Source organism: Streptomyces natalensis ATCC 27448 (assembly GCF_000935125.1).
GTDB classification, from domain to species: domain Bacteria; phylum Actinomycetota; class Actinomycetes; order Streptomycetales; family Streptomycetaceae; genus Streptomyces; species Streptomyces natalensis.
In genome coordinates this window covers 402,812-515,213 of sequence record NZ_JRKI01000061.1, presented here as the reverse complement: position 1 = coordinate 515,213, position 112,402 = coordinate 402,812, and the positions used below count along the sequence as shown (strand labels likewise).

Genomic DNA, 112,402 nt, shown 5'->3' with positions numbered 1-112,402 from the left:
CTCGCACAGCAGCCGGTAGACCGCGTCCGCCTCGCCGTCCAGCGTCATCCGCAGCGAGGTGCCGATGGTCGGCGGCAGGCCCTCGGGCAGCCGGTCGACGGTGCCGAAGTCCAGAACCCCCAGCCGCCACCGGTCGGCGGGACCGTCCGGGGCGCCCCCGGACAGCAGCCGGAAGTTGCCAGGGTGCGGGTCGGCGTGCAGCAGGCCCGTGCGGGCGGGCCCGGAGAACAGGAACCGCGCCAGCAGCTGCCCGGCCCGGTCCCGCTGCTCCTGGGTGCCGTCCGTGATCACCTCCGAGAGCGGTACGCCCTCCAGCCACTCCGTCACCAGTACCTGGTCGCTCTGGTGGACGACGGCCGGGACGACCACATCCGGGTCGTCGGCGAACTCCTCCGCATGGGCCTGCTGGGCCTCGGCCTCCAGGGCGTAGTCCAGCTCCTCCGCGACCCGGTCGCGCAGCTCGGTGATCAGCGGCTTGATGTCCATACCGGGGATCAGCGGCCCCAGCAGCCGCGCGAACCGGCTCAGCTGGGTCAGATCGGACAGCAGCGCCTGGCCCGCCCCCGGGTACTGCACCTTGACGGCCACCTCCCGGCCGTCGTGCCACACCGCCCGGTGCACCTGCCCGATGGACGCCGCCGCCGACGGTTTGTCCTCGAACTCCTCGAACAGCTCCCGCCAGTCGTCACCCAGCCGCTCGGCCAGTACGGCGTGCACGGTGCTGGTCGGCATCGGGGGCGCCGCTTCCTGGAGCTTCGTCAGCGCCGCGCGGTAGGGCCCGGCGATCTCCTCCGGCAGCGCCGATTCGAACACCGACAGGGCCTGTCCGAACTTCATCGCGCCGCCCTTGAGCTCGCCGAGCACCTTGAAGAGCTGCTCGGCGGTGCGCTGTTGCAGCTCCCGTCCGACGATCTCGGCGGATCGTCCCCCTATCCGTTTGCCCAGGCTCCAGGTGGCGCGGCCGGCGAACCCCAGCGGCAGCGCGGCCAGCTTGGCGGTGCGGGTGACCGCCTTGCGGGGAAGATCAGACATGCGCCCCTCCAACTCACACTGTCCCCTACCGGGGTTACTCCGTCATTGTGGCGTCTTGCAATCGAGTATCCGAGGTGCCGGCCGCAACCGAAGAGGCGGCGGCGCCGCAGCCGCATCCGGGATGCGGCTCGATCGCTGCCGTATGCAGCTGCCCGCACGGCAGCGCACACTCCATCCGTGCCCCGGTGCACGGCGGCAGTTCGCCGTCCAGAAACGTCAGTGCCTGTACGGCGGCGAGCCCGGCGACCGTCGCGGCCAGCGCCGTGTCACAGGCCGGCACCGCCCGCGAGGCCCGCCCCGACCGCCACTGCGCCAGCAGCCGCGGCCAGGCCGGCTCCGCCTCCGTACGCCGCAGCTCATCGCAGCGCGCGCACGCCGAACTTCCCGGCAGCACCAACGGCCCCACCACACCCGTGCCCTCGACCACCCCGGCGTAAAGATGCGGAATACCGGCCGTCATCAGCGGCTCGGACAGGACCGGGTCGGGGGCGTATGCGGCGAGGCCGTCGCGCGGGGTGAGCACCACCAGGGACAACCCCGGCTCGCCGGCCTCGCTGACCGGGACCCGCGGCCGCGGGGCGCGGGTCCAGGGGGAGGACTGCCGCACCAGCCGCCGCGCCGAGGCATCGCGCCGCTCGCCGATCCGCTCGGCGCTCAGCCCGCCCGGTGTGACGTCCCCCGGCGCGACCGTGCCGCCGTCCAGCACCTCCACCCTGCCGATGCCCGCGGCCGAGAGCTGCGCGGCCACCGCGGCGCCCACCCGGCCCGACCCCCGCACCCGCGCCCGCACACTGCGGCGCGCCCCTATCCGCCCCATTGCGCCCGTCGCTTCGGGATGCCGTACCGACAGCGACGCCAGATCCGGCCGCAGCCGCTCCAGTGCCGGACCGTCCGCCCGCACCGCCTCGGCCGCCGCGCCGCCCGCGGCGGGGGCCTCCAGCAGCCCGGCCGCGCCGAGGCGTGCGACCACGCCGCGCGCCCGCCCGAGCCGCAGATCCAGCGACCGCGCGGCCGCGTCCAGCTGCCGCATGCTGCGCGTACCGTCGATCATTTCCAGGAAGCAGCCGGTCGCCGTATCGACCGGGCCCACATCCTTCGCATGGGCCGGTGCCACGCCGAACCGCACCGTCTCCCGGTCCCGCCAGCCGCGCCGCAGCGCGGGCTTGAGCATCGGATACATGATCCGCCCCCCGTCGTCCGTCGTCCCGCCGTTCGTCGTCGGCTCCCAGCATGCGGCAGCGCCGACGGCCGTGGGAGTTGTCCACAGGCTGCCCGGTCCGGTGTCGCCGAGGTTGTCCACAGGCCCGGGTGCGGGGCGGACGCATGGTGCACGCCATGGAGTGGTTCGGTGGTGAACCGTCGGGCGGGCGGGACGTCGCGCGGCGCCAGCGGGTAACGTCGGGCGCGTGCCCGCCGATCCTTCCGCACGCGGCTCCGGAGAGACGCCCCTGCGCCGCGCCGCAGACACCCCGCGCGGGGATGCCGCGAGCCCGAAGGGCGGTGGTGCGCGGACGCGAGCGGTCGAAGTGCGCCGCAGTTCACGGCGGCGCCGGACGGTCTCGGCCTATCGCGAGGGCGACCGTACGGTGGTGCTGATCCCGGCCCGGATGTCCGAGGCGGAGGAACAGCGCTGGGTCACCGTCATGCTGGACAAGCTCGCCGCCCAGGAGAGCAAGCGGATGCTGGGTGACGGCGATCTCGCCGAGCGGGCCGGGCGGCTGGCCGGCCAGTTCCTCGGGGGCCGGGCGCACCCCGCCTCGGTGCGCTGGGTGACCAACCAGAACACCCGCTGGGGCTCGTGCACCCCGGCCGAGGGCAGCATCCGGCTGTCGCACCGTTTGCAGGGCATGCCGGAGTACGTCATCGACTACGTCCTGCTGCACGAACTCGCCCATCTCCTGGTGCCCGGCCACGGCCCGGAGTTCTGGCAGCTGCTGGAGTCGTATCCGCGGACCGAACGCGCCCGCGGTTATCTCGAAGGCGTGGTCGCGGCCGACAGATTGCCGCATTTGCCCGCTGCGCGCCGTGAATAACGGCCGTACCGGGCGGTTTTGGCCTTGCCCTGCCATCGCCGCATGTCAGCGGCAGCGGTTAGCCTGGCGCGTGACGAACTCACAGCCGGGAGCGGGGGACGGTCGTAACGTATGGCCAGGGAATTCCAGCGCGGCCACAAGGCCAGGATCAGTGATCTGACGGCGGGGACGGATCTGTACGTCGGCGTGCAGATCGCCGGCCCCGGCCTGACCTTCGACATCAGCTGCTTCGGCCTGGACGCCGACGAACGGCTCTCCGACGACCGGTACTTCGTCTTCTTCAACCAGCCCAAGTCGCCCGAGGAGTCCATCCAGCTGCTCGGCGCGCAGGCCGGCGACGCCGAGTCCTTCCGGGTCACCCTCGACAAGATCCCGCCGCACATCCAGAAGCTGTCCTTCACCGCGGCGCTCGACGGCCCCGGCCAGGTCTCCCGGATCGGCCCCGGCCACATCCGCATCGTGGCCGGCGGCGAGGAGGTCGCCCGCTACTCCTTCAACGGCAGCGAGTTCAGCACCGAACGCGCCGTCATGCTGGGCGACTTCTACCTCAAGGACGTCTGGCGGTTCGCCGCGGTCGGCCAGGGCTTCGACGGCGGCCTGGAGGCGCTGCTGAAGAACTTCGGTGGCGAGGTCCTCGAAGAGGAGCAGGAGCAGCCGCAGCCGCCCGCCCAGGCCCAGCAGGCGCCCGGTTTCGCACTCCCGGCCGGTCCGGCCGCCGCCCCCGCCCCCTCCTTCGCACCCCCGGCGGCCCCCGCTCCGGCCCCGCCCGCCCCTGCGGCTCCCGCTCCGTCCGCCCCCGCACCCGTACCGCCGCCCGCGCCCGGCTTCGGCCCGCCCCAGGGCGCGCCCCCGGCCGCCCCGCAGCCCCCGCCGCTGCCCCCACAGCCGACCGCGCCCCAGGTGCACAACGCGCCGACCATCGCCGCGCCCCTGGTCCCGCCCGGTGGTTCCGTCCCGCCGCCCCCAGGCGCGCCCGGCGTGCCCGGACAGCCCTACGGCCGGCCCGCGCCCGGTGGTTACCCGGGCCAGCCGGCCCCGCAGGCGCCCCCGTACGGCCAGCCGGCCCCGGGCCAGGCCCCGTATGGCCAGCCCGCCCCGGGCGAGCCCGCCCCCTACGGCCAGCCGGCCCCGGGCCGGCCCGCGCCCTACGGACAGCCCGGCCAGGCTCCCGCCGTCCCCCAGGGCGCGGGCCTCGGCGTCGTGCTGGACAAGTACAAGGAAGCGCCCAACGGCGGGCGCTGGACGCCGCAGAACGCCAAGCTGATCCGCGCCGACCTCGGCGTCGACGGCCGGCCGGTGCTCGCCAAACAGGGCAGCATGGTGCTCTACCAGGGCAAGGTCGACTTCGGCTACAGGGGCGCCGGATTCCGCGGCCGGATCACCGGCAACGCCACCGGCCAGGAGATGCAGCTGATGCGCTGCACCGGCCAGGGCCAGGTGTTCTTCGCCGAGAACGGCGCCCATGTCCACCCCATCGAGCTCCAGGGCGACGCCCTCTGCGTCTCCGCCGACAACGTCCTCGCCTTCGACGAATCGCTCCAGTACGAGGTCCGCCGCATCGAGGGCCACAGCATTCCCGGCGGCGCGCTGTTCACCATGCTCTTCCAGGGCACCGGCACCCTCGTCGTCAAGACCGACGGCACCCCCGTCGTGCTGCCGGTCACCCCGACCACCTTCGCCGACGCCAACGCCGTCGTGGCCTGGTCCGCCGGCTCCCAGGTGATCATCTCCAGCCAGGTGAGCGTCCGCCGGCACGCCTATCCGGGACACTCCGGCGAGGCCGTGAACCTCCAGTTCCGCGGCGCGCCCGGCAACTTCATCGTCGTCCAGCCCTACGAGGTCTGAGGGAGCCCGTCACATGACCCAGCAGCAGCTTTCGGGATACGCCCCGACCCCGCCCGCCGCCCGTATGGAGAACCACGGCAGCCGCATGGTGAAGATTGCCATGCAGACCGGCCAGGACGTCTTCGCCCGCACCGGCTCGATGGTCGCCTACGAAGGCTTCGTCCAGTACGAGCCCAACCCGCCCGCCGTGCGCCAGATGGCCTCCCAGTGGCTCACCGGCGAGGGCGCCCCGCTGATGAAGTGCTCCGGCGACGGACTGCTCTTCCTCGCCGACTACGGCGCCGACGTGGTCTGCATCAACCTCAACGACGAGGCGCTCTCCGTCAACGGCACCAACATCCTCGCCTTCGACGCGCACCTCCAGTGGGGCGTGCAGCGGGTCAAGGGGATGGCCAAGTTCGCCGGCCAGGGCCTGTTCAATGTCGGCATATCCGGCACCGGCTGGGTCGCGCTGACCTCCCGGGGCACGCCCATCGTGGTCGACTGCGGCCGTGGCGAGGACGAGACGTTCGTGGACCCGGACGCTCTCGTCGCCTGGTCCACCAACCTGAAGATGAAGGGCAGGAGCAGCTTCAAGGCGTCCTCCCTGATCGGGCGCGGCAGCGGCGAGGCCTACCAACTGGCCTTCTCCGGCCAGGGCTTCGTCGTCGTCCAGCCCAGCGAGGACAGCACCGACCGGCTCCGGGCCCGGGGCTGAGGGGGAGGACCGAAACCGCCATGCAGAGTCCGCTTTTCGCCTTCACCGAGGCACAGACCGAGGACCGCTACGCCCTGCAGAACAAGCAGATGCTGCGGGTCTCCCTCACGGGCCATGACGACCTCCTCGCCCGTAAGGGCGCGATGGTCGCCTACCAGGGACTGCTCGAATTCGAGGGCAACTACCAGACACAGGGCCAGCAGCGGGCCCGCGCCGTGTCCGGCGAGGGCCTGGACCTGATGCGGGTCTCCGGGCAGGGCACGGTCTATCTGGCCAACCTCGCCCAGCACGTCCATGTCGTCGACGTCGACCACCAGGGGCTGACCGTCGACAGCAGCTACGTCCTGGCGCTGGACTCCAACCTCCACTGGGACGTCGTCTCCATCGACAGTCAGTACGGCATCTCCGGCACCGGCAAGTACCAGCTCCACATCTCCGGGCAGGGCAAGGTCGTGCTGATGACCTCCGGGCAGCCGCTGATGCTGGAGGTCACGCCCGACAAATACGTCAACGCCGACGCGGACGCGGTGGTCGCCTGGTCCAGCTCGCTGCGGGTGCAGATGCAGGCGCAGACGCACTCCTCCGGGGTGTGGCGGCGCCGGGGCAACACCGGCGAGGGCTGGGAGCTCAGCTTCCTCGGCCAGGGCTATGCGCTGGTCCAGCCCAGCGAGCTGCTGCCGCCGCAGAACGCCGCGATCGGCTCCGGGCTCGCCGCCCAGTTCGGCATGGGCCAGCAGGGCGCCCACGGCGCCAACCAGGGCAACATCTTCACCAACTGACGCACGGCAGACGGGCATCCGCCGCCCGTCCCGGGAAGGGGCGGGCGCCGGACGCGTCAGGCCGCTGCCGTCTACAGGAGCGCGCGGGTGCGCTCCACCAGGCGCACCACCGACGCATCGGCGACGGCGGCCACCTCGTCGTACGGGAACCAGCGCACGTCCAGCGACTCGTCGCTGACCGTCGGCACCGCGCCCGCGGGCGCCACGGCGGCGTACTGGACGTCCAGATGCCGGGCGCAGGGCGTGTGATGGCGGTCCAGACGCACCGGGCCGCCGGGCAGCAGCGTCAGCCCCTGCGCGATCCCGGACTCCTCACGCGCCTCGCGCAGCGCCGCGTCCGCCAGGGTCGCGTCCTCCGGCTCGCAGTGGCCGCCCATCTGGAGCCACATCTCCAGCTTGCGGTGCAGCGTCAGCAGCACCCGCTCGCCCGCCGGATCGACCACCAGCGCGCTCGCGGTGATATGCCCGTCCTTGCAGGGCTTCCACATGCCGTCCTGATGGGCGGCGAGGTGATCGAGATACGTCAGCCGCAGCCGCTCCTGCTCCTGCGACGGCGCGGGCCACTCCTTGAGCACCCGCGCCGCGTCCTCGCGCAGCCTCACTTGTCGCCGTCCGCCTTGTCGTCGCCGGGGGCCTGGTCGTCGCCGCCCGTGGTGCCCTCGGCGGGCTTGGACAGATCCGGCTTGCCGCCGCTCGCGGCCTCGCCCAGCATCTTGTCGAGCTCGGAGAAGTCCGGCTGCTCGTGGTGGACAAAGGCGTCCGGGTCGTCCAGATCGGCCGCCGTCGGCAGCATGTCCGGGTGCGCCCACAGGCCGTCGCGGCCCTCCAGGCCCCGGGCGTCGGTCAGCAGCGCCCACAGCCGCGAGGCGTCGCGCAGACGCCGCGGGCGCAGCTGGAGACCGATCAGCGTGGAGAAGGTCTGCTCGGCCGGGCCGCCGCTCGCCCGGCGGCGCCGCAGCGTCTCGCGCAGCTTGTCGGCCGACGGCAGATGCGGTGCGGCGGCGGCGTGCACCACCGCGTCCACCCAGCCCTCGACCAGCGCCAGCGCGGTCTCCAGCCGGGCCAGCGCGGCCTTCTGCTCCGGGGTGTCCTCGGGCTGGAACATGCCCTGCTGCAAGGCGTTCTGCAGCTCCTCGGGATGCTGCGGGTCGATCTGGCCGACCACGTCCTCCAGCTTGGTCGTATCGACCTTGATGCCGCGCGCATAGCCCTCGACGGCACCGAACAGATGCGAGCGCAGCCACGGCACATGCGCGAACAGCCGCTGATGGGCGGCCTCCCGCAGCGCCAGGTACAGCCGCACCTCCTCCTCGGGGACGCCCAGGCCCTCGCCGAACCTGGCCATGTTCCCCGGCAGCAGCGCCGCCTTGCCGGACGGCCCCAGCGGCAGCCCGATGTCCGTCGACCCGACGACCTCACCGGCCAGCACGCCCAGCGCCTGCCCGATCTGGGTGCCGAACATCGCGCCGCCCATGGAGCGCATCATCCCCAGCAGCGGGCCCGCCATGGCCTGCATCTCGCCGGGCAGCACATCGCCCATGGCCGCCCCGACGCGCTCGGCGAGCGGGTTGACCAGGTCCTTCCACACCGGCAGGGTCTCCTCGACCCATTCCGCGCGGCTCCAGGCCACCACCGACCCCGACCCCGACGGCAGCGACGTCACCCCGTCCAGCCACAGGTCCGCCAGTCGTACGGCCTCCTCGACGGCGGACCGCTCGCCAGTCGACAGGCTCGCGTCCTTGCTGCCGTCCTCGGCGCCCTGCGCGACGGTCTGCCGCGCGATGTCCTTGGCCATCTCCCAGTTCACCGGGCCGCCCTCGTAGGAGAGCATCTGCCCGAGCTTCTGGAAGGCGGCGCCCAGGTCGCCAGGGTTCATCTCGCCGCCGGGGCCGCCCATGCCGCCGAAGAGCGCCGCGAACGGATTGTCCGCGCCGCCGCTCCCGCCGCCGAACCCGAGCGGGTTTGCGGGGCCCTGGCTACCTCCCTGGCCGCCCTTCTGCTTGCCGTTGTCGCCGTCCTCCGGCTCCTCCGGCGGAAGGCCGAATCCGAATGGGGTGTCACTCACGGGTTTCCTCGGCTCGTAGGGCCACCGGCACGTGCCGACGGCGGTTGCCCGACATTCCTCTCCAGCGTAGGGCCTGGCCGGTGGATCAAGGCGGGCCTTGATCATCGGCCGGACCCCGGACACCGCACCCGCTTACGGGCTCGGTGCTTCGCCGGAGCGGTGCCTGCGGCAGGATGGACGGCACCTGGTACGTACGCGTCATCCGCGTACGTACTGAATTCAACCGCTGGAGACGCCCGGTGAGTTCCCCAGATCCGACCGTTCGCGCAGCGCGAAACGCTGCGGCCCAGGCCGAGCCGGCAGGAGGCGGCGCGGGCGGCGCCCGCGACCGGCCGCTGCGCCGCCCCGTCGTGGCCGTCACCGGAGCCGCCTCCGGGGTCGGCGCGCTGCTCACCCGTGCCCTGGTGGCATCCGACGAGATCAAACAGGTCGTGGCCATCGACGAGCGGCGCGGCGACATCGCCGAGGCCCACTGGCACGTCCTGGACGTCCGCGACCCGGCCATCGCCGACAAACTGCGCGGTGCCGACGTCGTCGTCCACCTGGCCATCGATCTCGACCTGGAGACCGACGACGCCGCCCGCACCGCCTACAACGTGCGCGGCACCCAGACCGTCCTGACCGCCGCCGCGGCGGCGGGTGTGCACCGGGTGGTGCTGTGCACCTCCGCCATGGTCTACGGGGCGCTGCCCGACAACGATGTTCCGCTGGCCGAGGACGCCGAACTGCGGGCCACCGCGGACGCGACCGGCGTGGGCGACCTCCTGGAGATCGAGGACCTCGCCCGCCGCGCGCCCCGCGCACACCCGGGCCTGAACGTCACGGTGGTGCGCCCCACGGTCCTGGTGGGCGGCACCGACACCGCCCTGACCCGCTATTTCGAGTCGCCCCGCCTCCTGGTGGTGGCCGGATCCCGCCCCGCCTGGCAGTTCTGCCATGTCGACGACCTGGTCGGCGCCCTGGAGTACGCCGCCCTGGAGAAGGTCGACGGCGAGCTGGCGGTGGGCTGCGACGGCTGGCTGGAACAGGAGGAGGTCGAGGAGCTGTCCGGGATCCGGCGGATGGAGCTGCCGTCCTCGGTGGCCCTGGGCGCCGCCGCCCGGCTGCACCGCATCGGGCTGACGCCGTCGCCCGCCGGGGACCTCGCGTACACCATGCACCCCTGGGTGGTCAGCGGCAGCCGGCTGCACGAGGCGGGCTGGCGGCCGAAGTGGACCAACGAGGAGGTGCTGGCCGAGCTCCTGGAGGAGGTCGCCGGCCGGCACACCGTCGCGGGCCGCCGCCTGGGCCGCAAGGACGCCACCGCCGCCGGCGCGGCCGGCGCCACCGTCGCCCTGCTGGGTACCGCCGCCCTGGTCCGCCGCGCCCGCAAGGCCCGCCGCCGCATCTGACCTGCGGCGGGCCCGGGCAGGCCGCGCGGCCCGTGCGAACCGTGTGATCCGTCCGGCCGGGCCGGGCCCGCGGGCTGTACGAGCCTCCATACCGCGGCCCGGACCACCGGTGGAATCGGCCATTTCCCGGTGCGGCTCCGGTACGGCACGATGGGACCATGCCAGCCGACGTCTCCCGCCCCCGCCCCGACCGCTCCGACCACCCCGGAGAGCAGGCCGCCGCGGACCCGATCCGCCTCCTCGCGATCCGGGAGTCCGCGCTGTCCGTGGACGAGGTCTTCGCGGCCGTCGGGGACGCCGCGGCCGGCGGCACCGCGCTGTTCGTCGGCACGGTCCGTTCGCACGACGGCGGTGCGGATGTCGAGGGGCTCGGCTACTCTGCGCACCCCTCGGCCGAGGCCGAGATGCGGCGCATCGCCGAGAAGGTGGCCGCCGACTACCCCGTACGGGCGCTGGCGGCGATACACCGAGTGGGTGATCTGGCGATCGGAGATCTCGCGGTCGTCGTCGCCGTCTCCTGCCCGCACCGGGCCGAGGCGTTCGAGGCGTGTCGCAGGCTGATCGACGACCTCAAACACCAGGTTCCCATCTGGAAGCACCAATCGTTCACCGATGGTGCAGAGGAGTGGGTAGGGGTTTAAAGGGGGCCGCACAAGCGCCGCGGCACCGTTTGCCCGGTTGCGTAACCCGCCCCCTGGCGTAAGCGTTGACCTATCGGATGGTTAATCTGCTAATCGTCGATTGCGGTCGTACAAGGGGTTGGGAGGTCACTGTGGGTGCGCTCCTGTGGTTGCTGGTTCCGGTTCTTGCCGCGCTCGTGGCCACGGTGTGGAGCACCTGGACCCAGCGCAGCCGCAAGTCGGGGGACGGCGCGGAGCTCGCGGGCTATGCCCGGTTCCGCGAGGCGATGGAGCGGGAGCGTTCCGCTTCCGATGCCGCCTCGGACGTCGCCTGACCCTCACCGGCATACGCAGCAGCAACGGCCGGATCCCCTCGTCCCCCAACGGCTGGCCCCGCGGGCCGGTTGTCATACCCGTCCCGTACTGTCGTTCCATGCCACGCCGCCTCGCGACGCTTCTCGCCTCGACCCTGATGCTGATCGCGCTGCTGATCGCCGGGGTGCTGATCCCCGTGCCGTACTCCGAGATGTCCCCGGGGCCGACGGTCAACACCCTCGGTGACCACGCCGGTGCGCCGGTGCTGCAGATCTCCGGGCGTAAGACGTACCAGCCGACCGGTCATCTCAACATGACCACGGTCCGGGTCACCGGCCCCGACTACAGGATGAACGCCTTCGAGGCGTTCATCGGCTGGCTGGGCCATGACAGCACGGTGGTGCCGCACAAGACGCTCTACCCGGAGGGGCAGACGGCCGAGCAGGCCGATCAGGAGAACGCCGAGGAGTTCAGCCAGTCCCAGGAGAGCGCCAAGGTCGCGGCGTTGGGGCAGCTGCACATCCCGGTCGCGAGCCAGACGGTGGTGGCCTCCGTCATGAAGGACAAGCCGGCCGACGGAAAGCTGCACGCGGGCGATGTGATCAAGGCGGTCGACGGCAAGCCGGTGCGGACGTACGGCGACGTCGCCAAGCTCGTCACCCGGCACAAGCCCGGCGAGAAGACGGTCTTCACGGTCATCCCCGCCAAGGTGGCCGCCGCCGCGGAGAAGCAGGGCAAGAGGCCCGCGGGGGATCAGAAGCAGGTCGCCCTCACCACGACGAAGGCGGACAACGGACGGGCCGTCGTGGGCATCCAGGCCGGGGTGGACCACATATTCCCGTTCCCCATCGACATCAAGCTGGCCGACGTCGGCGGGCCCAGCGCGGGGCTGATGTTCGCCCTCGGCATCGTCGACAAGCTCACCCCCGGGAACATGACCGGCGGCAGGTTCGTGGCCGGTACGGGCACGATCGACGACAAGGGGAAGGTCGGGCCCATCGGTGGCATCTCGATGAAGACGGTCGGTGCGCGGGCCAAGGGCGCCCAGTTCTTCCTGACGCCGAAGGAGAACTGCGCGGCCGCCGCCAAGGACACCCCCGAGGGCCTGACCCTGGTCAAGGTCGGCACGATAGGCGACGCCGTCAAGGCACTCGACAAGATCAGCACGGGGCACACCGCCGGCCTGCCGAGCTGTAGCCCGGCAGGCCGTTCGTAGGGCGTGCCCCGGGGGCTGCCGCAGGCCCCCGCAGGTCCTATGCCTCGAAGGTGGCGGCCAGTGCCTCCGCGAGGCCCGGTACGAGTGCGGAGCCGGTGAGGACCTCGGAGGTGGAGTCCTTCTCGCGCAGCCGCAGCGCCGATTCCCGCTTGCCGTCGCGCAGCACGGCCACCGTCATCCGCACCTCCTGGCGGTCGGGGTGCTCGGCGACCCAGCCGGCCAGCTGCTTCTCGTCCATGCCCTCGGGCACGGAGTCCTCGGCGGACGGCGGCAGCATCAGGCGCTCGACGGTCAGCGCGCAGCCGGTGACGGCGTCGGGCCAGGCGATGGTGGCGAGGAACTCGTCCAGCGGGGCGCCGGCCGGGATCTCGTCCTGCTCGACGGGGGTCAGCGAGGCGGTGGTGGAGTCGTCGATGCCCAGCTGCGCGGCGAGCGAGGGCTCCTGCGCGCGCAGCTTGGCGGTGTCGACGAGGGCGAACAGTCGGGCGGGCTGGTCCCAGCCGAGCCCGGCGGCGTACTCGTCGATCTCGAGTACCGCGCGGGTCAGTGGGTCGCCGGCGAGGGGGGTGCCGTCAACGGGGAGGTTGCTCATGCTTCACATCGTGCCTTGTCCGTCGCCGAAATCGGGAACTGGGTAAAGCCTTCGTAAGTTGCCTTACTGGGTCCTACTATCGCCGGGCCTGTTCCACACAACAGCGAACTTCGAGGTGCGCACCTTGGCTTTCCAGATGCCGGACCGCGGCTCAGGCCCCTCCGGGCCACGGATCAGAGTCGGCCGACCGTCCCGGCGGGCGAGGACCCTTTTGATGACGTTGGGCGCATTGGCCGTGCTGGCCATGCTCTTCGTGATGTTCTCGGGGTTCTGGACCGACTGGCTCTGGTACCGCTCGGTCCATTACTCCTCGGTCTTCACCACGACCCTGTGGACCAAGATCGGCCTGTTCTTCGCCTTCGGTGCCGTCATGGCGCTGGCCGTCGGGATCAACATCTGGCTGGCGCACCGGCTGCGGCCGCCGCTGAGTGCGATGTCCGTGGAACAGCAGAGCCTGGACCGCTACCGGATGAGCATCGCACCCTTCAAGAAGTGGGCGCTGATCGCGGTCACGGCGGTGATCGGGCTGATCTCGGGCGCCTCCGCGTCCGGCGAGTGGCGGACCTGGCTTCAATGGGTCAATGGCGTGCAATTCGGGCAAAAGGACCCACAGTTCGGGATGGACGTGGCGTTCTACGCCTTCGACCTGCCGTGGTACCGCTTCCTGCTCAGCTTCGGCTTCGCCTGCGCGGTCCTGTGCCTGGTCGCCGCGGCGCTGACGCACTACCTCTACGGCGGGCTGCGGCTGACCAGCCCGGGCTCGCGCGCCACCGCCGCCGCGACCGGTCATCTGTCGGTGCTGCTGGGCCTGTTCGTCTCGCTCAAGGCCGTCGCCTACTGGCTCGACCGCTACGGCCTGGCGGTCAAGTCCAGCGGTCTGCGCTCGGCGGACAACTGGACCGGGCTGCGCTATGTCGACGCCCACGCCTATCTCCCGGCGAAGACCATCCTGTTCTTCATCGCGGCGATCTGCGCGGTGCTGTTCTTCGCGACCCTGTGGCGCCGGACCTGGCAGCTGCCGGTGATCGGCTTCGGCCTGATGGTGCTCTCGGCGGTCCTGATCGGCGGGCTGTATCCGGCGATCGTGCAGAAGTTCCAGGTGCAGCCCAACGAGGCCAGCAAGGAAGCCCCGTACATCAAGCAGAACATCAAGGCGACCCGGGACGCGTACGGCATCCAGGGCTCCGAGGTCACCCCGTACAAGGGCAACTACAAGCCGGTCGGCAAGGACGACAGCCAGCGGCTGCGGGACGAGGCCGACACCACCGCCAGCATGCGGCTGCTCGACCCCAACGTGGTCTCGCCGGCCTTCCAGCAACAGCAGCAGGTGCGGGCGTACTACCAGTTCCCCGCCACCCTGGACGTCGACCGCTACAAGGACAAGAACGGCGCCGAGCAGGACACCGTCATCGGTCTGCGCGAGCTGAACATCGCCGGTATCCCGGACCACAACTGGATCAACGACCACTTCAAGTACACCCACGGCTACGGCGCGGTCGCCGCCAAGGGCACCGAGACCGACTCCGGCGGCGGACCGGACTACACCGAGTCGGATCTGCCGTCCAAGGGGCAGCTCGGCCGCTACGAGCAGCGTGTGTACTACGGCGAGAAGACCACGCAGTACTCCATCGTCGGCGGTCCCCAAAAGGAGCTGGACTACTCCGACGACACCGGTGAGAAGAGCTACCGCTACACCGGCAAGAGCGGGGTGAACCTCGCCAACCCGGTCAACCGCGCCGCGTACGCGGTGGCGTTCGGGGAGCCGCAGATCCTCTACTCCGGTGCCATCGGCGACGGTTCGCGGATCCTGTACAACCGCACCCCCAAGGAGCGGGTCGAGGCGGTCGCCCCCTGGCTGACCATCGATGGCGACGCCTATCCGGCGGTGATCAACCACCGGCTCCAGTGGATCGTGGACGCCTACACCACCAGCAACGGCTACCCGTACGCCTCGCGCACCACCCTCGGGGACACCACCGCCGACTCGCTCACCGACGGACAGCGTGCGGTGGTCGCCCAGCAGAACCAGGTCAACTACATCCGCAACTCCGTCAAGGCGACGGTCGACGCCTACGACGGCTCGGTCAAGCTCTACCAGTGGGACACCAAGGACCCGGTCCTCAAGACCTGGATGAAGTCCTTCCCCGGGACGGTCAAGAAGAAGTCCGACATCAGCCCCGAGCTCAAGGAGCATCTGCGCTACCCGCAGGACCTGTTCAAGGTGCAGCGCCAGCTGCTGACCACCTACCACGTCACCGACCCGGGGACCTTCTACTCCGGTTCGGAGCGCTGGCAGGTGCCCAGCGACCCGACGACCAAGTCGGGCAACGCCGTACCGCCGTACTACCTGAGCATGAAGATGCCGGACCAGAAGGACCAGGCGTTCTCGCTGACGACGACCTTCACGCCCAACAAGAAGGACAACCTGGGCGCGTTCATGGCCGTCGACGCCAATGCGACCAGCCCCGACTACGGACGGATCCGGCTGCTGAAACTGCCCGCGCAGACACCGGTGCCCGGACCGAAACTCGCTCAGTCGAAGTTCAACTCCGACCCGACGATCGCCAACGAGCTCAACATCCTCAAGCGCGGCGATTCGGAGATCGAGTACGGCAACCTGCTGACCGTGCCGCTCGGCGGCGGGCTGCTGTACGTCGAACCGGTCTATCTGCGCGGCGCCGGCACCAACTACCCGCTGCTGAAGAAGGTGTTGGTCAGCTACGGCGACAGCAAGCCGGTCCTGGAGGACTCCCTCGGGGACGCGCTGAACGTCGTCTTCGGCAAGAAGGCGCCCAGTACGGGCACCAAGCCGCCGGGCGGTGGGACCGGCCAGCAGCCACCGGCCAACCAGACCGTCCAACAGGCCCTCAACGACGCCGAGAAGGCGTACGACGAGGGCGAGAAGGCCCTTGAGAGCAAGGACTTGGCCGGTTACGACGCGGCGAAGAAGAAGCTCAAGGCGGCCCTGGACCGGGCGGCGAAGGCGTCCCAGGAGGCCAAGGCGTCCGGCAAGGGCGGCGCCTCGGGCGGCTGAGCCGTCCCGCATCAACTGCGGTGCCTGCGGCCGCCGGTGGTCTTTGCCGGCGGCCGTACGGCTGCACGGGTGAAAGAACAGGGTGAAAAGCCGGGAGAAACCGGGTGAGAGCCCGCACCGGCCCCGTGGTAACGTGGAGTGCACAACGGCGCGGGGTGGAGCAGCTCGGTAGCTCGCTGGGCTCATAACCCAGAGGTCGCAGGTTCAAATCCTGTCCCCGCTACTGAAGATGAAGGCCCGGATCTCAGGATCCGGGCCTTCGTCATGCGTGTTGTGTGCTGTCGGTCGGTGCCGGTCAAGGCTGCGTCGAACGCCCGATGTGGCGAACCTGTGTGCTTGAGTTTGACAAGTCGCCGTGTCGGGAAGTCGACAAACCGCTGAAGTGACCTCACTGGCTGCGGTATACCAGGTGTACGCGGGTTTCAGGTGATGCGACGATGGCGGTTATGGGGGACAAGGCAAGGTTGTTGGAGACGGACCGGTTTGTGCATGCGCCCGACGACGGGCGCGAACCCGAGCTGCCGATGGACGCGATGGAGGCTGCCGAAGCCGCCGAGGCGTCCGAGGCGGTCACCGAGTCCGGCCACCGCCGGGCCGCCGAGGCGGGCGACACCGCCGCGATGAGCGCGCTCGGCGCGATGCTGCTGCGCCGCGGGGACCTGGACGGCGCCGAGCCGCATCTGCGCTCCGCCGCCGCGGCCGGCGACCGTGCCGCGGCCAACAACCTCGGCGTCCTGCTCCACCAGCGCGGCTACGTGGACGAGGCCACCGGCTGGTGGCGGATCGCCGCCGTCGCCGGCTCCGCGGCCGCCGCCCACGCCATCGGCCGCCACTACCGCGAACGCGGCGACGAACCCGCCGCCGAGTACTGGCTGCGCCAGGCCGCCGAATCCGGCCACTGCCTGGGCGCCTACGCCCTCGCCGACCTGCTGGAGCACCGCGGCGACATCGGCGCCGAACGCTGGTTCCGCGCCGCCGCCGAGCGCGGCCACCGCGAGGCCGCCTACCGCGTCGCCCGCATCATCGAGGACGGCCACGACAACGACCGCCAGGCGGTCCCCGCCTACGGGGAGTTGACCCGCCACGCCGAGGCCGAGCAGTGGTACCGCCAGGCCGCCGCCCGCGGGCACCGCCGGGCGGCGCTCCAGCTGGGCGTGCTCCTGGAGGACCGCGGCGACGTCCAGGAGGCGGGCCGGTGGTACCTGTCCGCCGCCAAGGACGGCGAGGCCCGGGCCGCCTGCGCGCTGGGCTTCCTGCTGCGCGACGCCGGGGACGAGGAGAGCGCCGCCGAATGGTGGCGCCGGGCCGCCCAGGACGGCGACGGCAACGCCGCCAACGCCCTGGGCGCACTCCACGCCGACCGCGGCGAACTCCAGACCGCCGAGCGCTGGTACCGCGTCGCGCTGGACGCCGGTGACGTCAACGGCGCGTACAACATCGGCCTGCTGTGCGCCGAACAGGGCCGCGCCGAGGGCGGCGAGCAGTGGTACCGCCGCGCCGCCTACGCCGGGCACCGCGAGGCCGCCAACGCCCTGGCGATCCTGCTGCTCCAGAGGGGAGACGCCGCCGGCGCCGAGCCGTGGTTCTCCAAGGCGGCCGAGGCCGGCAGCGTGGACGCCGCCTTCAACCTCGGCATCCTGTTCGCCGGACGCGGCGAGGAGCGCACCGCACACGCCTGGTACGAGCGGGCCGCGGCCGCCGGGCACACCGAGGCGGCGCTGCAAGTGGCCATCGTGCAGCTGCGCGACGGCGAGTTGCAGGACGCCGAGCGCAATCTGCGCTGTGCGGCGGGCGGCGGCAGCGCGGAGGCGGCCTTCCGGCTCGCGGACCTGCTCGACCGCAGGGCCGCGGCGGCGGGCGAGGGGCTGGTCGACAGCGAACGGACCGCGGACGACGAGAGCATCCAGTGGTACGAACGCGCCGCCCGCCAGGGGCACCGCCGGGCCCAGGTCCGGATGGGCATGTTCTCGGCGGCCCAGGGCGATGTCGTCGAGGCCGCCTCCTGGTACCGCGCCGCGGCCGAGGCCGGCAGCCGTAACGGCGCCTTCAACCTCGGGCTGCTGCTGGCCCGCGAGGGCAGCCTCCCCGAGGCCGCCCTGTGGTGGGAGAAGGCCGCCCGGGACGGACACGGCCGCGCCGCGCTGCGCCTGGCCCTGCTCGCCGCCCGGCGCGGTGCGCTCGCGGAGGCGCAGGGCTGGTGTGCCCGCGCGGTCGAACTGGGCCCGCCCGAGGTCGCCGAGCGGGCGGCCCGGCTGCGGGCGGCCCTCCAGGAGGAGCTCAGCGCGTAACGAGGACCCGGGGGCGGCCCGTGAACGGGGGCCGCTGCCGGGGCCCCGGGGGTAACGGGGAAGGGATTTGCACCCGTCGTCGGCTGGGGGTTAAAGTAAAGCCACAACGACGCGGGGTGGAGCAGCTCGGTAGCTCGCTGGGCTCATAACCCAGAGGTCGCAGGTTCAAATCCTGTCCCCGCTACTGAAGGGCAAGGGCCCGGATTCCTTGAGAATCCGGGCCCTTGTCGTGTTTCCGGTGCCATGGACGCGCCGGCCGGCCGCCGCCGCGTACGGCCCCTGGGGGCGGGCCGGACGCGGGACGCCGACCGCGGTCAGGCGTGGTGGCCGCTACAGGTGGGGCACAGGCCCCGGTAGGTGACCGTGACCTCGGAGACCTCGAAGCCGTAGCGCTCCGGTTCGGGCAGCGCGGAGAGCGGGTCGCCCTGGAGATGGACGTCGCGAATCGTGCCGCAGCGCGAGCAGACCAGATGCTGGTGGTCGTGGTGGGCGTTGGGGTCGTAGCGCTTGGCCCGGCCGTCCGTGCTCACCTCGAGCACCTCGCCGAGCGAGACCAGCTCGCCCAGCGTGTTGTAGACCGTGGCGCGGGAGATCTCGGGGAGCCGCTCCGTCGCCAGGGCGTGGACCTCGTCGGCCGTGTAGTGGACGTGGTCCCCGTCGAGGACCTCGGCGACGACGCGTCGCTGTGCGGTCAGCCGCCAGCCGCGTCCCCGAAGCCGTTCCAGCAGGTCACTCATGCCAATCACCTATCAGTCAGATACAGCCCAGGGTACCAGCGGCCGGTCCATCACCGGATCAGGTATGAGTTTCGGGTGCTTCTTGACTTAGACAATGTCCAATGTAGGATCGGCTACGGCGCAAGCCAAGGGACAGGTGGAGATCACTTCAGGAGGCGCACGTGTCGGTAGACAGCAGCACCGGACCGCTGACCACGGAGACCGGAGCTCCGGTCGCGGACAACCAGAACAGCGAAGCGGCAGGCGTCGGCGGCCCCGGTCTGATCCAGGACCAGCTTCTGATCGAGAAGCTCGCCCACTTCAACCGCGAGCGCATCCCGGAGCGCATCGTCCATGCCCGCGGCGCCGGCGCGTACGGCACCTTCACGGTGACCGCGGACGTCAGCCGCTACACCCGCGCCGCGTTCCTCTCCGAGGTCGGCAAGCAGACCGAGACGTTCCTGCGCTTCTCCACGGTCGCGGGCAACCTCGGTGCCGCCGACGCGGTGCGCGACCCGCGCGGCTTCGCGCTGAAGTTCTACACCGAAGAGGGCAACTACGACCTCGTCGGCAACAACACCCCGGTGTTCTTCATCAAGGACGCCATCAAGTTCCCCGACTTCATCCACACCCAGAAGCGCGACCCGTACACCGGCTCCCAGGAGGCGGACAACGTCTGGGACTTCTGGGGCCTGTCGCCCGAGGCCACCCACCAGGTCACCTGGCTGTTCGGCGACCGCGGCATCCCCGCCTCGTACCGCCACATGAACGGCTACGGCTCGCACACCTTCCAGTGGAACAACGAGGCGGGCGAGGTCTTCTGGGTCAAGTACCACTTCAAGACCGACCAGGGCATCAAGAACCTCACCCAGGACGAGGCCAACACGCTCGCCGGTGAGGACCCCGACAGCCACCAGCGCGACCTGCGCGAGTCCATCGAGCGCGGCGACTTCCCGACCTGGACCGTGCAGGTGCAGATCATGCCCGCGGCCGAGGCGGCGAACTACCGCTTCAACCCGTTCGACCTGACCAAGGTCTGGCCGCACGAGGACTACCCGCCGATCGAGATCGGCAAGCTGGAGCTCAACCGCAACCCGCAGAACATCTTCGCCGAGGTCGAGCAGTCGATCTTCTCCCCGCACCACTTCGTGCCGGGCATCGGCCCGTCGCCCGACAAGATGCTCCAGGGCCGCCTTTTCGCCTACGGCGACGCCCACCGCTACCGCGTCGGCATCAACGCCGACCACCTGCCGGTCAACCGCCCGCATGCCACCGAGGCGCGCACCCACGGCCGCGACGGTGCGCTCTACGACGGCCGCCACGCGGGCCGGAAGAACTACGAGCCCAACAGCTTCGGCGGCCCCGTCCAGACCGGCCGGCCGCTGTGGGTCTCCGCCGCGGTCACCGGTGCCACCGGTGAGCACGCCGCGCCCTCGCACGCCAAGGACAACGACTTCGTCCAGGCCGGCAATCTCTACCGTCTGCTGGCGGACGACGAGAAGGAGCGCCTGATCAACAACCTGGCGGGCTTCATAGCCAAGGTCTCGCGCGACGACATCGCCCAGCGCGCGATCGAGAACTTCCGCAAGGCGGATGCGGACTACGGCAAGCGGCTGGAAGCTGCGGTCCAGGCCCTGCGCGGCTAGCACGCCTCTTTGCGGCTAAACCGCCGCGCGCTCTCGCGGAGGTGGTTGCTCGCTCTGGGGGTTGCTCAATTGTCGCTGCCGTAAAAGCGGAGAGGCCGGATGCCGATGGGCTCCGGCCTCTCCGTGCTGCCCGGCCGGCCGGCCGACGGACCGGTGCCGGTCCGTTCCGGCCGGGGCCTCAGGCCAGTATCGGGTTGCCCCGCTCCGGCACCCTCGAGCGGCAGCGCATGATGTCGCGTACGGAGACGACGCCGACCGGTTCGCGGTCGTCCAGCACGATCAGATGGCGGAAGCCGCCGCGCACCATGGCGTCCGCGGCGTCGTCGAGCGTCCAGTCCGGCGCGGCGAAGACCACATCGGAAGTGGTGTGCATCTGGGCGGTCTCCCGGTCGGGATTCTCGCCCGCGCCGAGGGAATTGAGGATGTCGCGCTCGGTGAGAATGCCGAGGCCGCTGGTATCGGTGTCGAGGACGACGGCCGCGCCGACCCGGCGGGCCGCCATCAGCTGTGCGGCCTGGCGGAGGGTGTGAGCGGGCCCGATGGTGAGGACCACCGTGCTCATGGCGTCTTTGACGAACATGGGCATGAAGCGGAGCCACCTCCTTGGTGCATGTGCCTTGCGAACGGATTCACAAGTTCACAAACGGGGGGATTCTCATGTTCACATGCCAGGCCCGGCTCAACAAGGTCTCACAAGGGCCATATGTGGGACGCCTGTCCGAAGGCTCGCCCCTGCGCAGGTGGGCGGCGGACCGGTGCCGAACGGCCGCCCGCGGACCTCGGCTCAGTCGCCGATATACGTCAGCAGATCCTCGTGCAGCAGTCCGTTGGACGCCGCCGCATTGCCGCTGTGCGGGCCCGTCCTGCCGTCCAGACCGGTGAACCGTCCGCCCGCCTCCTCGACGACCACCGCACAGGCCGCCATGTCCCACAGCGACAGCTCCGGCTCGGCACAGATGTCCACCGAACCCTCGGCGACCATCATGTAAGGCCAGAAGTCGCCATAGGCCCGGGTGCGCCAGCAGTCCCGGCTCAGATCGAGGAAGCCGGGCAGCTTGCCGCGCTCCTCCCAGCCGGTCAGCGAGGAGTACGCGAACGACGCGTCCTGGATGCGGCCGACCCGTGAGACCGCCAGTCGGCTGGCGGAGGTCAGACTGCGGCCCGTGAAGGCGCCCAGGTCCTTGGCGGCCCACCAGCGGCGGTTGAGGGCCGGCGCGGAGACGATGCCGACCACCGGGCGGTCGCCGCCCTCGCCGCGCTCCATCAGGGCGATCAGGGTGGCCCAGACCGGGACCCCGCGCACATAGTTCTTCGTCCCGTCGATCGGATCGATGATCCAGCGGCGCGGTCCGGCGCCCTCGCTGCCGAATTCCTCGCCCAGCACCGCATCGCGCGGCCGGGCCCGCTGGAGCTGGCCGCGGATCAGCTCCTCGGCGGACTTGTCCGCCTCGCTCACCGGCGTCATGTCCGGCTTGGTCTCGACCTTGAGGTCGAGGGCCTTGAACCGCTCCATGGTGGCGGCGTCGGCGGCGTCCGCGAGGACATGGCCGAGGCGGAGATCATCGTGATAGTCGGGCATGTGCGAACAGTATCCACTGCCATGGGCGGGATCCACCTGGCCATGCCCGGCCCGCGCACGGGTCATTCCACTGGCCGCGTCGGCGGCGGCGCACGGCCCGCACCGGGCGCCCGGACGGCCCCTGCCGGGACCCTTGACAGCCCCTGGTGCCCCGTCAATTCTGTGCGCACCACGGCCATTTGGGCCATCGGCAGGGGAGGCGACGGATGCCCGCTGCGCGCGAGAGCTTGCTGGACGCCGCGTATACGGCGCTGACGCGACGGGCCTGGGCCGATGTCCGCATGGTGGACGTCGCGGCCGCCGCCGGGGTCTCCCGGCAGACCCTCTACAACGAGTTCGGCACCAAGGAGGGGCTGGCCCGCGCGCTCGTACGGCGGGAGACCGACAGCTATCTGGCCGGCGTCGAACGGGCACTGACCCGGCGCCCGGCGGCCGGACCGGGCGGCGACGCGGCCGGCCGCGTGGTGGCCGCGGCCGCCTGGACACTCCGTACCGCACGGACGAACCCGCTGGTCAGGGCCGCTTTGACGGGCTGCTGGAACGACCGGCTGCCGCTCGCCCCACCACCGGCTCCCGCCGACCTGGTCGGCCGCTTCTGCGACTGCGCCGTCGCCGCCCTGGAGCCCGACTGGCCCGAGGAGGAACTCCCCGCCCTGGGCACCGCCTGCGAAACCGCCGCCCGGCTGACCCTGTCCTGCGTGGTGGCCCCGGCAGAAACCCCGGACCGCACCGGCCCCGAGGCGGTGGCACTGCTGGTGCGGGGCGCGTTCATCCGGGTGGGGGAGCGGGGGCGGGGGGCGGTGACCCTTAGGGGGTAATCGAACGGATCCCCTAGGGGGTGCGAGCGCCCCTTGCAGGCCACAACGCGGGGGGCCAAGGGCGGTGTTCCCGGGGAGGCGTGCTCAAGGGGGTGAAAGCGCGCGGGGTGAAAACAAGCGGGGGTGAAAAGGGCGCGGGGTGAAAGGGCGCGGGGTGAAAACAAGCGGGGGTGAAAGCGCGCGGGGTGAAAACAAGCGAGGTGAAAACCATCGGGGACACAAGGAGGTGAAAGAGTGCGGCGTTTGCCGCGGACGGTGGGTCGGAGGCAGGTCGCTCAGCGACATGAGTGTCCGCGAGCCGCTGCCGGCAGTTCGGGTCAGTGGGCCGAGCCCGAGAGTTGGAGGCCGATGATGCCGATGATGACCAGGGTGATGGAGACCAGTTTGAGGGTGGAGACCACGTCGCCCAGGAAGATCATGCCGTAGATCGCGGTGCCGGCCGCGCCGATGCCCGTCCATACGGCATAGGCCGGGCCGACGTCGAGGCGGCGCAGGGCCAGGGTCAGCAGGCCGAAGCTGCCCAGGGCGAACGCGGCGAAGGCGATGGTGGGGAAGAGGCGGGTGAAGCCGTGGGAGAGCTTGAGGCAGACGGCGAAACCGGTCTCCAGGACTCCCGCCACCACCACCAGCAGCCACGCCATGTCCCATTGCCTCCGTCAGGTCGACGACCGCTTCGGCCCGGTGACGCCCCATGGCCCGCCCCTCGGCGGCCGCCATTGGCGTGCCCCTCGTCTGCCTCGGTGCGATTATGCAGTTGCCCCGGACGGGCGGCAGGGGATTCGCACGATCAGTCGCCCTCGCGTCGCTCCCGGGTGGCGAGCAGCCGGCGCAGCGAGTAGAGGCGGGCCGGGTCGGCGTGGCCGTCGGCGACCCAGGCGTCCAGGGCGCAGTCCGGTTCGTCATGGCTACAGGCGCGCGGACAGCCGTCGGTGCCCGGCCCCAGGTCGGGGAAGGCGTGGATGACGCGGGACGGGTCGATATGGGCCAGCCCGAAGGAGCGGACGCCCGGGGTGTCGATGACCCAGCCCGAGCCGCCGGGGAGCGGCAGGGCCAGCGCCGAGGTGGTGGTGTGGCGGCCGCGGCCGGTGACCGCGTTGACATGGCCGGTGGCCCGGCGGCGCTCCGGGACGAGCGCGTTGACCAGGGTGGTCTTGCCCACTCCGGAGTGCCCGACGAACGCTGTCATACGGTCCGTCAGATATTCCCGGACCCGCTCGGCGGCGCCGCCCTCGGCCAGTTCGTCGCGGTTGGTGACGATGTAGGGGACACCGAGGGTGCCGTAGGACTCCAGCAGGGCGTCGGCGGACGCCAGATCGGATTTGGTCAGCACCAGGAGCGGGTCCAGGCCCGCGTCGTAGGCGGCGACCAGGCAGCGGTCGATCAGCCGGGGGCGCGGTTCGGGGTCGGCGAGCGCGGTGACGATGGCCAGCTGGTCGGCGTTGGCGACCACCACGCGCTCGAAGGGGTCGTCGTCGTCGGCCGTACGGCGCAGCGTCGAGGTGCGCGCCTCGACCCGGACGATGCGGGCCAGGGTGTCCTTGGCGCCGGACAGATCGCCGACGACGGCGACCCGGTCGCCGACCACCGCGCTCTTGCGGCCCAGTTCGCGGGCCTTCATCGCGGTGACCGTGCGGCTGTCGATCAGACAGGTCAGCCGGCCGCGGTCGACGGTCAGGACCAGGCCCTCGGCCGCGTCCTCGTGCTTGGGCCGGATGTTGGTACGGGGACGGTTGCCCTTGCGGTTGGGGCGGACGCGGACGTCGTCCTCATCGGGGTTCTTGCCGTAGCGGCGCATGACGGCCGTATCCCTCAGGCTCTCCGGGCGGGCGCGGCCGACGGGTCGAGCATCTCGGTCCACATCGCCGGGAAGTCGGGCAGGGTCTTGCCGGTGGTGGCGACGTTCTCCACCTCCACGCCCTCGACCGCCAGGCCGATGACGGCCGCGGCGGTGGCCAGCCGGTGGTCCTCGTAGGTGTGGAAGATCCCGCCGTGCAGCGGCCGCGGGCGGATGTGCAGTCCGTCGGCGGTCTCGGTGACATCGCCGCCCAGCTCGTTGAGCTCCTTGGTCAGGGCCGCCAGCCGGTCGGTCTCGTGGAGGCGCAGATGGGCGACGCCGCGCAGGGTGGAGGGGGAGTCGGCCAGGGCGGCGACGGCGGCGATGCCCGGGGTCAGTTCGCCGACCTCGCTCAGGTCGACGTCGATGCCGTGGATCTTTCCATTGCCGGTGAAGGTCAGACCGTGGTCGGTCAGCTCGCAGGAGCCGCCCATGGCCGTGAAGATCTCGCGCAGCGCGTCACCGGGCTGCGTGGTGTGCTCGGGCCAGTCCGGAATGGTGACCCTGCCGCCGGTCACCAGGGCGGCGGCCAGGAACGGCTGGGCGTTGGAGAGGTCGGGCTCGACGACCAGATCGCGGCCGAGCAGGGCACCGGGTGTGACCCGCCAGACGTTGGGCTCGCCGCCCGCCTCGGGGGTGTCGACCTGCGCGCCGACGCTGCGCAGCATGTCGACGGTCATCCGGATGTGCGGCATGGACGGCAGCGCCGCGCCCACATGGCGGACCTCGACGCCCTGGTTGAAGCGCGGGGCGGACAGCAGCAGGGCGCTGACGAACTGCGAGGACGAGGAGGCGTCGATCTCGACCGCGCCGCCCTCGACGGCGCCGCCGCCGAAGACCGTCATCGGCAGCGCGCCGCGGCCGTCGTCGTCGATCCGGGCGCCCAGGACGCGCAGCGCGTCGATGACACCGTCCAGCGGACGCTCGTAGGAGCGGGGGTCGCCGTCGAAGCGGATGGGGCCGTCGGCCAGGGCGGCGACCGGCGGCAGGAAGCGCATGACCGTTCCGGCATTGCCGACGTCGACGGTGGCCGGGCCGTGCAGGCCCGCCGGGATGATCCGCCATGCCTCGCCGCCGCCGGGCAGCGCGTCGGCGCCCGCCGAGCCGGCGGAGCTGGAGGAGGCGGTCTCCTCGATGCCGACGCCCAGGGTGCGCAGCGCCTCGGCCATCAGCAGGGTGTCGCGCGAGCGCAGCGGGCGGCGCAGCCAGCCGGGCTCGGAGGACAGGGCGGCCAGGACCAGGCCGCGGTTGGTGACCGATTTGGACCCGGGCACGGTGACGGTTGCATCGACGGTCCCCGGGGCGACGGGGGCGGGCCACGGGGCGGGGAGTGCGGGGCTGTCGGTCATGCCCTTACTTTAATGGCTGGGCAAGAGTGCCGATCTTGATCAAAAGTGGCGCGAAGCATCGCAACATTGGGGAAACACGGCGCTGGTAGTGCGCCCCGGTGACACGGGAGCGGATACGGCCCGCCCGCCGGGCGCCTCACAGGCCGAGCATCCAGCGGCCGCCGCCCATCAGGGAGCACAGCGTCACCACGTGGAAGAAGCCGAGCCACACGCCGGCCGGGACGTGGGTGAGCCGGGCCAGCTGGTCGGGGTCGGAGTCCGCGGGTCCTCCCCGGCGCCGCTTGCCCATCAGCTCGAACGGCGGACGCACACCGCCCAGCAGCAGGAACCACACCACCGCATACGCGAACGCCGCCTGGACATACGGCGTGGTCAGCCAGGAGACGAGAAGGAAGGCGGCGCCGGCCAGGACGACGGTGAGGACCCCGTAGGCGTTACGGATCATGATCAGCATGGCGACGAGCAGTGCGGTGGCGCCCCACAGCAGCGCCGTGATGTGCCCGGCGGCCAGCAGCGCGGCGCCCGCCAGGCCCAGCAGCGACGGGGCGGTGTAGCCGGCCGCGGCGGTCAGCACCATGCCCGGTCCGGTCGGTTTGCCGCGCGAGACGGTCAGGCCCGAGGTGTCCGAGTGCAGCCGTATGCCTTGCAGGCGGCGGCCGGTCAGCAGCGCGACCAGCCCGTGCCCGCCCTCGTGCGCGATCGTGACGGCGTTGCGCGACAGCCGCCATATGGAGTGCGGGACGACGGCGCCCAGCGCCAGCACTGCGGTGGCGATCACCAGCCAGAGGGACGGGTCCGGCTGGACCCCCACGACCCGGTCCCAGATATCCGTGATGTGGTCGGTCTGCATGTCTCCCCTTCGTGTGGCATGGCAGTGTGGCATGCATGTGCGGTAGGTATGCGGCCAGTCGTGGCGCCGAGGAACTGGTGGGGGCGTTCGGCGTGCGGCAGTGGGAGGCGAGCGAGACGCTGGCACCCAGCTGGAACGTCGCTCCCACGGCCCGGGTGCACGCGGTGCTGGAGCGGCCGGTCAAGGGCGGGCCGGCCGCCGCCTTCCCGCCGGGGCCGGTGCGGCAGTTGCGCGCGCTGCGCTGGGGGCTGGTCCCGTCGTGGGCCAAGTCACCCGAGGGCGCCGCGAAGATGATCAACGCGCGGTCCGAGACGCTGCACGAGAAGCCGTCGTTCCGGGCCGCCTTCGCCGCCCGCCGGTGTCTGCTGCCCGGTGACGGCTACTTCGAGTGGGTCACTGCGGCCGCCGAGCGGCAGCTGGAGGAGCAGGGCAGGAAGAAGCGGCCCCGTAAGCAGCCGTACTTCGTCACGCCCGCCGACGGGTCGGTGATGGCGATGGCCGGGCTGTACGAGTTCTGGCGCGATCCGACACTGCCGCCCGACCATCCGGAGGCGTGGTGGGTGACCTGCACGGTCGTCACCACGGACGCCGAGACCACCCCGCTGGCCGGGGCCACCGGGGGCGAGGGCCCGCAGTCGCTGGCCGACATCCACCCCCGTATGCCGCTGGTGCTCACCCCCGACCGCTGGGACGCCTGGCTCGACCCGGCCCGTACGGATGCCGACGACCTGCGCGCACTGCTGGAGCCGCCGCCCGCCGGAATGATGCGGGCCCATCCCGTCCCCACGGAGGTCAGCAACGTCCGCAACAACGGGCCCGAGCTGCTCAAGGAGCTCGCCGCACCCGAGGTCGGCACGCTGTTCTAGGGCCTGTCCGGTGGGGCGGCGGCCCGGCCGGGGCAGGATGGACGTATGAGGACGAGGGCGAACGAGAGCGAGACGGTCGCGACGCCGGCGGGCGACGCCCGGATCACCTGGTACCGCGAGGAGACGCCGGCGCGGGCAGTGGTGGCCGTCGGGCACGGCGCGGGCGGCGGTATCGAGGCACGCGATCTGCGGGCGCTGGCCGCGGCGCTGCCCGCGCGCGGCTACACCGTGGCCCTGGTCGAGCAGCCGTGGCGGGTGGCCGGGAAGAAGGTGGCGCCCGCGCCCCGGACCCTGGACACCGCCTGGACGGCGCTGTGGCCCGCCCTGGAGAAGCCGGGCCTGCCGGTGGTGGCGGGCGGCCGCAGCGCCGGCGCCCGGGTCGCCTGCCGCACCGCCCGCGAACTGGGCGCCCACGCCGTCCTGGCCCTGAGCTTCCCGCTGCATCCGCCGGGCAAGCCGGAGAAGTCCCGTGCGGACGAGCTGACCGGCGCCGGGGTGCCCACGCTGGTCGTCCAGGGCGGCCGCGACCCCTTCGGCCGGCCCGCGGAGTTCCCGCCGGGGACCACGCTGGCCGAGGTCGTCCACGGTGACCACGGGTTCGCGGTGCCGAAGTCGGCGGGGATCGGCGAGGCGGAGTCGATGGCCGGGCTCACCGATGCCGTGACGGGGTGGCTGGACGGGATGTTCGGCTGAGCGCGCGCCGGGGCCCGGCCCGCACGGACGGCCCCGGACACCCTCCTCCCGCACGGACCTTCCGCACGGACGGCGCAGTCCGCGAAATCACCTCGCCGCCCGGGAATGCCGTGCCGCCCGCGGCTGTTGTGCCAGGCGTGGGGAACACGTCCGCCGCGCACACCGCACGAGAAATGGGAGTCCGCCGCATGGGAATCGCTTGCCCGGCCCGCTCGGTCGCCGACCTGCCGTGGTCGCAGATGCAGGTGGCGCAGCCCGCCCTGGCTGGTGCGGCGGCAGCACCGGATCGTCGTCTATTCTCCGATTCACGGGGGTCCGCATCCGGATCCGCGACGCTGCTGGAGGAGGTGGGTCCGGTCACCGGCACCGACGCAGGGGGGACCGACGGCACGGCCGAGGAGACCGCGGGCCGACGGGAGAGCGACGCCGAGCGCGCCTTGCGCTTCGAGCGGGATGCGCTGGTCTTCCTCGACCAGATGTACTCCGCCGCGCTGCGCATGACGCGCAACCCGGCCGATGCGGAGGACCTGGTGCAGGAGACCTATGCCAAGGCGTATGCGTCCTTCCACCAGTTCCGGGAGGGCACCAACCTCAAGGCGTGGATGTACCGCATCCTCACGAACACCTTCATCAACTCCTACCGCAAGAAGCAGCGGGAGCCGCAGCGCAGCGCCGCCGACGAGATCGAGGACTGGCAGCTGGCGCGCGCCGAGTCGCATATGTCGACCGGGCTCCAGTCCGCCGAGTCCCAGGCGCTCGACCACCTTCCCGACTCGGATGTGAAGGCCGCACTCCAGGCGATTCCGGAGGAATTCCGTATCGCGGTCTATCTCGCGGACGTGGAGGGCTTTGCGTACAAGGAGATCGCGGACATCATGGGGACACCCATCGGCACGGTGATGTCCCGTCTGCACCGCGGCCGCCGCCAGTTGCGCGGCATGCTGGAGGATTACGCCCGTGAACGCGGGCTGGTCCCCGCGGGTGCGACGGCCGCGGATCCGCAGGCCGCGCGGACGTCTCAGTCGCACGACCGGAAAGGCTCGGGATCATGAGCTGCGGAGATCCGCACGAGAAGGACTGCTCCGAGGTCCTTGATCACCTCTATGAGTATCTCGACCGGGAGATGCCCGCAGGGGAGTGCGCGGACTTCCAGGTGCATCTGGACGAATGCTCCCCGTGCCTGGAGAAGTACGGGCTCGAACAGGCCGTCAAGAAGCTGGTCAAGCGCTGCTGCGGCCATGACGACGTGCCCACCGACCTGCGTTCCAAGGTCATGGGCCGGATCGATCTGATCCGTGCCGGGGAGGCCGTGCCGGAGGTCAGCGTGCTCGACCAGGCCCGGCACGAGCAGGCCCAGGCGGAGAAGGCGCAGGCCGAGAAGGCCGCGCAGGAGCAGCGGGCCGAGGCCGCGGGCTCCGACGCCTCGGGTTCCTGACCGCCCGCACCGCCCGGGCGCGGCCGATGCATCTATCGCGGATGCACATATCGGGGCCACGCGGGCGGAGTTGACCACGGCATCACCCCAAGGGGTGAGCGACGGGGCGATTCGTCCCGTCCGGTCCGCCGATGCGCCTTCTGCGGCGCCCCGGCCCCTCTATCCTCACCAACCCCAGCGCGCCGCGGAGACGGCGCACAAGGCGGGCTGTCCCCTGCTCACTGCGAGCACCGGGGGAGTGGGAGGAGGGCGCGATGCGGACAATTCCGGCGGCCGCGCGAGGGTTCATCGGCTGCGCCGCACTGGCCGCGGTGCTGTGCGCCGCCCCCGCCCTGCGGCTCGGCGCCGCCGCCCCCTGGGCCGACGCCCTGGCCCTGGCCGCCCTGTACGCGCTGTGCGAGCGGCTGCGCCCCGGCTGGGCCGGCCCCGTCCTGCTGGCCGCGGCCCTGCTGCTGCCGCCCCCGCTGGCCGCACTGACCGCCCTGCCGGGCGCGCTGACCGCCCTGCCGGGCGCGCTGACCGCCCCGGCCGAGGCCCCGGCCGCCGCCCGACGCATCTGGCACGCCGCCGAACTCGCCCTGGCCTGCTGCGCGGCCGGCCGCCTCGCCGGTCTCCTGGCCGCCGCCCTCGGCCACCGCCCGCTGCGTGCCCCGGACTTCCCCGCCGCCCTGCTGACCGCCGCGGCCGCCGCCCTCGCCTTCTGTGCCGTACTCGCCGCACTCGACGGCGCCATCCTGATCGCTGCCGAACGCCGTCCGCCCCGCTCCGCCTGGCGCGGACTGCTCGTGCCCGCCCTGGGGCCCTGCCTCGTGCACGGGGCGGCCGGGCTGATGACGGCGGTCCTGTGGCGCAGCGCGTACGGGCCGCCGGCCGCGCTGCTGGTCCTGCTGCCGATGTATCTCTCGCGCTGGGTCTTCGCCCAGTACCACCGCGAACGCGCCGCCCACCAGGCCACCATCCGCGCCCTGGTGCAGGCCGTGGACCTCAAGGACCACTACACCCGCGGGCACAGCGAACGCGTCGGCCGGGCCTCGGCGATGATCGCCCGGGAACTGGGCATGACCGAGCGGCGGCTGGAGGTCCTGCGCTTCGCCGGAATCCTGCACGACGTCGGCAAACTCGGCGTCCCCACCCGGCTGTTGCGCAAGGACGGACCGCTCACGCCGCAGGAGCGCGCGGTGATCGAACTGCACCCCGAGTACGGCCACGAGATCGTCCGCGGTATCGGCTTCCTCGGCGAGGCGCGGGCGGCGGTGCTGCACCACCACGAGCGGCTGGACGGCAGCGGCTATCCGTACGGACTGGCCGGCCACCGCATCCCCGAGGCCGCCCGGGTCGTGGCCGTCGCCGACGCCTTCGACGCGATGACCTCCACCCGCTCCTACCGCCGCGCCCGCCCCGTCCCGGCCGCCGTCGCCGAGCTGCGCCGCTGCGCCGGGACGCAGTTCGACCCGCGGATGGTCGCCGCGCTCGCCACGGCGCTGGAGCGCGACGGCTGGCAGCCCGGCCTGGCGACGGCGGCCCAGGCGGCACCGCCCCCGTGCGGAAACGTCCCTCCTGACCTTGCCGACCACCCCTCGAATGCGGCCGACGAACCCCCGAGAGCGACCGTGCCGCACCGCACCGCGGCGGCCGAGGACGGCGCCCCGTGACGACCCCCGCGGGCGGGAGCGCCCCCCTCGTCGCGGCCGTCCACGGCGCCGCCGCCGTCCTCGCCGTCTGGAGCCTGGGCCGGACCCTGTGGGACGGCTTGGACCGGCCCGGTACGGCGCTGGCCTTCGGGGTGCTGATCGCCGCCGGCGAGCTGCTGCGCCTGGGGCCCGGCGAGCGGGAGAGCGCACCCCTGGGGGCGGCCGGAGCGCTGGCCTACGCCCTGCTCGGCGAAACCGGCGCCCGGCCCGCCGCCCACGGCCCGGCGCAGACCGTGTCCGTCGTCCTGGCGGCCGCCCTGGTGGGCCTCGTCCGGCCGCTCGCCCTCGGCCGGGACCGCACCCTCGACCACCTCGCCCGCCGACTGCTGACCGCCGGATTCGCCGCCACCTGCTTCCAACCCCTCTACCACACCGGCGCGTTGGCGCCCTGGGGCGCCGACGGTCCGCTGCGCGCCCCGCTCCTGGTCGCCCTGCTCGCGCTGACCGCGCTGTGCGATGCGGTGCTGGCCGCCGCGCTCGCTCGCGCCCGCACCGGCTGGCCGTACGGACCGCTGCTGCGCGACGAGTTGCGGGCACTGCCCGGTATCGGCTCGGCGATCTGTGCCACCGGGGTGGTGATCTCGCTCGCCACCGCCGTCGCCGGGCTGTGGGCGCTGCCGGTGTGTGCGCTGCCGCTGCTGCTGACCCAGTTCGCCTTCCGCCGCTTCGCCGCCGTACGCACCACCTACCGCCAGACCGTCGCCTCGCTGGCCCGGGCCACCGAGATCGCCGGCTGCACCCCGCCCGGCCACGCCCGCCGGGTGGCCGCGCTCGGCCGCGCCGTGGGCCGCGAACTGGGCCTGGGCGCAACGGACCTGGACATCCTCGAACACGCCGCGCTGCTGCACGACATCGGCCGCCTCTCGCTGCCCGACCCGCTCCCCGCCGGGTCCGCAGCCCCGCTGCCGCCCGACGGACAGCGCCGGATCGCGCTGCTGGGCGGCGCCGTTGTCCGCCAGACCGGCGCACCGCCCCAGGTCGCGGCGATCGTCGAACGGCAGGCGGATCCGTACCGCGACCAGCCGGTCACCGCCCGTATTCTGCGCACCGTCACCGCCTACGACGACCTGGCCCGGCAGACCGCGCCGCCCGGTGGCGCGCTGCGCGCCCTGGAACGGCTGCGGCTGTCCACCGCCCACGACCACGACCCCCGCGTGGTCGAGGCGCTCGCCCGCGTCCTGGCCGCGGCCGGCGGGCAAAAAACCCGGGAAAACCAGGGAAACCAGGGGGCTCGGCGGGGTGTAACGCGGCGGCTGCGACGGCATCACTCAAGGTGAGAGCGCACGGCGGCCGGGCCGTCCGCGACCGCGGAACCCATGGGTAATGAGCGGCCCGTGACAGGGGCATGGTTGGATGCGAAGGAAGCCTCGAAGGACAGGCCCGGAGGCTTTTGGGGTTTCAGGGGATTGAGGGATCCGGCACAAGGCAAGGAGCCGCAGGGGCCGCGGCAATCGGGCTGAGTCCGGCGGCAATCTGTGGCAGGTTGTCGAGTGGGACCCCCAGCAGGTCCCGGGAGCCGCCCCGGCAGCGGAATCGAGAGCAACCAGCAGGCGGGAATCGTGAGGATCTTCGGCAAGGTACGGCACCGGCCCTCCGCCTCGTGGCGGCAGGCGACCGACCGCGCTTTCACGCTGATCGGCGACGGCCGTTACGAGGACGCGGGGGCGCTGCTGACCCGCGCCGCGGACATGGAGCCGTGGCTGTCGGAGTCCTGGTTCAACCTCGCCCTGCTGCACAAGTTCCGCCACGACTGGGAGCAGGCCAGGGCCGCCGGACTGCGCGCGGTGGCCCTGCTCGACCGCGAGACCGGCGCGCCCGACTGGTGGAACGTCGGCATCGCGGCCACCGCCCTCCAGGACTGGCCGCTGGCCCGCCGCGCCTGGCAGGCGTACGGCCTGAAGGTCCCCGGTGAGGGCTCCCCGTCCGGAGAGCCGGTCGGGATGGCCCTGGGCAGCGCCGCGGTGCGGCTCTCCCCGGAGGGCGAGGCCGAGGTGGTCTGGGGCCGCCGGCTGGACCCGGCCCGTATCGAGGTGCTGTCCATCCCGCTGCCGTCCTCCGGGCGCCGCTGGGGCGAGGTCGTCCTGCACGACGGCGTCCCGCACGGCGAGCGGACCACCGCCGCCGGTGCCGCCTACCCGGTCTTCGACGAGATCGAGCTGTGGGCGCCCTCCCCGGTCCCCACCTGGGTGGTCCTCCTGGAGGCCGCCACCGAGGCCGACCGTGACGCCCTGGAGCGGCTGGCGGCCGATGCGGGCTTCGCCGCCGAGGACTGGTCCTCGTCGGTGCGCCTGCTGTGCCGTACGTGCTCCGAGAGCCGGATGCCCAGCGACGAGGGCGACGGCGAGCACCTCGACCCCCACGACCACAGCGAACCGGGCCACCCCGGCCCCCTGGGCCACCGCACCGCGGGCTCCGGCTCCCTGTGGGTCCCCGAGCGGGAATGCGGTATCGCGGCCCCCGCCGCCCTGGTGCGCGGTCTCCTGGACGGCTGGGTCGCCGACAGCCCGGACACCCGCGAATGGCGCGATCTTGAAGAGGTCTGCTGATCGGCCGCCCGGCTCCCCGTAGGCTGTAAGGCGACTCATCAGGGTTTTCAGGGTTTCAGGGTTTTTCAGGAAGGCATACGGCGGACATGGCGCAGCAGCCGGGGTTTGACCAGGACGGTGACCAGCAGGTGGACGGGGAGTTCCTCGACGATGTGACCGGTGCGGAGGAGCGCGAGGTCGCGCACCGCGAGCGCGGCACCTCGCGGCCGATCACGGTCGTCGGCAACCCGGTGCTCCACCGGGAGTGCAAGGACGTCACCGCGTTCGACGACGAGCTCGCCCGGCTCATCGACGACATGTTCGCCAGCCAGCGCACCGCCGAGGGCGTGGGCCTGGCCGCCAACCAGATCGGCGTGGACCTGAAGGTCTTCGTCTACGACTGCATGGACGACCAAGGCGTGCGGCACGTCGGCGCGGTCTGCAACCCGGTCCTGGACGAGCTGCCCGCCGAGCGCCGGGTGCTGGACGACTCCAACGAGGGCTGCCTTTCGGTGCCCGGCGCCTACGCCGAGCTGCCCCGCCCCGACTACGCCGTCGTCCGCGGCCAGGACGCCACCGGCAAGCCGATCGCCATCCAGGGCACCGGCTACTTCGCCCGCTGCCTCCAGCACGAGACCGACCACCTCAACGGCTACCTCTACATCGACCGGCTCTCCAAGCGCGACCGCAAGGACGCGCTCAAGCAGATGGCCGAGAAGGAGCCGCGCTACCCCGTCGTCGCCAACGACTGACGGAGCGGCCCGCGGACGCAGCGGTCCGCGGCGGGCCTCAGGACGCTTCCTGGTAGGCGGTCCAGATCCGGGGCGGAAGGGCCGTGCCCAGCCCCGTGTCCGGGCCGCCCACGCCGTTCATCGGCAGCAGCTGCGGGGCGCCCGGCTTGTTGCGGAACATGGTGATCGCGGTGGTCGGCTCATTGCCGGACTCCAGGCCCTTGGCGAAGCCGCCGTCCGTGCCCGGTGAGGGGCTCGCGGTGGCGCCCGTCACCGGACCCTGGTCCGCCGGGAAGGCGGCGCCGGACGGACTGCCGACGAACCACGCCGACTTCATCCGGTCACCGGGCTCGCTGACGCCCGCCGCGACCGGACGGCCGGCGGCCGCGCCCTGCGGAGCGCCCAGGACGCGCCAGCCCAGCCCCTGAAGGATCCCGGTCATCCGCTGGGCGACCTCCGCATCCAGCACCCGCTCGGGCTCCGGCCGGTCCAACCCCTCCACCGGCTTGCCGTCGACGGTCATCCTGGACACCGCGTACGGATCGGCGTGCAGTCCCCCGTTGGCGAAGGTGGTGTACGCGCTCGCCATCCGGATCGCGCTGGGCGCCGAGGTGCCGAGCGGGAACGTCGGCTCCAGCTGCGCCAGGCTCTCCTCGCGCAGCCCCGCGGCCACCACCAGATCCCTGATCCGCTCCAGCCCGATCTGCTGCCCGGCCTGCACGAACGGCGGACTCTGGGCGGACATCAGGGCCTCGCGCAGCGTCTCCGTGTCGCGCTGGTCGTCCTCCGGAAGCGTTTCGCCGGCCCAGGCGTCGGACTGCTGCTGGAGCGAGGCCGCCAGGACGAACGGCTTGAACGTCGAGCCGGCCGGGACGGCGCCGGTGTCGGCGTTGTTGCTGAAATGCCGGGTGGCGTCCGCGCCCCCGTACAGCGCCACGATCGCCCCGTCCTTGGGACGGACCGACGCCGCGCCGAATTCCACATAGGTGTCGGCGCTCCGCTTCTTCGGATCGATGGCCCGTTTACGGACGCCGGTGACCGCCTTCTCCAGCCGCTGGGTGAGCTTCTTGTCGAAGGTGGTGTGAATGCGGTAGCCGCCGCGCGCCAGATCCTTGTCGGTCAGCCCCGTCCTGCTCTGGATGAACTTGTTGGCCACATCGACGAGATACCCGATCTGACCGGCCTGGCTGGTGGGTTTCGCCAGCGCCCGGGGCTCGGGGAACTTCGTGTACCCGGCGCGCTCCTGCTTGCTCATCATGCCGAGGGTGACCTGCCGGTCGAGTATCCATTTCCAGCGCGCCACCGCCCGCTGGTGATTGGCCTTGTTCAGCGACGGGTCGTACTGCTCGGACCCCTTCAGCAGCGCGGCCAGCAGCGCCCCCTGGCTCGGGTTGAGGCGCTCGGCGTCGATGCCGTAATAGGCGTGCGCGGCCGCCTGGATACCGTTGGAACTCCGGCCGAACCAGCTGGTGTTGAGATATCCGCGCAGAATATCCCGTTTCGACTTCTGGTTGCTCACCTTCAGCGAGATGATGAATTCCTTCGCCTTACGGGTGACCGTCTGGTCCTGCGAGAGATAGGTGTTCTTCACATACTGCTGGGTGATGGTGGAGCCGCCCTGGGTGTCCTCACCGGAGAGCATGTTCACCACCGCCCGGCCGATTCCCTGGAGCGAGACGCCGGAATCGGAGTAGAAGGTGGCGTTCTCCGCGGCTATCACGGCGTGCTCGACGGAATCGGGGACCTTGTCGAGGGTGACGTTCTGCCGGTTGACGGCGCCGACGCTGACCATCTGACTGCCGTCCGCCCAGTAGTAGACGGAGGCTTCCTGGGCGGCCAGCTCGTTCTCGTTGGGGACGTCGACGGTGACGTAGACGACGGCGAACAGCGCCGCCAGGCCGCCGAGGGCAAACCCGAAGGCGCCCAGCAGCAGCTTCCACGACGGCAGCCAGCGCCGCAGCCCCACTCGCCCCCGGCGCGGATAGTCGATGAACCGGCGCCACGGCAGGCCGCGCACCGTCTTCCTCAGCCCCTTCATATCTCCGTAGACAGTACGGAACGGCAGGCCGGTTGCCGTTCCGGCCGCCCGCTCACAGGATGCTCATAATCGGCGGGCGGCCGGAATGCGTCAGGTCCGGAACCCGGCGTCTAGAACTCGTCGTCGAAGGAGACCGAGCCTTCCACGGCGACCTGGTAGGCCGAGGCCCGCCGCTCGAAGAAATTGGTCAGCTCCTGGACGTTCTGCAACTCCATGAAGGAGAACGGGTTCTCCGAGCCGTAGACGGGAGCGAAACCGAGGCGCTGGAGCCGCTGGTCGGCCACGCACTGGAGGTACTCGCGCATCGACTCGGTGTTCATCCCCGGCAGGCCCTCACCGCACAGATCCCGGCCGAACTGGAGCTCCGCCTCGACGGCCTCCTGGAGCATCTCGGTGACCTGCTGCTCCAGCTTGTCGTCGAAGAGGTCGGGCTCCTCCTCGCGGACCGTGTCGACCACCGAGAACGCGAACTCCATGTGCATGGACTCGTCCCGGAAGACCCAGTTGGTGCCGGTGGCCAGGCCGTGCAGCAGGCCCCGCGACCGGAACCAGTACACGTACGCGAAGGCGCCGTAGAAGAACAGGCCCTCGATGCAGGCCGCGAAGCAGATCAGATTCAGCAGGAAGCGGCGGCGGTCGGCCTTGGACTCCAGCCGGTCGATGCTCTCGACCGAGTCCATCCACTTGAAGCAGAATTCGGCCTTCTCCCGGATCGACGGGATGTTCTCCACGGCCGCGAAGGCGGCGGCGCGGTCCTCCGGGTCGGGCAGATAGGTGTCCAGCAGCGTCAGATAGAACTGGACGTGCACCGCCTCCTCGAAGAGCTGACGGCTCAAGTACAGCCGCGCCTCGGGGGAGTTGATGTGCTTGTAGAGCGTCAGCACGAGGTTGTTGGCGACGATCGAGTCACCGGTCGCGAAGAAGGCGACCAGCCGGCCGATCATGTGCTGCTCGCCCGGCGAGAGCTTGGCGAGGTCGGCGACGTCGGAGTGGAGGTCGACCTCCTCGACGGTCCAGGTGTTCTTGATCGCGTCGCGGTAGCGGTCGTAGAAGTCCGGGTACCGCATCGGCCGCAGGGTCAGCTCGAAGCCGGGGTCGAGGAGGTTCTTGGTGCCGGTGGTGGCGGTGTGCGCGGCAGCGGCGTTGGTGCTCTCGGTCGTCATTACTGGCAGGCCTCGCAGGACTCGGGGTTTTCCAGGGAGCAGGCGACCGCCTCGGGGTCGGCGGCCTGCTGCGGTACGGGGACGGAGGCGCGGGCCGACTGGGCGATCCGGGTCGCCGGCCGGGAGCGCAGGTAGTACGTCGTCTTGATGCCGCGCTTCCAGGCATAGGCGTACATCGAGCTGAGCTTGCCGATGGTCGGCGACGCCATGAAGAGGTTCAGCGACTGGCTCTGGTCGAGGTAGGGCGTACGGGCCGCGGCCATGTCGATCAGCGCGCGCTGCGGGATCTCCCAGGCGGTGCGGTACCGGGCCCGGACGTCCTCGGGGATCCAGCCGAGGTCCGCAATGGAGCCGTTGGCCTCGCGCAGCGCGTCACGGGTCCGCGCGTCCCACAGCCCCAGCGCCTTGAGTTCCTCGATCAGATACGCGTTGACCTGCAAGAACTCGCCCGACAGGGTTTCGCGCTTGAAGAGGTTGGACACCTGCGGCTCGATGCACTCGTACACCCCCGCGATGGAGGCGATGGTGGCGGTCGGCGCGATGGCCAGGAGGAGGGAGTTGCGCATCCCGGTCTTCGCGATACGGGCGCGCAGCGCGGCCCAGCGGTCGGCCCAGCGGGGCTCGGCGGCCGGGTAGTGGTCGGGATGCAGCACCCCGCGCGCGGTACGCGTCGCCGACCAGGCCGGATGCGGGCCGTGCCGTTCGGCGAGATCGGCCGACGCCTCGTAGGCGGCGAGCATGATCCGCTCGGAGATACGGGTCGACAGCTCCGTCGCCTCGGGCGAGTCGAAGGGCAGCCGCAGCCGGAAGAAGACGTCCTGGAGACCCATCAGGCCCAGACCGACCGGCCGCCAGCGGGAGTTGGAGGCCCCGGCCTGCTCGGTCGGGTAGAAGTTGATGTCCACGACGCGGTCGAGGAAGGTGACGGCCGTACGGACGGTGGCGTCCAGCTTCTCCCAGTCCATGTCGCCGTCCGCACCCAGGTGTGCGGCGAGGTTGACCGATCCGAGGTTGCAGACCGCGGTCTCCCCGTCGTTCGTCACCTCCAGGATCTCGGTGCACAGGTTGGAGGAGTGCACGACCTGGCCGGGCTCGGCGGTCTGGTTGGCGGTGCGGTTGGCGGCGTCCTTGAAGGTCATCCAGCCGTTGCCGGTCTGCGCCAGGGTGCGCATCATCCGGGCGTAGAGCACCCGGGCCGGGATCTGCTTGAGCGCCCGGCCCTCGGCCTCGGCCCTGCGGTACGCGGCGTCGAACTCGTCGCCCCACAGGTCCACCAGCTCCGGCGCGTCCGACGGCGAGAACAGCGACCAGTCGGCGTCCGCCTCCACCCGGCGCATGAACTCGTCCGGGATCCAGTGCGCGATGTTCAGGTTGTGCGTCCGGCGGGCCTCCTCGCCGGTGTTGTCGCGCAGCTCCAGGAACTCCTCGATGTCGGCGTGCCAGGTCTCCAGATAGACGCAGGCCGCGCCCTTGCGCCGGCCGCCCTGGTTCACGGCAGCGACCGAGGCGTCCAGGGTGCGCAGGAACGGCACGATGCCGTTCGAGTGCCCGTTGGTGCCGCGGATCAGCGAACCGCGGGCGCGGATACGGGAGTAGGACAGGCCGATGCCGCCGGCGTGCTTGGACAGCCGCGCCACCTGGTGGTAGCGGTCGTAGATCGAGTCCAGCTCGTCCAGCGGGGAGTCCAGCAGATAGCACGACGACATCTGCGGGTGGCGGGTGCCGGAGTTGAAGAGGGTGGGGGAGGAGGGGAGGTAGGACAGCGAGCTGGTCAGACGGTAGAGCTCGGCCACCTCGCCCAGGGCCCGCTCGCTGTGGTCCTCCGCGAGGCCGCAGGCCACCCGCAGCAGGAAGTGCTGCGGGGTCTCGATGACCTGACGGGTGGTGGGGTGGCGCAGCAGATAGCGCGAGTGCAGCGTGCGCAGCCCGAAGTACCCGAACCGGTCGTCGGCGCCTTCCGCGAGCGCGTTGTCGACCAGGGCGTCCAGCCGCTCGGCATGCGTCCGTACGAACTCCGCGGTCTCGTCGGCGATCAGCCCCTCGCGGTGGCCGACCTCCACGGAGGCGGAGAAGGCGACCGCCCCCTGTCCGGCGGCCTCCTCCGAGATCGCGAGGGTGAGCAGCCGCGCGGCGAGCTTGGAGTACTGCGGCTCGTCGCCGATCAGCCCGGCCGCGGCCTCGGTGGCCAGCGCGCGCAACTCGGACTCGTCCGACCCCCGGTGACGGCCGCGCAGCGCGGCGGCGGCCACCTTGCCGGGGTCGGTCGCGGTGAGGTCCACGGTCAGCTCGGTCAGCGTGCGCAGCAGCGCAACGCCCGGACCATCCTGCCCGTCCTCGCCCGGCCCGCCGGCGGCGGGGGCGGCAGGCGTGGTCACCGCAGGCGGCACGACCTCGGCGTCTGACGCGGGCTCCGTTGGCGCGATGGTCACGTGATGCTCTCCCTCACTCGGCGGGGGCCTGGAGGGAGGCGCGACGGGCGCACGCGGGCATACGGCACCCCATGACGCTCAGGGGTGCGCGGGCATACCGCGCGGCGTCCACCGGCCCAGCCCTCGGGGCCCGGACGTGTCGACGTCCGCACCCATGGCGGCACGGACGTACTGTCGGCAGGTCCTCGGACTTCAGGGCGCGGGATGGCCGTAGGGGGCATCGGGCGCACTCGTACACCGTTGCGGGACAGTTCCGGATTCGCACCGGATTCCCCTGCGGCGACAGCGAGCACGAGCATACATGTGGGGGTGGCTCCTCGCGTGCACCCCCACATCTAGTGTGTCCTCGGTGATCAAGCGGTGCCTGTCAGTGGCCTGGGCTATCGTCGGTTCTACGTTTCCGCTCCTCCCGTGGAAGAAGGGGAAGGTCTCATGACCGCGCTCGCTGACCGGCCACACATCATGGACACCGAGCACTTCGAAGAGGCCGCCCGGATACTCAGCCGCTTGGAAGAAGGCGCGCGGCTGGAGCTTATCGACGGGAAGGTCAGGAGCAAGGCGATGCCGGACGGGGACCACGGGCTGATCATCGAGTGGCTGACGCGTATCTGCATCCAGTCGCGCCCCGAGCTGTGGCTCTATCCGGACCAAGGAATCAAGGTGCAGACCTATCGGCGCGGCCGCGCCCGCCCGGATGGTGCGCTTGTCCCCAGCGGCGCCATCGGAGGCCAGGGCGAATGGGTAGACCCGGACCCGGTGTTGATGGCCGTCGAGGTGACCTCTCACGACTCGGACACCGACCAGCGTGACCGGGTGGAGAAGCCCCGTGCGTATGCGGAATCCGGCATCCCGCTCTACTTGCTGATCGACCGTGAAAAGGGTCAGGTGTCCGTCTTCAGTGAGCCCGACGGCGCCTGCTATGAGAACGTCCACACCGTTCCGTTCGGCAAGACGCTCCACCTCCCGGACCCCGTGGACATCACCCTCGAAACCGAGCCGCTCAAGGACTGGGTGAACTGAGGTAACGCCTCCGGGCCACGGCGAAGGGCCGCCGCATCCCCAAAGGACGCGGCGGCCCTCAGCCGTGGTGGAGCGTCAGTGCCCGGCCGGTGCCTTTGCCGTCGCCGGGGGCAGGTCGGTGGTGGTGGCGTCCGCGTCGCCGAGGTCTGCCGTGTAGTCGGCGGGGCTGGTCTCGTCGGTGCCCTCGGGGGCCTTGGCGGCCTTCAGGGCGAAGGTGAAGACGACGGCGACCGCGACGTTCAGGACGAACGCGGTGAGGCCGATGTAGCCGATCTCGCCGATGCCGGGGATCTCGGCGCTGGAGCCGCCGAAGTGGGCCTGGGTGGGGCTGGCGACGCCGTATGCCGCGAGGGTGCCGTAGATCATGCCGACGGCCCAGCCGAGCAGCAGGGCCCAGCGGTGGAACCACCGGGTGAACAGTCCGCCGACCAGCGCCGGCATGGTCTGGAGGATCCAGATGCCGCCCAGCAGCTGGAAGTTGATGGCGACGGTTTTGTCCATGGTCAGGACGAAGGCCAGCGCACCGAACTTGAGCAGCAGGGAGACGAGCTTGGCGACCTTGTGCTCCTGTTCGGCGGTCGCCTCGGGCCGCAGGAAGTCCTTGTAGACGTTACGGGTGAAGAGGTTGGCCGCGGCGATGGACATGATGGCGGCGGGCACCAGCGCGCCGATACCGATCGCGGCGAACGCGACGCCGGCGAACCAGCTCGGGAACATGTCCTCGAACAGCTGCGGAACCGCCAGCTGCGGATTGCCCTGGATGTCCGTACCGGCCTTGATGGCCATGAAGCCGAGCAGCGCCAGGAACCCCAGCATCAGGGAGTAGAGCGGGAGGATGGTGGTGTTGCGGCGGATGACGTTGCGGCTGCGGGAGGACAGCGTGGCGGTGATGGAGTGCGGGTACATGAACAGCGCCAGCGCCGAGCCCAGTGCCAGCGTGGCATAGGCCCACTGGTTGTGGGGGCCGCTGGCCAGCTCGCCGCGCGGTTTGCCGGGGACGGCGCCCGGCTGGGCCAGCGCCTTGCCCGCCGCGTCGAAGATGTGGCCGAAACCGCCGAGTTTGACGGGTATGTAGATGATCGCGACGGCCAGGACCAGATAGATCAGGCCGTCCTTGACGAAGGCGATCAGGGCGGGCGCCCGCAGCCCCGAGGAGTAGGTGTAGGCCGCCAGCACCGCGAACGCGATCAGCAGCGGCAGGTCCTTGACGAACCAGTTGGTGTGCTCACCGCCGCCGACGCCCATCACGTCCAGGACGGCCTGGATGCCGACCAGTTGGAGGGCGATGTACGGCATCGTGGCGAGGATGCCGGTGAGCGCCATGGCCAGCGACAGGCCCTTGGAGCCGAAGCGGCCGCGCACGAAGTCGGAGGTGGTGACGTAGCCGTGCTTGTGCGAGACCGACCAGAGGCGGGGCAGGAAGGTGAAGATCAGCGGGTAGACGAGGATCGTGTACGGCACGGCGAAGAAGCCGGAGGCGCCCGCCGCGTAGATGGCCGCCGGGACCGCGACGAAGGTGTACGCGGTGTAGAGGTCGCCGCCGAGCAGGAACCACGTGATCCAGGTGCCGAAACTGCGGCCGCCCAGACCCCATTCGTCGAGGCTGGCGGACTGTTCGGCCTTGCGCCAGCGCGCGGCCAAAAAGCCCATGACCGTCACGGCCAGGAAGAAGAAGACGAAGACGGCCAGGGTGACGCCGTTGACGCCGCCATGGGCGCCGGCGGCGAGGGCCGCGGGGGAGGCGAGGCGGCTCACTGGGCCACACCCCCCTTGCGGGCGCGCTGTTCACGCCGCACCAGCATGTACGCGACCGCCGTCAGCGCCGTCGAGACGGGCACCCACAGCATCTGGTACCAGTAGAAGAACGGGACCCCGGCGAGCCTCGGCTCGATCCTCGCGTACGAGCTCACCCACAGCATCGCCACGAACGGAGCGACCAGACACACCGCGGCCACCACCCGGGTGGGCGTGACGAGGGGTCTGCGCTCCGGGGAGGAGGCTGGCGACTCCGGCTCTGGCATGGGGGCTCCGTCCGTGGCGTGATCTCCTGGGCAACCGGCTGGAAATCTAAGCCAGAGGAGTGGCGCGCGTCACCAGCTTTCCGTATATCGGTATGGCATACGTGAGTTGCGGACGTGCACGTTCCCGGCGGTCGGGGGCCGGTCGGCCGCGCAGCGTGGTGAGCCGGCGCCGCAGTCGGCCGCCGCGGTCGGCCGCCGCCGCGGTCAGTCGGCGGGGCGCCGCAGCCGGGCGACGAACTTGTAGCGGTCGCCGCGGTAGACCGAGCGCACCCACTCCACCGGCCGCCCCTGGGCGTCGAGGGAGTGCCGGGAGAGCATCAGCATCGGCAGCCCGACATCCGTGCCCAGCAGCCCGGCCTCGCGCGGGGTGGCCAGCGAGGTCTCGATGGTCTCCTCGGCCTCGGCCAGCCGCACGTCATAGACCTCGGCCAGCGCGGTGTAGAGCGAGGTGTATTTGACGAGGTTGCGCCGGAGCGCGGGGAAGCGCTTGGCCGACAGATGGGTGATCTCGATGGCCATGGGCTCGCCGCTGGCCAGCCGCAGCCGTTCGATGCGCAGCACCCGGCCGCCGGCGGTGATGTCCAGCAGCCCGGCGAGCCGGTCGTCGGCCGTGACGTAGCCGATGTCCAGCAGCTGGGAGGTGGGCTCCAGCCCCTGGGCGCGCATGTCCTCCGTATAGGAGGTCAGTTGCAGCGCCTGGGAGACCTTGGGCTTGGCGACGAAGGTGCCCTTGCCCTGGATGCGCTCCAGCCGGCCTTCGACGACGAGCTCCTGGAGGGCCTGACGGACCGTCGTACGGGAGGTGTCGAATTCCGCGGCGAGGGTGCGCTCGGGCGGTACCGGGGTGCCGGGCGGCAGCGTCTCGGTGATCTCCAGCAAGTGCCGCTTGAGGCGGTAGTACTTGGGCACCCGAGCGGTGCGCGCGCCGCCGCTGTCGGCACTGCCGCCTTCGGTCTCCATGACCCGCCTCTCCGACTCCTGTCGCGCTGCCGTCACCGGCTCCTCCGTACGTAGCGGCTCACATGGTGGCACGAGTGCTTCCCCGCGCTTCCTCGCAGGTCCCGGCCCGCCAGATGTCGGTCCGGTAACGGACCTGACAGCGACTCTTATACACCCTTGACACCCCTAAAGGTCTAGGCCAAGCTGCGATCACTGGTCTAAACCATTCGGACAACTCTATTAAAGACCACACCCGGCCTTTAGGGGAGAGCGCGATGAAGCGTGGGCTCATAGCGGCGACGGCGGTCGCGGGAATGCTGGTGGGAGTCGCTGCCTGTGGCTCAGGCGACGGCAATGCGGGCGCGGACGGCTTCCAGGGGAAAAAGCTGACCGTTTGGGTGATGAGCGGATCGAATCCGGCGCAGTGGACCAAACAGGTCTCCGCGCAATTCAAGAAGAAGACCGGCGCCACCGTCGAGTTCAAGGTCCAGCAGTGGAACGGCATTCAGCAGAAGCTGAGCACCGCACTGTCCGAGGACACCCCGCCCGACGTCGTCGAAATCGGCAACACCCAGACCGCCGCCTACGCCAAGGCGGGCGCCCTGGCCGACCTCGGCGATCTGAAGAAGCAGATCGGCGCCGACTGGAACGACGCCTTCAACAAGGCCGCGACGGTCGACGGAAAGCAGTACGCGCTTCCGTGGTACGCCGGAAACCGCGTCGTCATGTACAACAAGAAGATCTGGGCCCAGGCGGGCCTCAAGGACACCCCGAAGACACGCGGCGAACTCTTCAAGGACCTTTCCGCCATCAAGAAGAAGACCGACGCCGAACCGCTCTATCTCCCGGGCCAGAACTGGTACTTCTTCGACGGGCTGACCATCGGTACCGGCGCTGACCTGGTCAGGAAGCAGGGCGGTAAATGGGTCTCCAACCTCGGTGACCCCAAGGTCGCCAAGGCCATGGACGTCTACAAGCAGTACCGGTCCTTCAGCACCGCGCCCAGGAACAAGGACGAGGCCACCCCGCAGCAGGCCGATGTCTTCGCCAAGGGGAAGACCGGCGCGATCATCGCCATGGGGTACGAGGCGGCCGAAGCCGTCAAGACCAACCCGTCCATCAAGCAGGACATCGGCTACTTCACCATTCCCGGGGAAACCGCCGACAAGCCCGAGGGCGTCTTCCTCGGCGGCTCCAACTTCGCGGTCGCCGGAATGGGCAGGAACCAGGAACTCGCCAAGGAATTCCTGAAGATCGCCCTGTCGAAGCAGAACGACGCCCAGATGGTCAAGGAATCCGGCTGGACGCCGAAATCCCCGGCCGTGGCCGCGGCCGCAAAGGAGAATCCCGCCGCGGCCGCCGCCGCACCCGCCGCGGCCAAGTCCGGCGGCACCACCCCGCTGATTCCCCAATGGGCCGCGGTGGAGAACGTACCGAATCCGATCAAGAGCTATATGACGGCAGTGCTCGGTGGAAAGTCGCCGGCCGCGGCCGCCAAGGACGTCGAGGCGGACATCAACGCCCGGCTCGCCAAGGAATAACGACCACCCATGTGTACGGGGCCGGCCGTCCCCGGTCCCGTACGCCTGTGGCACGGGTGCATCCGAGGGGAACGAGGGGATCAGGGGCCCATGGCAGTGCAGCTCGACGGCGCGAAGGCCGCGACCGACCGGCGCGTGCGACGGACCGGCGCCCCAGGCGCACCACCCGGCCGCCACGGCCCCCGCCGATGGCGCGGCACGCCGTATCTGCTGCTGCTCCCCGCCCTGCTGGCCACCGTGGTCTTCCTCGGCTGGCCGATGGTGCGCAACCTGCTGCTCTCCTTCCAGAACCTCAATATGAAGGAGCTGATCCAGCACCTCGCCGAATGGCGCGGAATCGGCAACTACCAGGAGATCCTGGGCAGCGAGCAGTTCTGGCGGGTGACCGGGCGCACCCTCGTCTTCACCGCCGTCAACGTGGTACTGATCATGGTGCTGGGCACGCTGATCGGACTGCTGCTGGCCCGTCTCGGCAAGAAGATGCGCCTGACCCTCTCCCTGGCACTGGTGCTGGCCTGGGCGATGCCGGTGATCGCCGCCACCACCGTCTTCCAGTGGCTCTTCGACTCCCGCTACGGCGTCGTCAACTGGGTGCTGGACCGGCTCGGCTGGCACGCCATGGCGCACTACGACTGGGTGGGCACCCAGCTGTCCACCTTCTTCGTCATCACCGTACTGATCGTCTGGCAGTCGCTGCCCTTCGTGGCGCTCAACCTCTACGCCGCCACCACGACCATCCCCCAGGAGCTCTACGAGGCGGCCCGGATGGACGGCGCCGGCACCTGGCAGGTCTTCGCCCGCGTCACCTTCCCCTTTCTGCGGCCCTTCTTCCTCGCCACGGCCTTCCTTGAGGTCATCTGGGTGTTCGGGGCGTTCCCGCAGATCTTCGCGATCAACCAGGGCGGCCCGGACCGGCTCACCGAGACCCTGCCGATCTACGCCTTCACCGAGGGCGTGGGCAATCTCCACTTCGGTATGGGTGCCGCGATCTCGCTGCTGACCATCGCCGTGCTGCTGGCCGTGACCGCCTACTACCTGCGGCTGACGCTGAAGCAGGAAGCCCAGGAGGAACAAGAGGAGGCTGCGCTGTGAAGCGCTCGCTCGCCGGCCGCATCTGGCCCAACGCCACGGCGCTCGTCCTGGCCGCCGGTTTCGTCTTCCCCGTGTACTGGATGTTCAACACGGCCTTCAAGCCGACCCGGGACATCATCAGCGAGGACCCGGTGTGGTTCCCGTTCCACGGCACCTTCGCACACTTCGCGACGGCCGTGCACGCGCCCTACTTCTGGACCCTGGCCCGGAACTCGGCCGTCGTGACCGTCCTCGCCGTCGTCCTGTCCCTGGCCATCGCGCTGTGCGGGGCGTTCGCCCTGACCCGGATGCGCTTCAGGGGCCGCCGGGGCATCCTGCTGACCTTCATGGTCGCGCAGATGGCGCCCTGGCAGGTCATGGTGATCTCGGTCTATCTGATCGTCCGCGACGCCGACATGCTCAACAGCCTCCTGCCGCTGACCTTCTTCTACATGCTGATGGTGCTGCCCTTCACCCTGCTGACGCTGCGCGGCTATGTTGCCGCGGTGCCCAGGGAACTGGAGGAGTCGGCGATGGTCGACGGCTGCACACGCCGTCAGGCCTTCCTCAAGGTCGTCTTCCCGCTCCTCGCCCCCGGGCTGATGGCCACCTCCCTCTTCGGCTTCATCACGGCCTGGAACGAATTCCCGCTCGTCCTGGTTCTCAACAAGGAGCCCGACGCGGGCACGCTGCCGCTGTGGCTCTCGCAGTTCCAGAGCCAGTTCGGGGACGACTGGGGGGCCACCATGGCCGCGGCCTCCCTCTTCGCCGTCCCGATTCTGCTCCTCTTCCTGTTCCTGCAACGCAAGGCGGTCGGCGGTCTCACCTCCGGCGCAGTGAAGGGATAACGCATGGTCACCCCCGTTCGTGCCACCGACACTCTCACCCGCGACGCCCTCGCCGTCCTGCAACCCGGCTTCACCGGCACCAGCGCCCCCGACTGGCTGCTCCACCGCCTCGACCAGGGCCTGGCCGCCGTCGGCCTCTTCGGCCGCAATGTGCACGATGCCGACCAACTCGCCGCGCTGTGCGCACAGTTGAAGGGCGTACGGGACGATCTCCTCATCGCCGTCGACGAGGAGGGCGGCGACGTCACCCGCCTCGACGTACGCGGCGGCTCCTCCTTCCCCGGCAACCTCGCGCTCGGTGCCGTCGACGACACCGCCCTGACCCGTGCGGTGGCCCGCGAACTCGGCCGCCGCCTGGCCGACTGCGGTATCACCCTCAACTGGGCGCCCTCCGCCGATGTCAACTCCAACCCCGACAACCCGGTCATCGGCGTACGCTCCTTCGGCGCCGACCCACAGCTCGTGGCCCGGCACACCGCCGCCTACGTCGAAGGACTCCAGTCCGCGGGCGTCGCCGCCTGCACCAAGCACTTCCCCGGCCACGGCGACACCGCCGTCGACTCCCACCACGACCTGCCCCGTATCACCGCTGACCTGACCACCCTTCAGGAACGCGAACTGGTCCCTTTCCGGGCCGCCATCGCCGCCGGCACCAAGGCCGTGATGAGCGCCCACATCCTGCTGCCCGCCCTGGACGGCGACCACCCGGCCACGCTCAGCCCGGCCGCCCTGCACGGCCTGCTGCGCGCACCCGTCACCGAGGGCGGACTCGGCTTCGACGGGCTGATCGTCACCGACGGCATGGAGATGCGGGCGATCTCCGCCACCTACGGCATCGAACGCGGCAGCGTGCGGGCCCTCGCGGCCGGCGCGGACGCCATCTGCGTCGGCGGCGGACTGGCCGACGAGGACACCGTGCTGCGGCTTCGCGATGCCCTGGTACGGGCGGTACGCGACGGCGAACTGGCCGAGCAGCGGCTCGCCGACGCCGCGGCACGGGTGCGCACCCTGGCCCGCTGGACCCGGAGCGCGGGCGCGGCGAGGACCGCGCCCGCACCCGGCATCGGCCTGACCGCCGCCCGCCGTGCCCTGCGTATCACCGCCGCCGGCCCCTGCACACCGCTGGCCGGACCCGCCTACGTCGCCGCCTTCACCCCCCTCGCCAATATCGCCGTGGGCGACGACACCCCCTGGGGCATCGCCGCCGAACTCACCCGTCTTCTGCCCGGCACCCGTACCGCCACCTACGGCGCCCCCACAGCCGCCTCCCTCGGTACCCGCGCCCTGGTCGACGCCCTGCTGACCGAGGCCGTCGGCCGCCCCCTGGTCGTCGTCGTCCGCGACGCCCACCGCCACCCGTGGATGGCCGACGCCCTTCGCACCCTCACCGCCGCCCGCCCCGACACCGCCGTGGTGGAAATGGGCGTCCCGCAGTCGCCGCCCACCGGCGCCGTCCACATCGCCACCCACGGCGCGGCCCGCGTCTGCGCCCGCGCCGCGGCGGAGGCCCTGACGGGCGGGGCGTGAGCCCCTGACGGGCGGGGAGCGCGCGAGCCCGACCGGCGGGCAGCACGAGAGCCCGACCGGCGAGGGCGCGCGGCCCTGACACGCGGCGGGGCGGTGGCCGACGGGCGCCCGATGGGCCCACCCGTCCGCCCCCGCCCCGCCGAGCGCCCGCGTCCCCTGGAGTCAGATCCCCTGCCACTCCGGCTTGGCCGCATACGTGGCCCGGAAGTAGTCGGCGAGCTTCAGCTTGGAGGCCGCGGCCTCGTCGACGACGACCGTCGCATGCCGGTGGAGCTGGAGGGCCGAGGCCGGCACCAGCGCGGCGACCGGCCCCTCGACCGCATGGGCCACCGCATCGGACTTGCCCTCGCCGGTGGCCAGCAGCACCAGATGCCGGGCCTCCAGGATGGTGCCGATGCCCTGGGTCATGACGTGGTGCGGGACCTCGTCGAGGCTGTCGAAGAAGCGGGCGTTGTCCTCCCGGGTCTGCCGGGTGAGCGTCTTGATACGGGTACGCGAAGCGAGCGACGAACACGGCTCGTTGAAGCCGATGTGCCCGTCGGTGCCGATGCCGAGCAGCTGGAGATCCACGCCCCCCGCGTCGCTGAGCGCCGTGTCGTACGCCGCGCACGCGGCCTGGACGTCCGGTGCCGTACCGTCCGGTCCCATGAAGGAGTCCTCGCCCAGACCCAGCGGCTCCACCACCTCCCGCAGCACCACCGAACGGTAGGACTCCGGGTGCCCGGCCGGCAGGCCCACATATTCATCGAGCTGGCAGATACGGGCCCGTGAGGCGTCCACCTCACCGGCCCGGACCTTCGCCGCCAGCGCCTGATAGATGGGCAACGGGGTCGAGCCGGTGGCCACGCCGAGCAGCGCGTCGGGCTTGCGGCGCATCAGGGTGGCCATGGCCTCCGCGATGAGCTCGCCGGCTGCCGTGGCGTCCGGGACGATGACAACTTCCACGCTTGGCCTGCCGTTCTGGAGAATGGGCTATGTGGTATAGACCAATCTAGCAGAGGGAGGCCGACGCGACGGGGTGCCGTAAGGGAATGGCGGGGGGCGTTTCACCGTCGTACCGGTGGCCTTCGCCGACGCCGCCCCAGGGCGGCGCCGCGCCCCCGGCCGCGCGGCGTCAGAGCAGCGCACCTCCCGTCGCATCGATCCACTGCCCCGTCACCCAACGGCTGTCATCGGAGGCGAGAAACGCCACCACGTCACCGATATCGGCGGGCTGCCCCACCCGCCCGAGCGGCGATATCGCCCGCAGCGCCGCACGCGCCTGGGAGTTGTCCTCCCCGCGCAGCCACCCGGCGTTCATATCCGTGTCGACCGCGCCGGGCGCCACGGCGTTGACCGTGATTCCGCGCGGGCCCAGGTCCTTGGCGAGCGTCGAGGTGAAGACGTCGACCGCCCCCTTGCTCATGGCGTAGGCGATCAGCTCCGGCTTGGCCACGCCGCGCGTCAGCCCCGTCGAGGTGGTGATGATCCGCCCGCCGTCCCGCATCCGGCGCAGCCCCTGCTGGGCGATGAAGAACGGTGCCTTGGCGTTGACCGCGAAGAGGCGGTCGAAGTCCTCCTCCGTCACCTCGCCGATCCGCTTGAGCGTGCCGTCCACCGCTGTGTTGATGCCGGCGTTGTTGACCAGGATGTCCAGCCCCTCGGCCTGCTCGTCGAACGCGGCCCACAGCGTCGCGGCGTCCCCCGGCACCCCCAGCTCGGCCCGGACCGTGAAGGCCCGGCCGCCCTCGGCACCGATCGCCGCGACCGTCTCCTTCGCCGCGGCCTCGTCGCGCCCGTAATGCACGGCGACCCGGGCCCCGTCCCGCGCCAGCCGCTCCGAAATCGCCCGGCCGATTCCCCTGCTGCCGCCCGTCACCAGCGCCGTCCTGCCGCTGAGCGTCCCCATGGCCTGCCCCTCCCGATTCCGTGTGCGCCGCTCGGCGCGCACCGCATGCGCACGCCCGTCCGGCGGCGAGCGCTTTCTGTATCGCTCGCTACAGAAAAACCGTAGCACGCCTCCGTCGACTTCCCTACCGCCCGCTATAAAATTCACCCCATGGCGACCAAGGAGACGAAACGGCGCGGCCGGCCCCGGTCCTTCGACCGGGAGACGGCGCTGGAGCAGGCGATGCGGTCCTTCTGGGAGCAGGGCTATGAGGCCACGTCCATCTCCGACCTCACCCGCACCATGGGCATCAGCGCCCCCAGCCTCTACGCCGCCTTCGGCGACAAACGGGCGCTGTTCGGCGAGGTCGTGACCGAGTACGGGCGGGTCTACGGCGGCTTCCTCTCCCGCGCCGTGGCCGAGGAACCGACCGCCCGCCGCGGCGTCGAACGGGCGCTGCGCGAGGCCGCGGCCGAATACACCCTGCCCGGCCGCCCCCGCGGCTGCCTCGTCATCAGCGCGGCCCTGAACACCGCCCCGGCCTCCGCCGAAGTCGCCGAGTCCCTGCGGGAGATGAGGCTGGCGAACGTCCGCGACATCCAGCGCGCGATCGCCGCGGACGTCGCCTCCGGCGCACTCCCCGCCACCACGGACGCGGCCGCGCTCGCCCACTACGTAGGGGCGGTGATGCAGGGCATGTCGCAGCAGGCACGCGACGGCGCGGACCGGGCCACGCTGGAGGCCATCGCGGAACTGGCGATGCGGGCCTGGCCGCGGACGGCGGGGGAGAAGCGGACGGGCGGGGGAGAAGGGGAGGGCGTGCGGGAGAAGAGGAAGAAGGAGACCGGCCCGCGGCCGGGCGCCTGAACCACCTGGGGCCCTGAACCACCTGGGGCCCTGAAACACCTGGGGCCCTGAACCACCTGGGGCCCTGAACCACCTGGGGCCCTGAAACACCCGAGTGCCGAAATCGCCCCCGGCCCCCGAAACACCCGCGGGCCGCGGCGCCGGGACAGGACCCTCAACCTGTCCGGCACCGCAGCCCGGAGCTGACATCAACCGACCCCGTGTACCGGCCGGGAAGTGCCCCACGTGCGGTAGGAGCAAGCCCCGGCCCGAAGCCGGTCGATCGGAGGCCCGGCGCAGTCAGGGCAGAGAGCGCCTCGGGCCTCGTTCCGCCCTCCTGTGCGGGGAGAGCGGAGGTTCACGGTCTGGGGCGGGCCCCAGAAGGTGTGGTGCACCCGACATTCTGGACTAGACCATTCTCGGTTGTCCATGCCCTTGCAAGGTACCCGAATACGCGCGAAGCGGCCCCAGAAGGGCGGCGGGCGACGGGGCGAACAAGGGACCGGCCACGAGACGGGACGAGCCAGATGTGCGGGCAGCAGGTACACCGTACGCCGGTAGGCTCCAAGATGTGCCCTCCATGAACGATCTCGTACGCCAGCACACCGCTCTGAGCGACTCCGACCTCGAGTGGCTGCATCTGCTGGTCTCGGAGTGGCAGCTGCTCTCCGACCTGTCCTTCGCCGATCTCGTGCTGTGGGTCCCCACCCTGGACGGCACCCGTTATGTCTCCGTCGCCCAGATGCGGCCCAATACCGGGCCCACCTCCTACCAGGACGACATGGTCGGCCATCTCGTTCCCCGAGGCCGCCGCCCGATGCTGGACTCCGCCCTGGACGAGGGTCGGATCGTCCGCGAGGGCGACCCGGAGTGGCGCGAGGAGGTGCCGGTACGGGTCGAGTCGATCCCGGTGCGCCGCGAGGGCCGGGTGCTCGGCGTGATCGCCCGCAACACGAATCTGCTGACCGTACGCACGCCCAGCCGCCTGGAGCTCACCTACCTCCAGAGCGCCTCGGACCTCGCCCAGATGATCGCCGCAGGATCGTTTCCCTTCCCCGGTCAGCAGGTCGACATGGACGCCTCGCCGCGCGCCGGCGACGGGCTGATCCGGCTCGACGCCGACGGGGTCGTCCAGTACGCCAGCCCCAATGCCCTCTCCGCCTACCACCGGCTCGGCCTCGCCGCCGACCTGGTGGGCCACCACCTGGGGCAGGCCACCGCCGAACTGGCGCCCGCCCGTGGCCCGGTGGACGAGGCCCTGGTCAAACTGGCCAGCGGCTGGGCCCCCAGGGAATTCGAGGTCGAGGGCAGTGACGGTGTGATCCAGTTGCGCGCCATCCCGCTCAAGCCCAAGGGAACGCATATCGGCTCCCTGGTGCTGCTGCGCGATGTCACCGAACTGCGCCGCCGCGAGCGGGAACTGATCACCAAGGACGCCACCATCCGGGAAATCCACCACCGGGTGAAGAACAATCTCCAGACCGTTGCCGCATTGTTGCGCCTTCAGGCCCGCCGGATGGATTCCGTACAGGGCCGCGAGGCGCTCAACGAGGCGGTCCGCCGGGTGGGTTCGATCGCGATCGTGCACGAGACGCTCTCGCAGAATCTCGACGAGCGGGTCGAGTTCGACGACATCGCCGACCGGGTGCTGGCCATGGTCGCCGAAATCTCCCCCGGAAAGGTGACCACCCGGCGCACCGGCCGCTTCGGCATCCTGGATGCCGAGGTCGCCACGCCGCTGTCGATGGTCCTCACCGAGATCCTGCAAAACGCCCTGGAGCACGCCTTCGGCCAGGCGGAAGGCGGCGTCGTGGAGGTCGGCGCGGTACGCGGCGGCAGCCGCAGCGAGCCGCGGCTGCTGGTCACCGTCCAGGACAACGGCCGCGGTCTGCCCGAGGGGTTCGATCCGCAGCGCGCCGGAAACCTGGGACTCCAGATCGTACGGACCCTGGTGGAGGGGGAGTTGGGCGGAACGTTCGACATGCTGCCGGCACCCGAGCGCGGCACCCAGGTCGTCCTCGACATTCCCGTACGGGCCGAGAAGCAGCACTGAGCGCCCGTACGGCACCCGGGCCGCAGGGAATCGAAGCGGTAACGATTCCGGGCGAAGACCACCGAGAACAGCAACAAGCCCCGGACCCATCCGGTCCGGGGCTCAAAGCTATTGCGATGCGATAACGACCTGGCTTCAGTGCCGGGGCTGCATCGGGGGTACTGCGCGCTGCGGCTCGGGGGCCACGGGGCTACTGGCTCAGGCGCTGGCGTTGCGCGCCCGGTTGCGAGCTGCACGGCGCTTCATCGCGCGGCGCTCGTCCTCGCTCAGACCACCCCAGACGCCGGAGTCCTGGCCGGACTCGAGCGCCCACTGCAGGCACTGCTCCATGACGGGGCAGCGGCGGCAGACGGCCTTGGCTTCCTCGATCTGCAGCAGCGCGGGACCGGTGTTGCCGATGGGGAAGAAGAGCTCGGGGTCTTCCTCGCGGCAAACGGCGCGGTGACGCCAGTCCATGGCTGCTCCATCTCCTCGTGTGACAAGAACGTTGCTTGTGAATGTGAACGCTTTCACGAATCCCTCCACAAGGGAAGGGCCGAAAACCAGTCGTGAACTGGTGCGGTCCTGTGGAATGAGGAGGAGGATTCGGGCTCTCAAGGGGGCCTGTGGAGGCCGTCCCGATCGCCATGAAGAGACTCGCAAACCTCGGCTGCGGATACAACCCCTTCCGGAAACTTTTTTTTGATTCCTTGGTGTCGCCTCGGTCACAGCCGTCATTCCAGGGGGTGGAAGACAGTCTAAACGTTCGAGTGAAAGGACTTTAGGCCCTACTGCTCACACAATCACACGCAGTGCACGGCGAACGCCTGTGAACGTCACACTCGTACGCAGTCCCAGGTGGTCCCCGTCCATCTGAAAGGGCAGTGGAGCCTGCGAATGCAAGGTGAACTCGGTGAGGTCGTGGAGCGAGACCGCGTGCTTGCCCTGGGGGCCGCGATGCGGTGTTGACGTCAGCAGCTGAGTGCCGTACCGGGCCACCGCCGAGGCCGAGAGCCTGCCCAGTGCGAACAGATCCAGACCGGTGTCGAACGAGGCGCGGGGGGACGGGTAGATCGGGCGATTGCCCAGGTAGGTCCAGGGGGCGGTGTTGCAGATTATGGACATCACGAGGTCCTCGACGACCTCCGGGGCGCCGTCCGCACCGCCCGGGAGTTCGAGGGTGACGGAGCCGTGCCGGCGGTTCTGCTCGCCCAGGTACTGGCGTACGAACTGGCGCACATACAGGGCATGCGTCGAACGCTTGCCGCGTTCGCGCTGCTGCTCCACCCGGCCCACCACGCCCGCATCGAAGCCGAAGCCCGCGCAGAAGGTGAACCACCGGGGCGGCGCGCCCTCGTCCTTGCTGCCCGGGGTGCCGGAGGCCAGGCCCAGGCCGACGGTGCGTTCGCTGCGGTCGCGCAGCGCGTCCAGGAGGGCGCCGGTCGCCTCCACGACGTCATTGGGCAGGCCGAGCGCGCGGGCGAAGACATTGGTCGATCCGCCGGGGACGACCGCCAGCCGGGGGTGCGAGTCCGGGTCGGGGCCGCTGGTCAGCAGGCCGTTGACGACCTCGTTGACGGTGCCGTCGCCGCCGAGGGCCACGACCAGCTCCGTCTCGCCGCCCTCGGTCGCCTGCCGGGCCAGGTCACGGGCGTGCCCGCGGTACTTCGTCTCGGCGACCTCCAGCTTGAGATCGCTGGCCAGGGCGTGGGCGAGCACTTCACGGGTGCGGGCACTGGTGGTGGTTGCTGCGGGATTGACCACAAGGAGTGCGCGCATAGGAAGCAGCGTACCTACCTGTAGGTACCCGCCTCACGCCCGTCCCGGGGTGCGGGCCCCCGGGCACCGGCACCGCCGGCGCTACCCTGCTGGGGTGAGCAGTCAGCCGAAACAGTCCGCCGCCCGTGCCGCCGAGTCCCCCACGACGCCCGGACCGCGGCCCGCCCGGATCACCGCCGCCGCGGCGCTGACCGGCGTCGAGGGCCTGGCGCTGGCCGCCCTGGGCGCGTACATGCTGGTCATGGGGCTGGCCGGGGCTCCGGACAGTGCGCAGCAGGCGGAGATGGGCGGGGTGACCGTGCTCGCCCTCGCCGTGCTGCCGCTGGTCGCAGCCCGCGGGCTGTGGCTGTTGCGCCGCTGGAGCCGCGGCCCCTCGCTGATCACCCAGATCGTGGCGCTGCCGGTCGCCTGGATGCTGATCAAGGGCGGCGGGGCGCTGGTCGCCGCCGGGTCCGCGCTGGCCGCCGCGGCGGTCGTGGTGCTCGCCCTGCTGGTCAACCCGACGGCGACCGTGGCGCTGGGCATCGGCCCCCGCGAGACGCCGTAGCGTCGCCGGGAGACGACACGGCGGTGGGCGGGCCCGTACGGACCCGCCCACCGCCGTTTTCGCGCCGCGCCCCGGCGCGGCTCGTTCACCCGCGCGTGCTCACTCCTCCACCAGGAGCTTGTCCCGCAGCTGCGCGAGCGTACGGGCCAGCAGGCGCGAGACATGCATCTGGGAGATGCCGACCTCCTGGGCGATCTGCGACTGGGTCATATTGCCGAAGAAGCGGAGCAGCAGGATCTTCTTCTCCCGCGGCGGCAGGTCCTCCAGCAGCGGTTTGAGCGACTCGCGGTACTCCACCCCCTCCAGCGCCTCGTCCTCGGCGCCGAGGGTGTCGGCGACGGCCGGGGACTCGTCGTCCGTGTCCGGCACGTCCAGGGACAGCGTGCTGTAGGCGTTCGCCGACTCCAGGCCCTCCAGGACCTCTTCCTCGGAGATCGCAAGATGCTCGGCCAGCTCATGGACGGTCGGGGCCCGGCCGTGGCGCTGGGAGAGCTCGGCGGTCGCCGTCGTCAGCGACAGCCGCAGCTCCTGGAGGCGGCGCGGGACGCGGACCGCCCAGCCCTTGTCGCGGAAGTGCCGCTTGATCTCGCCGACCACGGTGGGCGTGGCGTACGTGGAGAACTCCACACCGCGCTCCGGGTCGAAACGGTCCACGGACTTGATCAGACCGATGGTGGCGACCTGGGTCAGATCGTCCAGCGGCTCACCGCGGTTGCGGAACCGCCGGGCCAGATGCTCGACGAGCGGCAGATGCATCCGTACGAGGGTGTTGCGCAGCTCCGCGCGCTCCGGGGAGCCGTCGGGGAGCTTGCGCAGCTCGTGGAACATCGCCCGCGCACCGCTGCGGTCCTGGGGATCGTGCGGTGTGCGGGGGTGCTGTTCGTCGTGGGGCTCTGGCGCGGCGGCCGGCGGATCATGCCGGTCCGCCTGCTGCCCCTGCTGCTCGCTGTGGTCCATGTGGTCCGCCCGCTCTGCCTGCTCCGCCGCGTCCAACCGGCCGCCGTGGTCGTCCGTGCCCACCGGATGCGGCCGGGCCTGTTGCCCGGGGATGGCCACAGGCGCCATCCGCGTGCCGCGTTCGAGATCTTTCACGGGGCCCCCTGTTCGGTCATGACGGTCCGGGACCGGCGCCGCGCTCCTTGTACAGGCTGATGGTGACCGTACGGTCCTCGGAGACGGTGGACTCGACCTTGCCGGCCAGTGCGGAGAGCACCGTCCAGGCGAAGGTGTCGCGCTCCGGGGCACGGCCGTCGGTCGTCGGGGCCGACACGGTCACCGCCAGCGCGTCGTCGATCAGGCGGAAGACGCAGCTGAGCACGCTGCCGGGGACGGCCTGTTGCAGGAGGATCGCGCACGCTTCGTCGACCGCGATGCGCAGATCCTCGATCTCGTCGAGGGTGAAGTCCAAGCGGGCTGCGAGCCCGGCCGTGGCCGTACGCAGCACGGACAGGTAGGCACCCGCAGCGGGCAGACGGACTTCCACGAAGTCCTGAGTCCCGGGCTCGCCTGCGATCTGGGACACCCTCACCTCCAAGGTGGCACAAGCTGGTTGAGCTGGAATGCTGGACGCTCCGAGGGCCTCGGGACATCCACGCCGGCCGCATTCTCCCGTCGGGTGAAAGGAGAACGATCCGGCGCAGCACATGGTTCGGCTGTGACGCTATCGCGATCTGTGGGCCGGTGTCGCCCGGAAGGAGCACGACTGCTGTCCGGGCGGCACTGCGGCTCGCGGTCGCGGCGCGCCGTAGTCGTCACTCGCTGTTACCTATTGTACGGCCATGAGTACGGACCGTGGCTAGAGGGCTGCACGGCCAAATCCATCCCGATTACGCTCCGTTGGCAGATGAGGCGGCGGCGAGTTCGTGGAGCGCGTCCCCGGTGAGGCGGTGGACCGTCCACTCGTCCATGGGCTCGGCGCCGATCGACCGGTAGAAACCGATGGACGGCTCGTTCCAGTCCAGCACGGACCATTCGAAACGCTGATAGCCGCGGGCCACGCATATCTCGGCCAGGGCCGCGAGCAGCGCCTTGCCGTGGCCGCCGCCGCGCGCCTCGGGCCGTACGTAGAGGTCCTCCAGATAGATACCGTGCGTGCCCGTCCAGGTGGAGAAGTTCCTGAACCACAGGGCAAAGCCCACCGGGGTGCCGGCCGCCTCCGCGATCAGGGCGAAGGCCGCCGGGTGGGCGCCGAAGAGCGCCTCCTTCAGCTGCGGCTCGGTGGCCCGCGCCTCGTGCGGGACGCGCTCATAGGCGGCCAGCTCGCGGATCATGGCCAGGATCACGGGAATGTCGTCGGGCGTCGCTTCGCGGATCATTCCGTCAGGCTACGGCCAAAGGTCATGCGCATGGGGCGGCCGCCGGCGCTCAAACCAGGAGCTGGTCGACGAAGCACCAGCGCCAGTCGTCGCCCGGCTCGAACGACCGCATCACCGGATGGCCGGTTTCCTCGTAGTGCGCGGTCGCATGCCGGTACGGCGAGGAATCGCAGCAGCCGACATGGCCGCAGACCAGGCACAGCCGCAGCTGCACCGGGTGGCTGCCGACCGCCAGGCATTCCGGGCAGGTGACGCTCAGCGGAGCCGGTTCGGCGCGCGGCAGTTCTGGAACATGCGTGCACTCAGTCATGGTGGCCAGGTTAGATCGCCGGTACGGCCGCCGAGGCCGCCACCGGAGAGCCGCGGGGACGGGACGGGGACCATGGATGTGATGCCGCTGCTGTTGCTGGTCGCGGGGAGCGCGGCGGTCGCCGGACTGGCGCGGCGCACCCCCGTCGCGGCGCCCCTGCTGCTCGTCGCTGCCGGGCTCGCGGCCTCGTACATCCCCGGCATCCCCGACTACACCCTCGACCCGCACATCGTGCTGCCGCTGCTGCTGCCCCCGCTGCTGCACACCGCGGCACTCGACAGCTCGTACCTCGACCTGCGGGCCAACCTGCGTCCGGTCGCGCTGCTGTCCTTCGGGTACGTCCTCTTCGCGACCCTGGTGGTGGGCTGGGCCGCCTACCTGCTCATCCCGGGCCTTCCGCTGACCGCCGCGATGGTGCTGGGCGCGGTCGTCGCACCGCCGGACGCCGTGGCGGCCACCGCCATCGCCCGCAGACTCGGGCTGCCGAGCCGGATCACCACGATTCTCCAGGGCGAATCGCTGGTCAACGACGCCACCGCGATCACCGCCTACAAGGTGGCACTGGCCGCGGCCGTCGGGGTCGGCGCCACCTGGGGCGACGGCATCCGGGAATTCGCCGTCGCCTCCCTGGGCGGCATCGGCATCGGCGTCGTCCTGATGGTGCCGCTGCACTGGCTGCGCTGCCGGCTGCGGGACGAGGCGCTGCTGGAGAACACCCTCTCGCTGCTCATCCCGTTCACCGCGTACGCGGCCGCCGAACAGGTCGGCGCCTCCGGGGTGCTGGCCGTCGTCGTGGTCGGCCTCTACCTGGGCCACCGCTCCTGGCAGGTCGACTTCGAGACCAGGCTCCAGGAGGAGGCCGTCTGGAAGGTCGTCTCCTTCGTGCTGGAGTCCGCGGTCTTCGCGCTGATCGGGCTCCAGCTGCCGGTCGTGCTGCGCGGCCTGGGGGAGTTCGGGACGGGCCGGGCCCTCGGGTACGCGGCCGCGGTCTTCGCCGTCGTGGTCGTCGCGCGCTACGTGTGGGTCTTTCCCGCCACGTATCTGCCGCGCGCCCTGTCCGCCCGGATCCGTGCCCGCGAACCCGATACGCACTGGACCGCGCCGGTCATCGTCGGCTGGGCCGGGATGCGCGGCGTGGTGTCGCTGGCCATCGCCTTCTCCGTCCCGGCCGTGGTGCACGGCGGCGGGCCCTTCCCGGCCCGCAACCTCGTGCTGTTCCTGACCTTCACCACCGTCCTGGCCACCCTCGTCGTCCAGGGCCTGACGCTGCCGCCGCTGATCCGCGCGCTGCGGCTGCCCGGCCGCGATCCGCAGGCCGAGACGCTCGTCGAGGCGCAGGCGCAGAACGACGCCTCACGGGCCGCGGAGGCGCGGCTGGATGAACTCCTCGAAGATCCCCGCAACGCGCTTCCAGGGCCCCTTTCCGGCCGTCTGCGGACCGTTCTGGAGCGGCGCCGCAACGCCGTCTGGGAACGGCTCGGCACGGTCAACGCGGAAACCGGCGAATCCGCCGACGAGACCTACCGCCGCCTCGCCCGCGACATGATCGACGCCGAACGCCGGGTCTTCGTCGAGCTGCGCGACGCACGCCGCATCGACGACGAGATGCTGCGCACGCTGCTGCGCCGGCTCGACCTGGAGGAGGCGGCGGCCTACCGCGAGCGGGCGTAGGGGCGGCTACGGGGTGCCGGTGATGACGGCTGCCACGGTGGTGCCCCGGGGGAAGGCGTCCTCCTCGGCCAGGGTGGTCAGGCCGTACAGGAGCTTGGCGACGTAGGTGCGTTCCACCGGGAGGGCGTGGCGGGCTTCGAAGGCGGCGGCGAAGGCGTCCAGTTCGGGGGTGCTGCGGGCGTAGCCGCCGAAGTGGAAGCGGGGGTCCAGGTGCCAGCTGCCGCGCGGCCCGCCGAAGGCCGCGCGCTGGAGGTCCTCGACGGTCTGCTGGAGGAAGTGCGGGGCGCCGGTGCCGCCCTTGAGGACGGGGATGCCGAGGGCGCGCTGCCTTGGGGCGAGCCCCGCGGCCAGGCCGGCCAGGGTGCCGCCCGTACCGCAGGCCACCGCCACCGTGTCCGCGGCCCCGCGCAGCTCCCGGCCCAGCTCCGTACACCCCTGCGCGGCAAGGGAGTTGCTGCCGCCCTCCGGTATCACGCGGAAGGCGCCGAAGCGGTCGTGCAGGCCGGCGAGCACGTCCGGGTCGGTCTTGCGGCGGTAGCGGGTCCGGTCGATGAAGTGCAGTCGCATGCCGTCGGCGGCGCACCGGGCCAGGGACGGGTTGAGCGGCGCACGGGCCAGCTCGTCGCCGCGGACCACGCCGATGGTGGCGAAGCCGAGGAGCCGGCCGGCCGCGGCGGTGGCGCGCAGATGGTTGGAGTACGCGCCGCCGAAGGTCAGCAGCGCGCGCTCCCCGGCCGCCGCCGCGGCCCGCAGATTCGGTGCGAGCTTGCGCCACTTGTTGCCCGGCAGATCGGGGTGGATCAGATCGTCCCGTTTGAGCAGCAGCCGCACGCCGCGGCGGGCGAACGGGGCGTCCTCGATCTCCTGGAGGGGGGAGGGGAGGCGGGGGCGCAGGGCGGCGGCCGGGTCGGGGCGGGGCATACCGCCATTGTCCCCGGGTGCGGCGCGGCGCGGTGCGGCCGCCGGGCCCGCGGGGTCACTTCAGGCGTTCGCGGATCCGCTCGCGCAGCGCGTCCATGGTGAAGCCCCGGGGATCGACCTTGCCCGGCTGCCACTCCAGATGGCCGATCACCGAGCGTTCGTTCCAGCCGTGCGCCCGGCACAGGGCCGCCGCGGCCTTCTCCAGGGCCGCCGTCTGGGCCGGCGGCCAGGGGTCCGTGCCGTCGCCGAGGTTCTCGCACTCGAAGCCGTAGAAGACCTGATTGCCGTCGGTGTCGGTGGCGCTGTCCGGTGGCAGCCGCTTCTCGGCGATCACCGCGCGCAGCACGTCGCCGTCACCGAGCCCGGCGTGGTTGGCGCGGCCGCAGCCGACCAGATGCACCGTCCCGTCCTTGGCGATCAGGCCGTGGCACAGGGGGCCCGGGAGGTCGGCGTGGCCGTTGTAGCAGAGCCGTACGGTGCTTTCGGTGCCGGATGTCGCGGTGTGGTGCACCATGACGCCGTGCACCGGGCCCCAGGGCCCCATGTGCGCGCGGTTGTGCGTCTTCCAGTCGCCCACCTCGACGACCCTCAGCCCCTCGGCCTTCAGGGCCTCAAGAAAGCGGGCGGCGGACAGCGGTACGGCCATGACCGGCTCCGATCCATGTGCGGCGGCCGCCGACCGCGCACCGCCTCATGCCTCGCTTCTACGGGATGGGTCGGGACCGATGCTGTGGAACGACATAAAACGGACCGGTTGTTCGGGGGTGTGCGAGCGATTCCGGCCGCGCCCCGCACGCCCTCATGCATCAGCCGCTCAGGAACGCGTCCCCGTGGGCGTTGATATGGGCCTCCACCGCGCCGAGCGCTTCCCGGGTCGCCTCCGGCGAACCGCTGCCGCTGCGCTCGGCGTAGTACGCGGAGCCCAGCTTCTTCAGCAGCTCCGACCCGGCGCGGTGGGCCTGGACTTCGTCGACCTTCTTCTTGCCCTCCGCCAGTCCGCGCTGCGCCTGCTCCTTGGCCCGGTCGAGAAACCCTGACATCTGCTGCCTCCGTGAACTCGGTGCCGTAGCCGCCGTACGGGTACGGGATGAAAGCGATCAATGGGATCAACGGCGCGGACGGCCGTGGGGTTCCCGTGCCAGGCTGGCGGACCTGGGGCCGGCGCGCGACGGCGGGTGGGCCGCACGGCGCAAGCGGTTACCGCGACGGGGCGGAACGGGGCGGAACGGCGCGGCGCGGCGCACCGGGTGCGGCCGCGGGCGGGGGCTCCGATGGGAGGCGCGGCGGCGCCGGGTTAGCGTGTGCGTCATGGACTACCAGGCCGTGATCGACGAGGTAGCGGCCCATGCCCGGCCCTACGTGGGACGGGGACAGGTCGCCGACTACATACCCGCGCTGGAGCGGGTGCGTGCGGACCGCTTCGGGATCGCGGTGGCCGATATCCACGGCGAGGTCTACGGGGCCGGCGACTGGGAGGTGCCGTTCTCCGTCCAGTCCATCTCCAAGACCTTCTCGCTGGCGCTGGTGATGTCCCAGGGGCACGGCAGCCCCGGGGGCCCAGGGGGCAGCGCCGGGTACCACGAGGACGAGATCTGGCGGCGGGTGGGCCGCGAGCCGTCCGGTACGCCGTTCAATTCGCTGGTCCAGCTGGAGGCGGAGAACGGCATCCCGCGCAACCCGTTCATCAACGCCGGCGCCCTGGTGGTCACCGACCGCCTGCTGACCCTCACCGGTGACGCCAGCACCGCGCTGCTGCACTTCCTGCGCGAGGAGAGCGGCAATCCGGACCTGGCCTTCGACCAGGCGGTGGCCGACTCCGAGGCCGAGCACGGCGACCGCAATGCGGCGCTGGCGCACTTCATGGCGTCCTTCGGCAACCTGGAGAACCCCGTTCCCCGCGTCATCGAGCACTACTTCTGGCAGTGCTCCGTCGAGATGAGCTGCCGCGACCTGGCTGTCGCCGGCGGCTTCCTGGCCCGCCACGGGCTGCGGGCCGACGGCAGCCGCCTCCTGGAGGCCCGCGAGGCCAAGCGGATCAACGCGGTGATGCTGACCTGCGGGACGTATGACGCGGCGGGGGAGTTCGCCTACCGGGTGGGGCTGCCCGCCAAGAGCGGCGTCGGCGGCGGGATCGTGGCCGTGGTGCCGGGGCGCTGCACGCTGTGCGTCTGGAGTCCGGGCCTGGACGCCCGGGGCAACTCGGTCGCGGGCGCGGCGGCGCTGGACCACTTCACCACGTTGACCGGGTGGTCGGTGTTCTAGCGCCTGTCCGATGGGCCAGCGGGGCCCGCGAAGGCCCCCGCATGCGCTCGTCTGCGTTGTGGGCCGTCCCTGCGCGGCGCATCGTTGGGCTAGGAGGTGCACCGCCATGGACCACGAGATCCGTGCCGAATACGACGAAGGCGTCCTGCCGCACGAGGACACGCCGGTCAAGCTCTGGCACATGTGCCGGATCGGCGCCACCACGGCCATGTGCGGCCGGCAGCTGGCCCCGGCGGCCGCCACGCTCCCGCCCGACACCTGGGGCACGCCCAAGGCCGAGCCGTTCTGCTTCCTGTGCGGTGCGCACTATCTGCGCGAACAGCCGTGAGCGGCGGCGGGCGCCGCGCGCCGCCCGTCACGGGCAGCGGATGACCTGCCCGGCGTAGGAGAGGTTGCCGCCGAAGGCGAAGAGGAGGACGGGCGAGCCGGAGGGGACCTCGCGGCGTTCGACCAGCTTGGACAGGGCCAGCGGGACCGAGGCGGCCGAGGTGTTGCCGGAGTCGACGACGTCCTTGGCGACCACCGCGTTGACCGCGCCGATCCGCTCCGCGACCGGCTCGATGATCCGCAGATTGGCCTGGTGGAGGACGACGCCGGCCAGGTCCTCGGGCAGGATCCCGGAGCGTTCGCAGACCCGGCGGGCGATGGCCGGGAGCTGGGTGGTCGCCCAGCGGTAGACGGTCTGGCCCTCCTGGGCGAACCGGGCCGGCTCGCCCTCGATCCGTACCGCGCCGCCCATCTGCGGCACCGAGCCCCACAGCACCGGGCCGATGCCCGGCTCCGGGTCCTCGGAGGCGGTGACGACCGCGGCCCCGGCGCCGTCGCCGACCAGCACACAGGTCGTACGGTCGCTCCAGTCGACCACGTCGGTGAACTTCTCCGCCCCGATGACCAGCGCGTTCTTCGCCGAACCGGCCCGGATGGCGTGGTCGGCGGTGGCCAGCGCATGGGTGAAGCCGGAGCAGACCACGTTGATGTCCATCGTGGCGGGTGCGTCCAGGCCGAGCCGGGCGGCGACCCGGGCCGCGGCGTTCGGGCTGCGGTCGGTGGCCGTGCAGGTGGCGACCAGGACCAGGTCGATGTCCTGCGGGTCCAGCCCGCTCGTCGCGAGCGCCTTGCCCGCCGCCTCGGCCGCCATCGCGTCGACCGTCTCGTCCGGCGCCGCGATGTGCCGGGTACGGATGCCCACCCGGCTGCGGATCCAGGCGTCGTCGGTCTCGACCAGGCGGGCGAGGTCGTCGTTGGTGAGCACGCGGGACGGCTGGTAGTGGCCGAGCGCCAGGACGCGTGACCCCGTCATGGAATCCCCTGTAGGTACGTGGGTGGGCGGGTGCCCGACCAGTCTCACCTCTCGGTGGCGGCGGGCGGTTGCGAGATCCGCCAATGTTCCGCCGTCAGAACTGGAGAGATCCGACCGCGCCCCCGATTCCGCGGGGGTGCGCCCGGGGCCCGGCGGCGCGCCGCCACCGGGTTGCGGGCCGCCCCGGCCGGGTCAGCCGCGGGCCGGCTCCCCGGTCAGCGCCGCGAAGCGCCGCAGTCGCAGGCTGTTGCCGACCACGAAGACCGACGAGAAGGCCATCGCGGCGCCCGCGATCATCGGGTTGAGCAGCCCGGCGGCGGCCAGCGGCAGCGCCGCGACGTTGTAGCCGAAGGCCCAGAAGAGGTTGGTGCGGATGGTGGCGAGGGTGGCGCGGGCCAGGCGGATGGCGTCGGCCGCGGCGCGCAGATCGCCCCGTACCAGGGTCAGGTCGCCGGCCTCGATGGCGGCGTCGGTGCCGGTGCCCATCGCCAGCCCCAGATCGGCGCGGGCCAGGGCGGCCGCGTCGTTGACGCCGTCGCCGACCATCGCGACCGAGCGGCCCTCGTCCTGGAGGCGCGCGATGACCGCCACCTTGTCCTCGGGCAGCACCTCGGCGATCACCTCGTCGATCCCGACCTCCTTGGCGACCGATGCGGCCACCGCCTTGTTGTCGCCGGTGAGCAGCACCGGGGTCAGGCCCAGGTCGCGCAGCCGGCGGACGGCCTCGGCACTGGTGGGCTTGACGGCGTCGGAGACGACCAGCACCGCGCGGGCCGCGCCGTCCCAGCCCACGGCTACCGCGGTCCGGCCGGCCGCCTCCGCCTCGGCCTTGGCCGCCGCCAGCGCGGGCGGCAGCTCAAGGCTCCAGTCGGTCAGCAGCCGCTCGCGGCCCACCAGGACGGCGTGCCCCTCGACGATCCCCTGGACGCCGAGGCCGGGGACGTTCGCGAAGTCCTCCGGGGTGGGCAGCGCCCCGGCCGCCTCCTCGGCGGCGGTGGCGATGGCGCGGGCGATCGGGTGCTCGGAGGAGTGCTCCAGGGCGCCGGCCAGCCGCAGGGCCTCCTCGCGGGAGACGCCCTCGGCGAGGTGGACGCCGGTCAGCGTCATCACGCCGGTGGTGACCGTGCCGGTCTTGTCCAGGACGATGGTGTCGACCTTGCGGGTGGACTCCAGGACCTCGGGCCCCTTCAGGAGGATGCCCAGCTGGGCGCCCCGGCCGGTGCCGACCATCAGCGCGGTCGGGGTGGCCAGGCCCAGGGCGCACGGGCAGGCGATGATCAGTACGGCCACGGCGGCGGTGAAGGCGGTCACCGCGCCCGCGCCGGTGGCCAGCCAGTAGCCCAGGGTGCCGAGGGCCAGCGCGATGACGATCGGGACGAAGACCGCGGAGATCCTGTCGGCGAGCCGCTGGGCCGCGGCCTTGCCGTTCTGCGCGTCCTCCACCAGGCGCGCCATCCGGGCGAGCTGGGTGTCCGTGCCGATCCGGGTGGCCTCGACGACGAGCCGGCCGCCGGCGTTGACGGTCGCCCCGGTGACCCCGTCGCCGGGCGCGACCTCCACCGGCACGGACTCGCCGGTGAGCATGGACGCGTCCACGGCGGAAGCGCCCTCCACCACCTGCCCGTCGGTGGCGATCTTCTCCCCGGGCCGTACGACGAACCGGTCCCCGACGCGCAGCCCGGAGACGGGGATGCGCACCTCACGGCTGTCCCGTAGTACGGCGACATCCTTGGCGCCCAGTTCGAGCAGCGCCCGCAGCGCCGCGCCCGCCCTGCGCTTCGACCGGGCCTCGAAGTAGCGGCCCGCCAGGATGAAGGTGGTCACCCCGGCCGCCGCCTCCAGATAGATGCTGCCGCTGCCGTCCGTCCGCGCGATGGTCAGCTCGAAGGGGTGCGTCATCCCGGGCATCCCCGCGGTCCCGAAGAACAGCGCCCACAGCGACCAGCCGAACGCCGCCAGGGTGCCCATCGAGATGAGGGTGTCCATCGTCGCGGCGCCGTGCCGCAGATTCGTCCACGCGGCCCGGTGGAAGGGCCAGGCGCCGTACGCCACCACCGGGGCGGCCAGGGTGAGCGAGAGCCACTGCCAGTTGGTGAACTGGAGCGGCGGGACCATCGCCATCAGGACGACGGGGACGGACAGGGCCAGGGAGACGAGCAGGCGACGGCGCAGCGGGACGAGGGCGTCCTCGTCGGCGGGCCGGGCCGCGGCGTCCTCGCCGGGGGAGGGGACGGGGGCCGGCGGTGCGGGGACGGCGGCGGTGTAGCCGGTCCTCTCCACCGTGGCGATCAGGTCCGCGGTCGCCACGCTGCTGCCCTCCGCGACGGCCACCTGCGCCTTCTCGCTGGCGTAGTTGACGGTGGCGGTGACCCCCTCCATCCGGTTGAGCTTCTTCTCGATCCGGGCCGCGCAGGAGGCGCAGGTCATCCCGCCGATCTCCAGCTCGACGCGGTGGTCCCTGGCCGTGGTCGTCATGACTGCTCCTCTCGCGACGACGCGGCACCGACCGCGTCAGTACGGGGAACCATATACCCCCCCAGGGTATTCCGCCATGCTTCGTCGAACTCCGTCACGCCTCCCCGGCCTCCCCCTCCCCGCCCTCCGTCGCCCGCAGTGCCCGCTCGCCCATCGCCCGCAGATACCGGGCCAGCTCCGGCGGACCGTGCACCGTGAACTCCCGGCCGAGCATGGTCAGCCGTATCGCCAGCCACGCCAGCGAGTCCGGTGCGCTGTGCCACCGGCAGGACCCCTCGTCGAGCGCTGTCACCTCGCCCGCCCGGCCGCCCAGCCGCGCGGCCACCTCTTTGGCCGGCGCATGCACCGTCACCACCGCCCGCTGCGGGTTCGCGCCCATCCCCTGCATCCGCTCCTGCACATAGGCGGCGGCGTCGGCGGCGGGCAGCTCGCGCGGCGCGGTCCGTGCGCCCGTCGCGAAGGCGTCGGAAAGCCGGTCCACCCGGAAGGTCCGCCAGTCCTCGCGGTCGTTGTCGTAGGCGACGAGGTACCAGCGCCGCCCGGACGCCACCAGGCGGTGCGGTTCCACCAGGCGCCGGGTGCGCTCGCCCGCGCCGGTCCGGTAACCGAAGCGCACCCGCTCGTGGTTGGTGATCGCCGCGGCGAGGACGGTCAGCTGCTCGGGGTCCACCGTCGGCTCGTCGCCGGCCGGCATCGGGACGGTGGCGCTGCCCAGGGTGCCCACCCGCCGCCGCAGCCGGGCCGGCAGCACCTGTTCCAGTTTGGCCAGCGCCCGTACGGACGCCTCCTCGACGCCGTCGACGGTCTGCCCGGCGGTCGAGCGCAGGCCCACCGCGATGGCCACCGCCTCGTCGTCGTCCAGCAGCAGCGGCGGCATGGCCGCACCCGCGGCCAGCCGGTAGCCGCCCTCCGCGCCCATCGTCGCGTGCACCGGATACCCCAGCTCGCGCAGCCGCTCGATATCGCGGCGGATGGTCCGGGAGGTGACCCCCAGCCGCCCGGCCAGCTCGCTGCCGGGCCAGTCTCGCGGGGTCTGGAGCAGGGACAGCAGATTCAGCAGTCGCGCCGATGTCGCACTCATGCGTTGATGATGCGGGACGGGGAAGGGGCGGAGCCTTCCGGTACGGGCCGTCCGGTACGGGCCTGCGGAACGCCGCCGCATTATGGGGTATATCGCCCCACCCGGACGTAAAAACCGTCCCACGGCCGTACCGTTCCCGGCCCGCCGCGCGCCATACTGGCCGGGTGTCGATGATCAGCAACCTCCGCAAGGCCGTCCGGCTGCCGCAGCCGCGCACCCGGGGAGTCGACCTCAGTCACCCGGCGCGTTCGCCGCTGGGCACCGCCGTGGTCAACTGCGCGGTGTACATCGACGGCGTACGACAGGACGGCAACCAGCCGGCGGACGTGGCGCTGCGCCAGGTCCGCCGGTCCGGCAGCGGCTTCGTCTGGATCGGGCTGCACGAGCCGTCCGAGCGGGAATTCGCCGGAATCGTCGAGTTGTTCGGACTGCATCCGCTCGCCGTCGAGGACGCGGTGCAGGCCCATCAGCGCCCCAAGCTGGAGCATTACGACGATTCGCTGTTCACCGTCTTCAAGACGGTCCGCTATGTCGAGCACGACCGGCTCACCGACACCAGCGAGGTGGTGGAGACCGGCGAGATCATGCTCTTCACCGGCGCCGACTTCGTGATCACCGTACGGCACGGCGGCCATGGCTCACTCGGCCCGCTGCGCGAAGCGCTGGAGTCCACGCCGGAGCAGCTGGCGATCGGCCCGTCCGCCGTCCTGCACGCCATCGCCGACCTCGTCGTGGACGACTATCTCGACGTCACGGCCGCCGTCCAGGTGGACATCGACGACGTCGAGAGCGAGGTCTTCTCCGAACGGGGCAGCGGCGGGGCCGGCCGGATCTACCAGCTCAAACGCGAACTGCTGGAGCTGAAGCGGGCGGTGGCCCCGCTGGACGGGCCGATGCGGGAGCTGGCGACGCGGCCGGTGCGGCAGGTCGACTCGCGGATCACGGCCTACTTCCGGGACGTCGCCGACCATCTCGACCGGGTCACCGAGCAGATCACGGCCTTCGACGAACTGCTCAACTCCATACTCCAGGCCCATCTCGCCCAGGTCGCCGTCGCCCAGAACGAGGACATGCGCCGGATCAGCGCCTGGGTCGCGATCCTCGCGGTGCCGACCATGGTGTGCGGGGTGTACGGGATGAATTTCCGCTATATGCCGGAAAAGAACTGGACGTTCGGGTATCCGCTGGTGATGGTGCTGATCGTGGTGGCGTGCTGGGTGATCCACCGAGGCTTCAAACGGAACGGCTGGCTCTAGCCGGACGCGCGGCCGCCCGCCCGGCTCCCGCTACCGCCCGGCCACCTGCCGGGGACGCGACGCACCCCAGCCCACCGCGATCTGCGGGAGCAGCAGTGCCAGCAGGACGGCCAGCGGAACGGTCCAGCTGCCGGACAGGTCGTGCACGGCGCCCAGGACGGCCGGGCCGGTGGCGGCCAGGATGTAGCCGAAGCACTGGGCCATGCTGGAGAGCTGGGCCGTGTGCCGGGCGTCCGGGGCGCGCTGCACGATGAACAGCAGCGCCAGGCTGATGGCCGCGCCCTGGCCGAGGCCCAGCAGCGTCATCCATACGTAGGCCCCGGCGGCCGGAGCGGCCAGCATGCCCCCGAAGGCCGTCGCGCACAGCGCCGCCCCCAGCGCCGCCAGCACCCCGGCACGCAGTCTGCGGCCGACGAGGACGGGGGCCAGGAACGAGCCCGCGATGCCCAGCAGGGAGGAGTAGGAGAGCAGCCATCCGGCGTCGCCCGCGCTCGTCCCGGCGTCCTCCAGCATCGTCGGCAGCCAGGCGGCGGCCGCGTAGTAACTCAGCGACTGAAGGCCCATGTAGCCGGTGACCTGCCAGGCCAGCGGATCGCGCCACAGACCGCGGACGGGCCGGGCCGCCCGGTGGGCGGTGGCCGCGGCTCCGGCGCCGGAGCGCACCTGCGGCAGCCAGACGAGCAGCGCGAGCGCCGCGAGCGCACCCCAACAGGCCAGCGTGGCCTGCCAGTTGAGGCCGGTGGCCCGCTGGACGGGAACCGTGACACCGGCCGCCAGGGCCGCGCCGCCGAACAGCGACATCGAGTACAGGCCGGTCATCAGCCCCGCGCGGGCCGGGAAGTCCCGCTTGATGAGGCCGGGCAGCAGGACGTTGGCGACGGCGATGCCCGCGCCGATCACGACCGTCCCGGCGAACAGCGCGGCGACCGAATCCAGCAGCCGCAGCGCGGTGCCCGCGCAGATCAGCACCATGGTGGCCAGCAGCGCCCGCTCCGTCCCCAGACGCCGCCCGAGCCGCGGCGCGAGGGGCGCCAGCAGCCCGAAGCAGAGCAGCGGCAGGGCGGTGAGCAGGCTGGTGGCCGCGGCCGACATCCCGCTCTCGGCGCGGATGGTCCCGGCGAGCGGCGAGACGGCGACCAGCGCCGGGCGCAGATTGAGCGCCAGGAGGACGACGCCGACGGCGAGCCACAGGGCGCGGCGGCCGGTGGCGGAGGGGGCGGGGGGAGCGGGGGAGGGGGTCGGGGGCGGCGGTGCGGCGGGTGCTTGGCGGGTGGCCGTCGGTCCGTCGTCAGGCATGGCTGTCGTCTTCCGGTATCTCGTCTGTCTCGTCGGTCCCGCGCAGGGCGTCCATGGCTTCGGTCAGATGTGCCAGCGCCGCCCGCTCGGCGGCCTCGGCGTCCCGGGCCTCGATGGCGTCGACGATGGCCGCGTGGGAGGCGTACTGGTTGCGTACGGAATCGGGGACGGGGGCGCCGACGACCGACCGGAGCGTCGAGCGCAGGGCGTCGCTGAGGTGGTCGTACAGCTCGGCCAGGACGCTGTTGTGGGCCGCGGCGGCAATGGTGCGGTGGAAGTCGAGGTCCGCGTCGATGAAGGCCGGCAGATCGCCGCCGTGCCAGGCGCGGTCGCGTTCGGCCAGGGCGGCGCGCAGCGCGGTGAGGTCCTCGGCGGTGCGGCGCAGCGCGGCATGGCGGGCGGCGTCGCGTTCCAGACAGGCGCGTACCTCGTAGGTCTCCAGGTCGCCGGCCCGGCGCAGTCTGCGCTGGACGGCGGCGCCGAAGCCGCTGCTGGCGCGGACGTAGGTGCCGTCGCCCTGCCGCGGTTCGAGCATCCCGGTGTGCACCAGGGCGCGCACCGCCTCGCGGACGGTGTTGCGGCCGACGTCGAGCTGCTCGACGAGCAGCGGCTCGGCGGGGATCTTCGTCCCGACCGGCCATTCGCCGTCGGCGATCAGGCTCTCCATCTGCTCGATGACCAGGTCCACCAGGCTGGTACGGGCGGTGCTGCGCAGCGGCATGGGTCGTCCTCCGTGTGATTCCACCGGTGATGGGAACATCCCATGTTTCGCGCTGTCAAACGGGCGGGGCTAGCCTGAGGGCGCCGATGATCTCGGGAAACGCGTCGGCACACGCGTCGGCAGCAGGCGGAACGACGCGGTGAACGCCTGGGAGAGGGCCAAAGGACCATGGACATGCGCGCCCGGCGGGCGGCGCCCTGGAAGGGCCAGTGGCCGGTGATCGGCGTGGTCGCGGCGGGCGGCGCGATCGGTGCCGTGGCGCGCTACGGCGCCACGCAGCTGTGGCCGACGGCCGCCGGCGCCTTCCCCTGGACGATCCTGGCCGTCAACGTCGCCGGCTGTGCGCTGATGGGCGTGCTGATGGTGCTGATCACCGAGCTGTCCTCGCCGCACCGGCTGGTGCGGCCCTTCCTGGGCACCGGCATCCTCGGCGGGTTCACCACCTTCTCGACCTACGCGGTGGACATCCAGAGCCTGGTGGACGCCCGGCGGGCGCCCCTGGCGCTGGCCTATCTGGCGGGCACCCTCCTCGCCGCGCTGGCGGCCGTATGGGGTGCGAGTGCCGCCACCCGCGAACTTCTGGCAGTCCTCGAACGGAAGGAGCGCGCAGCATGAGTGGGTCCGGCACTCCGGCGCTGCGGCTGACGGCGATCGTCGGCGAACACGAGGTATGGCACCACCGGCCGCTGTACGCGGAGATCGTGCACCGCGCGCATGCGGCCGGGCTGAGCGGCGCCAGCGTCTTCCGCGGTATCGAGGGCTTCGGCGCCTCGTCGGTCATCCACACCCAGCGGCTGCTGTCCCTGAGCGAGGACCTGCCCGTCGCGGTCGTGGTCGTGGACACCGAGGAACGGGTGCGGGGCCTGCTGCCGCAGCTGGCCGAACTGGTCGGGGACCGGGGCCTGGTCACCGTCGACCGGTGCGAGATCATCGCGTACGGGGCCGGGGACGAGAGCGGTACGGGCGGCGGCGGGACGGGCGGGCGCGGGTGAACTGGTTGCTGGTGGTGGCCGGTGCGGCGGTCGGGGCGCCGCTGCGGTATCTCACCGACCGCCTGGTGCAGTCCCGGCACGACAGCGTCTTCCCCTGGGGGACGTTCACCGTCAACACCGTCGGCTCGTGGATCCTCGGCCTGCTGACCGGCGCCGTCACCCTCGGCGCCGCCTCCTCGAACCTCCAGCTCCTGCTCGGCACCGGACTGTGCGGCGCCCTGACGACATACTCGACCTTCTCCTACGAGACGCTGCGCCTGGCGGTGGACGGCGCCCGCCTGTACGCCGTGGCCAACGCGGTGGCGAGCGTGGCCGCCGGTCTGGGCGCGGCGTTCGCCGGGGTGCTCTGCGCACGGGTGCTGTGGGGCTGACCGGCAGGTCCGGCCCGCCACCGCCCGGTACATTCCCGCCAACCGTGGGTATCCTCCGGCGTATCCGGCATGGCCGGCGGACCGGGACCGGGGGAGTGGACCGTGGCAGAGGTGTTCCTGCGGCGTCTGACCAGGTGGCAGGCGGAGACCCAGCGGGAGGCGGTCGCCGGTCTGTACGTCGCGGCGCACCGCGATCCGCCCGCCGCCGCACACGCGCTGCAACGGGAGGACTTCCTGCGGCGGTTCACCGGGCACGACATCCAGCGCCCCGGTTTCGAGATGGTCATCGGCAGCGATCCGGCGCCGGCCGGCTGCGGTTACGGCTATCCGGCCGACCGGGAGGGCGAGTGGTGCCGGACGTATGCCGCCGGGCCGTGGGGCGACCGGGTGCCGCCGGGTGAGGTGGGGGAGGCGGCCGCGGTGGGAAGGCTGTTCCTGGTCGCGGGGCTGATGGTGCTGCCCGCGCACCGGCGTACCGGCGTCGCGACCCGCCTGATGCGGACGCTGCTGCTGCGCAGCACCGCCACCCTCGCCCTCGCCGTCATCGCGGCGGACAACGCCCCCGCCCGGGCCGCGTTCCGCTCCTGGGGCTGGCGCCCGTGGGACGGCGGCCCGTCCGGCGACGGCCGCGCGGGCCCGCAACCGGAGGCGTGGATCCGCCCGTTGCCGTAGGACGCACGCACCCGCCGTACGGGCGCAAGCGCTGGGGCCCGGGAGATATACCTCACCGGGCCCCACCGCTGTCATCGCGAACGCGTGGGAGGTACGCGATCGTTGCCGGCGGCGCCTTTGCCGTCGGCGGTGACCGCGTACCGGCGTCGCTGGGGTGCCGAAGACCGACCGCCAGGTACCGGCCCTCGGCGGGCCACGCCGCAGTCGTGGCCGCGGCCGCACAGGCGGCCGGTCAGAGGGGTGGATCAGTGGATCAGTGCGTCAGGCCGTTGGCCCACAGCTGGTCCACCTTGGCGCGCTCGTTCTGGTCGGGCTGGGTGTTCTGGCAGGACGGGCCGGGCCCGCCGCCGGACATCAGCTCGCTGCACGGACCCTCGTAGTGGTCCGCCAGTCCCAGCACATGGCCGGTCTCGTGGGCGACCACCCGGGTGGAGTTGTACTCCTGGGACTGCTTGTGGTCGATGAAGACGAAGCCCTTGCCGTGCCCGTCGGTGCTGGCGTACGAACCGCGCGCGTCGTCGCCCTCCTTGTACTGGAAGTCGCCGCCGCTGCCTTCCTGGAGCTTGACGTTCTGCACGGCGCCGTTCCATATGGACGCGCTCTGGGCTATCTGGCTCTTGTACGTCGGCGCCGCACTCGCGTCGTACGTCACGGTGACCGTCTTCAGGCCCGGGTGGGCCTTCATCTTCGCCAGGGCCGACTTCATGACGGCCTGGAAGAACGCCTTGCTGTCGGCCTTCTCGGCCGCCGATCCGGCGTAGGCCGCGATGGAGGCCGGCGTGCTCCGGTGGGAGGAGGGGGAGGGAGAGGGGGACACTGCCGAAACCGGCGCCGCCGCGGCGAACACGGCAGCGAGGCCCAGTCCTAGCGCTGCCGACAGCGCCGTCTTGGGAGAGCTCATGTGGGGGGCTCCTTAATCTCCGAGGGCCGCGGTCGCCGTGTGGGGCGGCGACCGGGGCCCTGCGGATTTCTTGGTGCCGTTGAGTCTGGACGGAGTTCACCCGTGCGGCGGAGATGTTAACTAGCGATAGCACCAGGCAATACCCTTGTGACGCGCAGCCGAACACCATCCGAAAAAGACCGAGTTCGCGAGGTTTAAGACTCTGGTGTGTCCGTTGCCGACGTTTTATGCTCCGAAGTGTGGAGCTCGAGGTAAGGCATCTTCGCGCAGTGTGTGCCATCGCCGACGCCGGCAGCGTACGCAGAGCGGCCCGGGAGTTGGGGATGACTCAGCCTTCCCTCACGACGCAGCTGCGACGCATCGAAAAGGCCCTCGGCGGCCAGCTGTTCTTCCGCGGCGCCACCGGCAGCCGCCCCACGCCGCTGGGCCATTCCGTGCTGTGCAGGGCCCGCCCGATTGTGGCCGAAATGCGCGCATTGATCGACGAGATAGCCTCCGCCTCCGTTCGTGAACGGGGCGCGCGGCTGCGCATCGGCAGCACCAACAGCCGCGCCGTCGCCGGCTGGCTGCGCCGGCTGCGCGTGCGCCTCCCGGACACGGACACCACCATCAGGACCGATGTCTCCGCCAATGCGCTGCTGCACATGGTCGCGACGGGCCAGCTCGACGTCGCGTTCGTGCACGAGGTCGAGGGCGCGCCGCTACGGGTCCCCGACGGCCTGGCGGCACATGAAGTCATCGCCCGCGAACCGCAGTTCATCGCCCTGTCCGACGCCCACCCCGCGGCCGCCCGCGACGTCGTCCACCTCCGCGACCTCGCCGACGACCAGTGGATGGTCGACCCGTCCGTCGACGGCGAATGGGCGGGCCTGCGCCGCATCTGGACCGCCGCGGGCATCAGCCCCCGGGTCGTCCACGGCGACTACCTCACCACCGTCGACCTGGTCACGGCCGGCGAGGTGGTCACCCCCTGCCAGCCCACCGCCCGTTCCCGCCCCGGGATGGCCGTCCGCCCCCTGCACGGCGATCCGCTGGCCGTACGTCTCTTCATGGCCGTCCGCCCCGAGGGCACCCTGGCCGCCCCCGCCGACGCCCTGTTCGCCGATCTGACCGCGTCCTACATGGAGATCGCCTGGTCCAGCGAGACCTATCGCGAGTGGCTGATGCGGCAGGAGGGGCCGCTGCCGCTGCCGGTCCCGGCTGCGACTCCGTAGGGGCCCACTCCCCGTCGCCAACCTCCCCGCCGCAGCACTCCGCGAGTGCCGGGCGGTGGGAAGTCGCTGATTTCTGCCCGATTCCGGGCAGAAAAGTGGATGTTCGGCGACCCCCGGCTTATGGTGACGGTCCATGATCGCCATGAACGCATTGTGGACTTTCTCCCTGATGGTGGGACTTCTCACCCTTACTCCCGGGCTGGACACCGCCCTCGTTCTGCGCACCGCCGCGCTCGGGCACCGCCGTCGTGCCTGGGGTGTGGTCCTCGGCATCCAGAGCGGCACACTGATCTGGGGCGCGCTCACCTCGCTCGGTGTCACCGCGCTGCTGACCGCGTCCCACCTCGCGTACGAGATCCTCCGCTGGGCCGGGGCCGCGTATCTGGTGTGGATGGGGGCCAGGATGCTGTGGGCCACGTGGCGCACCTCGGGGGACGAGGGGGCGACCGGGGCCGGGGCGGAGGCCGAGGTCGGGACCGGCGCGAGCAACACCCTGTTCGGCGGCTGGCGTCAGGGGATCGCGACCAATCTCCTCAACCCGAAGATGGGCGCCTTCTATGTCGCGGTGCTCCCGCAGTTCCTCCCCGCCCATGCCTCGCACCTCGCCGCGGGCGTGCTCCTGACCGGTGTGCACATCGCGCTGGCCGTCCTCTGGGCCTGCGCGCTGATCGCCCTCGCCCATGTGCTCCGCGACCGCCTGCAACGGCCCTCGATGCGCCGCCGTCTCGACCGCATCACCGGTACGGTCATCGCCGCCTTCGGCCTCCGGCTCGCACTGGGGGAGTGAGGACGCGCTCCGGCGGACGGCATCGCCCGCTGAGCATCTGACCGGGGCGCTCGCGGCGCGAGACGATCGGACATGTGAGCAAGACTGTGGGCTATTCAGCGGCTCATTCGATCTTCCTACGGTGGAGAGCACCACAGCGAATCGACACCGACTCGCCACCGAACAGACAGGGGAGATCCCGATGCGCGCAGTTGTCCAGAAGACCTTCGGCGGCCCGGAGGTCCTTGAGGTCACCGAGGTCGAACGCCCCCGCCCGCTGGCCGGCGAGGTACTCATCCGGGTCCACGCCAGCGCGGTCAACCCGGTTGACGCCGCCGTCAGGTCCGGCGCGTTCCCGCTCCTGGGCGAGCCGCCGTTCGGCGTCGGCTGGGACGTCTCGGGCGTCGTCGAGGAGGCGGGACCCGGGGCCCGGTTCGCGGTCGGCGACGAGGTCTACGGGATGCCGTTCTTCCCTCGCGCGGCCACCGGGTACGCCGAGTACGTCGCCGTCCCGTCGCGGCAGGTCGCCCGCAAGCCCGCCACCCTCGATCACGTCCACGCCGCGGCCCTGCCGCTCGCCGCGCTGACCGCCTGGCAGGGGCTGGTGGACGCGGCCGGGATCAAGGAAGGCGACCGGGTGCTGATCCACCGCGCCGCCGGCGGCGTCGGCCACCTCGCGGTGCAGATCGCCAAGGCCCGCGGCGCCCACGTGATCGCCCTCGCAAGCGCCGCCCGGCACGAGTTCCTGACCGGCCTGGGGGCGGACGAGGTGATCGACTACCGGACCACCGACTTCACCGAGGTGGTGCAGAACGCGGACGTGGTCTTCGACTCGAACGCCCAGGGCACGCGTTCGCTGCGCGTGCTGCGCCCCGGAGGCGTACTGGTCAGCATCCTCGAACACGGCGACGCCGAGCTCGCGGCCACGGTCGCGGCGGCCGGGCGGCGCTTCGCCGGGATCTCCGTGGAGCCGGACTACGCGAGCCTGGAGGCGATCGCCGAACTCGTCGACGCCGGCCGGATCCGCCCCTACGTCGAGGAGACCTTCCCGCTGGCCGAGGTCGGCAAGGCGCATGAGCTGATCGAGTCGGGGCGGGTGCAGGGCAAGATCGTGCTGACGGTCTGACGGCGACGGATCTGACGGCGACTGTCTGACGGCGACTGTCTGACGGCGACTGTCTGACGACGACGGTCCGATACGGACGGTCCGATACGGATACCGGCCGCCCTCCTCCGCGGGGGCGGCCCGTATCGTTTCGTCATCGGAGAGGGGAACGGCGATGGACATCCTTACCGAGGCGCTGGCCTCTATGCGCACCGGCAGCCCGGCGTCCGTCCGTACCGACGGCTGCGCGCCGTGGGGGCTGCGGCTGCCGCCGGTCGCGGGCGCGGGATTCCATGTGGTGCTCCACGGAACGTGCTGGCTCCTCCCGTTGGACGACACCCCGCCGATCCCGCTCGCCCCCGGCGACGTGATCTTCGTCCGCGACGGCCGCGGCCACGTCCTCGCCGACCACCCCTCGACACCGGCCGAGGTCCCCCGCCCCGAGCAGTACGGACTCGGCGACGATATGCCCATCGGCTCCCTCTCGCTGGGCGGTGACGGCCCGCGCACCAGCCTCCTGTGCGGCAACTACCATCTGGACCAGGGTCGTCCGCACCCCCTGGTCATGCGGCTGCCCGAGATCATCCACCTGCCCACCCGGCACGGCCGCCACCCCGAACTCAGCGCCGCCGTCCAGCTGCTGGGCGCCGAGCTGGACAATCCGCGCATCGGCTCCGAAGGCATCGTGCCCAGCCTGATCGACGCGCTGCTGCTCTACATCCTGCGCGCCTGGCTGGACGACCAGCCCGCCGATACCGCACAGGGCTGGGCCGCCGCCCTGCGCGACACCGCCGTCGCCCCCGCACTGGCGGCGATCCACCAAACCCCCGCGACGCAGTGGACCGTGGAGTCCCTGGCCGCCCGGTCCGGCCTGTCCCGCGCGGCCTTCGCCCGTCGCTTCAACGCGCTGGTCGGCGAGCCGCCGATGGCCTATCTGACCCGCTGGCGCATGACGACCGCCGCGCAGCTGTTGCAGGAGTCCGACGCACCGCTGACGACCGTGGCGGCACGGACGGGATACGGGTCGGAATTCGCCTTCGCCAAGGCATTCAAGCGGGAATTCGGGCTCGCCCCGGGAATGTACCGACGCCAGGCACGCGCCGCCGCGTGACGTTCCCGCCCCAACGCACAGCGCGGAAAGGCACCTTCGAGCACAAAGAAGACCGCACCCGTACCGTCACGGCCGCCGTGGTCGGCGCATACAGGCCGCGTTGCTGACCTGGCCTTTTGCTGATCGCTGGCGACGGGGCGCGACGGTCGTGGGCGGGTGTCCTGCGGACTGCGTGCGGACTTGAGGTGCTGCCTCGCAAGGTGGGCGAGGTGCTTGAGGGAGATGTTCGGTCGCCACTTGAGGATCGCATGCCGGGAGAAGGCTGCTGGGTCGCCCAGTAGCCGATGCGGGGGGCAGGCCGCCCCGCCACCAAACAAGTTGATTTAGTAAATCAACTAGATTACGGTGGTGGCATGCGACCAAGCAGAGATGACGTGGCGCGGCTGGCGTTCGCGGTGAACACGGTGGCCGCCGGTCTGGAGCGCGCCCGGCGCAGGATTCCGGAGGCGGCCGCCCTGACCGTCCTCCAGGTGCTCGGCTGGGCGGAGCGGGAGGTCCCGGACAAGGCGGTGCACCCGTCGGACATCGCCTCCGCCCTGGACGTGCACCGATCGGCCGTCACCCACCAACTGCGGACGCTTCAGCAGGCCGGCCACGTGACACTGACGACCGACCCGGCGGACCGCCGCTCCAGCATCGTCACGCTCACCGACTCCGGGCGGCGCGAGCTCGATCGGCTGAACCAACAGGGCCTCGACCGTTTCACGGCCTTTCTCGCCGACTGGGACACCGCGGACGTACGAACCCTGACCGAGCTGCTGACCAGGTTCGAGGAATCCCGGGCAAACGTGGGCCATCCCCACCTGGACCGGTGACCACTCGGCGGAACAGCGGAACACACGACCAAGAGCAAACCGTCAAAAGCGCATCACCACGGGGGAGACAGCGTGACATTACGGGTACTGATCGCCGGTGCGGGCGTGGGTGGCCTCGCCCTCGCCCAGGCCCTGCACCAAGCCGGCGTGGCCGTAACGGTCTTCGAGCGGACACCGTCGGTCCGGGCGGGCCAACGGGGATACCGGATCAACATCAACCGCGCGGGCGGCGACGCCCTCGCTGCCTGTTTGCCGCCCGAACTGTTCCGGCTGTACCTGGCCACCTCCCACGACGAGGCGCGGGCCCGGGTCGGCGTCTTCGACCACCGCATGCACCCGCTGTACGCCACCGATGTCGGCGTCGACGGCACCGGCGCCCCTCGGGACCACACCGGGGTCAACCGGCTGACGCTGCGCCAGATCATGCTGGCCGGTCTGGAACACGAGGTGCGCCTCGGGCAGCGGGTGGTCGGCTTCGAGCAGACTCCCGACCGGGTGCAGGTCCGCCTCGCCGACGGCTCGACCGCCGAAGGCGACCTGCTGGTCGGAGCCGACGGCGTGGGCTCGGCCGTGCGCGCCGGGCTCCTGCCCCACATGCGGATCCGCGACACCGGCGTCCGCTGCCTGTGGGGACGCACTCCACTGCGCCCGGCACTGCGGGACCAGCTGCCGGCGCCGCTCTTCGACCGGGTCGCGGTGGCGGTCGCCCCGAGCGGCCACATCGGGATCCTGGGGGCCTACCGCACCCGACGACCGCACCTGGAAGCCGCCGCCGCGGTGACGCCGACGGTGTCGCTGGACCCGGAACCCGACTACCTGATGTGGGTGCTCAGCAAGGAATCGTCCGGCAGCGAGGAGCCGTGGCGCACCGCGTCCTCGGCCGAGCTGCACCGGTACGCCGTCGCCGCGACCGCCGAGTGGCACCCCGCAGTGCACCAGGCGGTGCGGGAGGCCGATCCCGAGGACTGCTTCGTCCAGAACGTACGCGTCGCCGACCAACCGCCCCCCTGGCCGGCCGGCCGGGTCACCCTGCTCGGCGACGCGATCCATCCGATGTCGCCGGCCGGCGGCACCGGCGCCAACACCGCGCTGCGCGACGCGGCCGTGCTCGCGGACAAACTCACCGACGTACGCCATCCCGCCCGTCTGATACCGGCGGTGGCCGCGTACGAGACCGAAATGCGCCAGTACGGCTTCGCCGCCGTAGCCGAGTCGCTGCGCTACGGCGAGCGGTTCGCCGAGACGATCCGCCGGGCCGAGAAGGAGAACCACTGATGCTCAGGACACTGCGGGCCCTGCTGCCCACCCTGTTCGACCTGATTGTTCCGACCGTCGTCTACTACCTGCTGCACTGGTTCGGCGTCGCCGATGCCCCCGCGCTGATCGCCGCCTGCGCGGCAACCGCCGGGTACGCCGTTCCCCGCATGATCCGCAGACGGCGTATGGACGCGCTCGGCCTCCTCGTCATCGCCGAACTCGCAGCTACAGTCGCCTTGTTGACCGCCACCGGCGACGCCCGGCTGGCGCTGCTGCGCCCCACCGTCTACCTCACCGTCGCCGCCGCCGTCTTCCTGCTCTCCTGCCGGTGCGGCCGCCCGCTCACCTACACCGGAGCCACGCCGATGGCCACCAAGGGAGACCCGGAGCGGGCCGCGGCGTACGAACGCAGCTGGCACAACTCCCCGCAGATGCGGTCCACCCACCGCCGGCTCAGCGCCGCGATCGCTGCGGCGATGTTCGGCTACGCCGTACTGAACGTCGTGATCGTCTACTCGTTCCCGGTGAGCCAGGCCGACGGGCTGCAGAAGGTGCCGGGGGGCGCTCTGATCCTTGTGGTCATGGTGTTGCTCCGGTCCCGCGTACCGCGGCTGTCCCGGATCGTCGACGCCGAGCAGCGACGCTCCACCGAGGCGCCCCAGCCGACCACCGCCCCATGCGCCTAGCGGCACGCGCTTGGTGATCGCCTGGTCGTGCCCGATCGGGCGGTGGGTGGTAGCCGGGGAATGGCGGGGGAGGCCGCTCAGGCGCGGTGGTACGGAGGGGGCGCCACCACATCTGGGTCCAGTCGCGGGCGTACGGTCCCGGTCGGTGAGGTCGTCACGGACGCGCTCCTCGCGCATCTCGCCGCGCGGCCCTCAAAGGAGTGGCTGTTCACCATGGAGGAGTACGAACGACTCAACTACCGCCGCTGGAAGAACGAATGGAACTGCGCCCGCAAGGTCCAGCTCGTCCTCGGCCACGCGTCCGCGGTCATCACCCTGCGGACCTGCGCATACCTCTGGCCGGGAGAAGAAGACCGCACCCGGTCCGTCATGGACGCCGTGCTCGGCGGCTTGCGGACCAGGTGCGGACAGGTAGGCGATACGACCCGAGAAAACGCAGGTCAGATGGCCTAGGCAAGGCTCAAGCCTTCTTGGTCTCCCAGAAGATCCGGTCGATCTCGGAGATGAGCTCCAGGGCCTTCTCGCCGGTCTTCGGGTCGTTGGAACCCTTGGCGGCGCTCAGGGCCTTGAGGGTGTCGTTGACCAGCTGGTGCAGCTGCGGGTACTTCTCGAAGTGCGGGGGCTTGAAGTAGTCGCTCCACAGCACCGAGACGTGGTGCTTGGCCAGCTCCGCGCGCTGCTCCTTGATCGTGACGGCGCGGGTGCGGAAGTCGGCGTCCTCGTTGGCCTGGTACTTCTCCTGGACGGCCTTGACCGACTCGGCCTCGATGCGGGCCTGGGCCGGGTCGTACACGCCGCAGGGCAGGTCGCAGTGGGCGCTGACCTTGACCTTGGGGGCGAACAGGCGGGAAAGCATGTTCAGTCCTTCCTCGTGATCGTCTTCTCAGGTGCGAGATTACTCGGTGCGGGAAGGCTTTTCTCGGGCGCCCCGGGGGTCTTAGGGCAAAAGTCCAGTGTCACGCCGGGGCTGATGGAGGATGGACCGGTGAGCGAAGCGAGACGGGGGTGCCCCCGGACGGAGTCCGGGGGAGGGTCGGACCGGGGCGAGGCCGGGAGGTACGGGATGCCGGAGCGGGTGCAGGAGTGCGGGCCGGGGCGGGAGCGGGGTCCGCGGGCGCAGGGCGCGTCCGGCGGGTGGCTGCGGGCGTTCGGGCTCGCCGAGGTCTACAACCCGTCGATGGTGCCCACCTTGCGGCCGGGCGACCAGTTGGTGGTGCAGTACGGCGCGGTGGTGCGGCCCGGCGCGGTGGTGGTGCTGCGGCATCCGTTCCGTCAGGACCTGCTGATCGTCAAGCGTGCGGTGGAGCGGCGGGACGGCGGGTGGTGGGTGCGCGGGGACAATCCGTACGTCGAGAACGACAGCCGGGAATTCGGGGTGGTCCCGGACGAACTGGTCATCGCCCGCGCCTGGCTGCGGGTGCGGCCGCCGCGCGGGATTCACTCCCCGGCGGCCGCGCTGTCCTGGGCGGTCTCGGCGGTGCGGCCGCTGCCCTCGGAGCGTTCGCTTTCGCGGCGTTTGCGGGCGCGGTAGGCGGCGACGTTGGCGCGGGTGGCGCAGCGGTCGGAGCAGTAGCGCCGGGAGCGGTTGGTGGAGGTGTCGAGGTAGGCGTTGCGGCACGGTTTGGCCTCGCAGATGCCCAGCCGGTCGACGCCGAGTTCGGTCAGATGGAACGCCAGGCCCATGCAGGCGGTGGCGGTGTAGCTCGCCGTGGCGTTGGCGGCGTGGTCGGCGATGTGCATGTGCCAGTTGGGGCGGCCGTCGTGGTCTCGGAATTCGTGCCCGGAGATCTGCGGGCTGACCGGGAACTCCATCATCAGGGCGTTGAGCAGGTCCACGGCCCGCACCTCGTCGCCGGTGTCGGCGGCCTCGAAGACGGCGCGCAGCCGGGCTCGGACCGTCCGCAGCCGGGTGACGTCGCTGTCCGTCGCCCGCCGGGCGGACTGCTGTGCCGGGCCGAACAGCTCCCGGACCGCCTCGACCGTGGTCAGGCTGTCGCCGCCGCGCTCGGGCTGCTCGGTGTTGACCAGTCGCACGGCGAAATCCGAGTAATAGGCCAGTTCCACGTGTAGTCCTTACGGCATGGGAATAAGGTGCGGGTGCGGGCCCCTTGTAAGAGGCGTTGCGGCTACCTGGGTATTACCAGGGTAGGGCATGCCCAAAGTAAGGCCACGAAAGCCCGCGGCGGCGCTCTCCGGCCGGAGAACGCCGCCGCAGCATCATGACCCCGCCGCAGCGCTACAGCACCTTCGAGAGGAACGACTTCGTCCGCTCGTGCTGCGGATTGCCGAGCACCTCGCGCGGATGCCCGGACTCCACCACCACACCGTCGTCCATGAAGACCAGCGAATCGCCGACCTCCCGGGCGAAGCCCATCTCATGGGTGACGACGATCATCGTCATCCCGTCGGCGGCCAGGCCCTTCATCACGTCCAGGACATCGCCGACCAGCTCCGGGTCGAGGGCCGAGGTCGGCTCGTCGAAGAGCATCAGCTTGGGCTCCATGGCCAGGGCGCGGGCGATGGCCCCCCGCTGCTGCTGGCCGCCGGAGAGCTGCGAGGGGTAGTTGCCGGCCTTGTCGGCCAGGCCCACCCGGTCCAGCAGCCTGCCCGCGCGCTCCCGGGCGTTCGCCTTGGACTCGCCCTTGACCTGGACCGGGGCCTCCATGACGTTCTCGATCGCCGTCATGTGCGGGAAGAGGTTGAAGCGCTGGAAGACCATGCCGATGTCGCGGCGGCGGGCGGCGACCTCCTTGTCGCGCAGCTCGTAGAGCTTGCCCTTGTGCTCGCGGTAGCCGACCAGTTCGCCGTCGACGGACAGCCGGCCGGCGTTGATCTGCTCCAGGTGATTGATGCACCGCAGGAACGTCGACTTGCCCGACCCGGACGGGCCGATCAGACAGAAGACCTCCCGGGGCGCGACCTCCAGGTCGATGCCCTTGAGGATGTGCGCCGCGCCGAAGGACTTGTGCACGCCCTCGGCCCTGACCATGGGGCCGCCGCTGGTGCCCGCGGCCTTGCTCGTCGTGATCTTGTCGGTCATGCGGCACCTCCGGGGCGCTTGAAGCCGCCGGCCAGCTGCGCCCTGATGCGCTGGAGCGGGGTGGGCGGCAGCTGGCGGCTGGAGCCGCGGGCGTAGTAGCGCTCCAGGTAGTACTGGCCGATGCTCAGGACGGTGGTGGCGATCAGGTACCAGGCGGCGGCGAGGATCAGCATCTCCACGACGACACCCGAGTCGCGTCCGACGTTCTGCGCCGCTTGCAGCAGGTCGTAGTACTGGACGGCGATCACCAGCGAGGAGGTCTTCAGCATGTTGATGACCTCGTTGCCGGTCGGCGGCACGATCACCCGCATCGCCTGCGGCACGATGATCCGGCGCAGCGTCCTGCCGTGGCTCATGCCCAGCGCGTGCGCCGCCTCGGTCTGGCCCTCGTCGACCGCGTTCAGACCGGCGCGGCAGATCTCCGCCATGTACGCGGCCTCGTTCAGGCCCAGGCCCAGCAGCGCGGACAGGAACGGGGTCATGAAGTCCGACCACTCGTCCTTGTAGATCGGCATGATGTCGATGTAGTGGAAGACCAGGCCGAGGTTGAACCACAGGAACAGCTGGACGTAGACCGGCGTCCCGCGGAAGAACCAGACGTAGAACCACGCGACGGACGACGTCACCGGGTTCTTGGACTGGCGCATCACGGCCAGGATCACGCCGCCCACGATGCCGATGACCATCGACAGGAAGGTGATCAGCAGGGTGTTGCGCAGGCCCTTGAGGATGTCCCCGTTGAACATGTACTGGGGAATGGCGTTCCAGTTGACGTCCCCGGAGGCGAACGCGCGGAACAGCAGGGCGACCAGCCCGAGGACGACGACGGCCGCGACCCAGCGTCCGTAATGGCGGACCGGAATGGCTTTGATCGGCTCGGGGTGCGGAGGCGGGGCGTCCGCCGGCGGCTGGGTCGACTGGTCGACGTCTGACACGGGTGTGGCCTTTCAGCGTGTGGCGGGAGGTGCGGGCAGGCGCGGCCGGGGCTCAGGAGCCGCCGTTGAGCTGTACTTCCTTGACCGCGGCATCCTTGACGTCCCACTTCTTGAGGACCTCGGCGTACGAGCCGTTCTTGATCGTGAGCTCCACCGCGGCCTTGAGGGCGTCCCGCAGCTCGGCCTGGCCCTTGGGCACCGCGATGCCGTACGGCGCGGCCTTGAGCGGCGCGCCGCCGACCATCTGGAAGTCCTTGCCGCCGCCGGAGACGTTCACGGCGTACGCGGCGACCGGATAGTCGCTGGAGACCGCGTCCACCCCGCCGGTGCGCAGCCGCGTCTGGGCCTCGGAGTCGTTGTCGAACGCCTCGATGGAGATGGGCTGCGAGCCGCTCTTCCGGCATGCCTTGGACTTCGCGTTGGCCAGATCGTGCGAGACCGTTCCGCGCTGTACGGCGAGCTTCTTGCCGCACATCGTGTCCCAGCCGTCGATGCCCTGGGTCTTGCCCTTCTGGGTGTAGAGCGAGACGCCGACATTGAGGTAGTCGACGAAGTCGACGCCCGCGCCGATCTTCTTGCCGGTGGTGGAGTCGATGCCCTCCTGGCGGTCCTTGGTGTCCGTCATCGCCGACATCGCGATGTCGTACCGCTGGGACTTCAGACCGCCCATGAGGGTGTCGAAGGTGGCGTTGTTGAAGTCGAGCTTGATGCCCAGGGTCTTCTCCATCGCCCGCGCCAGATCCGGGTCGATGCCCGCGATCTGCCCGTTGGTGCGGAACTCCACCGGCTTGTACGTCATATCCGAGCCGACCTGGAGGAAGCCCTTGTCCTGGACGTCCTTGGGCAGCATCTTGAACAGCGGGGCATGCACGTTGCGGTGCTTCTGCGCCTCGCGGCGGGCGATGGCCTCGTTGGTCTGGTCGCCACAGGCGCTGAGCACCAGCATCGAGGCGATGACCGCGGCCACCGAGGCCAGGGCCGTACGCGCCGTTCGCGACCTGCCGACGGCCGGGCGGCTGGTACCTGCGGTCATGCTGATCCTCCTGCGGATGTCGGAATCCGGGTACGACAAGTCTCCGGCGAACGGGGCCGGAACGGCAGGGGCCGGACACACACCGTTGCGACGCGACCTCGGGTTGCGTCGGATCTTCCCATCCGGCTCCGGTATTCGGACTGTTGCTCAGGTCAAAATCGGATAACGGACGGGCGGGCCCTCCGTATGGCCCGGATGACGCGGGAGTGAACGGTTTCGGGCGCCGTGTCCGCTCGGCCCCCGTCTCACCTGCGCGTCTCGGGATCCGGACGCAGCTGGGTGGCACTTCGGCGGCTTTATATATTTCGCCGCCAATGTCGGTTCTCCCTACCGGAGGGTAATGAATCTGACTCGTCGGCGCCCGCGCCCGTCCGGTAGAAAGGTTCGTTACACCCCTCATCCGGGGCTCAGGGCGCGTGTGCGGCGCGCCCGGCGTCCGACCTCCCCCCGCGCGGCGGCCATCCGCCGCGCAGGGACCGGACGCGGTGCCCGCCCACCCCTCGACCAGGGAGTGGACACCCTCAACTGATGTACGAAGAAATAAAGGGGTTGGAACAAGTGGCAGCGGAGATCGTCAATCCTCGCAGCGACAGCACGGGCGCGGACGCCGGTTCGGACGGCGTTTCGGGCAGTACGGACGAAGGCTTCTTCGATCCGGCCTTTGCGCTCCACCGCGGCGGCAAGATGGCCGTCCAGGCGACCGTGCCGGTCCGCAACAAGGACGACCTGTCCCTCGCGTACACACCGGGCGTCGCCAAGGTGTGCAGCGCAATCGCCGAGCATCCCGAGCTCGTGCACGACTACACCTGGAAGTCCCAGGTCGTGGCCGTCGTCACGGACGGCACCGCGGTGCTGGGCCTGGGCGACATCGGCCCGGAGGCCTCCCTCCCCGTGATGGAGGGCAAGGCCATCCTCTTCAAGCAGTTCGGCGGCGTGGACGCGGTCCCGATCGCGCTCGCCACCACCGACACCGACGAGATCGTGGACACCGTCGTGCGGATGGCGCCCTCCTTCGGCGGCGTCAACCTGGAAGACATCTCCGCCCCGCGGTGCTTCGAGATCGAGGCCAAGCTCAAGGAGCGCCTCGACATCCCGGTCTTCCACGACGACCAGCACGGCACGGCCGTCGTCACCCTCGCCGCGCTGCGCAATGCCGCCAAGCTGACCGACCGTGCACTCGGTCAGCTGCGTGCGGTCATCTCCGGCGCCGGTGCGGCCGGTGTCGCCATCGCCAAGATCCTCATCGAGGCCGGCATCGGCGATGTCGCGGTCTGCGACCGCAAGGGCATCGTCTCCGCCGACCGCGGCGACCTGACCGACGTCAAGCGCGAGCTGGCCGGCTTCACCAACAAGGCGAAGCTGACCGGATCGCTGGAGGACGCGCTGGACGGGGCCGATGTCTTCATCGGCGTCTCCGGCGGCACGGTCCCGGAGGCGGCGGTGGCGAAGATGGCGAAGAACTCGTTCGTCTTCGCGATGGCCAACCCCACCCCGGAGATCCACCCGGACGTCGCGCACAAGTACGCGGCCGTGGTCGCCACCGGCCGCAGCGACTACCCGAACCAGATCAACAACGTGCTGGCCTTCCCCGGCATCTTCGCGGGCGCCATGCAGGTGCGCGCCTCGCAGATCACCGAGGGCATGAAGCTCGCCGCCGCCGAGGCGCTCGCCGCCGTCGTCGCCGACGAGCTCAGCGCGGACAAGGTCATCCCCTCCCCGTTCGACGAGCGCGTCGCGCCGGCGGTCACCGCCGCGGTCGCGGCCGCCGCCCGCGCGGAGGGCGTCGCCCGCCGCTGACCGGGCGGGCGCACGGACGCCAACGGGCCGGGCCCGCACCTGTCATGGGTGCGGGCCCGGCCCGTTTCGCCGCGGTGCCCGGCCGCGGTGCCCGGCCCGCCCGGTGACGGCGCGGACGCGGTGCGTGTCACACCCGTACGCGCTACCGCGCCGCCCGCCCGCGCTCTACGTTGGGATCATGTTTGCTGCCTACGCCGCGCGCATCGACCGCGACCAGCCCCTCAACGGCCTCGAACTGGGCGACCGTCCCGCCCCCCAGGCCCGCCCCGGCTGGACCACCGTCACCGTCAAGGCCGCCTCCCTCAACCACCACGACCTGTGGACGCTGCGCGGGGTGGGCATCACCGAGGACACGCTGCCGATGATCCTCGGCTGTGACGCCGCCGGCCTGGACGCGGACGGCAACGAGGTCGTCCTGCACTCCGTCATCGGCCAGACCGGCCACGGCGTCGGCCCCGGCGAGCCCCGCTCCATCCTCACCGAGCGCTACCAGGGCACCTTCGCCGAACAGGTCACCGTCCCCACCTGGAACGTCCTGCCCAAGCCGAAGGAGCTCTCCTTCGAGGAGGCCGCCTGTCTGCCCACCGCCTGGCTGACCGCGTACCGGATGCTCTTCACCAACGCCGGCGTACGGCCCGGCGACAGCGTCCTGGTCCAGGGCGCGGGCGGCGGGGTGGCCACCGCCGCGATCGTCCTCGGCGCCGCGGCGGGCCTGCGGGTCTTCGCCACCAGCCGCGACGAGACCAAGCGCAAGCGCGCGCTGGAACTGGGCGCCGAGGCGGTGTTCGCCGCGGGCGAGCGGCTGCCGCAGCGGGTCGACGCGGTCATCGAGACGGTCGGCGCCGCCACCTGGTCCCACTCCGTCAAGTCCCTGCGCCCCGGCGGCACCCTCGTCATCTCCGGCGCCACCAGCGGCTTCACCCCCAAGAGCGGGGAGCTCAACCGGATCTTCTTCCTGGAGCTGAAGATCGTCGGCTCGACGATGGGCACCAAGGAGGAGCTGGCCGGTCTGCTCAGCTTCTGCGCCGCCAAGGGCATCCGCCCGGTCATCGACTCGACGCTGCCGCTGGACCGGGCGCGCGAGGGCTTCGAGAAGATGGCGCAGGGGGAGCTGTTCGGGAAGGTCGTCCTTACGGTTTAGGGTTTCTCCCCACGTTTTTGTCTGCGGCGCCGCGGGTGGTTTCTCGCCGTTTCGCCTGCGGCCCGTTCGCTGCGCTTTGCCTGGGCCGACGGTTTGGCTTTCCCCCGTTGCGCCTGCGGCGGGCGGGGGTTGTTCGTCGGCCGCGGTGCCGCCCCTGCGGACTTCGTCCTCCGGTGCGGCCCCTCCCGACGGTGGGGGGTGAAAAGGCCGGTGGTCCACCCCACCGTTTTTCCCCACCCCCAACGGGGAGGTGCCGGGCCGTAGCGGCGGAGCCGTGTAGGTCCGGTGCCGCTGCCGGACAGCCCCGCGCAGCGGCAACCGCCCGCCGCAGGCGTCACGGTGGGAAAGTCAAAACGTCGGCTCAGGCAAAGCGCAGCGAACGGGCCGCAGGCGCAACGGCGGGAAAGCCAGAACGTCGGTCCAGGCAAAGCGCAGCGAACGGGCCGCAGGCGAAACGGCGAGGAACCCTCACGGCGGGAAAGCCAAAACAGTCGGCCCAGGCAAAGCGCAGCGGATGGGCTTGAGCAGATGCGCGAGGCGTTCGGCGCGGCAGTGGCCGAGGGCGCGCCAGGGGCCGGCGGCCAGACGGTCCGTCAGATTCTCGATGGCCTGGCGTTCCTGGCGGCCGCGGTCGGTGGCGGCGCCGTCCGGGGTGATGCAGCCGCGGGCGACGAGGCGGTGGCGGGCCTCGCCCCACTCCTGGGCGCTCCAGCCGCGCCCCGCGAAGTCGTCGGCCGGCGCGGCGCCGATCGCGGCGAACGACACCAGCGCCTCGCACGGGTCGAGACCGAAGGTCAGCAGCGCCGTCAGATGGCCGTCGCCGCGGTGCTCGCGCAGCACCGTCGCGGCCTGCCAGAGCACCAGATGCGGTGCGTCGGGCCAGGGCAGATCGCGGTTGGCGGCGGCCAGCGGACGGGCCGCGATCCCGGCGTTCTCGGCGGCCTGGCGGGCCAGCCGGGCCGCCTCGGCCAGCTGGCCGCAGGTCAGCCGGTCGCCGATCAGGGCCCGTAGCGTGCGGTCCATGGCCAGCAGCCTCGCGTCCAGCACCTTGGCCGGGTCGGCGGTGGTCCAGATCGCCGGGACATGACGGGAGATCAGCCGCGGGCTGAGACTGTAGTGCGTCGCGGCCACCAGCTGCGGTCCGGCGGCGCCCAGCGGGGCCGTACGCCAGGCGAAATAGCTGGGCCAGCGCGAGCCGACGTCATAACCGAGGTCCGCGGCCACCTGGCGGGCCTCGGGGGCGAAGTAGAGCGTGGCGTGCAGCGGCTCGATCTGATGCCACATCCGGCGGGCGACCGAAAGGTAATCCGACATCGCTGTACCTCTGGGCCTTCACGATGCGAACGGACAGGGGGAGGGGGGTGACGGAGGGCGCCGTGGACGGCGAATGCGCGAGGACTATGCGATGAAAGGAATTCCCCGATTACGCGCCGTGAATCCCGAGCGGGATAACTAACTCTGGGTGAGGGGCCCCGTCCCTGCCTCTGCGTCCCGGCCCTTATGCCTCCGCCACGATCCCCCCGCCCCTACGCCTCCGGGTCCGCCGACGGCCCGGAGGGCTCCGCACCGCGCAGCAGCGCGCCGATCCGGGCGGCCGTCGTGGACAACTGGCGGCGCGACTCCCGGAGTTGGTCGGCCGTGACGCCGTGGTCGCGAGCCGCATCGCGCAGGTCGTCGCGGAAGCGGTCCAGCAGGCGGTCGAAGTCGCGCGCCGGATCGCCGGTCCCCGGCTCGCCCGCCCACTCGGGGGCCGGCGGAGCCTTGGTCGCCGCGCCGGCGTCCCCCTCGCCGTCGTACCGGCCGGCGCCGGTGAAGCGGCCGACCTCGCGGGAGACCTCGGACAGCGCCTCGCGCACCGCACCCGACCAGTCCCCGGACCGTACGTGCTCCTGAGCCTGCTCCTGGACCCGCCGCAGGACCTGCTGGACCTCCTCGCGGGCGGACGCCTGCGCGTCCCTGGCCTGCTTACGGGCGCGCTGCGCGTCCTGCTTGGCGCGGCGGCTCTCCTCCTTGGCGCGGCGGGCCTGTTCCCGCCACTCCTCCTTGGCACGCCGGAACTCCTCCCTGGCCTGCCGCCAGGACTCCTTGTCGCCGGACGTGCCGTCGGCGTGGTCGGCGGGACCCGGGGGTGACCCGGTGCCCGCGTCCGCGGCGCCCGGCGTCCGGGACTCGCGCGCGCCCGTCCGGGCCTGCCGCGCGGCCTCCCGCATCTCACGGCGAAGATCCCGCGCCGAACCGCTCACGTCCTCGCGGATGTCGGAGGCCAGCGAGGCGACCGACTCGCGGATCTCCAGTTCCAGATCGGCCAACTCGCCGCCCCGGTCGGCCAGTTCGGCGCGTCCGGTGTCGGTGAGGGAGTAGACCTTGCGGCCTCCCTCGGTGGCATGGGTGACCAGGCCCTCGGCCTCCAGCTTGGCCAGCCGCGGGTAGACCGTGCCGGCCGACGGTGCGTACAGGCCCTGGAAGCGTTCCTCCAGGAGGCGGATGATCTCGTAGCCGTGCCGCGGGGCCTCGTCGAGCACCTTGAGGAGGTAGAGGCGCAGGCGGCCATGGGCGAAGACGGGGGGCATGCTCAGAGCACCTTCTTCCCGGTGTCCTCGAACGCGGGGCGGCGCAGCAGCGCCAGCCCGCCCGAGACGGTGGAGGCCCGCAGCGTGCCGCCGCCCGCGCCCAGCGTGCCGGTGATCTGCCGCGGGCCCCAGCCGCTGACCCGCAGATCGTCGAAGGCGTTGGCGACCGAGCCGGTCGTGGTGTTGACCGCCACATGGGCGTCGGCCGGGTCGGGCAGCCGGATGGCGATCTCGCCGGAGACGGTCGTCAGCTGGACGTCCGCGTCCTTGGCCACACGGTCCAGATCCAGTGTCATATCGCCGCTGACGGAATCGGCGCGCACTCCGGCGCCGCCGCCATCGATCACCGTGAGATCGCCCGAAACGGTGTGGAAGCGCAGGTCACCGGTGACGCCCTGAGCCTCGACGGCGCCCGAGACGGTCTCCGCCCGCACCGCACCGGTCAGCCCGACGAGGGTGCAGCCGCCGGAGACGCCGCGCAGGTCCGTACGTCCGGAGATGCCGGAGACCACCGCGCTCGCGCCGACCACGCCGACCTCGACCCGGGTGTCCGCCGGGACGGTCACCGAAACCACGGCCCGGCGGCGCCAGGCGGTGCGGTCGAAGAACTTCAGGAAGCCCTTCCAGGGGAGGTCCTCGTAGGCGACGGTCAGCGTGCCGCCGTCGTACGAGACGGTCAGCGGCTCCCCGTCGATCTCGCTGACCTCCAGGCGGTGCGGGCCGCCGTCCGAGGTGCCCACGACATTCACGGTGCCGCCGGCCGTGCGCACGTTCAGGGCTCTGACCGGCTCGGTGAACTCCAGCGTGCGTGGCGCGGAGACCGACCACTCGGACCGGGCTGACATACCGGGCCTCCCCTGCATAGGCGCGCACACGGGCAGCCGTGCAACGCAACATATCGTGTCTTCGATAGACACGATATATCGCGGTCGGGTGAAGTCAAGCGAGGGGGTCGCGAGGGGAGAGGGGATCGCGAGGGGATACGGAGCGGGGCCCCGGCCGCATCCGGCAGGGGCCCCGCGTTCACTCCTCGTCGTCCTCGTCGTCCAGCCGCGCCAGCCAGGTGGCCAGGCGCTCCACCGGGACCTCGAAGTCCGGGTTCAGATCGACGAAGGTGCGCAGCTGATCGGCCACCCAGCCCAGGGTGACCTCCTCCTCGCCGCGCCGGTTCTCCAGCTCCTCGATGCCACGGTCAGTGAAATACACGCGCTCTCCACCAGGGGTCATACAGGGTCAGGGGACATTCCCGGCCAGGATAGGCAGGCCCGCGGGCCGAAGGGCCCGCCCCCACCGGTGTGGGAACGGGCCCTTCGGCCGTACGGCGAGCGGGGGTGACGCCTAGGCGTCGAAGACCTCCGCCAGCAGCTGCGCCTGCTCGGCCTGGTGCCGCTTGGCGGAGCCGACCGCCGGCGAGGAGCCGTGCGGCCGCGAGATGCGGCGCAGGCGCTCACCGTGCGGGACGTCGGCGCCGACCGCCAGGTCCAGGGCATCGATCAGGTTGAGACCGAGGAACGGCCAGGCGCCCTGGTTGGCCGGCTCCTCCTGGGCCCACAGGTACTTCTCGGCGTTCGGGAACTTGGCGATCTCCGCCTGGAGTTCCTTGCCGGGCAGCGGGTAGAGCCGCTCCAGACGCACGATCGCGGTGTCGTGCGCGCCGCGCTTCTCCCGCTCCGCCTCCAGGTCGTAGTAGAGCTTGCCGGAGCAGAAGACGATCTTGCGGACGTCCTCGGGCTTCACCGTCGAGTCGCCGATGACCGGACGGAAACCGCCCGAGGTGAACTCCTCCGCCTTCGACGCCGCCGCCTTCAGCCGCAGCATCGACTTCGGGGTGAAGACGACCAGCGGCTTGTGGTGCGGGTTGTGCACCTGCCAGCGCAGCAGGTGGAAGTAGTTGGAGGGGAGCGTCGGCATCGCGACGGTCATGTTGTTCTGCGCGCACAGCTGGAGGAAGCGCTCGATCCGGGCCGAGGAGTGGTCCGGGCCCTGGCCCTCGTAACCGTGCGGCAGCAGCAGGGTGACGCCGGAGGTCTGGCCCCACTTCTGCTCCGCCGAGGAGATGAACTCGTCGACGATGGTCTGCGCGCCGTTGACGAAGTCACCGAACTGCGCCTCCCACATGACCAGCGCCTCCGGGCGGGCCAGCGAGTAGCCGTACTCGAAGCCCATCGCCGCGTATTCGCTCAGCAGCGAGTCGTAGACGTTGTAGCGGGCCTGGTCCTCGGAGAGGTAGAGCAGCGGGGTGTAGTCCTCGCCGTTCACGCGGTCGATCAGCACCGCATGGCGCTGGCCGAACGTGCCGCGGCGGGAGTCCTGGCCGGCGAGCCGGACCGGGGTGCCCTCCATCAGCAGCGAACCGATGGCGAGGGTCTCGCCCATGCCCCAGTCGATCGAGCCGTCCTCGACCTGGGCCGCGCGGCGCTGGAGCTGCGGCAGCAGACGCGGGTGAACGGTGACCCGCTCGGGGATGTTGACCTGCGACTCGGCGATCCGCTTGACGACCTCCTGGGAGATCGCGGTGTCCACGAAGACCGGGAACTCGGCCTTGGGCTGCGGCACCTCGGGCACGGCCGGGGTCGTCGTGGCGTCCCGGACCTCGGTGAAGACCTTCTCCAGCTGGCCCTGGAAGTCCTGGAGCGCCTGCTCCGCCTCTTCGAGGGTGATGTCGCCCCGGCCGATCAGCGATTCGGTGTACAGCTTGCGCACCGAGCGCTTCTTGTCGATCAGGTCGTACATCAGCGGCTGGGTGAAGGCCGGGTTGTCCGACTCGTTGTGGCCGCGGCGGCGGTAGCAGATCAGGTCGATGACCACGTCCTTGTTGAACGCCTGGCGGAACTCGAAGGCCAGACGCGCAACGCGGACGACGGCCTCGGGGTCGTCGCCGTTGACGTGGAAGATCGGCGCCTCGATCATGCGGGCCACGTCCGTGGCGTACATGGAGGAGCGCGACGACTCCGGGGCGGCGGTGAAGCCGACCTGGTTGTTGATGACCACATGCACCGTGCCGCCGGTGCGGTAGCCGCGCAGCTGGGACATGTTCAGCGTCTCGGCGACCACGCCCTGGCCGGCGAACGCCGCGTCACCGTGCAGCTGGATCGGCAGGACCGTGAAGTCCGTACCGCCCTTGCCGATGATGTCCTGCTTGGCGCGGGCGACGCCCTCGACGACCGGGTCCACGGCCTCCAGGTGGGAGGGGTTGGCGGTCAGCGAGACCTTGATCTGCTCGCCGTCCAGGCCGGTGAAGGTGCCCTCGGCGCCCAGGTGGTACTTCACGTCGCCGGAGCCGTGCATCGACTTCGGGTCGAGGTTGCCCTCGAACTCGCGGAAGATCTGCGCGTACGACTTGCCGACGATGTTCGCCAGGACGTTCAGCCGGCCGCGGTGGGCCATGCCGATGACGACCTCGTCCAGGCGCGACTCGGCCGCGGAGTCGATGACCGCGTCCAGCAGCGGGATGACGGACTCGCCGCCCTCCAGCGAGAAGCGCTTCTGGCCGACGTACTTGGTCTGGAGGAACGTCTCGAACGCCTCGGCGGAGTTCAGCCGGCGCAGGATGCGCAGCTGCTCGTCGCGCTCGGGGCTGTTGTGGGTGCGCTCGACGCGGTCCTGGATCCACTTGCGCTGCTTGGGGTCCTGGATGTGCATGAACTCGATGCCGGTGGTGCGGCAGTACGAGTCGCGCAGCACGCCCAGGATGTCGCGCAGCTTCATCATCGACTTGCCCGAGAACCCGCCGACCGCGAACTCGCGCTCCAGGTCCCACAGGGTCAGGCCGTGCTCGATGATGTCGAGGTCGGGGTGCTTGCGCTGGCGGTACTCCAGCGGGTCGGTGTCGGCCATGACGTGGCCGCGCACCCGGTAGGAGTGGATCAGGTCGAAGACCCGGGCCGCCTTGGTGACGTCGTCCTCGTGGGAGACGTCGATGTCGCGCATCCAGCGGACCGGCTCGTAGGGGATCCGCAGCGACTTGAAGATGTCGTCGAAGAAGCCGTTGTCACCGAGCAGCAGCTGGCTCATGATCCGCAGGAACTCGCCGGAGGCGGCGCCCTGGATCACGCGGTGGTCATAGGTGCTGGTCAGCGTCATGACCTTGGAGACGCCCATCTTGTTCAGGGCGTCCTGCGAGGTGCCCTGGAACTCGGCGGGGTAGTCCATCGAGCCGACGCCCATGATCATGGACTGGCCGGGCATCAGACGCGGCACGGAGTGCACGGTGCCGATGCCGCCCGGGTTGGTCAGCGACGCGGTGACCCCGGTGAAGTCGTCCATCGTCAGCTTGTTGTCGCGCGCCCGGCGGACGATGTCCTCGTATGCCTGCCAGAACTCGAAGAAGGTCATCGTCTCGGCCTTCTTGATGGCCGCGACGACGAGCTGGCGCTCCCCCTTGGCCTTGACCAGGTCGATGGCCAGGCCGAGGTTGATGTGCGGGGGCTTGACCAGGGTCGGCTTGCCGTCCTTGACCGCGAACGAGTTGTTCATCGACGGCATGGCCTTGAGGGCCTGCACCATCGCGTACCCGATCAGATGCGTGAAGGAGACCTTCCCGCCGCGGGCGCGCTTGAGGTGGTTGTTGATGACGATGCGGTTGTCGAACAGCAGCTTCACCGGGACCGCGCGCACGGACGTGGCCGTCGGCAGCTCCAGGGAGGCGCTCATGTTCTTCGCGACGGCGGCGGACGGGCCGCGCAGGGTGACGAACTCGGGGCCGCCCTGAGGGGCCGTCTCCGTCTTGGCCGCGGGCTTGGCGGCGGGCTTCTCGGCCGGCTTGGCCGGGGCCGCGGGGGCCTTCGCGGCCGGCTTCTCGGCGGCCGGAGCGGCCGGGGTCACCGGCTTCTCGGCGGGAGCCGGCGGGGCCACGGGGGCGGCCGGCGCAGCCGGGACCGACGGGGCCGGGGCGGCCGCGGCGGGGGCGGAGCCCTCCGCCGACTGGCCCGGAGCGGTGGCACCGCCCGGCTTGTAGTCGGCGAAGAAGTCCCACCAGGCTCGGTCTACCGAGTTCGGGTCCTGGAGGTACTGCTGGTAGATCTCGTCGACGAGCCACTCATTCGGACCGAACGCGGCAGCAGGGTTCTTGCCCTGCCCCTCTTGGTCAGTCGAGATGCTCGCACTGTTGGGGGACTGTAGCGACACGGCGGCAACCGCCCTCTTCCGCTTCCTAAAGGTGGTGGACAGCGGGAATAAAGGCTACGCCTGTTGTGACCTTCGGTGCAGTCTGAGAGGGCCACTCGTCGTGCACGTCACATTCCCCGGAGGGTTTCAGCGCATGACTTGGCGGGAAACACACGGGGTTTACCTGCGTGCGGGTAGCGCTCACCGCCGTCGCGCCCCCTGTGCGGAGGCCCGGCCGGGCCCGTAATGAGCCCCGGACGGGTGCGTCCACCACCGACCCTACGTCAGCGGCGACCGGCGGCCGTCAGCTTCGCGACGACTCCAGCCCCGGAAGGGTGACGCGGATCCGGCAGCCACGTGGGGATTCGGCCACTCCGATCCGTCCGCCGTGCAGATCCACCGCCCAGCGGGCGATGGCCAGGCCCAGCCCCGTACCGCCGTCGGTCCCCGGACCGGACGTGCCCGGCCCGCCGCGGTTGAACCGCTCGAAGACCCGGTAGCGCTCCGACTCCGGAATCCCGGGCCCCTCGTCCTGCACATCCAGCTCCAGGCTCCCGGGCCCCTCCCCGCGCCGGGCGTGCACGGTGACCCGGCCGTGGCGGGGGCTGTGCTTGATCGCGTTGTCGATGAGATTCGCCACGACCTGGTGCAGCCGCTCGGCATCGGCGTGCGCGGTCAGCTCCGGCGGTGAGACGTCCAGATGCAGATGGACGTCCGTACGGGTGTGGGTGCCCGAGCCGGCCAGCGTCGAGGCGCCCCGGCTCATATTGGCCTCCTTGAGCACCCCCGACAGATACGGCCACACCTCGAAGCGGCGGGCGTGCAGCGGCACCACGCCGTTGTCCAGCCGGGACAGGTCCAGCAGCTGCTCGACCAGCCGGCCCAGCCGCTCGCACTGCTTGAGCGCCGTGCGCATCGTTTCCGGATCCGGCTCGCTGACCCCGTCGACGACGTTCTCCAGGACGGCGCGCAGCGCGGCGATGGGGGTGCGCAGCTCGTGGGAGACGTTGGCGACCAGTTCCTTGCGGTGGGTGTCCACCGCCTCCAGATCGGCCGCCATCCGGTTGAAGGCGTTCGCCAGATCACCGAACTCGTCCCGGCGTCCGGAGCGCACCCGCCGCGAATAGTCACCGTGCGCCATCGACCGGGTGACATCGGTCATCTCGCCGAGCGGCGCGGTCAGGCTGTTCGCCACGAACTGGGTGACCAGCAGCGAGGCGATGATCGAGAAGACCGTGATCACCCGCAGCTCGGTGGCCGAGGCGATCGCCATGAACACCAGCAGGGTGGTGATGATCACCGAGACGATGACCAGCGCACCGAGCGCCGCCTTGACGGAGCGGTACGGGTCCAGCGGCCGCAGCGCCTCCCAGACCCGCTGCCACAGCTCCTGGGCGGCCGTCCGCCACCCGCGGCGCCGTCTCATGCGGCCGGGGTCTCCAGGGCGTAGCCGACGCCGTGGACCGTGCGGATCCGCTCGGCGCCGATCTTGCGGCGCAGCGCCTTGATGTGGCTGTCGACCGTACGGGTCCCGGAGGCGTCCGCCCAGTCCCACACCTCGGCCAGCAGCTGCTCGCGGGAGAGCACCGCACGCGGGGTGTTCGCCAGGCAGACCAGCAGATCGAACTCGGTCGGGGTCAGATGGACGTCCGCGCCGCGCACCCGCACCCGGCGCTGGGCGTGGTCGATCTCCAGCTCGCCCAGGCGCAGGATGCCGCTGCGCGGGGTGTGCGCGGCCAGCGCGGCGCGCTCGACGCGGCGCAGCAGGACATGCACCCGGGCGGCCAGCTCGCGCATCGAGAACGGTTTGGTCATGTAGTCGTCGGCGCCCACCCCGAGGCCGACCAGCATGTCGGTCTCGTCGTCGCGGGCCGTGAGCATCATCACCGGCACCGGCCGCTGGGCCTGGACCCGGCGGCACACCTCCAGGCCGTCGAAGCCCGGCAGCATCACGTCCAGGACCAGCAGATCGGGCTGCCATGCCTCGGCGGTCTCCACGGCGGCCGGGCCGTCGGTGGCCGTCTGCACCTGGAATCCCTCGGCGCGCAGCCGGGCCGCGATGGCCTCGACGATCGTCGGGTCGTCCTCCACGACCAGGACCCGGCGCTGGGCGCCCGGCGTGGCCGCGGCGGCGCCGCCCTGCGTTGTCTGAGTCTGGTCCATCGCCCGCCCCTGCATTGCCCCTGCGTGGTCGCCTGTGCTGGGCAGCAGCGTAAAGCCATGCCGTGACTGTCGGCTACGCGCCCTTGCACGCGAGATGCACCACGTCGGGGACACCCCGGGCAACGGGGATCTCTTCCGTACGCACCCCATGGAATCCGGCAATTCGCAGGGCTTGCTCGAACGCGGACGACGGCTGGGCGGACCAGACGGCGAGCACTCCGCCCGGTGTCAGCGCCCGGTGGCAGGCGGCCAGACCGGCGGGCGAGTACAGCCCGCAGTTGTCGTCGGTGACCGTCCAGTCGGGGCCGTTGTCGATGTCCAGGCAGAGCGCGTCGTAGCGCCCGTCGCCGGGGGCGCGCAGGTGGGCGACCAGGTCGGTGTGCACGATCTCGGTACGGGGATCGGCCAGGGCGCCCGCCGAGACGGCCGACAGGGGGCCGCTGCGGTGCCAGTCGATGACCGCCTCCTCGCGCTCGACGACGGCGATCCGGCCCCAGCGCGGCTCGGCCGCGGCCCGTGCCAGCGAGAAGCCGACGCCCAGGCCGCCGATCAGCACGGCGGGCCGCTCCCGTCCGGCCGGGAGCTCCGCCAGTGCGGCGTCCATCAGCAGCCGCTCGGAGCGGCCGTCGGAGGTGTCCATCAGGAAGCAGCCGTTGGCGATGATCTCGTAGACCGCGGGCGCCCCGGACGGCTCGTCCGTCCCGCCCCGCTGCCGCAGCACCACCTCTCCGTACGGGCCCTCGCGGCGGTCGAGGGTGCGCGGGGGTGCGGCCTCCTGGAGGCCGGCCGTCTGATGGGGCGGGAGTACGGGAGCCATGCGGCCATCCTGGGCGACACGGGCCGCGGGGGTCCAACTCCTTTCGGGGACCGGGGCGGCCCCGTCCCCGAACCGGATATGACGCCGCTGACGTGGCGTATCTCATAAAGGTTGAGTGCTGTGAGGCATCTCACGTCCACAGCTGACTCATGGGTTGAGCGTGCAGGGTGGTCGCCAACGTAGTCCGGGACGGCGAGGCAGTCCGGGACAACAAGCCCTGGACGGAAGGGGGCCCGGGTCATGAGCTGGGTGGACACCGCCGACGGCACACCGGCCGACAGCACACGGGCCGGCGCCGCACGGCCGGGCACCGCAGTGCCGGGCACCCTCGCCGGGGTGCCGCGGCAGCGCGGGGGCGCATCGCTCCCCGCGGCCCCGGCCGAGGCGGCTCCGGCTGCGGCGGCGCCGGCCGCTGTGCCCCCGGCTTCGGTGCCACCTGCCGGGCGGCCCGGCCCCCGGCACGTGGCGGCCTGGCGGCTGATGGCCCGGCGGCTACGGGCATGGCAGGTGCGACCCTGGCGGCTGCTGCCCACCCCCGCCGGGACCCCCTTCACCTTCGGCTACGCCCTCCTGCTCACCGTCACCTCACTCTTCGCCGAACACGCCGACCCCGCCCTCGTCGACCAACTGCTGCGCGGCTCCAGCACCGACATCGTCCACCTGGCCCAGGCCCCGCTCCTGGTGCTGTGCGCCTCCGCCCTGTGGATCGCGGGCGGGCTGACCTCCGGCTTCGCCATCGCCTTCCTCTTCACCCTCACCGCACTTGAACGCCGGATCGGCGCCCTGCGCACCGCGGCCGTCTTCTTTTGCGGCCACGCCCTGGCCACGCTGGCCACCGAACTCCCCGTCGGCTTCACCGTCGCCGCCGGCGGCCTGCCCGACAGCTCCCTGGTCCGCCTCGACTACGGCATCAGCTTCGGCGTGATGACCTGCATCGGCGCCCTCGCCGGAGTGCTCCCGGCGTGGTGCCGCTGGCCGCTGTTCGTCCTTGCCGTCCAACAGGCCGTCACCGGACTGATCGACTACACCGACCCGATGACCGACTGGGGCCATCTGCTGTCCCTGTCGCTGGGCGTGGCGGCCTGGCCCCCGCTGCGCCGCTGGCACGCCGCACGCGGCTGCCCGCCGGCTCAGCCGAGCCAGATCAGCATCCCCTCCCTCTGGGCCGCCGCCGTCCGGAAGAACGCCCGCAGCTCGTTGTAGTGGTCGCGCACATGGTCCAGGGACTCGCCGCGCTCCCAGACGATCACCGGATAGACCTCGGCCGCCGCCAGATCGGCCGGACGGGCACCGGCGGTCAGCCGCTCACCGGTCAGCTCCGCCATCGCCTCGGCGGCGGCCGCCACCCGCTCGGGGGTCAGACAGCGCGGCGGCCCGTATCCCCAGTCGTCGGCGCCCGGTATGGGCTCCTCGCCGTGCACCACGTCCACCGGGAAGCCCGTACGGCGCAGCAGGAAGCCGAGGGCGTCCCAGCTCTTGTCGATGTCCAGGCACCGCGCCTCGGCGGCCGGCGGGAGGGTGTCCGCCTCCTCCTCCATCCAGCCCGTGACCAGCTTCAGCGCCCCTTCGGGATCGCGGACGGCCCGGTCGAGCTCGGCGGCCGTGACCCGTGCGTACTCTCCGATCATGCTCATGGTCCGGATGCTAGGGGCCGCCACTGACAACGGCGGGGCGGGCGGCGGGGAAGGCGTGTACGGCCCGTTGGCGCACGGCCGTAAAGGCGCGCGGGCGGCCGCCGCTGCCTGGGACAATGGCCGCCCCAGCGACCCCTTTCCGCACCAGGAGCCGACCCGCCGTGTCCCGCGCCGCCGACCGCCCCGCACCGGGCCCCGCCGAACTGAACCTGCTGTCCGACTGCGGCAGCTGCTTCGGACTGTGCTGTGTGGCGCTGCCGTTCGCCGCCTCGTCGGACTTCGCCGAGGACAAGGAGGCGGGGCGCCCCTGCCGAAACCTCCGGGCGGACTTCCGCTGCGGGATCCATGCGGAACTGCGCGAGCGCGGCTTCTCTGGCTGCACGGTCTTCGACTGCTTCGGGGCCGGCCAGAAGGTCTCGCAGGTCACCTTCGACGGGCAGGACTGGCGGCGGGCCCCGGGCACCGCCCGCCAGATGTTCGACGTCTTCCCCGTGATGCGGCAGCTGCACGAACTCCTGTGGTACCTGGCCGAGGCGCTGGCGCTGCCGGACGCCCGCCCGGTGCACCCCGCGCTGCGGTCCGCCTTGGAGGAGACCGAACGCCTCACCCGGGGCACCCCGGACGAACTCCTCGCGCTGGACGTCCCCGCCCACCGGGACGAGGCCAACGCGCTGCTCCTGCGCGCGAGCGAGCGCGTACGGGCCGCGGTGCCGGGCAAGAAGAAGGACCGGCGTGGTGCGGACCTCTTCGGGGCGCGGCTGAAGGGCGCGGCTCTGCGGGGCGCGAGCCTGCGCGGGGCCTGTCTGATCGCCGCCGACCTCCGGGGCGCCGATCTGCGCACGGCCGATCTGATCGGCGCCGATCTGCGCGACGCCGATCTCGCCGGTGCCGACCTCACCGGCAGCTTCTTCCTGACCCAGGCCCAGCTGAACGCGGCCCGCGGCGATGCCGCCACCCGGCTGCCGGCCGGGCTGACCCGGCCCGCGCACTGGTAGCGGCCCCGGGCGCCGGCCCCGGGCACCGTCCCCGATCGCTGACAGCGAACACACTCCGGGGAACATCTCCCCGCCCCTCCGCATTGAGTGAGTACAGCTCAACTTGCTTGCCGAAGGGGAGATCATGGCATCGACGCCCACATCGCTCACTCTGCCCGTGCTGCCCCTCGATGACGAGGTCGTCCTGCCCGGCATGGTGGTGCCCTTGGACCTGTCCGACGCGGAGGTGCGGGCGGCCGTGGAGGCCGCGCAGGCCGCCGCGGGCTCGGGCGCCAAGCCCAAGGTGCTGCTGGTGCCCCGGGTTGACGGGACGTACACGGCCATCGGCACGCTCGGCCGGATCGAGCAGGTCGGACGGCTGTCCGACGGCGACCCGGGCGCGCTGATCCGGGGTCTGGGCCGGGTGCGCATCGGTTCCGGCACCACCGGCCCCGGCGCCGCACTGTGGGTGGAGGGGACCACCGTCGCCGAGGACGTGCCCTCCCCGCTGCCGGGCGCCGTCACCGACCTCGTCACCGAGTACAAGGCCCTGGCCACCAACTGGCTGAAGAAGCGCGGGGCATGGCAGGTCGTCGACCGCGTCCAGAGCATCGACGACCTCTCCACCCTCGCCGACAACGCCGGCTATCTGCCGTTCCTGACCCTCCAGCAGAAGGTCGGCCTGCTGGAGACCGCCGACCCGGTCGCCCGCCTGCGGACCGCGACCGAGGCCCTGCGCGCCCATCTGGCCGAGCAGGACGTCGCCGAGTCCATCGCCAAGGACGTCCAGGAGGGCGTCGACAAACAGCAGCGGGAATTCCTGCTGCGGCGGCAGCTGGAGGCGGTGCGCAAGGAGCTCGCCGAGCTGAACGGCGAGCCCGGGGACGAGGGCGACGACTACCGCGCCCGCGTCGAGGCCGCCGACCTGCCCGAGGACGTCCGCACGGCCGCCCTCAAGGAGGTCGACAAGCTGGAACGTGCCAGCGACCAGAGCCCCGAGGGCTCCTGGATCCGCACCTGGCTGGACACCGTCCTCGAACTGCCCTGGAACGAACGCACCGAGGACGCCTACGACATCGCCGGCGCCAAGGAGGTCCTGGACGCGGACCACGCCGGGCTGGAGGACGTCAAGGAGCGCATCACCGAGTATCTGGCGGTGCGCAAGCGCCGCTCGGAGCGTGGGCTGGGGCTGGTCGGGGGCCGCCGGGGAGGGGCGGTGCTCGCGCTCGTCGGGCCGCCCGGCGTCGGCAAGACCTCGCTGGGGGAGTCCGTCGCCCGCGCCATGGGCCGCACCTTCGTCCGGGTCGCGCTCGGCGGCGTACGGGACGAGGCGGAGATCCGCGGCCACCGGCGGACGTACGTCGGCGCACTGCCCGGCCGTATCGTCCGCGCCCTCAAGGAAGCCGGCTCGATGAACCCGGTCGTCCTCCTGGACGAGATCGACAAGGTCGGCTCCGACTTCCGGGGCGACCCGGCCGCCGCCTTGCTGGAGGTCCTGGACCCGGCGCAGAACCACACCTTCCGCGACCACTACCTGGAGGTCGAACTCGACCTCAGCGACGTGGTCTTCCTGGCCACCGCCAACGTCCTCGAAGCCATCCCCGAGCCGCTGCTCGACCGGATGGAGCTGGTCCGCCTCGACGGCTACACCGAGGACGAGAAGGTCACCATCGCCCGCGACCATCTGCTGCCGCGCCAGCTGGAGCGGGCGGGCCTGGAGCGCGGCGAGGTGACCCTTCAGGACGGTGCGCTGCGCAAACTGGCGGGCGAGTACACCCGCGAGGCGGGCGTACGGAATCTGGAACGGGCCCTCGCCCGGCTGCTGCGCAAGGTGGCGGCCCGGCACGAACTGGGCGAGCAGGAGCTGCCGTTCACCGTCGGGGCCGAGCAGCTGCGCCCCCTGATCGGACGCCCGCACCACACCCCGGAGTCGGCGCAGGACCCGGCCGGGCGGCGGACGGCGGTGCCCGGTGTGGTCACCGGCCTGGCCGTCACCGGAGCGGGCGGCGACGTCCTGTACGTCGAGGCGTCGCTGGCCGACCCGGAGACGGGGGCCTCGGGCCTCCAGCTGACCGGACAGCTCGGTGACGTCATGAAGGAGTCCGCACACATCGCCCTGTCCTTCCTGCGTTCGCACGGCGCGGAGCTGGAGCTGCCGGTCGGCGATCTGAAGGAGCGCGGGGTCCATCTGCACGTACCGGCGGGCGCGGTGCCCAAGGACGGTCCGAGCGCGGGCATCACCATGACCACCGCGCTGGCCTCCCTGCTCTCGGGCCGTCAGGTCCGCCCGGACGTGGCGATGACCGGCGAGGTCTCCCTCACCGGCCGGGTGCTGCCCATCGGCGGCGTCAAGCAGAAGCTGCTCGCCGCGCACCGGGCGGGGATCACCACGGTGGTCATCCCCCAGCGCAACGAGCCCGACCTGGACGACGTGCCCGACGAGATCCTCCAGGACCTCACCGTCCACCCGGTGGCGGACGTCCGCCAGGTGCTGGAACTGGCGCTGACCCCGGCGTCCGACGGGGCCACGCCCGAGATGCCGCTGGCGGTGTGAGACCGGCCGCGGACGGCGGTGACCGGCCCGTCCCTCCCACCGGGGACGGGCCGGCCGCCAGGGGAGCGGCCCGGCGGTGCCGGGCCGCCCGAGCCGGCCCGCTCAGCCGTTGGCGAGGGCCTTGAGCCGGTCCAGCGAGCCGTTGAAGCGGTTGTGGTCCCCGACCGTGGCACCGCTGGAGGTGTACTGCCAGAAGGTGTGGAAGCCCCAGCCGTTGGGCAGTTCGCCGACCGAGGAGCCGTAGCGCGGAAGCCACAGCGGGTGGACGGCGCCGAACGCGGACGAATTGCCCGTGCACTGCTTCCACCAGGCGGTGGAGGTGTAGAGGACGGCATCGCGGCCGGTGCGCGCCTTGTAGGTGGCGAACCAGTCCTTCATCCAGTTGACCAGCCCGGCCGCGCTCAGCCCGTAACAGGTCGAGCCGTAGGGGTTGTACTCCATGTCGAGCGCCCCGGGCAGCGTCTTGCCGTCCTTGGACCAGCCGCCGCCGTGCGAGGCGAAGTAGAGCGCCTGGGCCGCGCCGCTGGAGGTGTCGGGCGTCGCGAAGTGATACGCCCCACGGATCAGGCCGGCGCTGTAGGACCCGTTGTACTGCTGAGCGAAGGACGGGTTGGTGTAGCTGGTGGACTCGGTCGCCTTGACGTAGGCGAACCGCGCGCCGCCGTTCCAGAGCGTCGACCAGGCGACGTTGCCGTTGTGGCTGCTGACGTCCACACCCTCGACGGACGACGCGAGCGAGGCCGGTGGCGCGATACCGGCCGCATGGCCCTCGTGCCGGGCGATCTGGGAACCGGCCCAGTCCTGGCCGGGGTGGGTCGGTTCCGGCGCGTACCGGGGGGCCGCGGCACCGGCGGCGCCGGGCAGTCCCACCAGCAGCGAGACGGCCGCGAGAAGCACTGCGGCCGCGGCCGCCAGGCAGCGCGAGAGGGGGGAGGAGGGGGAGTGGGGGGAGCCGGATCTGAGCACGGGCATACGTGCCTCCGTAGATCTCGAAGGATCTCGGTGAGTGACTGAGGGGGGAGGCCCGGGGTCTGAGGGGGGCCTGACTACTTGTGTACCCACGTGGTGCGGCCCTGTCACAAGGACGGTACGCGCGTAGACCAACGGGACAAAAGAGGGAGGCGGGGCTGCCGTTGGTCTATCCCTGCGAAATACTGGCTCAGCTGCGGTTTCGGCCGCACGCAACGGAATTCTTTCAGGCCGGGGAAAGCGGGAAAGGGCGCTGACGTGCACAACACCGGAGCCGACGGAATGGCGGCGGACGGCGGACAACCGGGTGCGGACCACGCATTTCTCTCCCTGGAACGCGAGTTGACGGTCTTTCTCCGTCGCGCCCGCGCCTCGTCCGGGGAGCTGGCGCGCGAGGTCCACCCCGATCTGGAGTCGGCCGCGTACGGACTGCTCCTCCGGCTGGCGGACGCCGGCGCCCAGCGCGCCACCGAACTCGCCGGCTTCTTCGGCGTCGGCAAGGCGACCATGAGCCGCCAGCTGCACACCCTGGAGAAACTCGGCCTGGTCGCCCGTGAACCCGACCCCGCCGACGGCCGCGCCGTCCTCGTCCGCATCACCGACGAGGGCCGCACCCGCTTCTCCCGCGTCCGCGACGCCCGCCGCGCCCGCTACGCCCGCCGCCTCGCCTCCTGGGACCGCGCCGAGGTCGCCGAACTCGCCCGCCTCCTGCACCGCCTGAACGAGGGCGACGAGGCGTAGGGCCGGCCCGAGACCGTCCCGCCGGCCCCGGGCGCTTTTGTCACGGGGCCACAAAAATCACCGCGGCGTCGTCGCGTGCCTTGCCCCGCGGATGCGTCCGGCACTCCGGGTCCGCCGCCTCGGCCGCCCGCACCCGGTCGATCAGGGCCTGGGGCCCCTGCTCGGCGACGAGGGCCGCACAGCGCGACCAGTCGCCCTCGTGGAAGACCTCGACCCACCGGGCCGCGCCGTCGCTCAGGGCCGTCAGGGAGCGGACCCGGGAGCGGGGTGTGGTGCCCGTGACGGCGCGGGCGGCCACCGAAGGGTCCGCGGCGGCGGTGAAGAAGCCGTCCTCGGCGTTGCGCAGCGATTCGACCAGCCGGGCGTACTCGCGCCCCGCGGCGGACCGTTCGGCCGAGCCGCGGGGCAGCGCGCGGACGGCCTCGCGCCGGGCGCGGACGTGGGTCGGCAATGTGTCCAGACGGGAGTCGAGCACCGGTTGTACGGATCCGTCCGGCTGCTCCAGAAGGAGGACGGAATCGGACAGCACCAGATACTCGACGGCGTCCCCGGACCAGCGCGCGGCGACGACAGTTGCCTGCGGAGTGCGGACGTGAGAAAGGTCACACGACGAGCGATGGGCTTCGGCCGTCCGGGAGATGGCCTCCGCCAGAGCCTCAGCGAGCGTCATATCCCGGTGTGAACCCGACAGTTCGAGCATTGCGCCGCCGAGCCGGGCGGTGAACCACGGCACGGAGTGGACGCAGCCGTAGTCGCCCTCCGGCGGCGTCACGCCGTCCAGGAGGACCAGAACGCCGCCCTGACCGGAGGCGGGCAGCGCGACGGATGCGTAGTCCTCGTTTGGGCGTTGGGGATCGCCGGGCTCCGTGGCGAGTTCGATGCGCATACGGGAAAGTCTGCCGGAGGGGGCGCCTCCGGACCGGCCGCCCGGCCTGGGCGGGGCCGCCGGGGCGGGACGCGGCGGGTGCCGCAGGGGCGGCGGGAACCCGGGGCCGGCCGGATGCGGGCGCGCATCCTGCCAGGAGCGGCACGCATCTCCAAACTTGTCTCAGGGTTGCCCCCCGTTGCAACCGCAACTGCCGGTGCACGGAAGTTGATGGCCAAACTCCGATTGTTGTTCACTCCTTCGGGTGGCCGGGCATGTGTTCCCGCGCCACTGCGCGGCGCCGGTGGAATGGTCGTTGCCCGGATCACCGGGTGGGGCCAGGACGTTCGTCGCGGCGCGCAGAGCCGGGCCGTTTTCCCTTCGCGGAAGTGTGCGCTGCTGCGGATTTCGCGCAGGCCCCGTCCGCGGGCGGAGGGCGAGCCGGGTCGGCGCCGCCAACACGGCGTGCGCAGGCGAGACGAGAATGCGAGCAGCGGTGCGGATGAAGCGGCTTCGGGGCGGCGCAGGGAAGCCGGGAACACCGGCGAATTCGGTCTCGGGACCGGGTTCGGGCACATCGGAGGGCACGGGCGGGCGTCCCGCGCGGGTCCGCAACCGGCTGGTCGGAGCCGTGGCGGTGGTGGCCGCGGCCGTCCTCGGGGCCGGTGCCCCCGCCGTCGCCACCGCGGCCGACAACGCCCAGACCTCCCAGCAACTGGTCGACCTGGCCGAGTTGAACGCCCGCGCCATCACCCTGGCGCACTCCCTGGCCGACGAGCGCGATGCGATGACGGCCTACGTGGCGACGGGCCGCGGCGGGCAGGCGGCCGCCCGGCGCACCGGCGTCCCGCAGGGGACCGTGAACGGCGCGCTCGGCAACGCCGCACCCGCATCCGCCAAGAGCCCCGACTCCGCCGCCCAGCGCGACCGGGTGGACCAGCAGATCCGCGATCTGCGCCAGGAGGCCAACGACGCCTCCGGCGACACCGCCGTCTTCGCCACCGCCGACAAACTGCTGCGCGGCCTCGACCGGACCCGCCGTCAGGCGCTGACCGGCCCCGGGACGCCCGAGGAGACCCACGCCTCCTACACCGAGGTCATCCAGGCGCTCGGCGCGATCGGCGACGACATCGCGCGCGGGCTGCCCGCCCGCGCGGCGGCGGCCGACGGCGACACCCGCGCGCTGCCCTTCCTCGGCCGCGCCGCCGACCAGGCCGCCGGCACCCGCGGTCTGCTGCTCGCCGCCCTCCAGGCGGGCGGCCCGCAGCCCCGGCTGACGGCCGCCGCCCAGGTGGCGCATCTGCGCGAACAGGGCGCGCTGGACGACTTCCAGCAGTCCGCGGGCCAGGGCGCCCGCGACCGCTACGACCGCACCGTGACCGGCGGCGACGTCACCACCGCCGAGCGCTATCTGACCCGCCTGACCGACCAGCCCCGCCTGGACGCCGTCGATCTGCGGCTGAACCGCGGGCGGGTGGCCGCCACCCTCACCGCCCGGATCTCCCTGATGCGCGGGGTGGAATCCGCGATGGCCACCGCCGACACCGCCCGGCTCGCCGCCCTGCGCGACGACGACGTGACGGCGCTGGAGATCCGCATCGGGCTGGAGGGGCTGTGCCTGCTGCTGGCCGTGGGCGCCGGCGTCTGGGCCGCGCGCACCATGACCCAGCCGCTGGCCGCGCTGCGGCTCGGCGCCAAGCGGATCGCCGCCGACCCCGGCAACGAGGAGTCCATCTCCTACAAGGGCCGCAACGACGAATTCGCCGCCGCCGTACGGTCCGTCAACGCGCTGCACGCCCAGGTCTCCGACCTGGCCCGGCAGAACGAGGAGTGGACCGGCGAACGCAAGCGGCTGATCGGCAGCCGGCAGCGGCTGGCCGCCGAGCGCGAGGTGCTCCAGGACCAGGCCAAGGAGTTCAAGGCGGAGATCGCCGAACTCCACGAGCGGCTGGTCGTCCTGCGCTCGGGGGTGCACGGCCGGTTCGTCAGCCTCTCGCTGCGCACCCTCGGCCTGGTCGAGCGCCAGCTCGGCGTCATCGAGTCGCTGGAGGAGGGCGAGCAGGACCCGGACCGGCTGGAGACCCTCTTCAAACTGGACCACTTCGCCGCCCGGATGCGCCGCAACAGCGAGAACCTCCTCGTGCTGGCGGGCGCCGAACAGCACGGCAACACCCACCCCGGCCCGGTACCGCTGCTGGACGTGCTGCGCGCCGCCATCAGCGAGATCGAGCGCTACGAGCGGGTGCGCATCCAGTCGCTGCCGCCGCACTCCCAGGTCGCCGGGTTCGCCGCGGACGACCTGAGCCACCTGGTCGCCGAACTCCTGGAGAACGCCACCGCGTTCTCGCCGCCGGACGCCCATGTCGAGCTGTCCGGCTGGCTGCTGGAGAGCGGCGAGGTGATGCTCTCCGTGCGGGACGAGGGCATCGGGATGACCGCCGACAAGCTGACGGAGCTCAACGAGCGGCTCTCCGACGTCGAGGCGGCCTCCTCCTCCGAGACCGTCGACGAGGCGCTAGGGCTCGGCCTGTACGTCGTGGTGCGGCTGGCCGCCCGGCACGGCGTGCGGGTCTCGCTGCGCGACCAGAAGCAGGGCGGCATCACGGCCGTCGTCGTCCTGCCCAAGTCGATCCTGCCGACCCGCCCGGCACCGGCCGGCGCCGCGCCCTCGACCGTGCCGCAGGACCTGACGCACACCCCGAGCCTGCCCGGCTCGGTCGCCGAGGCGAACTCCAATGCGCTGCCGACTCGGGTGGCGCGGAGCGAACCGGCGGCGCGCACGGCGCAGGACGGGGCGGCGGAGCCGGAGCCGGACGGCGCGCCCGAGGCGGCGGACCCGCTGGTGGCCGCCGCCGAGCGGGTCGTCGAAGCGGCGGCGGACGAGACAGCCGGCGCTGCCGGGGACGCGGCCGACGACGAGACCCCGGGCGACGGGACCGAGGGCGACACCGCCGCCGAGCACACCCGCCCGGCGGACGTCTCGCACCCCCGGCCGCAGGAGCCCGCCGCGGCCCCGGCCGCCTCTCAGGACCCGTACGCCATCGGCCCGGACGCGCACACCGGCCCGGCCGAGGAGCCGGCGCCGGAAGCGTCCGACGGGCCCACGGCCGCAGCGGCCACCGAACCGGCCACCGCGCAGGCCAGCGAAGAAGCCACGCAGGACACCACCGACGACACGGCGCGGGACACCGCCCACGACACCACCGACACCCCGGAACCCCGCCGTACCGCCCTGGGCCTGCCCAAGCGCACGCCCAAGGTGGTGGCCCAGCAGCAGGCGTCCGCCGCCCCGCGCAAGAGCGGCGCGGCCGGTGCCGAGGCGCTGCGGCGCCGGCTGGGCGGGTTCCAGCAGGGGGCGCAGGACGGCCGCCGCGAGGTCGAGGCCGAACTCGCGGAACGTACGGCGGAGCAGCACCTTCCACATCACGACACCGACGGAGCGGGGGCCCCGGGACACAGTCACGTCATCGAGGAGGCACGCGAGTGAATGCGCAAGCGCCCACGGGTACCCAGGCGCCCACCGGTCACGGATGCGGATCGAGCAGCCAGGCCAGGAATCTGCACTGGCTGCTGACCAACCTGGTCGACGAGGTGCCGGGCATCCGCTCGGTCGCGGTGGTCTCCTCCGACGGACTGCTGCTGCTGGCCTCCGACCCCGGCCTGGCCGCCGAGGATGCCGGGGACCGAACCACCGGCCCCCGGGGGTCCAGCGCCGATCTGGCCACCCTGGTCTCGGGGCTGGGCAGCCTCACCAACGGCGCGGCGAAGCTGATGGACGGCGGCGCCGTCAAGCAGACGATGGTCGCGATGGACGAGGGCAGCCTGTTCGTGATGTCGATCAGCGACGGCTCGCTGCTCGGCGTGTACGCCACCCCCGACTGCGATATGAGCGTCATCGCCTACCACATGGCGCTGTTCGTCGGCCGGGCCGGCCATGTCCTGACCCCCGAACTCCGCACCGAACTGCGCCAGTCGATGGAGAACGCCCAGTGACAAGCTCTTCGAAACTTCCGATACGTGGCGCGGACCGCAAACCCGCGCGGGTGCGCCCGTACTCGCTCACCGGCGGCCGCACGCGCTTCGGCCACGTCCTCCTCGTCGAGACCTTCGTGGCCGCGCTGGAGGCCCCCGAGGAGCGCCGCGAGCTGACCTCCGGCGGCTGGGGCGAGCGCGTGATGCCCGAGATGCGGGCGATCGTCGAACTGTGCCGCCGGATGCGCTCCGTCGCGGAGATCTCCGCACTGCTCAAGATGCCGC

General features: G+C 71.6%; 104 protein-coding genes, 2 tRNA genes, 1 pseudogene and 1 riboswitch (2 of these 108 cut by a window edge). Of the genes and pseudogenes, 56 read left to right on the top strand and 51 right to left on the bottom strand.

Annotated elements, in window-relative coordinates:
- Positions 1-1,032 carry the 5' portion of an ABC1 kinase family protein gene (locus SNA_RS33010; RefSeq protein WP_030071982.1) on the bottom strand. Its footprint begins 345 nt before the window's first position, so 1,032 of the gene's 1,377 nt are visible here — the first part of the coding sequence; its start codon is at positions 1,030-1,032; its stop codon lies beyond the left edge, outside the window.
- A gap of 34 nt (positions 1,033-1,066) precedes the next feature.
- Positions 1,067-2,203 (bottom strand): ThiF family adenylyltransferase, encoded by a 1,137-nt coding sequence (locus tag SNA_RS33005; protein WP_052809027.1) that lies wholly within the window; start codon positions 2,201-2,203, stop codon positions 1,067-1,069.
- Positions 2,204-2,438: 235 nt separating this feature from the next.
- On the opposite strand from SNA_RS33005, the gene SNA_RS33000 reads away from it, so the two are divergent.
- The 4 genes from SNA_RS33000 (at position 2,439) to SNA_RS32985 (ending at position 6,386) form a co-directional block, all read left to right on the top strand.
- The gene (locus SNA_RS33000) at positions 2,439-3,065 is read left to right on the top strand and encodes a M48 metallopeptidase family protein (protein ID WP_104532120.1); all 627 of its coding nucleotides are present in this window, start codon (positions 2,439-2,441) and stop codon (positions 3,063-3,065) included.
- Between the two features lie 111 nt (positions 3,066-3,176).
- The gene (locus tag SNA_RS32995; RefSeq protein ID WP_044368037.1) at positions 3,177-4,910 is read left to right on the top strand and encodes a TerD family protein; all 1,734 of its coding nucleotides are present in this window, start codon (positions 3,177-3,179) and stop codon (positions 4,908-4,910) included.
- Between the two features lie 13 nt (positions 4,911-4,923).
- On the top strand, positions 4,924-5,607 hold the full coding sequence (locus SNA_RS32990; RefSeq protein WP_030067763.1) for an AIM24 family protein: 684 nt from the start codon (positions 4,924-4,926) through the stop codon (positions 5,605-5,607).
- A gap of 20 nt (positions 5,608-5,627) precedes the next feature.
- Positions 5,628-6,386 (top strand): AIM24 family protein, encoded by a 759-nt coding sequence (locus tag SNA_RS32985; RefSeq protein WP_030067764.1) that lies wholly within the window; start codon positions 5,628-5,630, stop codon positions 6,384-6,386.
- 71 nt (positions 6,387-6,457) lie between these two features.
- On the opposite strand, the gene SNA_RS32980 is transcribed toward SNA_RS32985, so the two are convergent.
- Positions 6,458-6,988, bottom strand: coding sequence for an NUDIX hydrolase (locus tag SNA_RS32980; protein WP_044368034.1), 531 nt, complete (start codon positions 6,986-6,988; stop codon positions 6,458-6,460).
- Positions 6,985-8,451 (bottom strand): zinc-dependent metalloprotease, encoded by a 1,467-nt coding sequence (locus SNA_RS32975; RefSeq protein ID WP_044368032.1) that lies wholly within the window; start codon positions 8,449-8,451, stop codon positions 6,985-6,987. The genes SNA_RS32980 and SNA_RS32975 overlap by 4 nt, the downstream gene beginning before the upstream one ends.
- Before the next feature lie 239 nt (positions 8,452-8,690).
- Between SNA_RS32975 and SNA_RS32970 the strand changes: the two genes are divergently transcribed.
- From SNA_RS32970 to SNA_RS32955, 4 genes are all read left to right on the top strand, one after another.
- A complete protein-coding gene (locus SNA_RS32970; RefSeq protein WP_044368355.1) occupies positions 8,691-9,842 on the top strand; it encodes an SDR family oxidoreductase in 1,152 nt (383 codons plus the stop codon).
- A gap of 158 nt (positions 9,843-10,000) precedes the next feature.
- Positions 10,001-10,483, top strand: coding sequence for a molybdenum cofactor biosynthesis protein MoaE (locus SNA_RS32965; RefSeq protein WP_030067769.1), 483 nt, complete (start codon positions 10,001-10,003; stop codon positions 10,481-10,483).
- A 131-nt stretch (positions 10,484-10,614) separates the two neighbouring features.
- Complete coding sequence (locus SNA_RS32960; RefSeq protein WP_030067770.1) at positions 10,615-10,797, top strand: hypothetical protein; 183 nt, start codon at positions 10,615-10,617, stop codon at positions 10,795-10,797.
- A gap of 98 nt (positions 10,798-10,895) precedes the next feature.
- Complete coding sequence (locus SNA_RS32955) at positions 10,896-11,993, top strand: YlbL family protein (RefSeq protein ID WP_030067771.1); 1,098 nt, start codon at positions 10,896-10,898, stop codon at positions 11,991-11,993.
- A 37-nt stretch (positions 11,994-12,030) separates the two neighbouring features.
- Here SNA_RS32955 and SNA_RS32950 read toward each other — a convergent pair whose 3' ends face one another.
- Positions 12,031-12,585 carry a PPA1309 family protein gene (locus SNA_RS32950; RefSeq protein ID WP_030067772.1) on the bottom strand — a complete coding sequence of 185 codons (555 nt, stop codon included), beginning with the start codon at positions 12,583-12,585 and terminating at the stop codon, positions 12,031-12,033.
- A 136-nt stretch (positions 12,586-12,721) separates the two neighbouring features.
- Between SNA_RS32950 and SNA_RS32945 the strand changes: the two genes are divergently transcribed.
- The 4 genes from SNA_RS32945 to SNA_RS32930 all read left to right on the top strand — a co-directional run bounded on the left by SNA_RS32945 (position 12,722) and on the right by SNA_RS32930 (position 18,091).
- On the top strand, positions 12,722-15,619 hold the full coding sequence (locus SNA_RS32945; RefSeq protein WP_063752732.1) for a UPF0182 family membrane protein: 2,898 nt from the start codon (positions 12,722-12,724) through the stop codon (positions 15,617-15,619).
- A 149-nt stretch (positions 15,620-15,768) separates the two neighbouring features.
- A tRNA-Met gene (locus SNA_RS32940) sits at positions 15,769-15,842 on the top strand.
- 214 nt (positions 15,843-16,056) lie between these two features.
- The gene (locus SNA_RS32935) at positions 16,057-17,907 is read left to right on the top strand and encodes a tetratricopeptide repeat protein (RefSeq protein ID WP_198535171.1); all 1,851 of its coding nucleotides are present in this window, start codon (positions 16,057-16,059) and stop codon (positions 17,905-17,907) included.
- 110 nt (positions 17,908-18,017) lie between these two features.
- Positions 18,018-18,091, top strand: a tRNA-Met gene (locus SNA_RS32930).
- A gap of 130 nt (positions 18,092-18,221) precedes the next feature.
- On the opposite strand, the gene SNA_RS32925 is transcribed toward SNA_RS32930, so the two are convergent.
- Entirely contained in the window at positions 18,222-18,644 is a 423-nt protein-coding gene (locus SNA_RS32925) for a Fur family transcriptional regulator (RefSeq protein ID WP_030067776.1), read from the bottom strand.
- A 161-nt stretch (positions 18,645-18,805) separates the two neighbouring features.
- On the opposite strand from SNA_RS32925, the gene SNA_RS32920 reads away from it, so the two are divergent.
- The gene (locus SNA_RS32920) at positions 18,806-20,269 is read left to right on the top strand and encodes a catalase (protein WP_044368027.1); all 1,464 of its coding nucleotides are present in this window, start codon (positions 18,806-18,808) and stop codon (positions 20,267-20,269) included.
- Positions 20,270-20,447: 178 nt separating this feature from the next.
- On the opposite strand, the gene SNA_RS32915 is transcribed toward SNA_RS32920, so the two are convergent.
- Both SNA_RS32915 and hisN read right to left on the bottom strand, forming a co-directional pair.
- Complete coding sequence (locus SNA_RS32915; protein ID WP_030067779.1) at positions 20,448-20,849, bottom strand: CBS domain-containing protein; 402 nt, start codon at positions 20,847-20,849, stop codon at positions 20,448-20,450.
- Between the two features lie 204 nt (positions 20,850-21,053).
- A complete protein-coding gene (hisN, locus tag SNA_RS32910; protein ID WP_030067780.1) occupies positions 21,054-21,848 on the bottom strand; it encodes a histidinol-phosphatase in 795 nt (264 codons plus the stop codon).
- Between the two features lie 206 nt (positions 21,849-22,054).
- Here hisN and SNA_RS32905 point away from each other — a divergent pair, with 206 nt between their 5' ends.
- Positions 22,055-22,666, top strand: coding sequence for a TetR/AcrR family transcriptional regulator (locus SNA_RS32905; protein ID WP_044368024.1), 612 nt, complete (start codon positions 22,055-22,057; stop codon positions 22,664-22,666).
- 317 nt (positions 22,667-22,983) lie between these two features.
- Here SNA_RS32905 and SNA_RS32900 read toward each other — a convergent pair whose 3' ends face one another.
- From SNA_RS32900 to SNA_RS32885, 4 genes are all read right to left on the bottom strand, one after another.
- The gene (locus SNA_RS32900) at positions 22,984-23,307 is read right to left on the bottom strand and encodes a DMT family transporter (protein ID WP_030067781.1); all 324 of its coding nucleotides are present in this window, start codon (positions 23,305-23,307) and stop codon (positions 22,984-22,986) included.
- A gap of 146 nt (positions 23,308-23,453) precedes the next feature.
- On the bottom strand, positions 23,454-24,461 hold the full coding sequence (gene rsgA, locus SNA_RS32895; protein ID WP_030067782.1) for a ribosome small subunit-dependent GTPase A: 1,008 nt from the start codon (positions 24,459-24,461) through the stop codon (positions 23,454-23,456).
- A 14-nt stretch (positions 24,462-24,475) separates the two neighbouring features.
- A complete protein-coding gene (gene aroA / locus SNA_RS32890; protein ID WP_044368023.1) occupies positions 24,476-25,849 on the bottom strand; it encodes a 3-phosphoshikimate 1-carboxyvinyltransferase in 1,374 nt (457 codons plus the stop codon).
- Between the two features lie 136 nt (positions 25,850-25,985).
- A complete protein-coding gene (locus SNA_RS32885; RefSeq protein ID WP_030067785.1) occupies positions 25,986-26,699 on the bottom strand; it encodes a M50 family metallopeptidase in 714 nt (237 codons plus the stop codon).
- A 35-nt stretch (positions 26,700-26,734) separates the two neighbouring features.
- On the opposite strand from SNA_RS32885, the gene SNA_RS32880 reads away from it, so the two are divergent.
- The 8 genes from SNA_RS32880 (at position 26,735) to def (ending at position 34,661) form a co-directional block, all read left to right on the top strand.
- A complete protein-coding gene (locus tag SNA_RS32880) occupies positions 26,735-27,565 on the top strand; it encodes an SOS response-associated peptidase (protein ID WP_044368021.1) in 831 nt (276 codons plus the stop codon).
- Between the two features lie 45 nt (positions 27,566-27,610).
- The gene (locus tag SNA_RS32875) at positions 27,611-28,258 is read left to right on the top strand and encodes an alpha/beta hydrolase family protein (protein WP_044368019.1); all 648 of its coding nucleotides are present in this window, start codon (positions 27,611-27,613) and stop codon (positions 28,256-28,258) included.
- A gap of 347 nt (positions 28,259-28,605) precedes the next feature.
- Positions 28,606-29,310, top strand: coding sequence for a sigma-70 family RNA polymerase sigma factor (locus SNA_RS32870; protein ID WP_030067789.1), 705 nt, complete (start codon positions 28,606-28,608; stop codon positions 29,308-29,310).
- Positions 29,307-29,693 (top strand): mycothiol system anti-sigma-R factor, encoded by a 387-nt coding sequence (gene rsrA / locus SNA_RS32865; RefSeq protein WP_030067790.1) that lies wholly within the window; start codon positions 29,307-29,309, stop codon positions 29,691-29,693. Before SNA_RS32870 ends, rsrA begins: the two co-directional genes overlap by 4 nt.
- A gap of 254 nt (positions 29,694-29,947) precedes the next feature.
- Positions 29,948-31,345 carry an HD-GYP domain-containing protein gene (locus tag SNA_RS32860; RefSeq protein ID WP_078970359.1) on the top strand — a complete coding sequence of 466 codons (1,398 nt, stop codon included), beginning with the start codon at positions 29,948-29,950 and terminating at the stop codon, positions 31,343-31,345.
- Positions 31,342-32,661, top strand: a complete 1,320-nt coding sequence (locus SNA_RS32855) for an HD-GYP domain-containing protein (protein ID WP_078970358.1) — start codon at positions 31,342-31,344, stop codon at positions 32,659-32,661. Before SNA_RS32860 ends, SNA_RS32855 begins: the two co-directional genes overlap by 4 nt.
- Positions 32,662-32,943: 282 nt before the next feature.
- On the top strand, positions 32,944-33,930 hold the full coding sequence (locus tag SNA_RS32850; protein WP_030067795.1) for a tetratricopeptide repeat protein: 987 nt from the start codon (positions 32,944-32,946) through the stop codon (positions 33,928-33,930).
- An 86-nt stretch (positions 33,931-34,016) separates the two neighbouring features.
- The gene (def, locus tag SNA_RS32845) at positions 34,017-34,661 is read left to right on the top strand and encodes a peptide deformylase (protein ID WP_030067796.1); all 645 of its coding nucleotides are present in this window, start codon (positions 34,017-34,019) and stop codon (positions 34,659-34,661) included.
- A gap of 37 nt (positions 34,662-34,698) precedes the next feature.
- On the opposite strand, the gene SNA_RS32840 is transcribed toward def, so the two are convergent.
- The 3 genes from SNA_RS32840 to SNA_RS32830 all read right to left on the bottom strand — a co-directional run bounded on the left by SNA_RS32840 (position 34,699) and on the right by SNA_RS32830 (position 40,270).
- Positions 34,699-36,678 (bottom strand): transglycosylase domain-containing protein, encoded by a 1,980-nt coding sequence (locus tag SNA_RS32840; protein WP_030067797.1) that lies wholly within the window; start codon positions 36,676-36,678, stop codon positions 34,699-34,701.
- Positions 36,679-36,788: 110 nt separating this feature from the next.
- Positions 36,789-37,841, bottom strand: coding sequence for a ribonucleotide-diphosphate reductase subunit beta (locus SNA_RS32835; protein ID WP_030067798.1), 1,053 nt, complete (start codon positions 37,839-37,841; stop codon positions 36,789-36,791).
- A complete protein-coding gene (locus SNA_RS32830) occupies positions 37,841-40,270 on the bottom strand; it encodes a ribonucleoside-diphosphate reductase subunit alpha (RefSeq protein ID WP_030067799.1) in 2,430 nt (809 codons plus the stop codon). The genes SNA_RS32835 and SNA_RS32830 overlap by 1 nt, the downstream gene beginning before the upstream one ends.
- Before the next feature lie 159 nt (positions 40,271-40,429).
- A riboswitch (cobalamin riboswitch) is annotated at positions 40,430-40,573 on the bottom strand.
- A 129-nt stretch (positions 40,574-40,702) separates the two neighbouring features.
- Between SNA_RS32830 and SNA_RS32825 the strand changes: the two genes are divergently transcribed.
- The gene (locus SNA_RS32825) at positions 40,703-41,290 is read left to right on the top strand and encodes a Uma2 family endonuclease (RefSeq protein WP_030067800.1); all 588 of its coding nucleotides are present in this window, start codon (positions 40,703-40,705) and stop codon (positions 41,288-41,290) included.
- Positions 41,291-41,365: 75 nt separating this feature from the next.
- Here the strand turns inward: SNA_RS32825 and mctP are convergent, their stop codons facing one another.
- The 3 genes from mctP to SNA_RS32810 all read right to left on the bottom strand — a co-directional run bounded on the left by mctP (position 41,366) and on the right by SNA_RS32810 (position 44,271).
- Positions 41,366-43,045 carry a monocarboxylate uptake permease MctP gene (gene mctP / locus SNA_RS32820; RefSeq protein ID WP_044368015.1) on the bottom strand — a complete coding sequence of 560 codons (1,680 nt, stop codon included), beginning with the start codon at positions 43,043-43,045 and terminating at the stop codon, positions 41,366-41,368.
- Positions 43,042-43,311, bottom strand: coding sequence for a DUF3311 domain-containing protein (locus SNA_RS32815; protein WP_030067802.1), 270 nt, complete (start codon positions 43,309-43,311; stop codon positions 43,042-43,044). The genes mctP and SNA_RS32815 overlap by 4 nt, the downstream gene beginning before the upstream one ends.
- 204 nt (positions 43,312-43,515) lie before the next feature.
- On the bottom strand, positions 43,516-44,271 hold the full coding sequence (locus tag SNA_RS32810; RefSeq protein WP_030067803.1) for a GntR family transcriptional regulator: 756 nt from the start codon (positions 44,269-44,271) through the stop codon (positions 43,516-43,518).
- 254 nt (positions 44,272-44,525) lie between these two features.
- On the opposite strand from SNA_RS32810, the gene SNA_RS32805 reads away from it, so the two are divergent.
- The 4 genes from SNA_RS32805 (at position 44,526) to SNA_RS32790 (ending at position 49,237) form a co-directional block, all read left to right on the top strand.
- Positions 44,526-45,791, top strand: coding sequence for an extracellular solute-binding protein (locus SNA_RS32805; protein WP_044368013.1), 1,266 nt, complete (start codon positions 44,526-44,528; stop codon positions 45,789-45,791).
- 90 nt (positions 45,792-45,881) lie between these two features.
- Positions 45,882-46,883, top strand: coding sequence for a carbohydrate ABC transporter permease (locus tag SNA_RS32800; protein WP_030067807.1), 1,002 nt, complete (start codon positions 45,882-45,884; stop codon positions 46,881-46,883).
- Positions 46,880-47,710, top strand: coding sequence for a carbohydrate ABC transporter permease (locus SNA_RS32795; protein WP_030067808.1), 831 nt, complete (start codon positions 46,880-46,882; stop codon positions 47,708-47,710). Before SNA_RS32800 ends, SNA_RS32795 begins: the two co-directional genes overlap by 4 nt.
- Positions 47,711-47,713: 3 nt before the next feature.
- Positions 47,714-49,237 carry a glycoside hydrolase family 3 protein gene (locus SNA_RS32790; RefSeq protein ID WP_030067809.1) on the top strand — a complete coding sequence of 508 codons (1,524 nt, stop codon included), beginning with the start codon at positions 47,714-47,716 and terminating at the stop codon, positions 49,235-49,237.
- 162 nt (positions 49,238-49,399) lie between these two features.
- Here SNA_RS32790 and nagB read toward each other — a convergent pair whose 3' ends face one another.
- The gene (nagB, locus tag SNA_RS32785) at positions 49,400-50,182 is read right to left on the bottom strand and encodes a glucosamine-6-phosphate deaminase (RefSeq protein ID WP_030067810.1); all 783 of its coding nucleotides are present in this window, start codon (positions 50,180-50,182) and stop codon (positions 49,400-49,402) included.
- Between the two features lie 169 nt (positions 50,183-50,351).
- Complete coding sequence (locus SNA_RS32780) at positions 50,352-51,125, bottom strand: glucose 1-dehydrogenase (RefSeq protein WP_030067811.1); 774 nt, start codon at positions 51,123-51,125, stop codon at positions 50,352-50,354.
- A 150-nt stretch (positions 51,126-51,275) separates the two neighbouring features.
- On the opposite strand from SNA_RS32780, the gene SNA_RS32775 reads away from it, so the two are divergent.
- Together SNA_RS32775 and SNA_RS32770 are read left to right on the top strand one after the other, a co-directional pair.
- Positions 51,276-51,971, top strand: coding sequence for a TetR/AcrR family transcriptional regulator (locus SNA_RS32775; RefSeq protein WP_078970357.1), 696 nt, complete (start codon positions 51,276-51,278; stop codon positions 51,969-51,971).
- A 559-nt stretch (positions 51,972-52,530) separates the two neighbouring features.
- Positions 52,531-54,003 (top strand): sensor histidine kinase, encoded by a 1,473-nt coding sequence (locus SNA_RS32770; protein ID WP_044368011.1) that lies wholly within the window; start codon positions 52,531-52,533, stop codon positions 54,001-54,003.
- Between the two features lie 198 nt (positions 54,004-54,201).
- Here the strand turns inward: SNA_RS32770 and SNA_RS32765 are convergent, their stop codons facing one another.
- Together SNA_RS32765 and SNA_RS32760 are read right to left on the bottom strand one after the other, a co-directional pair.
- Entirely contained in the window at positions 54,202-54,459 is a 258-nt protein-coding gene (locus SNA_RS32765) for a WhiB family transcriptional regulator (protein WP_003983230.1), read from the bottom strand.
- A gap of 318 nt (positions 54,460-54,777) precedes the next feature.
- Complete coding sequence (locus tag SNA_RS32760) at positions 54,778-55,761, bottom strand: diacylglycerol/lipid kinase family protein (RefSeq protein ID WP_030067815.1); 984 nt, start codon at positions 55,759-55,761, stop codon at positions 54,778-54,780.
- Between the two features lie 94 nt (positions 55,762-55,855).
- Here SNA_RS32760 and SNA_RS32755 point away from each other — a divergent pair, with 94 nt between their 5' ends.
- Complete coding sequence (locus tag SNA_RS32755) at positions 55,856-56,308, top strand: hypothetical protein (RefSeq protein ID WP_030067816.1); 453 nt, start codon at positions 55,856-55,858, stop codon at positions 56,306-56,308.
- A gap of 99 nt (positions 56,309-56,407) precedes the next feature.
- On the opposite strand, the gene SNA_RS32750 is transcribed toward SNA_RS32755, so the two are convergent.
- The 4 genes from SNA_RS32750 to SNA_RS32735 all read right to left on the bottom strand — a co-directional run bounded on the left by SNA_RS32750 (position 56,408) and on the right by SNA_RS32735 (position 58,933).
- Positions 56,408-57,373: an RNA polymerase sigma factor SigF gene (locus tag SNA_RS32750; protein ID WP_044368346.1), complete on the bottom strand. Its 966-nt coding sequence runs from the start codon at positions 57,371-57,373 to the stop codon at positions 56,408-56,410.
- 43 nt (positions 57,374-57,416) lie between these two features.
- Positions 57,417-57,830: an ATP-binding protein gene (locus SNA_RS32745; protein WP_030067819.1), complete on the bottom strand. Its 414-nt coding sequence runs from the start codon at positions 57,828-57,830 to the stop codon at positions 57,417-57,419.
- A 304-nt stretch (positions 57,831-58,134) separates the two neighbouring features.
- Entirely contained in the window at positions 58,135-58,623 is a 489-nt protein-coding gene (locus tag SNA_RS32740; protein WP_030067820.1) for a GNAT family N-acetyltransferase, read from the bottom strand.
- A gap of 49 nt (positions 58,624-58,672) precedes the next feature.
- On the bottom strand, positions 58,673-58,933 hold the full coding sequence (locus SNA_RS32735) for a UBP-type zinc finger domain-containing protein (RefSeq protein WP_030067822.1): 261 nt from the start codon (positions 58,931-58,933) through the stop codon (positions 58,673-58,675).
- A gap of 72 nt (positions 58,934-59,005) precedes the next feature.
- Here SNA_RS32735 and SNA_RS32730 point away from each other — a divergent pair, with 72 nt between their 5' ends.
- Positions 59,006-60,604, top strand: a complete 1,599-nt coding sequence (locus SNA_RS32730; RefSeq protein ID WP_044368007.1) for a Na+/H+ antiporter — start codon at positions 59,006-59,008, stop codon at positions 60,602-60,604.
- A gap of 6 nt (positions 60,605-60,610) precedes the next feature.
- Here the strand turns inward: SNA_RS32730 and SNA_RS32725 are convergent, their stop codons facing one another.
- The 3 genes from SNA_RS32725 to SNA_RS32715 form a co-directional block, all read right to left on the bottom strand.
- Entirely contained in the window at positions 60,611-61,525 is a 915-nt protein-coding gene (locus SNA_RS32725; RefSeq protein WP_030067824.1) for a 1-aminocyclopropane-1-carboxylate deaminase/D-cysteine desulfhydrase, read from the bottom strand.
- A 55-nt stretch (positions 61,526-61,580) separates the two neighbouring features.
- Positions 61,581-62,171 carry an N-acetylmuramoyl-L-alanine amidase gene (locus SNA_RS32720; RefSeq protein WP_030067825.1) on the bottom strand — a complete coding sequence of 197 codons (591 nt, stop codon included), beginning with the start codon at positions 62,169-62,171 and terminating at the stop codon, positions 61,581-61,583.
- A 160-nt stretch (positions 62,172-62,331) separates the two neighbouring features.
- Complete coding sequence (locus tag SNA_RS32715) at positions 62,332-62,565, bottom strand: hypothetical protein (RefSeq protein WP_030067826.1); 234 nt, start codon at positions 62,563-62,565, stop codon at positions 62,332-62,334.
- A gap of 268 nt (positions 62,566-62,833) precedes the next feature.
- Between SNA_RS32715 and SNA_RS32710 the strand changes: the two genes are divergently transcribed.
- On the top strand, positions 62,834-63,787 hold the full coding sequence (locus SNA_RS32710; RefSeq protein ID WP_044368004.1) for a glutaminase: 954 nt from the start codon (positions 62,834-62,836) through the stop codon (positions 63,785-63,787).
- A 106-nt stretch (positions 63,788-63,893) separates the two neighbouring features.
- Complete coding sequence (locus SNA_RS32705) at positions 63,894-64,115, top strand: hypothetical protein (RefSeq protein WP_030067829.1); 222 nt, start codon at positions 63,894-63,896, stop codon at positions 64,113-64,115.
- A 27-nt stretch (positions 64,116-64,142) separates the two neighbouring features.
- On the opposite strand, the gene SNA_RS32700 is transcribed toward SNA_RS32705, so the two are convergent.
- The 3 genes from SNA_RS32700 to SNA_RS32690 form a co-directional block, all read right to left on the bottom strand.
- Positions 64,143-65,087, bottom strand: a complete 945-nt coding sequence (locus tag SNA_RS32700) for a beta-ketoacyl-ACP synthase III (RefSeq protein ID WP_044368002.1) — start codon at positions 65,085-65,087, stop codon at positions 64,143-64,145.
- 192 nt (positions 65,088-65,279) lie between these two features.
- Positions 65,280-67,562 (bottom strand): heavy metal translocating P-type ATPase, encoded by a 2,283-nt coding sequence (locus tag SNA_RS32695; protein WP_044368000.1) that lies wholly within the window; start codon positions 67,560-67,562, stop codon positions 65,280-65,282.
- Between the two features lie 94 nt (positions 67,563-67,656).
- Positions 67,657-68,643 carry a helix-turn-helix transcriptional regulator gene (locus SNA_RS32690; protein ID WP_044367997.1) on the bottom strand — a complete coding sequence of 329 codons (987 nt, stop codon included), beginning with the start codon at positions 68,641-68,643 and terminating at the stop codon, positions 67,657-67,659.
- Between the two features lie 170 nt (positions 68,644-68,813).
- Here SNA_RS32690 and SNA_RS32685 point away from each other — a divergent pair, with 170 nt between their 5' ends.
- Positions 68,814-69,899 (top strand): magnesium and cobalt transport protein CorA, encoded by a 1,086-nt coding sequence (locus SNA_RS32685; protein WP_030067834.1) that lies wholly within the window; start codon positions 68,814-68,816, stop codon positions 69,897-69,899.
- Between the two features lie 30 nt (positions 69,900-69,929).
- On the opposite strand, the gene SNA_RS32680 is transcribed toward SNA_RS32685, so the two are convergent.
- Together SNA_RS32680 and SNA_RS32675 are read right to left on the bottom strand one after the other, a co-directional pair.
- Complete coding sequence (locus SNA_RS32680; RefSeq protein ID WP_044367995.1) at positions 69,930-71,195, bottom strand: CynX/NimT family MFS transporter; 1,266 nt, start codon at positions 71,193-71,195, stop codon at positions 69,930-69,932.
- On the bottom strand, positions 71,188-71,916 hold the full coding sequence (locus tag SNA_RS32675; RefSeq protein ID WP_030073900.1) for a FadR/GntR family transcriptional regulator: 729 nt from the start codon (positions 71,914-71,916) through the stop codon (positions 71,188-71,190). The genes SNA_RS32680 and SNA_RS32675 overlap by 8 nt, the downstream gene beginning before the upstream one ends.
- 168 nt (positions 71,917-72,084) lie before the next feature.
- Here SNA_RS32675 and crcB (SNA_RS32670) point away from each other — a divergent pair, with 168 nt between their 5' ends.
- The 4 genes from crcB (SNA_RS32670) (at position 72,085) to SNA_RS32655 (ending at position 73,951) form a co-directional block, all read left to right on the top strand.
- The gene (crcB, locus tag SNA_RS32670; protein WP_030073902.1) at positions 72,085-72,531 is read left to right on the top strand and encodes a fluoride efflux transporter CrcB; all 447 of its coding nucleotides are present in this window, start codon (positions 72,085-72,087) and stop codon (positions 72,529-72,531) included.
- Positions 72,528-72,908, top strand: coding sequence for a DUF190 domain-containing protein (locus SNA_RS32665; protein ID WP_037794936.1), 381 nt, complete (start codon positions 72,528-72,530; stop codon positions 72,906-72,908). Before crcB (SNA_RS32670) ends, SNA_RS32665 begins: the two co-directional genes overlap by 4 nt.
- Positions 72,905-73,279, top strand: a complete 375-nt coding sequence (gene crcB, locus SNA_RS32660) for a fluoride efflux transporter CrcB (protein WP_044367992.1) — start codon at positions 72,905-72,907, stop codon at positions 73,277-73,279. Before SNA_RS32665 ends, crcB (SNA_RS32660) begins: the two co-directional genes overlap by 4 nt.
- Before the next feature lie 102 nt (positions 73,280-73,381).
- Positions 73,382-73,951, top strand: a complete 570-nt coding sequence (locus tag SNA_RS32655; RefSeq protein WP_051877582.1) for a GNAT family N-acetyltransferase — start codon at positions 73,382-73,384, stop codon at positions 73,949-73,951.
- 253 nt (positions 73,952-74,204) lie between these two features.
- Here SNA_RS32655 and snpA read toward each other — a convergent pair whose 3' ends face one another.
- Entirely contained in the window at positions 74,205-74,852 is a 648-nt protein-coding gene (gene snpA, locus SNA_RS32650; RefSeq protein WP_030073912.1) for a snapalysin, read from the bottom strand.
- Between the two features lie 227 nt (positions 74,853-75,079).
- Between snpA and SNA_RS32645 the strand changes: the two genes are divergently transcribed.
- The 8 genes and pseudogenes from SNA_RS32645 to SNA_RS32610 all read left to right on the top strand — a co-directional run.
- Positions 75,080-76,066, top strand: coding sequence for a LysR family transcriptional regulator (locus SNA_RS32645; protein ID WP_044367990.1), 987 nt, complete (start codon positions 75,080-75,082; stop codon positions 76,064-76,066).
- Positions 76,067-76,199: 133 nt separating this feature from the next.
- Positions 76,200-76,853 (top strand): LysE family translocator, encoded by a 654-nt coding sequence (locus SNA_RS32640; protein ID WP_030073918.1) that lies wholly within the window; start codon positions 76,200-76,202, stop codon positions 76,851-76,853.
- A 181-nt stretch (positions 76,854-77,034) separates the two neighbouring features.
- A complete protein-coding gene (locus tag SNA_RS32635) occupies positions 77,035-77,958 on the top strand; it encodes an NADP-dependent oxidoreductase (RefSeq protein WP_030073920.1) in 924 nt (307 codons plus the stop codon).
- A gap of 154 nt (positions 77,959-78,112) precedes the next feature.
- Positions 78,113-79,048, top strand: a complete 936-nt coding sequence (locus SNA_RS32630; RefSeq protein ID WP_044367988.1) for an AraC family transcriptional regulator — start codon at positions 78,113-78,115, stop codon at positions 79,046-79,048.
- A 353-nt stretch (positions 79,049-79,401) separates the two neighbouring features.
- Positions 79,402-79,863 (top strand): MarR family winged helix-turn-helix transcriptional regulator, encoded by a 462-nt coding sequence (locus SNA_RS32625; protein ID WP_157880157.1) that lies wholly within the window; start codon positions 79,402-79,404, stop codon positions 79,861-79,863.
- A 72-nt stretch (positions 79,864-79,935) separates the two neighbouring features.
- Positions 79,936-81,138, top strand: coding sequence for an FAD-dependent oxidoreductase (locus SNA_RS32620; RefSeq protein ID WP_044367986.1), 1,203 nt, complete (start codon positions 79,936-79,938; stop codon positions 81,136-81,138).
- Complete coding sequence (locus tag SNA_RS38730; RefSeq protein WP_051877421.1) at positions 81,138-81,806, top strand: VC0807 family protein; 669 nt, start codon at positions 81,138-81,140, stop codon at positions 81,804-81,806. The genes SNA_RS32620 and SNA_RS38730 overlap by 1 nt, the downstream gene beginning before the upstream one ends.
- A 99-nt stretch (positions 81,807-81,905) precedes the next feature.
- Positions 81,906-82,259, top strand: a pseudogene (locus SNA_RS32610) (tyrosine-type recombinase/integrase); the annotation flags it as partial.
- A 7-nt stretch (positions 82,260-82,266) separates the two neighbouring features.
- Here SNA_RS32610 and sodN read toward each other — a convergent pair.
- The gene (gene sodN, locus SNA_RS32605; RefSeq protein WP_030068467.1) at positions 82,267-82,662 is read right to left on the bottom strand and encodes a superoxide dismutase, Ni; all 396 of its coding nucleotides are present in this window, start codon (positions 82,660-82,662) and stop codon (positions 82,267-82,269) included.
- Positions 82,663-82,869: 207 nt separating this feature from the next.
- Between sodN and sodX the strand changes: the two genes are divergently transcribed.
- Positions 82,870-83,337, top strand: a complete 468-nt coding sequence (sodX, locus tag SNA_RS32600; protein ID WP_037792005.1) for a nickel-type superoxide dismutase maturation protease — start codon at positions 82,870-82,872, stop codon at positions 83,335-83,337.
- Here sodX and SNA_RS32595 read toward each other — a convergent pair.
- The 4 genes from SNA_RS32595 to SNA_RS32580 form a co-directional block, all read right to left on the bottom strand.
- Positions 83,244-83,870 (bottom strand): CGNR zinc finger domain-containing protein, encoded by a 627-nt coding sequence (locus SNA_RS32595; protein ID WP_030068470.1) that lies wholly within the window; start codon positions 83,868-83,870, stop codon positions 83,244-83,246. The two genes, sodX and SNA_RS32595, sit on opposite strands and share 94 nt — an antisense overlap.
- 172 nt (positions 83,871-84,042) lie before the next feature.
- On the bottom strand, positions 84,043-84,795 hold the full coding sequence (locus tag SNA_RS32590) for an amino acid ABC transporter ATP-binding protein (protein WP_044368343.1): 753 nt from the start codon (positions 84,793-84,795) through the stop codon (positions 84,043-84,045).
- Between the two features lie 47 nt (positions 84,796-84,842).
- Entirely contained in the window at positions 84,843-85,781 is a 939-nt protein-coding gene (locus SNA_RS32585; RefSeq protein WP_030068472.1) for an amino acid ABC transporter permease, read from the bottom strand.
- Between the two features lie 52 nt (positions 85,782-85,833).
- Complete coding sequence (locus tag SNA_RS32580; protein ID WP_030068473.1) at positions 85,834-86,814, bottom strand: ABC transporter substrate-binding protein; 981 nt, start codon at positions 86,812-86,814, stop codon at positions 85,834-85,836.
- Positions 86,815-87,372: 558 nt separating this feature from the next.
- Here SNA_RS32580 and SNA_RS32575 point away from each other — a divergent pair.
- Together SNA_RS32575 and SNA_RS32570 are read left to right on the top strand one after the other, a co-directional pair.
- A complete protein-coding gene (locus tag SNA_RS32575; protein ID WP_044367983.1) occupies positions 87,373-88,611 on the top strand; it encodes an NAD(P)-dependent malic enzyme in 1,239 nt (412 codons plus the stop codon).
- A gap of 178 nt (positions 88,612-88,789) precedes the next feature.
- Positions 88,790-89,752 (top strand): zinc-binding dehydrogenase, encoded by a 963-nt coding sequence (locus SNA_RS32570; RefSeq protein WP_044367981.1) that lies wholly within the window; start codon positions 88,790-88,792, stop codon positions 89,750-89,752.
- A 468-nt stretch (positions 89,753-90,220) separates the two neighbouring features.
- On the opposite strand, the gene SNA_RS32565 is transcribed toward SNA_RS32570, so the two are convergent.
- The 8 genes from SNA_RS32565 to SNA_RS32530 all read right to left on the bottom strand — a co-directional run bounded on the left by SNA_RS32565 (position 90,221) and on the right by SNA_RS32530 (position 100,408).
- Positions 90,221-91,066, bottom strand: a complete 846-nt coding sequence (locus SNA_RS32565; RefSeq protein ID WP_044367979.1) for an SCO6745 family protein — start codon at positions 91,064-91,066, stop codon at positions 90,221-90,223.
- A 212-nt stretch (positions 91,067-91,278) separates the two neighbouring features.
- Entirely contained in the window at positions 91,279-92,322 is a 1,044-nt protein-coding gene (locus SNA_RS32560) for a PadR family transcriptional regulator (RefSeq protein WP_044367977.1), read from the bottom strand.
- 2 nt (positions 92,323-92,324) lie between these two features.
- Positions 92,325-93,167: a DUF4097 family beta strand repeat-containing protein gene (locus SNA_RS32555; protein ID WP_030065493.1), complete on the bottom strand. Its 843-nt coding sequence runs from the start codon at positions 93,165-93,167 to the stop codon at positions 92,325-92,327.
- Between the two features lie 178 nt (positions 93,168-93,345).
- Positions 93,346-93,528: a DUF6104 family protein gene (locus SNA_RS32550; RefSeq protein ID WP_030065494.1), complete on the bottom strand. Its 183-nt coding sequence runs from the start codon at positions 93,526-93,528 to the stop codon at positions 93,346-93,348.
- A gap of 132 nt (positions 93,529-93,660) precedes the next feature.
- Positions 93,661-97,449: a multifunctional oxoglutarate decarboxylase/oxoglutarate dehydrogenase thiamine pyrophosphate-binding subunit/dihydrolipoyllysine-residue succinyltransferase subunit gene (locus tag SNA_RS32545; RefSeq protein ID WP_044367975.1), complete on the bottom strand. Its 3,789-nt coding sequence runs from the start codon at positions 97,447-97,449 to the stop codon at positions 93,661-93,663.
- A 283-nt stretch (positions 97,450-97,732) separates the two neighbouring features.
- On the bottom strand, positions 97,733-98,854 hold the full coding sequence (locus SNA_RS32540) for a sensor histidine kinase (protein ID WP_044367973.1): 1,122 nt from the start codon (positions 98,852-98,854) through the stop codon (positions 97,733-97,735).
- Positions 98,851-99,591 carry a response regulator transcription factor gene (locus SNA_RS32535; protein ID WP_030065496.1) on the bottom strand — a complete coding sequence of 247 codons (741 nt, stop codon included), beginning with the start codon at positions 99,589-99,591 and terminating at the stop codon, positions 98,851-98,853. Before SNA_RS32535 ends, SNA_RS32540 begins: the two co-directional genes overlap by 4 nt.
- A gap of 73 nt (positions 99,592-99,664) precedes the next feature.
- A complete protein-coding gene (locus tag SNA_RS32530) occupies positions 99,665-100,408 on the bottom strand; it encodes a spermidine synthase family protein (protein WP_044367971.1) in 744 nt (247 codons plus the stop codon).
- Positions 100,409-100,648: 240 nt separating this feature from the next.
- Between SNA_RS32530 and SNA_RS38950 the strand changes: the two genes are divergently transcribed.
- Positions 100,649-101,611, top strand: coding sequence for a rhomboid-like protein (locus SNA_RS38950; RefSeq protein ID WP_063752533.1), 963 nt, complete (start codon positions 100,649-100,651; stop codon positions 101,609-101,611).
- On the opposite strand, the gene SNA_RS32520 is transcribed toward SNA_RS38950, so the two are convergent.
- Positions 101,539-102,042, bottom strand: coding sequence for a YfbM family protein (locus SNA_RS32520; RefSeq protein WP_044367970.1), 504 nt, complete (start codon positions 102,040-102,042; stop codon positions 101,539-101,541). The genes SNA_RS38950 and SNA_RS32520 overlap by 73 nt on opposite strands.
- Positions 102,043-102,158: 116 nt before the next feature.
- Between SNA_RS32520 and SNA_RS32515 the strand changes: the two genes are divergently transcribed.
- Together SNA_RS32515 and lon are read left to right on the top strand one after the other, a co-directional pair.
- Positions 102,159-103,037 (top strand): pentapeptide repeat-containing protein, encoded by an 879-nt coding sequence (locus SNA_RS32515; protein ID WP_078970354.1) that lies wholly within the window; start codon positions 102,159-102,161, stop codon positions 103,035-103,037.
- Between the two features lie 124 nt (positions 103,038-103,161).
- The gene (lon, locus tag SNA_RS32510) at positions 103,162-105,570 is read left to right on the top strand and encodes an endopeptidase La (protein WP_030065501.1); all 2,409 of its coding nucleotides are present in this window, start codon (positions 103,162-103,164) and stop codon (positions 105,568-105,570) included.
- A gap of 102 nt (positions 105,571-105,672) precedes the next feature.
- On the opposite strand, the gene SNA_RS32505 is transcribed toward lon, so the two are convergent.
- Positions 105,673-106,542 (bottom strand): lysozyme, encoded by an 870-nt coding sequence (locus tag SNA_RS32505; RefSeq protein WP_030065502.1) that lies wholly within the window; start codon positions 106,540-106,542, stop codon positions 105,673-105,675.
- Between the two features lie 279 nt (positions 106,543-106,821).
- Here SNA_RS32505 and SNA_RS32500 point away from each other — a divergent pair, with 279 nt between their 5' ends.
- Entirely contained in the window at positions 106,822-107,280 is a 459-nt protein-coding gene (locus SNA_RS32500) for a MarR family winged helix-turn-helix transcriptional regulator (RefSeq protein ID WP_104532133.1), read from the top strand.
- Positions 107,281-107,320: 40 nt separating this feature from the next.
- Here the strand turns inward: SNA_RS32500 and SNA_RS32495 are convergent, their stop codons facing one another.
- Positions 107,321-108,166 carry a protein phosphatase 2C domain-containing protein gene (locus SNA_RS32495; RefSeq protein ID WP_030065504.1) on the bottom strand — a complete coding sequence of 282 codons (846 nt, stop codon included), beginning with the start codon at positions 108,164-108,166 and terminating at the stop codon, positions 107,321-107,323.
- Between the two features lie 481 nt (positions 108,167-108,647).
- Here SNA_RS32495 and SNA_RS32490 point away from each other — a divergent pair, with 481 nt between their 5' ends.
- The 3 genes in view from SNA_RS32490 to SNA_RS32480 are tightly spaced (each overlapping or abutting the next) and all read left to right on the top strand, a layout consistent with a single transcriptional unit that may run on beyond the window.
- A complete protein-coding gene (locus SNA_RS32490; RefSeq protein ID WP_241779929.1) occupies positions 108,648-111,632 on the top strand; it encodes a sensor histidine kinase in 2,985 nt (994 codons plus the stop codon).
- On the top strand, positions 111,629-112,138 hold the full coding sequence (locus tag SNA_RS32485) for a roadblock/LC7 domain-containing protein (protein WP_030065508.1): 510 nt from the start codon (positions 111,629-111,631) through the stop codon (positions 112,136-112,138). Before SNA_RS32490 ends, SNA_RS32485 begins: the two co-directional genes overlap by 4 nt.
- A protein-coding gene (locus SNA_RS32480; RefSeq protein ID WP_030065509.1) for a DUF742 domain-containing protein crosses the window boundary here: on the top strand, positions 112,135-112,402 show its 5' portion. The gene runs 134 nt beyond the window's last position; 268 of the gene's 402 nt are visible here — the first part of the coding sequence; it begins with the start codon at positions 112,135-112,137; the stop codon falls past the right edge of the window. The genes SNA_RS32485 and SNA_RS32480 overlap by 4 nt, the downstream gene beginning before the upstream one ends.

Excerpts from the sequence above, each read along its gene's own strand:
- SNA_RS33005 (WP_052809027.1), bottom strand. The coding sequence starts at position 2,203 with ATGCTCAAGCCCGCGCTGCGGCGCGGCTGGCGGGACCGGGAGACGGTG.
- SNA_RS32995 (WP_044368037.1), top strand. The coding sequence starts at position 3,177 with ATGGCCAGGGAATTCCAGCGCGGCCACAAGGCCAGGATCAGTGATCTG.
- SNA_RS32990 (WP_030067763.1), top strand. The coding sequence starts at position 4,924 with ATGACCCAGCAGCAGCTTTCGGGATACGCCCCGACCCCGCCCGCCGCC.
- SNA_RS32985 (WP_030067764.1), top strand. The coding sequence starts at position 5,628 with ATGCAGAGTCCGCTTTTCGCCTTCACCGAGGCACAGACCGAGGACCGC.
- SNA_RS32965 (WP_030067769.1), top strand. The coding sequence starts at position 10,001 with ATGCCAGCCGACGTCTCCCGCCCCCGCCCCGACCGCTCCGACCACCCC.
- SNA_RS32955 (WP_030067771.1), top strand. The coding sequence starts at position 10,896 with ATGCCACGCCGCCTCGCGACGCTTCTCGCCTCGACCCTGATGCTGATC.
- SNA_RS32950 (WP_030067772.1), bottom strand. The coding sequence starts at position 12,585 with ATGAGCAACCTCCCCGTTGACGGCACCCCCCTCGCCGGCGACCCACTG.
- SNA_RS32945 (WP_063752732.1), top strand. The coding sequence starts at position 12,722 with ATGCCGGACCGCGGCTCAGGCCCCTCCGGGCCACGGATCAGAGTCGGC.
- SNA_RS32935 (WP_198535171.1), top strand. The coding sequence starts at position 16,057 with ATGGCGGTTATGGGGGACAAGGCAAGGTTGTTGGAGACGGACCGGTTT.
- SNA_RS32925 (WP_030067776.1), bottom strand. The coding sequence starts at position 18,644 with ATGAGTGACCTGCTGGAACGGCTTCGGGGACGCGGCTGGCGGCTGACC.
- SNA_RS32915 (WP_030067779.1), bottom strand. The coding sequence starts at position 20,849 with ATGTTCGTCAAAGACGCCATGAGCACGGTGGTCCTCACCATCGGGCCC.
- hisN (WP_030067780.1), bottom strand. The coding sequence starts at position 21,848 with ATGCCCGACTATCACGATGATCTCCGCCTCGGCCATGTCCTCGCGGAC.
- SNA_RS32905 (WP_044368024.1), top strand. The coding sequence starts at position 22,055 with ATGCCCGCTGCGCGCGAGAGCTTGCTGGACGCCGCGTATACGGCGCTG.
- SNA_RS32900 (WP_030067781.1), bottom strand. The coding sequence starts at position 23,307 with ATGGCGTGGCTGCTGGTGGTGGTGGCGGGAGTCCTGGAGACCGGTTTC.
- rsgA (WP_030067782.1), bottom strand. The coding sequence starts at position 24,461 with ATGCGCCGCTACGGCAAGAACCCCGATGAGGACGACGTCCGCGTCCGC.
- aroA (WP_044368023.1), bottom strand. The coding sequence starts at position 25,849 with ATGACCGACAGCCCCGCACTCCCCGCCCCGTGGCCCGCCCCCGTCGCC.
- SNA_RS32885 (WP_030067785.1), bottom strand. The coding sequence starts at position 26,699 with ATGCAGACCGACCACATCACGGATATCTGGGACCGGGTCGTGGGGGTC.
- SNA_RS32880 (WP_044368021.1), top strand. The coding sequence starts at position 26,735 with ATGTGCGGTAGGTATGCGGCCAGTCGTGGCGCCGAGGAACTGGTGGGG.
- SNA_RS32875 (WP_044368019.1), top strand. The coding sequence starts at position 27,611 with ATGAGGACGAGGGCGAACGAGAGCGAGACGGTCGCGACGCCGGCGGGC.
- rsrA (WP_030067790.1), top strand. The coding sequence starts at position 29,307 with ATGAGCTGCGGAGATCCGCACGAGAAGGACTGCTCCGAGGTCCTTGAT.
- SNA_RS32860 (WP_078970359.1), top strand. The coding sequence starts at position 29,948 with ATGCGGACAATTCCGGCGGCCGCGCGAGGGTTCATCGGCTGCGCCGCA.
- def (WP_030067796.1), top strand. The coding sequence starts at position 34,017 with ATGGCGCAGCAGCCGGGGTTTGACCAGGACGGTGACCAGCAGGTGGAC.
- SNA_RS32840 (WP_030067797.1), bottom strand. The coding sequence starts at position 36,678 with ATGAAGGGGCTGAGGAAGACGGTGCGCGGCCTGCCGTGGCGCCGGTTC.
- SNA_RS32835 (WP_030067798.1), bottom strand. The coding sequence starts at position 37,841 with ATGACGACCGAGAGCACCAACGCCGCTGCCGCGCACACCGCCACCACC.
- SNA_RS32825 (WP_030067800.1), top strand. The coding sequence starts at position 40,703 with ATGACCGCGCTCGCTGACCGGCCACACATCATGGACACCGAGCACTTC.
- SNA_RS32815 (WP_030067802.1), bottom strand. The coding sequence starts at position 43,311 with ATGCCAGAGCCGGAGTCGCCAGCCTCCTCCCCGGAGCGCAGACCCCTC.
- SNA_RS32810 (WP_030067803.1), bottom strand. The coding sequence starts at position 44,271 with ATGGAGACCGAAGGCGGCAGTGCCGACAGCGGCGGCGCGCGCACCGCT.
- SNA_RS32805 (WP_044368013.1), top strand. The coding sequence starts at position 44,526 with ATGAAGCGTGGGCTCATAGCGGCGACGGCGGTCGCGGGAATGCTGGTG.
- SNA_RS32800 (WP_030067807.1), top strand. The coding sequence starts at position 45,882 with ATGGCAGTGCAGCTCGACGGCGCGAAGGCCGCGACCGACCGGCGCGTG.
- SNA_RS32790 (WP_030067809.1), top strand. The coding sequence starts at position 47,714 with ATGGTCACCCCCGTTCGTGCCACCGACACTCTCACCCGCGACGCCCTC.
- SNA_RS32780 (WP_030067811.1), bottom strand. The coding sequence starts at position 51,125 with ATGGGGACGCTCAGCGGCAGGACGGCGCTGGTGACGGGCGGCAGCAGG.
- SNA_RS32775 (WP_078970357.1), top strand. The coding sequence starts at position 51,276 with ATGGCGACCAAGGAGACGAAACGGCGCGGCCGGCCCCGGTCCTTCGAC.
- SNA_RS32770 (WP_044368011.1), top strand. The coding sequence starts at position 52,531 with ATGAACGATCTCGTACGCCAGCACACCGCTCTGAGCGACTCCGACCTC.
- SNA_RS32765 (WP_003983230.1), bottom strand. The coding sequence starts at position 54,459 with ATGGACTGGCGTCACCGCGCCGTTTGCCGCGAGGAAGACCCCGAGCTC.
- SNA_RS32760 (WP_030067815.1), bottom strand. The coding sequence starts at position 55,761 with ATGCGCGCACTCCTTGTGGTCAATCCCGCAGCAACCACCACCAGTGCC.
- SNA_RS32750 (WP_044368346.1), bottom strand. The coding sequence starts at position 57,373 with ATGGCGCCTGTGGCCATCCCCGGGCAACAGGCCCGGCCGCATCCGGTG.
- SNA_RS32740 (WP_030067820.1), bottom strand. The coding sequence starts at position 58,623 with ATGATCCGCGAAGCGACGCCCGACGACATTCCCGTGATCCTGGCCATG.
- SNA_RS32735 (WP_030067822.1), bottom strand. The coding sequence starts at position 58,933 with ATGACTGAGTGCACGCATGTTCCAGAACTGCCGCGCGCCGAACCGGCT.
- SNA_RS32730 (WP_044368007.1), top strand. The coding sequence starts at position 59,006 with ATGGATGTGATGCCGCTGCTGTTGCTGGTCGCGGGGAGCGCGGCGGTC.
- SNA_RS32725 (WP_030067824.1), bottom strand. The coding sequence starts at position 61,525 with ATGCCCCGCCCCGACCCGGCCGCCGCCCTGCGCCCCCGCCTCCCCTCC.
- SNA_RS32720 (WP_030067825.1), bottom strand. The coding sequence starts at position 62,171 with ATGGCCGTACCGCTGTCCGCCGCCCGCTTTCTTGAGGCCCTGAAGGCC.
- SNA_RS32715 (WP_030067826.1), bottom strand. The coding sequence starts at position 62,565 with ATGTCAGGGTTTCTCGACCGGGCCAAGGAGCAGGCGCAGCGCGGACTG.
- SNA_RS32710 (WP_044368004.1), top strand. The coding sequence starts at position 62,834 with ATGGACTACCAGGCCGTGATCGACGAGGTAGCGGCCCATGCCCGGCCC.
- SNA_RS32705 (WP_030067829.1), top strand. The coding sequence starts at position 63,894 with ATGGACCACGAGATCCGTGCCGAATACGACGAAGGCGTCCTGCCGCAC.
- SNA_RS32700 (WP_044368002.1), bottom strand. The coding sequence starts at position 65,087 with ATGACGGGGTCACGCGTCCTGGCGCTCGGCCACTACCAGCCGTCCCGC.
- SNA_RS32695 (WP_044368000.1), bottom strand. The coding sequence starts at position 67,562 with ATGACGACCACGGCCAGGGACCACCGCGTCGAGCTGGAGATCGGCGGG.
- SNA_RS32690 (WP_044367997.1), bottom strand. The coding sequence starts at position 68,643 with ATGAGTGCGACATCGGCGCGACTGCTGAATCTGCTGTCCCTGCTCCAG.
- SNA_RS32685 (WP_030067834.1), top strand. The coding sequence starts at position 68,814 with ATGATCAGCAACCTCCGCAAGGCCGTCCGGCTGCCGCAGCCGCGCACC.
- SNA_RS32680 (WP_044367995.1), bottom strand. The coding sequence starts at position 71,195 with ATGCCTGACGACGGACCGACGGCCACCCGCCAAGCACCCGCCGCACCG.
- SNA_RS32675 (WP_030073900.1), bottom strand. The coding sequence starts at position 71,916 with ATGCCGCTGCGCAGCACCGCCCGTACCAGCCTGGTGGACCTGGTCATC.
- crcB (WP_030073902.1), top strand. The coding sequence starts at position 72,085 with ATGGACATGCGCGCCCGGCGGGCGGCGCCCTGGAAGGGCCAGTGGCCG.
- SNA_RS32665 (WP_037794936.1), top strand. The coding sequence starts at position 72,528 with ATGAGTGGGTCCGGCACTCCGGCGCTGCGGCTGACGGCGATCGTCGGC.
- snpA (WP_030073912.1), bottom strand. The coding sequence starts at position 74,852 with ATGAGCTCTCCCAAGACGGCGCTGTCGGCAGCGCTAGGACTGGGCCTC.
- SNA_RS32645 (WP_044367990.1), top strand. The coding sequence starts at position 75,080 with ATGCTCCGAAGTGTGGAGCTCGAGGTAAGGCATCTTCGCGCAGTGTGT.
- SNA_RS32640 (WP_030073918.1), top strand. The coding sequence starts at position 76,200 with ATGATCGCCATGAACGCATTGTGGACTTTCTCCCTGATGGTGGGACTT.
- SNA_RS32635 (WP_030073920.1), top strand. The coding sequence starts at position 77,035 with ATGCGCGCAGTTGTCCAGAAGACCTTCGGCGGCCCGGAGGTCCTTGAG.
- SNA_RS32630 (WP_044367988.1), top strand. The coding sequence starts at position 78,113 with ATGGACATCCTTACCGAGGCGCTGGCCTCTATGCGCACCGGCAGCCCG.
- SNA_RS32625 (WP_157880157.1), top strand. The coding sequence starts at position 79,402 with ATGCGACCAAGCAGAGATGACGTGGCGCGGCTGGCGTTCGCGGTGAAC.
- SNA_RS38730 (WP_051877421.1), top strand. The coding sequence starts at position 81,138 with ATGCTCAGGACACTGCGGGCCCTGCTGCCCACCCTGTTCGACCTGATT.
- sodN (WP_030068467.1), bottom strand. The coding sequence starts at position 82,662 with ATGCTTTCCCGCCTGTTCGCCCCCAAGGTCAAGGTCAGCGCCCACTGC.
- sodX (WP_037792005.1), top strand. The coding sequence starts at position 82,870 with ATGCCGGAGCGGGTGCAGGAGTGCGGGCCGGGGCGGGAGCGGGGTCCG.
- SNA_RS32590 (WP_044368343.1), bottom strand. The coding sequence starts at position 84,795 with ATGGTCAGGGCCGAGGGCGTGCACAAGTCCTTCGGCGCGGCGCACATC.
- SNA_RS32580 (WP_030068473.1), bottom strand. The coding sequence starts at position 86,814 with ATGACCGCAGGTACCAGCCGCCCGGCCGTCGGCAGGTCGCGAACGGCG.
- SNA_RS32570 (WP_044367981.1), top strand. The coding sequence starts at position 88,790 with ATGTTTGCTGCCTACGCCGCGCGCATCGACCGCGACCAGCCCCTCAAC.
- SNA_RS32565 (WP_044367979.1), bottom strand. The coding sequence starts at position 91,066 with ATGTCGGATTACCTTTCGGTCGCCCGCCGGATGTGGCATCAGATCGAG.
- SNA_RS32560 (WP_044367977.1), bottom strand. The coding sequence starts at position 92,322 with ATGCCCCCCGTCTTCGCCCATGGCCGCCTGCGCCTCTACCTCCTCAAG.
- SNA_RS32555 (WP_030065493.1), bottom strand. The coding sequence starts at position 93,167 with ATGTCAGCCCGGTCCGAGTGGTCGGTCTCCGCGCCACGCACGCTGGAG.
- SNA_RS32540 (WP_044367973.1), bottom strand. The coding sequence starts at position 98,854 with ATGAGACGGCGCCGCGGGTGGCGGACGGCCGCCCAGGAGCTGTGGCAG.
- SNA_RS32535 (WP_030065496.1), bottom strand. The coding sequence starts at position 99,591 with ATGGACCAGACTCAGACAACGCAGGGCGGCGCCGCCGCGGCCACGCCG.
- SNA_RS32530 (WP_044367971.1), bottom strand. The coding sequence starts at position 100,408 with ATGGCTCCCGTACTCCCGCCCCATCAGACGGCCGGCCTCCAGGAGGCC.
- SNA_RS38950 (WP_063752533.1), top strand. The coding sequence starts at position 100,649 with ATGAGCTGGGTGGACACCGCCGACGGCACACCGGCCGACAGCACACGG.
- SNA_RS32520 (WP_044367970.1), bottom strand. The coding sequence starts at position 102,042 with ATGAGCATGATCGGAGAGTACGCACGGGTCACGGCCGCCGAGCTCGAC.
- SNA_RS32515 (WP_078970354.1), top strand. The coding sequence starts at position 102,159 with ATGGCCGCCCCAGCGACCCCTTTCCGCACCAGGAGCCGACCCGCCGTG.
- lon (WP_030065501.1), top strand. The coding sequence starts at position 103,162 with ATGGCATCGACGCCCACATCGCTCACTCTGCCCGTGCTGCCCCTCGAT.
- SNA_RS32505 (WP_030065502.1), bottom strand. The coding sequence starts at position 106,542 with ATGCCCGTGCTCAGATCCGGCTCCCCCCACTCCCCCTCCTCCCCCCTC.
- SNA_RS32500 (WP_104532133.1), top strand. The coding sequence starts at position 106,822 with ATGGCGGCGGACGGCGGACAACCGGGTGCGGACCACGCATTTCTCTCC.
- SNA_RS32495 (WP_030065504.1), bottom strand. The coding sequence starts at position 108,166 with ATGCGCATCGAACTCGCCACGGAGCCCGGCGATCCCCAACGCCCAAAC.
- SNA_RS32490 (WP_241779929.1), top strand. The coding sequence starts at position 108,648 with ATGAAGCGGCTTCGGGGCGGCGCAGGGAAGCCGGGAACACCGGCGAAT.